This is a genomic window from Streptomyces sp. NBC_01092, assembly GCF_045039535.1.
Taxonomy (GTDB): domain Bacteria; phylum Actinomycetota; class Actinomycetes; order Streptomycetales; family Streptomycetaceae; genus Streptomyces.
In genome coordinates, this window is record NZ_CP108659.1 from 7,284,970 (window position 1) to 7,400,312 (window position 115,343).

Here is a 115,343-nt window from a genome sequence, read left to right on the forward strand (position 1 = left end):
CGAGGGTGCCCAGCAAGAGTTCCTGGACGCGTACGAGCAGATGCGTGACCGAGTCGCCTCGGTGCCCGGTCACCTCGGTGACCAGTTGTGCCAGTCCGTGGAGAACCCCTCCCAGTGGGTCATCACCAGCGAATGGGCGACCGCCCCGCCGTACCTCGCCTGGGTGAACAGCGACCAGCACCTGGAGACGGTCCGGCCGCTGCAGAACTGCGTGCGTGAGCTCCGCTCGATGCGCTACGGCATCGTCCGGGAGACCGGCGGCGACCGCCCCCGGGCCGGCGCGCTCCAGTCGGTGCCGCGCGAGGGCGACGGCGTGATCCGCCATGCCCTGACCTTCACCGTCAAGCCCGGCTCCGAGTCCAAGGTCGCGGAGATCCTGGCCGGCTACGCGCCGCCCGAGGCCCGCGTCGACGCCACCACGCGGCTGCGCCGGACGACCTTGTTCATGCACGGCAACCGGGTCGTGCGCACCGTCGAGGTGGAGGGCGACCTGACCGCGGCCCTGCGCCACGTCTCCCGCCAGCCCGAGGTGCGGGCCGTCGAGGAGGCCATCAACCCGTATCTGGAGCAGGACCGGGACCTCTCGGATCCCGAGTCCGCCCGGACCTTCTTCATCCGTGCCGCCATGCCGCCTGTCCACCACGTGGCGCGCGGCGGCGCGGAACCCGGCGAACTGCGGCGCAAGGCCCTGTACTACCCGGCCAAACAGGGCTGCGGGATGGCGCTGGCCCGGCTGCTCGCCCGGCAGGACGAGACGGCCGCGGCCGACCCCGCGTCCCCCGTGCACCGCAGCACCGTCTTCCAGCGCGAGGACATCGTCGTCCGCCTCATCGACGTACAGGGCGATCCCGAGACCGATCCGGTCATGGCGCTCGGCATCCACGGCCCCAGGAAGGCCGCCGTCCTGGCACGTCTGCTCGACGGCGAGGCACTCGGCGTCACCGGTCCGCTCACCGGCGGACGGGACGCCAACCGCCTCCTGGCGCATGCCGACATGGCGCTGATCACCGACCGCAGGGCCGCGCAGTCCTGACGGCGCGGGGACCGACACCTCATCGAACGACCTGGAGACAGAACCATGGACAAGATGCGCCCGCGCGTCGTGGACGTCAACGAGATCGAGCCCAACCGCAAGCGCGGCGGCGACCTTCGCACCCTGCTCACCCCGGTCACGGTGGGTTCGACGAGCGGCTTCATGGGCCTGGCCATCATGCGGCCCGGCGAACGCATCAGCGAGCACTACCACCCGTACTCCGAGGAGTTCATCTACGTCGTCGAGGGCCGGCTGGAGGTCGACCTGGATGGCGAAACGTTTCCTCTCCGGGCCGACCAAGGCCTCATGATCCCCATCGACATGCGGCACCGCTTCCGCAACGTTGGTGACGAGGAGGCCCGGATGGTCTTCCACCTGGGCCCGCTCGCGCCGAACCCCAAGCTCGGCCACGTCGACACCGAGGCCCCGGAGATCAGCGACGACATCAAGCCGTACCCGCTCGTCCAGGCGGAGGGCGCGCAGCCGGAACGCCCAGGGGTGCTGTCATGACCCGGCGCGTGGCGGTCACCGGCATAGGCGTGGTCGCCCCCGGCGGGATCGGAGTTCCGGCGTTCTGGGACCTCCTGTCCAACGGCCGTACGGCGACCCGCGGCATCACCCTGTTCGACCCCGAGGGGCTGCGCTCCCGCATAGCCGCCGAGTGCGACTTCGACCCGCTCGCGCACGGCCTCGACCCGGACGTCGCCGAACGCGCCGACCGGTACATACAGTTCGCCCTGGCCGCCGCGCAGGAGGCGGTGACCGACAGCGGTGTCGACTTCGGTATCGAGGACCCCTGGCGCGTGGCCGTGTCCCTGGGCAGCGCGGTGGGCGGCACGACCCGGCTCGAACACGACTACGTCCTGGTCAGCGAGCACGGGCAGCGCTGGGACGTCGACCACCGCAGCGCCGAGCCCCAGCTGCACCGGGCGTTCTCACCCAGCACGCTCGCGGCCGACGTCGCCGAACGGTTCGGCGCCCAGGGCCCGGTGCAGACCGTGTCCACCGGCTGCACCTCCGGACTGGACGCCGTGGGCTACGCCTTCCACACCGTCCAGGAGGGCCGCGCCGACGTCTGCATCACCGGGGCGTCGGACTCGCCGATCTCCCCGATCACCATGGCCTGCTTCGACGCCATCAAGGCGACATCGCCCAACAACGACGACCCCGAGCACGCCTCCCGCCCCTTCGACGCCCACCGCGACGGCTTCGTGATGGGAGAGGGCGCCGCCGTCCTCGTCCTGGAGGACCTGGAGCACGCCCGCGCGCGCGGCGCGCACGTCTACTGCGAGATCGGCGGCTACGCCACCTTCGGCAACGCCTACCACATGACCGGTCTGACCAGCGAGGGCCTGGAGATGGCGCGGGCCATCGACGACGCCCTCGACCACGCGCGCGTAGACCCCACCGAGATCGACTACGTCAACGCGCACGGCTCGGGCACCCGCCAGAACGACCGGCACGAGACCGCCGCCGTCAAGAAGTCGCTGGGCTCCCACGCCTACGACACGCCCATGAGCTCGATCAAGTCCATGGTGGGCCACTCGCTCGGCGCGATCGGCGCCATCGAGGTCGTCGCCTGTGTGCTCGCGCTGGCCCGCCAGGTGGTGCCGCCGACGGCGAACTACGAGACCCCGGACCCCGAGTGCGACCTGGACTACGTCCCGCGCACCGCACGCTCCCGCCGGCTCGACAACGTGCTCTCGGTGGGCAGCGGCTTCGGCGGGTTCCAGTCCGCGGTGCTCCTGACGGGGCCGAGTGGGAGGAGACGACGATGAGTGGTCCACACGCCCGGCAGACCGCCGTCACCGGTATCGGCGTGGTCGCGCCCAACGGCCTGCACGCCGACACCTACTGGAAGAACGTCCATGAGGGCGCGAGCGTCCTCGACCGGGTCACCCGGGACGGCTGCGAGCATCTGCCGCTGCGCGTCGCCGGCGAGGTCCGGGGCTTCGACGCGTCGGCGCTGATCGAGGAGACCTTCCTCGTCCAGACCGACAAGTTCACCCACTTCGCGCTGGCCGCCGCCGACGCCGCCCTGAAGGACGCGGGGCTGACCCAGAGCGCCTGGGCCGACGCGCCGTACTCCGTCGGAGTCGTCACCGCGGCCGGGTCCGGCGGCGGCGAGTTCGGCCAGCGGGAACTGCAGAAACTGTGGGGACAGGGCTCCCGGTTCGTCGGGCCCTACCAGTCCATCGCCTGGTTCTACGCCGCCAGCACCGGCCAGATATCCATCCGCAAGGGCTTCAAGGGCCCCTGCGGTGTGGTGGCCAGCGACGAGGCGGGCGGCCTGGACGCCGTCGCGCACGCCGCCCGGACCGTGCGGCGCGGGACGGACGTGGTCGTGGTCGGGGCCGCCGAGGCGCCGCTCGCCCCGTACTCGGGGGTCTGCCAGCTCGGCTACCGCGAGCTCAGCACCGTCGAGGACCCCGCCCGCGCCTACCGCCCCTTCACCTCGGCGGCCTGCGGTTTCGTGCCCGCCGAGGGAGGGGCCGTGCTCGTCGTGGAGGACCTGGACCGCGCCCGGCGCCGGGACGCGGTCGTCCGGGCCACCGTGGCCGGACACGCCGCCACCTTCACCGGCGCCTCGCAGTGGGGCCGGTCGAGGGAGGGGCTCGCGCACGCCATCCGCGGTGCCCTCGACGAGGCCGGCTGCGCGCCGGAGGAGATCGACGTGGTCTTCGCCGACGCGATCGGCGTCCCCGAGGCGGACCGCGCCGAGGCCCTCGCCCTCGCCGACGCCCTCGGCCCGCACGGCACCCGCGTGCCGGTCACCGCCCCCAAGAGCGGCATCGGGCGGTCGTACTGCGGGGCGCCCCTGCTGGACATCGTGGCCGCGGTGCAGGCCATGGAGCACGGGCAGATCCCGCCGACGCCGGGCGTCTTCGACATCTGCCACGACATCGACCTGGTGACCGCCACCGCGCGCCCGGCCGAGCTGCGCACGGCCCTGGTCCTCAGCCGGGGACTCATGGGCTCGAACGCGGCGCTCGTCCTGCGCAAGGGCCCTGCGACCGCCGCTTAGAAAGACAAGGAGAACCTCATGACCACCGAAGTGACCAAAGTGACCTTCGAGGAACTGGCCGCCCTGATGAAGAAGGCCGCGGGCGTGACCGTCGACGCGCACGACCTCGAACGCCGGGCGGACAGCCCCTTCGCCGAGTTCGGACTGGACTCGCTCGGCCTCCTCGGCATCGTGGGCGAGCTGGAGAACCGGCACGGCTGGGCGCTGCCCACCGACGCCGAGCGCTGCAAGAGCCCCCGTGCCTTCCTCACCCTCGTCAACGGCGCCCTCACGACAGGAGCCTGAAGTGGCCGGACACACCGAGAACGAGATCACCATCGCCGCTCCCCTCGACCTCGTCTGGGACATGACGAACGACCTGGAGCGCTGGCCCCAGCTCTTCAGCGAGTACGCCTCCTGCGAGGTGCTGTCCCGCGAGGACGACACGGTGACCTTCCGCCTGACCATGCACCCCGACGAGAACGGCAAGGTGTGGAGCTGGGTCTCGGAACGGGCCGCCGACCGCGACAAGCTCATCGTCCGCGCCCGCCGGGTCGAGACGGGCCCCTTCGCCTACATGAACATCGTGTGGGAGTACGAGGAGACCCCGGCCGGCGTCCGGATGCACTGGACGCAGGACTTCGCCATGAAGCCCGAGGCGCCGGTCGACGACGCCGGCATGACGGACATCATCAACCGCAACTCGCCCATCCAGCTGGCCCTCATCCGTGACCGTGTGGAGGCAGCATGCACCACGCACTGATCGTCGCCAGGATGGCCCCGGAGTCGGCCAAGGACATCGCCGGTGTCTTCGCGGCGTCCGACCGCGGTGAACTGCCGCACCTCGTCGGGGTGACCCAGCGCTCGCTGTTCCAGTTCGGCGATGTGTACATGCACTTCATCGAGGCCGAGCAGGACCCGGGACCGGCCATCGCGAAGGTGACCGGGCACCCCGAGTTCGTCGACATCAGCAGGAAGCTGGAGACGTTCGTCAGCCCGTACGACCCGCAGACCTGGCGGAGTCCGAAGGACGCGATGGCGAGGTGCTTCTACCGCTGGGAGAGGGACTGAGCGAAAAAGGCCGCCGCCCACGCTGACCGAGCGCGGGCGGCGGCCTTCTCATGCGTGCCGTCACGAACGCGCGAGCCCCGGCATCAGCCGCAGCGCGTTCTCCCGGTTGATGCCCTGGCGCTGCTCCTCGGAGAGGAAGGGGTCGCCGTCCAGCGCGGGCGTCACGCTGTCGACGATGACGTGGGCGGGGGTGGGCGGCCAGTCGGTGCCGAAGAGGATGCGGTCCGGGTCGACCGTCGCCAGCAGGGTGGGCGTGGCCGAGGCCGACATGGGCCCGGCCGTGTCGAAGTAGAACCGGTGCAGGTAGTCACGGACCCGGGCGGGCTCGATCGGCGGATCGATACGCCCGCCGAACAGTTCGAGCCGGGTGGCCATGTAGGGCAGGAAGCCCCCTCCGTGCGGCAGGATGAAACTGAGGTTCGGATAGCGGTCCAGGGTGCCGTTGCGGATGAGGTTGATGGCCGCGCGCGTGGTGTCCAGCAGGAAGTCGCAGACGAAGGGCGGCATCCCCGGCAGCCCCGGGGCGCCGTCCTTGCCCGCCGGTACGTCCATGGGGTGCGTGCTGATGACCGCGGACCGCTCGTTCAGCTCCTGGAGCAGTCGGTCGTGCGAGGCGTCGCCGAGGAAGACGCCGTCCATGCTCGTGCGCGTGCTCACCCCGATGGCACCGAGCTCGTCGAGGCCGTACCCGACGCTCCAGGAGGACAGCTCCAGGTCGTCGAGGAAGACGGGCGTGAAGAAGGCGAAGCGCGCGGGGTTGGCCTCCACGACGTCGGCCGCGGCCCGCAGGGCGACCTGCGCGCTCTCCTGACGCTCGGCGCGCTCCCGGAGCCGGCCCAGCATCGCCACGGTCATGACGGAGGTGCCGATCCCCGTCTTGTCCATGACCTCCAGTGCCGTGTTCAGGTCCCAGCGGGTCCACCAGGGCAGCTTCTCGCGGTTGACCACACCTCGTTCCTGCGCCCAGTCCAGCCAGTCCGGGGCGGTGAAGTGGTGGTGGACGTCGATGCGTCCGGCAAGGGTCATGGGGGTGTCCTCGTCGTTCGGTGGGGGACAGCGGGGTTCAGTCGCGGCAGAGCACGCTCTGCAGCACATTCGTCAGGACGCGGTCGGCGTCCGGCATCGCGGCGTCCGCCCGCCAGGCGACGAATCCGTCGGGGCGTACGAGCACGGCGCCGTCCTCGGCCGTGCCGTGCAACTCGGCCCAGTCGGCGTCCCGTTCGGGGGCGAGGTCGTGATCGGGGCCCGTTCCGACGAGATACGCCTCGATGGGGACGCCGAGGTTGAGGGCGGCCTTCTCCACCGCGGCCCGCCACTTCTGTCCCCCGGAGCCGGCGAGCAGCACGAAGGAACGCTCGTACAGGTCGAGCGTGGAGATCCTGGAGTCTCCCCGCATGACCCACATGTGGGGCGCGCGGCTTCCCGGGTCGCCGCCGAGGTGGAAGGCGTCGGGGACGATCGGCCGCTCCGGCGGGGCGCCCACCACGGCGCTCGACGCGTACCGGTAGCACAGGGCGACGGTCATCAGGTCCGCCGGATCGTCGTTGCGGCGGGCGCCGGGGCTGAAGCCCGGGTGCTGTTCGTCGGCCGCCTGCACGCACGCGCGCGTGCCGGTGGCGAGGGCGACGGGCCGGCGTTCGAGCTCGTAGCTGTCGAGCAGTGACGGGCAGGCCCAGCCGCGCAGCACCGCGGCCAGCTTCCAGGCCAGGTTGTGAGCGTCCTGGATACCGGTGTTGGAGCCGAACGCCCCGGTGGGCGGCATCTCGTGGGCCGAGTCGCCGGCCAGGAACACGCGGCCCTCGCCGTAGCTGTCCGCGACCCGCTTCGAGGCGTGCCAGGGCGCCCTGCCGGTGATCTCGACGTCGATGTCCGCCACTCCGACGGCGGCCCGGATGTGTGCCGCGAGCCGCTCGTCGGTGAAGTCCTCCAGCTCCTCCTGCCGGTCGGGGTGCCAGGGAACGTGGATCACCCAGCGCTCCTCGTTGTCCACCGGCAGCAGGGCGCCCTCGCCCTGGGGGTCGGTGACGTAGCAGACGACGAATCGTTTCTTTCCGACGTGGTTCTTCAGGGTCCTGCTGCGGAACGTGACGCTGACGTTGTGGAACAGCTCGCCCGGCCCCGACTGACCGATCCCCAGATGGGTGCGGACGGGGCTGCGGGGGCCGTCGGCGGCCACCAGGTAGTCGGCGTTCACGGTGTGGATCTCACCGGTGTCGCGGTTTCTGACCTCGGCCCGTACGCCGTCCCCGTGCTCGGTGAAGGAGAGCATCTCCGAGTTGAAGCGGATGTCGGCGCCCTGCTCGCGGGCGTAGTCCAGCAGCACCGGTTCGAGATCGTTCTGGCTGCACAGGCACCAGTCGGAGGAACTCACCCGGGAGATGTCCATGCCGCCGGAGATGTCGCCGATGAGCCAGCGGCGCTGCTCCCCGGTGAGGGTGTCCACCTGGAGGATGCCGTCGTTCCCGGCGAGCACGCGGGCCGCGTCCCGGATCCGTGACTCCAGGCCGGCGGTCCGGTAGATCTCCATGGTGCGCACGTTGTTGCCGCGGCCACGCGGGTGCGTCGATGTTGCGGCATGGCGTTCCACGACCATGTGCTCGATACCGAGGCGGCCCAGGAAAACCGAAGTGGAAAGACCCACCAGGGATCCGCCGACGATGAGGACTGGTACAGATTCCGCTTGGTGTCCGCTCACGTCGTCGATGTTTACCAAGCCGGGGTGCGACACACACGTGTTGCGGTGACCCGACCCATATGGCGCAGCGCCGTTTGCGGCGCGGTACGGCCCGGGAAACGGTGGCTCTGACCATCGAAATTCACGCCGACCCGGGGACCAGTCATGACGCAAGCGTTCGCATCCGAGGAATCCGAGGCACTGTCGTCGCAAGAGGCCGCAGCTGCGGCCTCGTCGTGCAGCCGGGAGTTCCGCGCCAACCCGCACCCCGTCTACGCCGCGCTGCGCGAGGCGGCGCCCGTGTGCCCGCTGTCGCCGCCCCACGGGGTGGAGACGTACCTGATCACGCGTTATGACGACGCCCGTGCCGCGCTGGCCGACCCCCGGCTGAGCAAGGACATGTACGGCGCCATCGACGCCTACCACCGCATCTTCGGTGACTCGTCGATCGCGCTGGACGACAACATGCTCTTCTCGGACCCGCCGAAGCACACCAGGCTCCGCCGGATCGTCGGCAACACCTTCACCCCGAAGCGGGTGGAATCGCTGCGGACGCGCGTGCAGCAGATCACCGACGAACTGCTCGACCAGTGCCCGACGACCGGGCCGGTGAATCTGCTCCCGGAATTCTGTTTCCCGCTGCCGCTCCAGGTGATCTGTGAACTCCTGGGCGTTCCGGAGAACGAGCGGAAACAGGCGCAGGAATGGTCAGCCACCGTCGCACAGACCGGATTCGGGCCGGAGGCGCGCGCGAAACTGGAGATCGCCGAGGGAAATCTGCGCGACTATCTGGTGGACCTGTGCGCACGCAAGCGCAGCGAGCCGGACTCGGATCTGCTCAGCGCGCTCGTCACCGCCCAGGACCAGGAGGGCTCGCTCACCGACCACGAACTCGTCTCGACGGCCTGGGTGCTCCTTTTCGCGGGCCACAAGTCGACGGCGTACCAGATCGGGAACGCGGTCTACCACCTGCTCAGCCGGCCGGACCAGAAGGAGCTGGCCCTGCGGGACGCGAGCGCGATGAACGCGGCCATCGAGGAGATCTTCCGCTTCGAGACGTCCGTGGAGAACTCCACGTTCCGTCACGCGAAGGAGGACATCGTGATCCGGGACGTGCTCATCCCCAAGGGCGCGCTCGTCCAGATCTCGATCACCGGGGCCAACCGCGACCCGGAGATGTTCACCGCGCCGAACGAGCTGGACGTCCGGCGCCCGAACGTCCAGGCCACGCATCTCGCCTTCGGCTACGGCCCGCACTACTGCGTCGGCGCGCCCCTGGCCCGCCTGGAGATGCAGATCGCCTTGGGCACGCTCTTCGCCCGCCACCCCCGCATGGCCCTCGCCGTGGCCCCGGAGGAAGCGCGCTGGATGACCGTGCCGTTCCCCGCCTTCCGGGGACTTGCGGAGCTGCCCGTCGTCCTCGACCCGTCATGACCGCCGGCACCTCGGCCCTGGCGCGGGTGCGGGTGATCCGGCTGCTGCGCGTACGGGAGGGGATGGAGGCGGAGTTCGTGCGTTCCTACGAGGGCGTACGAGCGGGGGCCGAGGGGTTCTCAGGGCACCTCGGCGAACAGCTGTGCCGCTCCCTGGACGACCCCGCCCAGTGGCTGCTCACCAGCGAGTGGGCCGACCTCGACGCCATCCGCCGCTGGCGCACCGGCGACGCCCACCGGACCCTGGTCGAGCCGATGAACGCCTGCCTGCACGACGACCGGTGGACGGGGGTGTTCCAGGTCCGGGAGACGGCCCGGCGGTGAGCGACCGAAAGGCGAGACGGGGCTGACCAGCATGTGACCGGCCGGTAAGGTCGGTCGCGTGCCGAAGCCGCTCAGTCTTCCCTTCGATCCCATCGCACGCGCCGACGAACTCTGGAAGCAGCGCTGGGGAAACGTGCCCTCCATGGCCGCCATCACCTCGATCATGCGCGCCCAGCAGATCCTGCTCGCCGAGGTCGACGCGGTGGTCAAGCCGTACGGCCTGACCTTCGCGCGCTACGAGGCGCTCGTGCTGCTGAACTTCTCCAAGGCCGGCGAGCTGCCGATGTCCAAGATCGGCGAGCGACTCATGGTGCACCCCACGTCCGTTACGAACACCGTGGACCGCCTCGTCAGGTCCGGTCTCGTGGACAAGCGGCCCAACCCGAACGACGGGCGCGGCACGCTCGCGTCCATCACCGCCAAGGGCCGCGAGGTGGTCGAGGCGGCCACCAGCGACCTGATGGCCATGGATTTCGGGCTCGGGGTCTACGACGCCGAGGAGTGCGGGGAGATCTTCGCGATGCTGCGCCCGCTCCGGGTCGCGGCGCACGACTTCGACGAGAGCTGACCCGGGGCAAGATCTGCCGGAACGGGTCGTTACGCTCGTACGCATGAAGAAGAGCGTGCTGACGCGCTACCGCGTCATGGCCTACGTGACCGGTGTGCTACTCGTCCTGCTCACGCTGGGCGTCATCGCCAAGTACCTGCTGAAGATGGACGGCGCCGACAGCTTCACCAGCGTCGTCGGCATCGCGCACGGATGGCTCTACGTCCTCTACCTGGTCTTCGCCTTCGACCTGGGCTCCAAGGCGAAGTGGCCGGTCAAGCGACAGCTGTGGGTGCTGCTGGCCGGGACGATCCCGACGGCCGCCTTCTTCGTGGAGCGCAAGATCACGCACGAGCTGGAGGCCAAGGTCGCCGACGAGGCGGCCGCGGTCGCCAAGGCCTGACCGCAGCTGCCGCAGGCCTCGACCGGTACCGCCGCGGAGCTCGCTTCGCGGCGGTTGTCGAGGCTTTTTTTCTGGGAGTTTTACTAGGACGTCCTAGTTAATCTCCGCCAGCCATCGACATTTACTAGGACGTCCAAGTAAATTTGATGGTATGGACGCTGACGCCATCGAGGAGGGCCGCCGCCGCTGGCAGGCCCGGTACGACGCCGCGCGCAAGCGCGACGCTGACTTCACCACGCTCTCCGGGGACTCCGTGGAGCCGGTGTACGGGCCCCGGCCGGGCGACGGCTACGAGGGCTTCGAGCGGATCGGGTGGCCCGGGGAGTACCCCTTCACACGTGGCCTGTACCCGACCGGCTACCGAGGGCGGACGTGGACCATCCGGCAGTTCGCCGGGTTCGGGAACGCCGAGCAGACCAACGAGCGGTACAAGATGATCCTCGGCAACGGCGGAGGCGGTCTCTCGGTCGCCTTCGACATGCCGACGCTCATGGGCCGCGACTCCGACGACCAGCGCTCGCTCGGCGAGGTCGGGCACTGCGGTGTGGCCATCGACTCGGCCGCCGACATGGAGGTCCTGTTCAAGGACATCCCGCTGGGCGACGTGACGACGTCGATGACCATCAGCGGACCGGCCGTGCCGGTCTTCTGTATGTACCTGGTCGCGGCCGAGCGCCAGGGCGTCGATCCCGGCGTCCTCAACGGCACGCTCCAGACCGACATCTTCAAGGAGTACATCGCCCAGAAGGAGTGGCTCTTCCAGCCCGAGCCGCACCTGCGCCTCATCGGCGACCTCATGGAGCACTGCGCGGCCGGCATCCCCGCCTACAAGCCGCTGTCCGTCTCCGGCTACCACATCCGCGAGGCCGGAGCGACGGCCGCGCAGGAGCTGGCGTACACACTGGCCGACGGGTTCGGGTACGTCGAGCTGGGGCTGTCGCGCGGCCTGGACGTCGACGTCTTCGCGCCGGGCCTCTCCTTCTTCTTCGACGCGCACCTCGACTTCTTCGAGGAGATCGCCAAGTTCCGCGCCGCCCGCCGCATCTGGGCGCGCTGGATGCGGGACGTGTACGGCGCGCGGAGCGACAAGGCGCAGTGGCTGCGCTTCCACACCCAGACCGCCGGTGTCTCGCTGACCGCCCAGCAGCCGTACAACAACGTGGTGCGTACGGCCGTGGAGGCGCTCGCGGCCGTGCTCGGCGGGACGAACTCGCTGCACACCAACGCCCTCGACGAGACCCTCGCGCTGCCCTCCGAGCAGGCCGCGGAGATCGCCCTGCGCACCCAGCAGGTCCTCATGGAGGAGACCGGGGTCGCCAATGTGGCCGATCCGCTGGGCGGTGCGTGGTACGTCGAGCAGCTCACCGACCGGATCGAGGCCGACGCCGAGAAGATCTTCGAGCAGATAAAGGAACGCGGGCTGCGCGCGCACCCCGACGGGCAGCACCCCATCGGGCCGATCACCTCCGGCATCCTGCGCGGCATCGAGGACGGCTGGTTCACCGGCGAGATCGCCGAGTCCGCCTTCCAGTACCAGCGGTCCCTGGAGAAGGGCGACAAGCGGGTCGTCGGCGTCAACGTCCACCACGGGTCGGTCACCGGTGACCTGGAGATCCTCCGCGTCAGCCACGAGGTGGAGCGCGAGCAGGTCCGGACGCTGGCCGCACGCAAGGCGGCCCGCGACGACGCCGCGGTGCGCACCGCGCTCGACGCCATGCTGGCCGCGGCCCGCAGCGGCGCCAACATGATCGAGCCGATGCTGGAGGCCGTACGCGCCGAGGCGACCCTCGGCGAGATCTGCGACGTGCTGCGGGACGAGTGGGGGGTGTACACGGAGCCGGCGGGCTTCTGAGACCCTCCGGCGGGAGGGCGGCCCGGCCGCCCTCCCCGTTCAGTCCCCGGCGGCCTCCGCGGCGGCGCCGGTCAGGCCCAGCAGCAGTACCTGGGTGAAGCCGCGTACCCATTCCTCGTCCGCCGGGTGGCTGCTCACGAGCGTGCGGTGGACCACCGCTCCGGCCACCATGTCGAAGATGAGGTCGACGGTGCGCGTGGACTCCGAGGGGTCCGTCTCCGGGGGGAGTTCGCCCCGGCACTGGGCGCGGACCCGGCCCTCCACCACCAGCCGCTTCTGGCGGTCGACGATCGAGGCGCGGATGCGCTCGCGCAGCGCGTCGTCCCGGGTCGACTCCGCGACCACCGCCATCAGGCCACTCTTCGCCTCCGGCCGGGCCAGGATCGCCGCGAACTGGAGCACGACGCCCTCGATGTCCGCGGCGAGGCTGCCCAGGTCGGGCAGCCGGAGCTCGTCGAAGAGCTCGGCCACGGCGTCGACGACCAGCTCGTTCTTTCCGGACCAGCGCCGATAGAGGGTCGTTTTTGCAACCCCCGCGCGCGTGGCCACGTCTCCCAGGGTGAGCTTGGACCACCCCAGTTCGACCAGCGCCTGACGCGTCGCCGCCAGAATCGCGGCGTCAGCGGCGGCGCTGCGCGGGCGTCCGGGACGGGTGGCGGCGGTGCGGCTCTGCATCCCATGACCATAACCGGGGGGTTCCTGTGCGGTCGTGAGGCAGATCACGGGAGGGCGGTGTTCCGCGGGGCTCGGCTGCCATTACGCTACGACTCGTAGCGAAAGCGACGACCACAGGCGTGGGGTGGGGACCCGGCGCCGAACAGCACCGGCCGGCCCCGGCTTTCAGACCGCTTTTCAGACCGCTTTTCACAGTGCGCCCCGAACGGGGGAGGATAGACGCATGCAGCCACGGAACATGTCCATGAGCGGAGTCGTCGACCTCGCCGCGGTGAAGGCGGCCCAGGAGGCCAAGGCGAAGGCGGAGCAGGCGCGTGCCGAAGCCGCCCGGCAGGGCGGACCGGGTGCCGTGTCCCCCGCCGACCTCGTCATCGATGTGGATGAGGCGGGCTTCGAGCGGGACGTCATTCAGCGCTCCGCCGAGGTGCCCGTCGTCATCGACTTCTGGGCCGAGTGGTGCCAGCCCTGCAAGCAGCTGAGCCCCGTGCTGGAGCGCCTCACCGTCGAGTACAACGGCCGCCTCCTCCTCGCCAAGATCGACGTCGACGCCAACCAGATGCTGATGCAGCAGTTCGGCGTGCAGGGGATCCCGGCCGTCTTCGCCGTCGTCGCCGGGCAGGCGCTGCCGCTCTTCCAGGGGGCGGCCGACGAGACGCAGATCCGCCAGACGCTCGACCAACTCGTCACCGTCGCCGAGCAGCGGTTCGGTCTGACCGGCCTGACGGTCGACCCGGACGCCGAGCCGGGCGCCGCGCCCGCCGCTCCCGCGATGCCGGCCGGTCCCTACGACGCCCTGCTGGAGGCCGCCGTACAGGCGCTGGACGCGGGCGACTTGGCCGGTGCCGTCCAGGCGTACAAGACCGTGCTGAGCGAGGACCCGGTGAACTCGGAGGCCAAACTCGGGCTCGCCCAGGCCGAGTTGCTCCAGCGCGTGGAGGGCGCCGACCCGCAGCAGGTGCGCAAGGAAGCCGCCGACCGGCCCACCGACGTGCGGGCGCAGATCGCCGCGGCCGACCTGGATCTGGTGGGCGGTCACGTCGAGGACGCTTTCGGCCGGCTCATCGAGACGGTGCAGCGCACGTTCGGTGACGACCGGGACACCGTACGACTTCGGCTGCTGGAGCTGTTCGAGGTCGTGGGCGGCGACGACCCCCGGGTCGCGGCGGCCCGCAGGGCGTTGGCGCGTGCGTTGTTCTGACGGTGCCGTGAGCGGGGCGACAGCCCCGTTCTGACCAGTCACTAAACGCACCGGCGCGTGTTGCGCGAGTGAAAGATTTGTCGACAGAGCATCAGAGCGGCCGCGCTTTACCAAATCTTGGTAATCGCGGCCGCAGTTACTGCGGGTAAGTCGCAGGCGTCGTTCTGTCGGTTTCTGTCTGGTGATTCCTGGATTTGTCCGGTCGCCTGAAGACACCCTGCGTCGCCGACCGAGACCGGCGGGTCGTTGTTCGGTTATCCGGCCGTTACTACTGAGTAACGAAGCCCCTTGTGCGGGCGGCGAGAATGCACCACGATCGGCCACGCTCGGTCCGTTCCCGTACCCCGACAGCCGGTTGGGTCGCGGGAGTTCCTGGGTCCCCACCGAGCAGAGTCGGCGGCAGTGGCGCCGGCTCTTGGACAGGGGGGTCTTCGCTCATCCGGCGAAGCCTGTCCAGCAAGGTTGTGCGTGATGCGTGTCAGGCGCGACCAGTGGTTGTCGCTCGGGGGTGATCGCCGGTGATTCGGGTGCGATTCGCGCCTCCGGGTACAGGCGCTCTCCTTCCCGAGGACGTAGCACTTCTCCCATCTCTGACCGGCTGAGCCGTCGAGCCGACAGCGGCAGCCAGGGTCAGGAGATGTACGTCCGAGAAGGAGGAAATATGGAGTCCCAGGTGCGTGGCGGGACCAGATGGAAGCGGTTCGCTGTGGTCATGGTGCCCAGCGTCGCCGCCACGGCTGCGATAGGTGTCGCCCTCGCGCAGGGCGCTCTCGCCGCGTCGTTCAGTGTCTCCGGTCAGTCGTTCAAGGTGACCACCGACAAGCTCGTCGGTACGGGTTTCTCGCAGTACGGCGCTCTTGACGAGGGCTACACGCTCTCCGGCAAGAAGACGGTTCACCCCGTCGCCGTCTCGGGATTCAAGTCCGCGACGATCAGCAACATGTGCCAGTCCGTGGTCACCCCCGACATCCCGATCCTCGGGAGCGTCAGCCTGATCCTGCGGGCCGGCCAGGGAGACACGCCGGTCGAGGCCAAGAACCTCTACATCGACGTCGCCGAGCTTGAGGCCGACGCGACGTTCGAGAACATCGACATCGGTGTTGCCGCCAAGGACGCCAACAAGGGTCCGGGCATGAAGGGCGGCGGCGAGCAGGCCAACCCCTTCGGGTTCGCCCAGCAGGCCGACAAGGCCACCCTGAGCAACGTGAAGCAGACGGCGTGGGCGACCACTGCCGGAACCTTCAAGCTCAGCGGTCTGAAGATGTCGCTGTCGACGGGTGTCAAGGAGTGCTACTAAGCACTCTCTGACGGGCGGGGGAGCCGATGGCGCCCCCGCCCGTCCACTCTCCGCCCGCTTTCTTCACATGTGGTCACAGGGCCGCGACACATCACTGCATCACCTTTGCACCACCACCACAGCAAAGCCGTACCAGGGAGCTGTTTTCGATGAGCGCCGAGACTCCTGCCGCGCCCGGTCATGACGAGCACTATCTCCGGGTCTTTCGGCGGAACTTCCGCGCCTGGCGCGGTACGCGGCCCTTCTGGGCCGGTCTGTTCGTCATGCTCGGCGGACTCCCCATCGCCTACTTCCCGTACGCGAACCTCCAGATCGGCCATCTGACGCTCGCGATGCAGACCGCGGGGGGCTCCAGCTCCCTGATCATCGGTGTGCTGCTCGTCGTCCTTGGCTTCACTCTCTGGTTCCAGAAGCACGTGCGCACCTTCGCGGGCGTCGCGGCGATCCTGCTGGCACTCGTGTCCATCCCGCTGTCCAACATCGGTGGCTTCCTCATCGGCTTCCTCTTCGCCCTTCTGGGCGGGGCGATGGCCGTGGCATGGGTGCCCGGCGGAGACGACGACGCGCAGCCGGCGAAGACGGACAACACGGGAGCGGGGAGCGCACCCCAGGGTGCGGGCGCACCCGAAGGTGCCACGGACCCCGACACAACGATCCTGAAGCCTGTGGTGGGCGAGCCGAACGATCTGTCAGGAACGAGCCCGGCGAACGGGGCGAACGGGAGGCACAGTGCCGGCTGACGAGGTGACCCATGGGACTGAGGTGGACAAGTCCCGTGTGAGAACCGGGCCGCGACACGCGGCGCCCAAGAAGCCGCTGTTCACCAGGTTCCACATGCCGGCAGGCAAGGCGATAGCCCTGGCGGCGATGCCGACCGCGGTCCTCATGGGAATGGGGTTCACGCCCACACTCGCCCAGGCCGACAGCGACAACGCCACGAAGCCGACGTCCAACAGCCTGACGGCGGACGAGTACAAGGACTGTGTGGCCGCGCTGACGGACGACGCCTCGGCGTCCCCGTCACCGAGCGCCAGTGAGTCCGCGGACAAGGACGAGACGACGGAGCCCAGCCCGTCGGCCTCCGACGACCAGGACTCCTCGGACTCCTCCGACTCCTCGGATTCCTCCGGCTCTTCGGACTCGTCGGGTTCGGGCTCCGCGGGCGACTCCTCCTCGTCGGATTCAGGTTCCGACGAAGCGGCCGAGCCCACGCCCTCGCCCTCCGCGAGCAAGTCGGGCGAGGCCCAGTCCGGCGACGGCGCCACGGCGTCCCCCTCGCCGTCCGAGAGCGGCGGCAACCTGCTGGAGGACATCGGCGACGCCATCGAGGGCATCTTCACCGGCGGTTCGGGCGGGGAGAGCGCGAGCCCGACGCCGACGCCCTCCGCGAGCGCGAGCGAGGAGGAGGCGTCCGGATCCTCGGACTCGGGCTCCTCCGACACCTCCGGCGAGGACTCCTCCGAGGCGTCCGACCCCGTGAAGGAGACCACCGACAAGGTCACCGACACGCTCGAGGACACCGTCGACGGCGCCACCGACAAGGCGTCCGAGGCGGCGAAGGACGCCACCGAGGCGACCGAGGGCGCGACCGACGAGGCCACCGCCACGCCGAGCCCGTCCGCGAGCGCCACCACGGACCCGGACGACTGCCCGGTCGCCACGGACGAGGAAGGCGGCGTCGACAACACCGTGCCGCTGCCCGACGACCCGTGGTACCTGAACGCCAGCTCGCTGCTGCTGAAGGGCGCCGACTACCAGGGCATCGTCGAGGTGAGGACGGCCAACGGCACCAAGAAGAAGGTGCTGAAGTACGTCATCTCCGACGGCACCGACATCGGCGACCTGCACCAGACGGTCCAGGACAAGCAGTCCGGCAAGACCTACCACGTGCAGGCGGCCGCGGGATCGACGTCCACGATCCGCAACGGCAAGACGGTGATGTACACGGAGAGCATCTCCGGGAACCTGCTCGGTCTGATCCCGATCACGTTCGACCCGGAGCACCCGCCGCCGCTGAACATCCCGCTGATCTACTTCACGAAGGTGAAGGTCACTCAGGCCGGTCAGTTCGGCGGCACCCTGCACGTGCCCGGACTGCACAACTTCACGACCGACTGAGCCGGGCGTCTCGATCAGACGCCCCCACTAGCCCGTTCGGGAGCCGCACAAGCGCTGAGGGCGCCCCCTGTCGCAGGGGGCGCCCTCAGCGTCGTACAAGGCCCTCGCGGGCGCCTCGGGGTCAGTCCCGGGCGCCGCCGCCGAGGTGGTGGACGCGGACCATGTTGGTGGTGCCGGGGACGCCGGGCGGGGAGCCGGCCGTGATGACCACGATGTCGCCCTCGTTGAACAGGCCGAGCTTGACGATCTCCTGGTCCACCAGGTCGACCATCTCGTCGGTGCTGTTGACGAACGGCACCACGTGCGGCTCGACGCCCCAGCTGAGCGTCATCTGGTTGCGGGTCGACTCGTCCGTGGTGAACGCGATGATCTGCTGGGCCGCCCGGTAGCGGCACAGCCGGCGGGCGGTGTCGCCGGACTGGGTGAAGGCGACCAGGCCCTTGCCGCCGAGGAAGTCGGCGATCTCGCAGGCGGCACGGGCCACCGAACCACCCTGCGTACGGGGCTTCTTGCCCGGCACCAGCGGCTGCAGGCCCTTGGAGAGCAGCTCCTGCTCGGCCGCGGTGACGATCTTCGACATCGTCTTGACGGTCTCGATCGGGTACGCGCCCACGCTCGACTCGGCGGACAGCATGACCGCGTCGGCGCCGTCCAGGATCGCGTTGGCCACGTCGGAGGCCTCGGCGCGGGTCGGGCGGGAGTTGGTGATCATCGACTCCATCATCTGGGTCGCCACGATCACCGGCTTGGCGTTGCGGCGGCACAGCTCGATGAGGCGCTTCTGCACCATCGGGACCTTCTCGAGCGGGTACTCGACGGCCAGGTCGCCACGCGCGACCATCACGGCGTCGAACGCCAGCACGACGTCCTCCATGTTCGCCACCGCCTGCGGCTTCTCCACCTTGGCGATGACCGGGACGCGGCGGCCGACCTCGTCCATGACCTTGTGCACGTCCTGCACGTCGTTCGCGTCACGGACGAAGGACAGCGCGACCATGTCGCAGCCCATGGCCAGCGCGAACCGCAGGTCCTCGACGTCCTTCTCCGACAGCGCCGGCACGTTCACGGCCGCGCCGGGCAGGTTGATGCCCTTGTGGTCGGAGACGACGCCGCCCTCGATGACGATCGTCCGTACGCGGGGACCCTCGACCTCGGTGACCTTCAGCTCGACGTTGCCGTCGTTGATGAGGATCTGGTCGCCCTTGGCGACGTCGCCGGGCAGGCCCTTGTAGGTCGTTCCGCAGATGTGCTTGTCACCCGGGACGTCCTCGGTCGTGATGACGAACTCGTCACCGCGCTCCAGCTCCACCGGGCCCTCGGCGAAGGTCTCCAGGCGGATCTTCGGCCCCTGGAGGTCGGCGAGCACACCGATGGCCCGGCCGGTCTCCCGCGCGGCGGCCCGCAGGCGCTCGTACCGGCCCTGGTGGTCTTCGTGGGTGCCGTGGCTGAAGTTGAAGCGGGCCACGTTCATGCCCGCCTCGATCAGCGCGACGAGCTGTTCATGGGAGTCGACCGCGGGGCCGAGAGTACAAACGATTTTCGAACGGCGCATGGGACGATCCTATCGGTTTGTTTCGCCGCGGAATATTCCGTCTGGTGGAAGATACAAATGAGCCGTGCTTTGCTCAGCCGTGTTACTCAGTCGTTGCCCACGCCGCGGTCCCGCATATCGGTGCGGCCGACCAGTGCGTAGGTCTGCGTCGCGATCTCCAGTTCCTCATCCGTCGGCACCACGGCGACCGCCACCCTCGCGCCCGCGGGTGAGATCAGCCGCGGCTCGTCACCGCGTACGGCGTTCAGTTCCGCGTCCACCGCCAGGCCCAGCTGTTCCAGGCCCGCCACGGCGGCTTCCCGCACCGGTGCCGCGTTCTCACCGACGCCGGCCGTGAACGCGATCGCGTCCACCCGGCCGAGCACGGCGTAATAGGCTCCGATGTACTTCTTCAGCCGGTGAATGTAGACGTCGAAGGCCAATTGGGCCCGCTCGTCACCTTCATCGATCCGGCGGCGGATCTCCCGCATGTCGTTGTCGCCGCACAGGCCGATCAATCCGCTCTTCTTGTTGAGAAGAGTGTCGATTTCCGCGATGGACATTTCGCCAACACGCGCCAAATGGAAGATGACAGCGGGATCCAGGTCACCCGATCGCGTACCCATCACGAGCCCCTCCAAGGGCGTCAGCCCCATGGAGGTGTCCACGCACTTGCCACCTTGCACGGCCGAGGCGGACGCGCCGTTGCCGAGGTGCAGCACGATCACGTTCACCTCTTCGGGCGCCTTGCCCAGCAGCTTCGCGGTGGCCCGGGAGACATACGCGTGCGACGTGCCGTGGAAGCCGTACCGGCGTATTCGGTGCCGGTCCGCGGTCTCCACGTCGATCGCGTAGCGGGCGGCCGACTCCGGCATCGTCGTGTGGAACGCGGTGTCGAAGACGGCGACCTGGGGAAGATCCGGACGCAGCGCCTGCGCCGTGCGGATCCCGGTGAGGTTGGCCGGGTTGTGCAGCGGGGCCACCGGTATCAGCCGCTCGATCTCGGCGAGCACCGCGTCGTCGACCACGGTCGGCTCGGTGAAGTGCTTGCCGCCGTGCACCACCCGGTGGCCGATCGCGACCAGCTCGGGCGAGTCGAGCCCGAGGCCGTCCTTGGCCAGCTCCGCCGCCACGGCCTTCAGGGCGGCGTCATGGTCGGCGATAGGGCCGGTCCACTCACGGCTCTCGCCGCCGGCCGCCAGCGGGGTGTGCTTGAGCCGGGAGACCTGCTCGCCGATGCGCTCGACGAGGCCCACGGCCAGCCGGCTGCTGTCACGCATGTCCAGCAGCTGGTACTTCACCGACGAGGAGCCGGAGTTGAGGACGAGGACGCGGGACGAGCTCACTGGGCGACGGCCTTCTCGTGGAGGGACGGGGCGGGGGAGGGGGACGAGGGCTGGGACTGGATCGCCGTAATGGCGACGGTCGTGACGATGTCCTGGACGAGGGCGCCCCGGGACAGATCGTTGACCGGCTTGCGCAGCCCCTGGAGCACCGGGCCGACGGCGATCGCGCCGGCCGAGCGCTGCACGGCCTTGTAGGTGTTGTTACCTGTATTGAGGTCCGGGAAGATCAGAACCGTTGCCTGCCCGGCCACTTCGGATTCCGGCAGCTTGGTCGCCGCGACGGACGGCTCCACGGCGGCGTCGTACTGGATGGGCCCCTCGATGCTCAGATCGGGCCGCCGCCGGCGCACCAGCTCGGTCGCCTCCCGGACCTTGTCCACATCGGCGCCCGAACCCGAGGTACCCGTCGAGTACGACAGCATCGCGATGCGCGGCTCCACGCCGAACCCCTCGGCGGTGGCCGCCGACTGGATGGCGATGTCGGCCAGCTGCTCGGCGTTCGGGTCCGGGTTCACCGCGCAGTCGCCGTAGACGAGGACCTTGTCGGCGAGGCACATGAAGAAGACGGACGAGACGATGCCGGCGTCCGGCCTTGTCTTGATGATCTCGAAGGCGGGCCGGATGGTGGCCGCGGTCGAGTGGACGGACCCCGACACCATGCCGTCGGCCAGCCCCTCCTGCACCATCAGGGTCCCGAAGTAGTTCACGTCCGAGACGACGTCGTACGCCAGCTCGACGGTGACCCCCTTGTGGGCGCGCAGCTCGGCGTACTTCTGGGCGAAGGAGTCGCGCAGCTCGCTGGTGGCCGGGTCGATCAGCTGGGTGTCGCCCAGGTCGATGCCGAGGTCGGCGGCCCGCTTGCGGATCTGGTCGACCGGCCCGAGGAGGGTCAGCTCGCACACCCCGCGCCGCAGCAGCACCTCGGCCGCGTGCAGGACGCGCGGCTCGGTGCCCTCGGGCAGCACGATGCGGCGCAGGTTCGAGCGGGCCTGCTCCAGCAGCTTGTGCTCGAACATCATCGGCGTGACCCGGTCGGAGCTCGGCGCCGAGACCCGCCCCAGCAGCTCGCCGGTGTCGACGTACCGCTCGAAGAGGCCGAGCGCGGTCTCCGCCTTGCGCGGGGTGGCCGCGTTCAGCTTCCCCTCCAGGGAGAAGAGCTGCTCGGCGGTGGGGAAGCTGTAGCCGGGCACCGACAGCACCGGGGTGCCGGGCGCCAGGCGCGCGGCGAGGGTGAGGATCTCGTCGCCGGGACGCTCGTCCAGGGTGAGCAGCAGACCGGCGATCGGCGGGGTGCCGGCGCTGTGCGCGGCCAGCGAGCCGACGACCAGGTCGGCGCGGTCCCCCGGGGTGACGACCAGGCAGCCCGGGGTCAGGGCGGTCAGGAAGTTCGGCAGCATCGCGCCGCCGAACACGAAGTCCAGGGCATCACGCGCGAGCCCCGAGTCGTCGCCGAGCAGGACCTTCGCGTCCAGGGTCTGGGCGATCTGCGCGAGCGTCGGCGCGGACAGGGCGGGCTCGTCCGGGACGACGTAGCAGGGCACGGGCAGCCTTGACTCCAACTGCCGGGCGATCTCGTCCCGGTCGCCGCGGGCGACCCGGTTGGCGACCATCGCCAGCACGTCGCAGCCCAGGTTCTCGTACGCCCGGTAGGCGTTGCGCGTCTCGGCGAGCACCGACTCGGTCGTCTGCTTGCGGCCGCCCACGACGGATATCACGGACGCGCCGAACTCGTTGGCGAGCCGGGCGTTGAGGGACAGCTCGTCCGGGAGCTGGGTGTCGGCGAAGTCGGTGCCGAGGACGAGGACGACGTCGTAGTCGCGGGCGACGGCGTGGAACCGGTCGACGAGGGTGGAGACCAGCTCGTCGGTGCCGCGCTCGGCCTGGAGGGCGGACGCCTCGTGGTAGTCCATGCCGTAGACCGTCGCCGGGTCCTGGGAGAGGCGGTAGCGGGCGCGCAACAGCTCGAACAGCCGGTCCGGGGAGTGGTGCACCAGCGGCCGGAACACCCCCACCCGGTCGACCTGGCGGGTCAGGAGCTCCATGACTCCCAGTTCGACGACCTGCCGGCCGTCGCCGCGGTCGATACCGGTCACGTACACGCTGCGCGTCACGTGTGCTCTCCGTTTCGTCGTGTGGTGGTCCGGACGGGTTCCCGGGGCCGGTTCCAGGGTCGGGTTCCAGGGTCGCAAAATCGCCCAGCGGGCTTGGCGAAACCCTCTTGACAATACCTTTGGCGGTGGATTAGGCGCCCGTCAGGATCGGGGGTCGGACAGGGTCCTCGGGGACGTGAAACAATCGGACTGGCTCACCGGTGTCAACAGCGAGCAGGAGACACAGCACGATGCGTATCGGAGTTCTCACCGCAGGCGGCGACTGCCCCGGCCTGAACGCCGTGATCCGGTCGGTCGTGCACCGTGCCGTCGCCCAGTACGGCGACGAGGTGATCGGCTTCGAGGACGGATTCGCCGGCCTGCTCGACGGCCACTACCGCCACCTCGACCTGGAGGGCGTCAGCGGCATCCTGGCCCGCGGCGGCACGATCCTCGGCTCGTCGCGACTGGAGCGGAACCGGCTGCGCGAGGCCTGTGAGAACGCCCCCGACATCGCCCGTGCCTTCGGCATCGACGCCCTGATCCCGATCGGCGGCGAGGGCACGCTGACCGCGGCGCGCATGCTGTCCGACGCCGGTCTGCCGGTCGTCGGCGTGCCGAAGACGATCGACAACGACATCTCCTCGACGGACCGGACGTTCGGCTTCGACACGGCCGTAGGTGTCGCCACGGAGGCCATGGACCGCCTGAAGACCACGGCGGAGTCCCACCAGCGCGTGATGGTCGTCGAGGTCATGGGCCGCCACGCGGGCTGGATCGCGCTGGAGTCCGGCATGGCCGCCGGCGCGCACGGCATCTGTCTGCCGGAGCGCCCGTTCGACCCCGCCGACCTCGTGAAGATGGTCGAGGAGCGCTTCGCGCGCGGCAAGAAGTTCGCGGTGATCTGCGTCGCCGAGGGCGCCCACCCGGCCGACGGCTCCATGGACTACGGCAAGGGCGACATCGACCAGTACGGCCACGAGCGCTTCCAGGGCATCGGCACGGCACTCGCCTTCGAGCTGGAGCGCCGGCTCGGCAAGGAGGCCAAGCCGGTCATTCTCGGCCACGTCCAGCGCGGCGGCACGCCGACCGCGTACGACCGTGTGCTCGCCACCCGCTTCGGCTGGCACGCGGTGGAGGCCGCGCACCAGGGCGAGTTCGGGAAGATGACCGCGCTGCGCGGCACGGACATCGTGATGGTGCCGCTGGCCGAGGCGGTCACCGAGCTGAAGACGGTGCCGAAGGACCGGATGGACGAGGCGGAGTCGGTCTTCTAGCACCTCCGCCTTCCGGGATACGGCCACTGGGCGATCACGCGCCGTAGTCCTGGACCGTCGCCCAGAAGCGCTCCACGATCCGGTCCAGGAACTCACGGCCGGCCGCGCTGGAGTCGCCGTTGCCGCCGCCCCAGCTGAGGGTGGCGGTCATCTGCCCCTGGTAGTTCTGGTGCAGCTCCTGGAGCGCTGTCTCCAGCAGGCGCCGGTCCAGGGGCACCATCTTGCCGACCGGGCGGACATACGCCTGCCAGCGCGTCGTCACGGCACTGCGCAGCATCTCGGCGAGCCGGGTCTCGCGGCCGGTGACGGTGATGAAGTCGGGGATGGTCAGGCCGAGGACCTCGGCGAGGGCGGCGGACTGGCGGTCGGTGCCACGCCAGTCGTCGTTCTCCTCCATGCGCAGATACGTGAGCACCTCGTGCCCGACGGCACGCGCCACGTCCTCCGGCGCGAGACCGCGGGCGATGCGGTGCTCGCGCAGGGTCCGCGGCTTGCCGAGCAGTTCACCGGGCGAGCACCACAGCACGCCGGCGAGGGCGGTGAGCTCGCTGCTGTTGGGGGAGGCGAGCTCGCGTTCCCAGGCGATGACGAGGTCCTCGGTGACATAGGGGAGGCCGTACGAGACGCGCATGCCGTAGGCGACGTGTCCGGGGCCCATGCTGAGGGCCGCGCGGAGTCTGCGGGCGGCGGGGGCGTTGAACGGGGGAGTGGGCGGATTGCGGTGGCTGGAGCGGTTGGGTGGCTGGTTCGGTTGAGCTGGGGGTCGACGCACGCGCCACAACGTAGAGCCGATGAGGTGGGGTGACTACGGTCTGTTCGGCCAGGATCACGGATTGTAGGAAGCTACGGCTACTGGCCGGTTCACCGCTGGCCGAAGATCGTCTGTCGACTCGGCGGGGTGGCGGTCAGGATGGCGCCGGGGCGTCACCGTGGCGGCCCCGGAAGGTGGTGACCGTCGGTGAACGGCAAGCTCAACGGGCATATTCGCGAGCGTCTCCTCGCGCCGAACTTCTGGCACCTCGCGACGGTGGACCCCGACGGGATGCCGCAGGTTTCGCCCATGTGGGCGGACATCGAAGATGAGTACGTCATGGTCAACACGTCCATGGGGCGCGTGAAGGTGGACAACCTGCGGCTCAATCCAGCCGTCTCGCTGAGCCACCACGACCCGGAGAACCCGTACGACCGCGCCGAGATCCGGGGGCGGGTCGTACGGTTCGTGGAGGGGGAGACGGCGGAACGGGCGATGGACCGGCTCGCGCAGAAGTACATCGGGGAGGAGCGCTATCCGTGGCTGCTGCCCGGAGAGCGGCGCGTGATGCTGCTGATCGAGCCGCTGCGGGTGCGCAGGGTCGTGGGCGTGGAGGCGTTCCGCGCGGGCGTACTGCCGGACGTCACCCCTTGACCGCCCCGCCCAGCGCGAACCCGCTGCCCAGCCGCCGGGCGATCAGCACGTACAGCAGGATCACCGGCGTCGAGTACACGATCGAGAACGCCGCCAACTGCCCGTACGCCACCATCCCCCGGTTCCCGAAGAACTCGTTGATGCTGACGGCGGCCGGCATCTGGTCGGGCGTCAGGAGCAGCATGAAGGGGACGAAGAAGTTCCCCCACATCATCACGAACGAGAACACCGTGACGACGGCGACTCCCGGGCCCATCAGCGGCAGCACGATCCGCACCAGCGACTGGAGCGAGGACGCCCCGTCCGTCCAGGCGGCCTCCTCCAGCTCCTTCGGCACCCCGTCCATGAAGTTCTTCATCAGCCAGATGGCGAACGGCAGTTGGGAGGCGGCGAAGAAGAAGATCGTGCCCTGCATGGTGTCGATCAGGTTCACCCGCACGAACAGGGCGTACACCGGCACCATGATCGCCGTGATGGGCAGGCTCGTCGCGAACAGGATCGTCAGCAGGAACGGGCGGTTGAAGCGGGACCGGAACCGGGACAGCGGATAGGCGGCGAGCGCCGCGCACGCCACCGTCAGAGCTGTCCCGCCGCCGCACAGCAGCAGGCTGTTGAGCAGCGGCGTGAAGGTGATCTCCGGAGTCAGGACCGCGTCGAAGTTGTCCAGGGTGAGGCCGTCCGGGAGCTTCACCTGGAGGCCTGCGTGCGGGTCGAGCGCGGAGAGCACGACCCAGGCGAGCGGGAGCACGAACGCGGCGGCGAGCACGAGCAGGCCGGCGTCGGCGGCCAGGCGGCGGGTGGTGGTGCGGGCGGAGAGAGGGCGGGGCACGGGCGTCAGACCTCCGTTCGCAGCAGACGCAGGTAGACCAGCGAGAACAGCGAGCCCACCACCAACAGCAGCAGGGCGACCGCGGTGCCGTAGCCGATCATGCTCTTCTGGAACGCCTCCTCGTACATGAACAGCGGCAGCGTCTGGCTCTTGCCGCCCGGGCCGCCCCTCGTCATCACCCAGATCAGGCCGAAGACGGACAGCGTCTGGAGGGTGATGAGCATGAGGTTCGTGCCGATGGAGCGGCGGATCATCGGGAGCGTGATGTGCCACAGACGGCGCCAGCCGCCGGCGCCGTCGACCTCTGCCGCCTCGGTGATCTCCTTGGGTATCTCGTTCAGGGCCGCCGAGTAGACGAGCATCGAGAACGCCGTCCCCCGCCACACGTTCGCGAACGACACCGCCAGGATCGGCAGGGTGAACAGCCAGTTCTGGGTGGGGAGTCGAAGCCAGTCCAGGATGGCGTTCAGGGTGCCCTCGCGACGGAAGAAGGCGTAGAGCAGGAAACCGGCGACCACCTCCGGCAGGACCCACGCCGTGATGACGATGCCGCCGGTGAGCGTGCGGACAGGCTTCGAGGCACGCTGCATCAGCATCGCCAGGCCCAGCCCCAGCGTGTTCTGGCCGACCAGCGCCGAGATCACCGTGAAGACGAGCGTGAGCCAGACCGCGTTCAGGAACGCCTCGTCACCGAACGCCGTACGGAAGTTGTCGACGCCGACGAACGACTCCTCGGCCTGGCCGGTGAGTTGGAGGTCGGTGAACGCGATGAAGGCGCAGTAGGCGATGGGGCCGGCGAGGAAGAGGAGCAGGAGGACGACGGCGGGGGAGACGGGGAGGGCTCGGGCGAGGGTGCGGGCTCGGACCGTCGTCATGGACAGGGGCTCACTTCTCGATCACCTGGTCGTCCGTCGCCGACTTCAGCTCCTCGTCGTAGCCCTTGGCCGCGTCGTCCACCGACATGTCGCCCGTCGTCACACCCTCCATCGCCTCCTGGACCGCGGTGGAGACCTTCGGGTACGCCGGGAACGCGGGACGGTAGTGGGTGCTGGCGACCAGGTCCGTGAAGAACTTGATGCCGGGCTGGGCATCGATGTACGCCGGGTCGTCCGCGACGTCCTTGCGTACGGCGATGCCGGAGTTGGCGACGTACCACTTCTTGGCGTTCGCCTTCGTCTGCATCGCCTTGATGAACTCGAAGGCCAGGTCCGGGTTGCCCGCCTTGGCCGGGATGGACCAGGTCCAGCCGCCGGACATGCTCACCTTGCCGGGGGCCTGGCCGTTCTGTGTCGGCATGGCGGCGAGACCGAGCTCGTCGGACCACTCGGGCCACTCGTGACCGCTGCCGGGGAGCCAGTCCTGCGGGAGCCAGGAGCCGTCCAGGGCGATGCCGAGCTTGCCCTGCGGCAGCCACTCGCCGCGCACGCGCGTCCCGACGTTCGGGTCGAGGGCGTCGGAGACGTCCGGGCCGAGCTTCTCCTTGTAGACGGTCTCGACGAACGACAGGGAGTCCTTGAAGCCCTGGCTGCCGGCGACCCACTTCTTGGCGGACTTGTCGTAGAGCGGGTCCGCCGTACCGTCGTTCGTGCCGTACAGCAGCATCTCGAAGGTCTGCATGGTGGCGGCCTCGCCGACGGGCTTGCCCGTGTACACGTTGAGCGGGATGACGCCCGGGACCTTGTCCTTGATGGTGCGGGCGGCGTCCAGGACGTCGTCCCAGGTCTTCGGCTGCCAGTCGGCGGGCAGACCGGCCTTCTCGAAGACGTCCTTGCTGAACCACAGTCCCCGGGTGTCGGTGCCGTCCGGGACGCCGTACGTCTTGCCGTCCTCGCCCTTGGCCGCGGCCTGCGCCGTGTCGATGAACTGGTTCCAGTCCTGCCACTTGGCGAGGTACGGGTCGAGAGGCTTCAAGTACCCGCTGGTGATGTCCGAGTTGATGAGGAAGGTGTCCTCGTAGACCAGGTCGGGGGCGGTCTTGGGGGAGCGGAGCATCTGCTGGAGCTTGGTGTAGTACTCCGAGTCCGGGGCCTTGATGGGGACGAACTCGACCTTCTTGCCGGGGTTCGCCTTCTCGAACTGCTTCTTGATGTCCGCGAGGAAGGTGTCCATCACCTTGATGGAGTTGTCCGTGGACTGTTTGAAGGAGACCTTGATGGTGTCCGGGTCACTGCCGGAGCCGCCGCCGCACGCGGTGAGCGTGCCGGCGGCGAGAGTGAGGGCGAGGAGTCTGGGGAGGGCGGGGCGAGCGAGGCGGACGGCGGTGGGGCGCACGGGCATGACCTCCTGCGGGCGCACTTCGTTGTGGCGCGGGGATGGCTGCCTGGTGAACGTAGGTTGAGTGGTCTAGTCAGGTCAATGCGTGTGCGCGGGATTGCGCGTCTGCGGCTTCTGCGGGGGCATTGGCTCGGGCGAAGGCGTCGGCGGCCTGGAGGTAGTGCGCGTGGGCTTCGCCGGGGCGGCCTTTGACTTCGTGTGTGACCGCCAGATTGTGGAGAACCACGCCCATGCTGAACCCGTCGTCGAACCCGCGGTGGATGGTGAGCGCGTGGCCGTAGGCCTCGATGGCCTCCTCGCTGCGACCCGCCCGGTTCAGAGCGGTGCCCAGATTTGTCCAGGCAGACCCCTCGCGGTGGAGGTCTCCCACTGCCTGGAACAGGTCGCGGGCGCGGATGTGTGCCGCGATCGCTTCGTCGATCCGGCCCAAGGCCTGCAATGTGGAGCCGAAGTGGTTCAACGCCCACCCCTCCCCTTGGCGGTTTCCGATCTTCCGGTAGAGGTCGCGGGCGCGGGTGTGCGCCGGGATCGCTTCGTCCATCCGGCCGGCCTGGCACAGGGAATTGGCGAGCTCGTCCCACGCGCCGGCCTCGCCCCTGAGGTCCTGGGTCTCCTGGTGCAGATCGCGGGCCCGTGCCGCGGCCTCGATGGCCTCCTCCGCTCGTCCGGCCCTCAGGAGGATCATGCCCAGGCGTTCCCAAGCCTGGGCTTCGTTCGTGCGGTCTCCGGTCCGCCGCACGACGTCAAGTGCCGTACGGGCGACGGCGATTCCGTCGTCTACGTACCTCCACGTATCCAGGAATCTCATGAGACGCGCGGCGAGTCGCGCCGCCATGGCCGCGAACCGTTCCTCGCGCGCCCACTGCACGGCCGCGACCAGTGTGGGGCGTTCACTGTTGAGCCACGCCCAGGCCTGCGGTCGATCCGCGAACCGCTCGGGCTCCGGCCGGCCCGGCAGCCAGAGAAGCCGCTCGTCAGCCGCCTCCGCCCAACGGTGACAGAAGGCCAGCACCCGCTCCCGCGCTGCGTCCCCTTCCGCGCGCAGGTCCGGATCCGCAGCGACCATCCGCTGCCCGAAGGCGCGGACCAGGTCATGCACCCGCCATCGCATGACGGCCCATTGGATGTCGGTGCTGAGTACCGACGACACCAGGTGGGTGGCCGCGAGGTCCTCCAGCAGACCGAGCACACCCTGCTCATCGAGGCCGGTCAGAGCGGCCACGGCCGCCGTGCTGGTTTCCGCGCTGGGCGCGATGGTGAGCAGACGCAGCAGCCGGGCCTGCTCGGGCGGCAGCCGACGATACGACGTCTCCAGCACGGGTCGAAGGGCGAGTGAGCGGCCGTACAGGTCCGTGCCGAGGCTGCCGTTGTCCAGGACGGCGCTGGGGTCCTCGGCAGCCTTGATCTCGGTCACGAGCGAGGCGATGTCGCGCTGCCGGCGCCGACGGAGCATCGCGGCCGCGATCTGAAGCGCCAGGGGCAAGTGGCCGCACAGCTGGGTCAGTTCACGCAACACGCCCGGTTCCCGTGCCGGGCGATCGTCACGCTCGTCGGAGCTGTGGAGGGCACGGGTCACCAGGGCGATCGAGTCGTCCGGAGCGAGCGTCCCAAGGTCGATGAGGCGTACGGGCAGTGAATCCGGTCGATCCCGGGATGTGATCAGAACCCGGTGGTGCTCCGTGCCGGGCAGAAGGGGAAGGAACTGGGCCGGGGTCGAGGCGTTGTCCAGGACCAGCAGGGTCCGGTTCTCCCGCTCGGACAGAAGCGTCCGATAGGCGTCGTACTGGCGCGCGACCGCCCGCGGCAGTTCCGAGCCCTGCACACCCATCGCATCGAGCAGCGCCGACACAGCCTGGTCCGCGGTCACCGGATCCTCGTCGTACCCCCGCAGATCCACGAACAGCGTCCCACCGGGAAACCACCCCTCGGCACAAGCCGCATGCGCGGCCTCCAACGCCAGCGCGGTCTTGCCGATGCCGCCCATCCCGGTGACGGCGAAGATGAGGATCGGTCGGCCGTTCGATCCGTTTGCCCCGGGGGTCAAGTGGGCCAGCAGGCGGTCGAGTTCAGCGGCTCGCCCCGTGAATCCGATCGGCCGTGCCGGTAGCGTCGTCGACGCCACCGGGACCGGCCCGTGGACGTGACCGGGCTCGCGGCCGGCGTTCGGCGTCGTGCCGTCGCCCGTCGCTCTTTCCGATGACGGCGCCGTAGAAGGTGCCTCCCCGGAAGTCGATGTAGTCTCCGCCGTACGTCGCCCCGTCGTCCCCGCGCCGATGGGGCCCCTCCTCGGAGTCGGAGGAATCGTAGGCCCCCTTGCGGGGCCGGTGCTTGTGCAGCACGGCCACCGTCACCGAGGCCGCCTGCTTGGCTGCGAGCTCCTGTGAACCCGAGGCGTCGGCCTTGCTCTTGCCCGCGTCGGCCCGGTCGCTGATGCCCCGGATCACCAGGGCGTTCAACTGGCCGTTCAGGTGCGCCGCCTGGAGCGCACCGGAGCCCTCCATCTCGATCGCGCCCGCATCGTTGTAGTTCTGGCGGATGAACCGGGCGATCTCGGACTCGGCGTCCGCCAGGACGACATCACCCGTGGCGATCGGCATGAAGTGCGCCCGTACGCCGGGCATGTCCCGTACGGCGGAACGGGCCGCCTGTTCCAACGCGTGTGAGCCCGGCAGGGCCTTCGGCCTGGCCTGGAAGCCGCCCGGCGTCTGCTTGCCGCCATGGATCTCGTACACCTGCGTGCCTACGACGACGTCGCCGAGGCCGATGTCGTCCTTCAGGCCGCCGGCGACGCCGATGAAGAACACGGCCTCGGGGTGCAGCCAGTTGATGAGCTGGGTGGTGAGAGCGGCGGCCCGTTCGGCGCCCATGCCCAGCTCGGCGATGGCGACATGCCAGGTCGTGCCGGGCAGGCGGCCCCTCTCGACTCGCGTTCCGTCGCGGTGGACCTTCTCCTCCCGCTCCTCGATGTGCGCGCGGATCGCGGCGTATTCGCAGGGGAGTGCGGTCAGGATGAGAGCGATGGGGTCAGTCTCCGGCACACTCATAAGGTACGCCGGGGGAAGGGACGCGAGTGCCGGAACAGGACGTCACCGTCGGGCAGTTGCTGCTCGCCGAGTACCAGAGTGTCAAGGAAGAACAGAAGGCGCGGATCGGGTTCCGGGACAATCTGCTGTACGTGACGCTGGCCGTTGTGGCCGCCGTCATCGCCGCCGCCGCGCAGGCCAAGCAGCCGTCGATGCTGCTGGCGCTGCCGCCGGTGTGCGTCGTACTCGGGTGGACCTACCTCGTCAACGACGAGAAGATCTCGGCCATCGGCCATTACGTGCGAGAGGAGTTGGGGCCCCGGCTCGCCCAACTGGCCTCGTCCGACGGGTCCTTCGCGACCTTCGGCTGGGAGGCCTATCACCGGACCGACACGCGGCGCCGGTCGCGCAAGGCGATACAGGCCGGGATCGACCTGACGGCGTTCTGCGCGGTGCCGATGGCGGCGCTCGTGGTGTTCTGGGCGAGTGGGGACGGGGGCGGGCTCCTCGTCGGGCTGTCGGCTTTGGAGGCGTCGGCCGTGGTGGGGCTTGCGGTGCAGGTGCTGGTGTACGTGAGACCGGCGCCAACTCGGGCCTGACGCCCTACTGTTGACGCAGGCTGGTGTGGGACATCGGGGGATGGAACGAGCGCATGAAGGCGGCGTTATTGGCTGCCCTGGTCGAGGGCGCCTGCGGGGACGACGGGCGTCGGGCGGTGGAGACGCTGGCGCGGGTGGTGGGGCTTGACGCCGGGGCATCGGTCGTCGAAATCGCCGACGCGGTACGGGATCCGGCGCGGCGAGATGTCGTACGGAAATGGGGCGAGGAGCTCACCGGTCTTCTCGCCGCCGATCCACAGGGTGCCGCCCGTGACGTCGCGCTGGCCATGGAGCGGGACGCGCCGGGGAGCGGGACGTCCTGGTACGACGGTGATCACGCCGACTTTCGGGGCGGGGTCTTCCTGCGTGAGGTGGTCGGCGTACAGGTCGTGATCCAGCAGGGTGGGACCGCTGTGCCCGAGGCGCTGGCCGGCCTGCCTCCGAGGCCCGGTGGGTTCGCCGGACGGGCGCAGGAGACGGCGGCCCTGCTGAGCGCGCTGGATCCGGAAACCGGGACGGGGGTGGTGCAGTCACCTGCGGTGCTCGTCGCCGCGGTGTCCGGACTGGGCGGTATCGGCAAGACCGCGCTCGCCGTCGAGACCGCACACCTCGCCCGTGAACGGGGCTGGTTCCCCGGCGGGGTGCTCTTCGTCGACCTGCACGGCTACGACCCTGAGCCCGTCACCTTCGACCGAGCCCTGCAAGCCCTGCTGCGTGCCCTCGGCACCCGCCCGGAACACATCCCCGCCACGGCCGACGAACGGGCCGCGCTCTACCGCTCCACGCTCGCCGCACGGGCCGAGGAACGAGGCGCGGTGCTGGTCCTCGCCGACAACGCCTCCTCACCGGATCAGGTACGACCCCTCCTGCCCGGCGACGGCCGGCACCGCGTTCTGGTCACGTCCCGAGACCGTCTGCCCCAACTGGGCGCCCGGCTCGTCCCGTTGGACCAGCTCACGCCCAAGGAGGCGTACGCGCTCCTCGACCTCGCTGTGCGGATCGCCTCCCCGGACGACAGCCGGATCGCGGACGCCCCGGAGGAGGCCGGGCGGCTTGCGGGACACTGCGGGCATCTGCCGTTGGCGCTGCAGATCGCGGCGGCGCTGTTGGCCGAGGACACCGGTACGTCCGTGGCCGACCTCGTCGGGGAGCTCGCCGCCGCACACGATCCCCTCGACCACCTCGACGACGGGGCGCGGAGCGTCCGTGCCGCCTTCGACCTCTCCTACCGCCGTCTGTCCGACGCCAGGGCCCGCCTGCTGCGGCTGCTCGCCCTCGCACCGGGCCCCGAGGTCAGCGACGAGGTCGCGGCCGTGCTGGTGGGAGCCGACGCTCCGCCGACCCGGGATCTCAAGGCCCTGGCCCGTGCGCATCTGGTGGAGCGGGGGAGCGGTCGGGGGCGGTGGCGGTTGCACGACCTGGTAAGGGCGTTCGGGGCGGCGGTGGTGGCCGGGGACCCGGCCCGGACGGAGGAGGGCGAGACTGCCCGCAGACGCGTGATGATGTTCTGTCTGGTGTGGGCGAGGGCGGCCGACCAGCGTTTACGGTGGCTGCCGGGGAAGCCCGAGCCGGGGCTGTTCGCCAACCGTGCGCAGGCGCTGGCGTGGCTGGACCGGGAGCGGGCGACACTCGTGGCGGCGGTGTCGTGGGTGTCATTGGCGCGGCACGCGCGCACTGCGGGGCTGCTGTCCCAGTACCTGGCGATGTATCTCCACCTGCGACGCCACTTCGACGACTTGATCACCACTCTCTGCGCCGGCCGGGATGCGGCCCGGCGTCTCGGCGACCGCACCGGCGAGGCCGTGGCCTGGTCCTATCTGGCCATCGCCCTACAAGATGCAGGGCGGGGGGAGGAGCCGATCGATGCCGCGACCCGTGCCTGTGACGTGTTCCGGTCCATCGGTGACCGTCGGCGCGAAGCGAACGCGCGGAGCAATCTCGGGGCCTTCCTGGTGACGGCAGGTCGGAGCCAAGAGGCCATCGAGGCCCTCACGCGTGCGCGTGAGCTGTACGAGTCCGCCGGGGACGGCGTCGGGCTGGCAGGAGCCTGGGCCAATCTCGGCCTCCTCCTGGAAGGGCTGGGCCAGTGGGAGGAGGCGATCGAGGCCGTCACGCGTGCCCGCGATTTGTACCAGGCCGCAGGGGGACCGCCACAACGAGGCCAAGATGGCGATCAACCTCGGCAACGTCCTGCGTGGGGCAGGCCGGATGGAGGAGGCCACCCACGCCTCCGTCGGCCATGTGGAGGTCTTCCGCGAGTACGAGGACTGGTACGGGTTGGGCCAGGCCCTGTACAACGTCGGCAACGTCCACAGGGACGCCCAACGTCCGGAGGAAGCCCGGGCGCTGTATCTCCAGGCCGCCGACGCCTTCACCAGGGCAAACGCCCCTGACCTGGCTGCCAGTGCCGCCCTCACGTCCCCTTTCCGCCGGCTCCCCTCACCCACCGATAGACCAGCTCGGGCCTTCCCACCTGCCCGTAGACCGGCGCCCGCTCAGCCCTCCCCGCCTCCACCAGATGCTCCAGATACCGCCGAGCCGTGATCCGGGATATCCCCACGGCCTCGGCGACCCCCGCCGCCGTGAGGCCCTCGCCGGCGTCCCGCACCGCCCCGGTCACCCGCTCCAGCGTCGGCGCGCTCAACCCCTTCGGCAGCGCCGCGGGGCCCGGTGCGCGCAGCGCCCCCAGAGCCCGGTCCACCTCGTCCTGCCCGCTCGCCTCGCCGACCGCGGCATGGAACTCGGCGTACCGCACCAGCCGGTCCCGGAGGGTGGCGAACGTGAACGGCTTCAGTACGTACTGCACGACCCCCAGCGACACGCCCTCGCGGACCACGGCGAGATCCCGTGCCGACGTCACCGCGATCACGTCCGCCTGATGCCCCGCAGCCCTGAGCGAACGCGCCAGCTGCAGCCCGTGCACATCCGGCAGATGCAGGTCGAGCAGCAGCAGGTCCACCGGGGTCCGTTCCAGGGCGCGCCGCGCCTCCGCGCCGGTGTGCGCCTTGCCGACCGCGACGAACCCGGGCACCCGCCCGACGTACATCATGTGCGCGTCCGCCGCCACCGGGTCGTCCTCCACGACCAGAACACGAATCGCCTGCTCGGCCGTCATACGTCACCTCTCGAAACCGCCGCGCCGTGAGCACCGGCACCCTCCACGGAGTCACTTCCTCCGCCGGAACCGGTGCCTTCGCCTGAATCGGCCTGGTCTGCGGGGCCGGGTTCGTGAGCGGGTGCCGTCCCGTCCGCGGAGCCTGCCCGGTCAGCCGAGCCGCTTCCCTCTGCGGCGTCGGACCTGCGAGCGGAACCTACCCCCTGCACGGACCCGGCTCCCTGCGCGGAGCGAGCCCCGTCTGCGGGCCCGGGCCCGTGAGTGGCCCCCGCCCGGTCAGCGGCGCTTGTCTCTTGCGCGGCGCCCGTCCGGTCAGCGGCGCTTGTCTCCTGGGCGGCGCCCGCCCGGTCAGCGGCCCCAGCCCCCTGCGCGGCTCGCGCCCCGTCCGCGGCCCCCGCCCCCACCGCCAGCGGCAGCCGTACCTCGAACACCGCCCCGCCCTCGTCGGCCTCCGCCACCGACAGCACCCCTTGGTGTCGGATTGCCGCCTGTCGTACCAGGGCCAGGCCCAGGCCGCGGCCGCCGGGGCCGGCCGGCTTGGTCGAGAAGCCGCGCTGGAATACCGCCTCGCCGAGTGCGGGGTCGACCCCGGCGCCGGTGTCCGAGACCCGGAGCACCAGCTCGCCGCCCTCGGCGTACGCCGTCACCGTCACCCGCGCCCCCACACTTCCCTGCGCCGCGTCGACCGCGTTGTCGATCAGGTTGCCCAGTATCGTCACGAGATCCCGGGCGGGCAGGTCGTCCGGCAGCAGGCTGTCGTCCAGCCGGCTGTCCTCCGACACCACCAGCTCGACGCCCCGCTCGTTCGCCTGGGCGGTCTTCCCCAGCAGCAGCGCCGCCAGCACCGGCTCGCTCACCGCCGCGACGACCTGGTCGGTGAGCGCCTGGGCCAGTTCCAACTCCGCCGTCGCGAACTCCACCGCTTCCGGCGCCCGCCCCAGCTCGATCAGGGACACGACCGTGTGCAGGCGGTTCGCCGCCTCGTGCGCCTGGGAGCGGAGGGCCTGCGTGAAGCCGCGCTCGGAATCCAACTCGCCCATCAGGGACTGCAGTTCGGTGACGTCCCGCAGCGTCACCACCGTGCCGCGCCGCTCACCGCCCGACACCGGCGAGGTGTTCACCACCAGCACCCGCTCCGACGTCAGATACACCTCGTCCACCCGCGGCTCGGACGCCAGCAGCGCCCCGGTGAGAGGTGCCGGAAGCCCGAGCTCCGCCACCGACCGGCCCACCACATCGCCGGCCACCCCGAGCAGCTCCCGCCCGCCGTCGTTGATCAGCGCCACCCGGAACTGCCCGTCCAGCATCAGCAGCCCCTCGCGCACCGCGTGCAACGCGGCCTGGTGATAGTCGTGCATCCGGCTCAGCTCGGCCGCGTTCATGCCGTGGGTGTGCCGGCGCAGCCGCGCGTTGATGACGTACGTACCGATCGCGCCCAGCGTGAGCGCGCCCGCCGCCACCCCGATCAGCGCCGTCAGCTGGTCCTGCACCCGCTTGCTGATCGCCTCGACCCGGATACCCGCGCTGACCAGCCCCACGATGTGGGCCGGGTCCCGCCCCCCGTCGTAGATCGGCACGACCGCCCGCACGGACGACCCCAGCGTGCCGGTGTACGTCTCGGTGAAGGGCTCCCCGCGCAGGGCGCGCTGGGTGTGGCCGCGGAAGTGCTGGCCGATCTGCTTCTCGTCGGGATGCGTCCAGCGGATCCCCTTGGTGTTCATGATCGTGACGAAGTCGACCTCGGCGTCGCGCTGGACCCGCAGCGCGTACGGCTGGAGCTCGGCCGTCGGGTCGGCGGTGCGGATCGCCTCCCGCACGGACGGGGCGTCGGCGATCGACTGGGCCACCGCCTTCGCCTGGCGCCCCGCGGCGTCCTCGGCCTGGCCGGTGTCGCTGACGTAGGTGAACACCGCGTACCCGGCGACGAGCACCGCTATGAGCACGGCCTGCATCGCGAAGAGCTGGCCGGCCAGGCTGCGGGGTCTCGGGACGGGGATACGCATGTCGTCAGTCTGCCTCCATGGCTGATTGTGAACTAAATGAACGGAAGGGTGACCGCCCTCACATGGCGGGAGATAGTCACCGCATCGCTGAGTACGACCCCCGTCCCCCCGGGGCTCGGCAGCCGATCAGCGACCCCCCACCCCGGACGTGAGCCGCACGCCGGTGACAAAACCGACGAAGACGTCAAGGAGGGCAGCCGTGGCCGCCGCCAGTTCCCCCGATACGGCACCTGCCGCACCCGTCGCCAAACGCGACCGCACGCACTACCTCTACATCGCGGTGATCATCGCGGTCGCCCTCGGCATCACCGTGGGTCTCGCCGCTCCCGACTTCGCTGTCGAGCTGAAGCCCATCGGTACGGGCTTCGTGGCCCTGATCAAGATGATGATCTCGCCGATCATCTTCTGCACGATCGTCCTGGGTATCGGCTCGGTACGGAAGGCCGCCAAGGTCGGCGCCGTCGGCGGTATCGCGCTGGTCTACTTCCTCGCGATGTCGCTGGTCGCCCTCGCCATCGGCCTCGTCGTGGGCAACATCCTGGAGCCGGGCACCGGCCTCGCGGTCACCGACGCCGTCAAGGACGCCGGTCATGCACAGGTCGACGCCGAGGCCAAGGACACCACCGAGTTCCTGCTCGGCATCATCCCGACCACGATCGTCTCCGCCTTCACCTCGGAATCGGTCCTGCAGACCCTGCTCGTCGCCCTGCTCGCCGGTTTCGCGCTCCAGGCCATGGGCTCGTCCGGGGAGCCGATCCTGCGCGGTGTGCAGCACATCCAGCGGCTCGTCTTCCGCATCCTCGGCATGGTGATGTGGGCCGCGCCGATCGGTGCCTTCGGCGCCATCGCCGCCGTCACCGGTTCCGCCGGTCTGGACGCGCTGAAGAGCCTCGCGGTGCTGATGCTCGGCTTCTACGTCACCTGCTTCCTCTTCGTCTTCATCGTGCTCGGCACGCTGCTGCGGATCGTCGCCGGCCTGAACATCCTCACGTTCTTCAAGTACCTGGGCCGTGAGTTCCTGCTGATCCTGTCGACGTCCTCCTCCGAGTCGGCGCTGCCCCGCCTCATCGCGAAGATGGAGCACCTCGGCGTCAGCAAGCCGGTGGTCGGCATCACCGTCCCGACCGGCTACTCCTTCAACCTCGACGGCACCATGATCTACATGACCATGGCGTCCCTGTTCATCGCCGACGCCATGGGTACGCCGATGTCGATCGGCGAGCAGATCCCGCTGCTGCTCTTCCTGCTGGTGGCCTCCAAGGGCGCCGCGGGTGTCACCGGTGCCGGCCTCGCGACCCTGGCCGGTGGCCTCCAGTCGCACAAGCCGGCCCTGGTGGACGGCATCGGCCTCATCGTCGGCATCGACCGCTTCATGAGCGAGGCGCGCGCCCTGACGAACTTCGCGGGCAACGCCGTCGCCACGGTGCTGATCGGTACGTGGACGAAGGAGATCGACCGCAGCCGGGTCGACCAGGTGCTCGCCGGCCAGATCCCGTTCGACGAGGCGACACTCTTGGACGACGCCCACGAGGCGGCTCCGGCGGATGTGCCGGAGCAGGGCGGCGACAAGGAGCTCGCCAAGGCGTAGGCACTCCACCGGGAGGGCCGAATGGAGCTCCGGGGGGTCCTGTTGGTGGCAGGCTGCGGGTTGGTCGTGGCTGGTCGCGCAGTTCCCCGCGCCCCTTGAGGGGGCCTTCGGCCCCTCACAACTCCGGACGTCCGGCCCCGCCTGAACCGGGGCCGGGCGTCCGGCATTTGCGCCGGGCGGCTGAGTTGTTCCCCCGTCACTCAGCCGCCCGGTCGTCAACCGACGGAAACCGTCGCACCGTCGAGCCGTTCCAGCTCCTGAGCGCTCAGCACCAGGTCGGCCGCGGCTGCCGAGTCCCGGATCGTCTCCGGGCGGCTCGCACCCGGAATCGGGATCACGGCGGGGGACCGGGCCAGCAGCCAGGCCAGGCAGACCTGCTGAGGGCTGACACCGCGTGCCCGCGCCACGGCGTGGAACGCACCGAAGCGCGGCTCGCCCGCCGTCCCCGACGGCCCGTCCAGCGAGCTGCGCGAGATGCCGCCGAGCGGGCTCCACGGCAGGAACGCCAGCCCGAGCTCCGCGCACAGGCGGAGCTCGGCCTCGCTGTCCCGTACGGCGGGCGAGTACCGGTTCTGCACCGACACCAGCCGGTCGCCAAGGATCCGGTGGGCGGCGCGGATCTGGTCCACGTCCGTGTTGGAGACGCCGGCCAGGCGGATCTTGCCCTCGTCGAGCAGCTCGCGCAGCGCGCCGACCGACTCCTCGAACGGAACCGCCGGATCGGGCTTGTGGAGCTGGTAGAGCCCGATCGCCTCGACGCCGAGCCGCCGCAACGACGCCTCGGCGGCGGACTTCAGCCGGCGCGGGTCGCCGTTCACCGTCCAGTTGCCGTCGGCCGGTCGGCCCCGGCCGCCCTTGGTGGCCACCAGCACGTCGTCCGTGTCGCCGCCGTACGCGGCCAGCGCGCGGGCCACGAGGAGTTCGTTGTGGCCGGGCTCGGCGCCGGGCAGATGGTAGGAGTCCGCCGTGTCCAGCAGCGTCACCCCCGAGTCGAGGGCGGCGTGCACGGTGGCCAGGGCGCGCCGCTCGTCGGGGCGGCCCTCGATGGACAGCGGCATCGCGCCGAGGCCGATCGCGCTCACGCGCAGGGAGCCGAGCGTGCGGTGGCGCATGTCAGCCGCCGTCCTTTCCGAGGGTCTCGGCGACGGCCTTCGGGAGCCACTGCCGGGCGTGGGTGAAGCGGAAACCGAGCCGTGTGGCGCGGGAGTTGTCCATGGCGTAGGCGCGGGTGAAGGAGAAGGGGGAGACCTCGCCGACCTCGACGGGCCGGAAGACGGTCCGGCCGTCCGGGTAGTGCGCGGCGATCTCGGCGCACAGTTCCTCGGTGGTCAGCAGCCCGTGCGAGGCGGCGTTGACCGGGCCGGTGAAGTCCTGGCCCACCGCCCAGAACAGGAAGTCGGCGATCTCCTCGACGTGGATGTACGTCGCCGGGTGGTTCACCACCGGTACGGCGATCGGCGCCCCGGCGCGGATCCGGCTCGCGTAGTGCGCCATACGGCCCGTGAAGTCGTCGTCCCCGCCGAGCACATGGGCGACCCGCACGGCCGTGTACGGCAGCGCCGGGTCGGCGGCGAACACGGCCTCCGCCTGGCGCTTGCCCTCGCCGTAGTGGGTGTCGAGGAACTCCGGGTCCTCCCAGGGGAGTTCGAGGTCGACGGGTACGTCCGCCGGGTCCACGTCCGTCTCGCGCACGGGGGCGATCGAGTCCTCGTACTCGTACACCTCCACCGTCGACGTCAGCACGTAACGACGGGTGCGGCCGGCGAACACCCGGCGGGCGATCGCCGCCTGGCGCGGGGTGTAGCAGACCTGGTCGACCACGGCGTCGAAGGTCCGCGAACCCAGCGCCGCCGTCAGGGACCTCTCGTCGTCGCGGTCGGCGACGAGGTGGACGACGCCCGGCGGCGGCGCCGACGAACCGCGGTTGATTACCGTCACCCGGTCCCCGGCGGCCAGCAGCCGTGCGATCAGCCGCTTGCCGAAGTAGCGGCTGCCGCCGATGACCAGTACCTCTCGTGCGCTTCCCATGGCCATAATTCTCGCGGCCTCACACCGCGTCCTGAAGGGGAAGACATGGGAGATCCGGTCACCGTGCCGAAAGAACCACGGCAGTTGCGCCCGTCCGCCGTCGAAACATCGGTGGCCTTCGACGCCCTGGACCGGCAGATCCTGGAGCTCCTCCAGACCGACGGCCGGATCAAGCTCAGCGAGCTCGGGCGGCGCGTGCGCCTCAGCCCGGCAGCGGTCACCGAGCGGGTGCGGCGGCTGGAGGCGGCGGGCGCGATCACGGGATACGGCGCGCAGATCGCCCCCGCCCGGCTCGGCTACGGCATCCAGGCCTTCATCCGGGTCAACCCGCACGGCGGCTACACCCTGCGTCATCCCCGCACCCTGGAGCTGATCGAGCGCCCCGAGATCGTCGAGGTCCACCACGTCGTCGGAGAGGACTGCTGGATCCTCAAGGTTGCCGTCGAGGACACCGTCCACCTGGAGGAGATCCTCGAACAGATCTCGGCGCTGGGCAGGACGACGACATCGATCGTGCTGTCCTCCCCGCTGCCGAGGAAGCCGCTCCTGCCGCGGTTGCCCTGACGTCGGCGTCAAGGATTACGTTCGTAGGCATGCGAATCGGCGAGCTGGCCGCGCGGGCCGGGACCACGACGCGCACCTTGCGCTACTACGAGTCGCGGGGGCTGCTGCCCGCGCGGCGCGGCGGCAACGGGTATCGGACCTACGACGAGGGCGACCTGAAGCTGCTGCGGCAGATCAGGACCTTGCAGGACTTCGGGTTCGACCTGGAGGAGACCCGGCCCTTCGTGGAGTGTCTGCGGGCCGGGCATCCGGAGGGCGACTCGTGTCCCGCCTCGCTCGCGGTCTACCGGCGCAAGCTGGACGAGCTCGACGCGCTGATCGGCGAGTTGCAGGCCGTGCGGGTCAAGATCGGCCTGCGGCTGGCGATGGCCGAGGGGGAACCACCACCGTTGTGCGAACTGGGAGGGCAGGAGCTGTGATCAGAGCGGCGGGCGTGGCCGAGGTGACGGACGCGGACTTCGAGACGGAGGTGATCGGGGCGGAGCTGCCGGTGCTGGTGGAGTTCACCGCCGACTGGTGCCCACCGTGCCGTCAGATGGGGCCGGTGCTCAGCGCCCTGGCCGCGGAGGAGGGCGAGCGGCTGAAGGTCGTGCAGCTGGACGTGGACACCAACCCGGACACCACCAACGTGTACAAGGTGCTGTCGATGCCGACCTTCATGGTCTTCCGGGGCGGTGAGCCGGTGAAGGCGATGGTGGGCGCCCGGCCCAAGCGGCGACTGCTGGAGGAGCTCGCCGACGTGCTGTGATTGCGCCCGGGACACGAACCGGAACACAAGAAATCCCCCGAGCAATTGTGCTCGGGGGATTTCTTTGGGTATATTCAATGGTTCGCGACTTCGCGTGAATTCGGTCGCGGTGAAGTTCAGTGAGCACAGTATATCCGGGCGGGAGCAGAATTGTCAAACACCGAATTTCAAGACGGTGAAATGCGGCGCGAGCAGGAATTCATCGACGACCTGTACGCGCGCGTGGACGCGTTGCGCGGTGACACCGAGAACTCCGTCACGGACGCGCTCGCCCAGGGCAACACGCCCATGCAGGCCCGGCTGGAGCGGGACATCCTCGTCGCCGAGCGCTCGGGGCTGCTGGCCGCGCTGAACGGCGTGGACGGATCGCTGTGCTTCGGCCGGATCGACCTCTCCTCGGGCGTGGCCCACCACATCGGCCGGATCGGCCTGCGCACCGACGACGCCGAGCGCACGCCGATCCTCGTCGACTGGCGGGCGGACGTCGCCCGCCCCTTCTACCTGGCCACCGGCCACACCCCGATGGGGCTCAGGCGCCGGCGGCACATCACCACCGGCGGCCGTACGGTCACCGCCCTGCACGACGAGATCCTCGACCTCGGGGACCGCGAGCGCACCGGGCACGAGGACCCGACGGGCGACGCGGTCCTGCTCGCCGCGCTGAACACCGCGCGCACCGGCCGGATGAACGACATCGTGCAGACCATCCAGGCCGAGCAGGACGAGATCATCCGGGCGCCGCACCGCGGGGTGCTGGTGGTGGAGGGCGGTCCGGGCACCGGCAAGACGGCCGTCGCCCTGCACCGCGCCGCCTACCTCCTCTACGAACACCGTGAACTGCTCGCCAAGCGCGCGGTCCTGATCGTCGGCCCCAACCCCGCCTTCCTCGGCTACATCGGCGAGGTCCTGCCCTCACTGGGCGAGACGGGCGTGCTGCTGGCCACCGTCGGCGAGCTGTTCCCCGGCGTGAAGGCGACGGCCACCGACACCCGGGAGGCGGCCGCGGTGAAGGGCCGCGCCGACATGGCGGACGTGCTCGCCGAGGTCGTACGGGACTGGCAGGCGCTGCCCGACCCGGTGATCGCGATCGAGCACGACCGCGAGATCCTGATGCTCGACGACGGCCTGGTGAAGGTGGCGCGCGAGAAGGCCCGTGCCGCGCGGCTGCCGCACAACGCGGCGCGGGAGCACTTCGAGGGCCACATCCTCAACACCCTCACCGAGTTGTACGCCGAGCGGGTCGGCACCGACCCGTACGACGGCAGCAGCCTCCTCGACACCACCGACGTCACCCAGATCCGCGACGAGCTCGCCGAGAACCCCGAGGTGTGGGCGGCCGTCGACCAGCTGTGGCCGCGGCTGACCCCGCAGCGCCTGGTCGCGGACTTCCTCGCCGACCCCGTCGGCCATCTGCCCGACGAGGACGTGGCCGCGATCCGCCGGCCCGTGACACGGGCGTGGACGGTGGCGGACGTACCGCTGCTCGACGAAGCGGCCGAACTGCTCGGCGAGGACGACCGGGTGAAGCGGGCGCTGGCCGAGCGGGAGCGGGAGACGCAGGTCGCGTACGCACAGGGCGTGCTGGACGTCTCGTACGCCTCGCGCACCTACGAGTTCGAGGACAAGGACGAGCAGGACTCCGAGGTCCTGTCCGCGCACGACATCATCGACGCCGAGCGGTTCGCCGAGCGCCAGGAGGAGGACGACCACCGCAGCGCCGCCGAGCGCGCGGCGGCCGACCGCACCTGGGCGTTCGGGCACATCATCGTCGACGAGGCGCAGGAGCTGTCGCCGATGGCCTGGCGGCTGCTGATGCGGCGCACCCCCACCCGCTCGATGACCCTGGTCGGCGACCCGGCCCAGACGGCGGAGGCGGCGGGCGTCGGCTCGTGGCAGAAGATCCTTCAGCCGTACGTCGAGGACCGCTGGGAGCACACCCGCCTCGGCGTCAACTACCGCACGCCGGCCGAAATCATGGACCTCGCGGCGGCGGTCGTACGCGCGGAGAACCCGGACTTCGAACCGCCGAGTTCCGTACGGTCCACCGGTGTACGTCCCTGGGTGCGTGCCACCGACGACCTGCCCGGCGCGGTGGCCAAGGCCGTCGAGGAGCTCACGCCGGCCGAGGGCCGACTGGCGGTCATCGCGCCGCGCCATCTGCACGGCAAGCTGGCGGCGCGGCTTGACGGGGTGACGGCGGGGACGGAGCCCGACCTCACCCAGTCGGTCGTCCTCCTCGACCCCCGCCAGTCGAAGGGCCTGGAGTTCGACTCCGTGCTGGTGGTGGAACCGGGGCTGTACGGCACGAGCGATCTGTACGTGGCGCTGACGCGGGCTACGCAGCGGTTGGGAGTGCTGCATACGGGACGGCTGCCGAAGGCGCTGACCACCGCCTGAAACCTGGATCGCCCCCGCCGCCCCTACCCGTCCCATCCTTCTGGGGCTCCGCCCCAGACCCCGCTCCTCAATCGCCGGAGGGGCTGGTTTTTCAGCCCGTCCGGCGTTTGAGGACGAGGCCCGTTCAGGGCCGAAAGCGGGGGTCCGGGGGCGGCAGCCCCCGGGGACGGGACGAACTAGGCCGGCCGCAGCCAGACCGTCGCCAGCGGAGGCAACGTCAGGCGGATGCTGGCCGCGCGGCCGTGCCACGGCTGTGGCTCCGGCTTGACCGGGTCGGGATTGGTGACATCGCTGCCGCCGTACCGGGCCGCGTCGGTGTTCACCGTCTCGTGCCACGCCGGGACGTCGTCCGGGACGCCGAGGCGGTACTCGTGCCGGACAACCGGTGAGAGGTTCGACACCGCCAGCAGCGGAGCTCCCTCCGCGTCGTAGCGCAGGAACGCGAAGACGTTGTCGTCCGCCGCGTCACCCACCACCCACTGGAAGCCCGACGGGTCGGTGTCCCGCTGCCAGAGGGCCGGCGTGTGGACGTAGACCGTGTTCAGGTCGCGGACCAGGTCCCGCACTCCCCGGTGGTCGGGCTCCGCCCCGTACGCCGGGTCCAGCAGCCACCAGTCCGGCCCGTGCGCCTCCGACCACTCGGCGCCCTGCGCGAACTCCTGCCCCATGAAGAGCAGTTGCTTGCCCGGGTGGGCCCACATGAAGCCCAGGTAGGCACGGTGGTTGGCGCGCTGCTGCCACCAGTCGCCCGGCATCTTCGACACCAGCGACCGCTTGCCGTGCACGACCTCGTCGTGGGAGATGGGCAGGACGTAGTTCTCGCTGTACGCGTACACCATCGAGAACGTCATCTCGTTGTGGTGGTACTTGCGGTGCACCGGCTCCTTGGCGATGTACTCCAGCGAGTCGTGCATCCAGCCCATGTTCCACTTCAGCCCGAAGCCCAGGCCGCCGAAACCGCCGGGACCGGACACGTGCGTCGGGCGGGTCACGCCGTCCCAGGCCGTCGACTCCTCCGCGATCGTCACGACCCCCGGCACCCGCCGGTACACCGTCGCGTTCATCTCCTGCAGGAACGCCACCGCGTCCAGGTTCTCCCGCCCGCCGTGCTCGTTCGGCACCCACTGGCCCGGCTCGCGCGAGTAGTCCAGGTAGAGCATCGACGCCACCGCGTCCACCCGGAGCCCGTCGATGTGGAACTCCTCGCACCAGTAAAGGGCGTTGGCGACCAGGAAGTTGCGCACCTCGCGTCGGCCGAAGTCGAACTCCAGCGTGCCCCAGTCGGGGTGCGCGGAGCGGAGCGGGTCCTCGTGTTCGTAGAGCGGACGGCCGTCGAACTCGGCCAGCGCCCAGTCGTCGCGCGGGAAGTGCGCCGGTACCCAGTCCATCAGTACGCCGATGCCGGCCTGGTGCAGGCGGTCGACGAGGTACTTGAAGTCGTCCGGCGTGCCGAGCCGGGCCGTGGGCGCGTAGAAGCCGGTGACCTGGTAGCCCCACGAGCCGCCGAAGGGGTGCTCGGCGACCGGCATCAGCTCGACGTGGGTGAAGCCCAGGTCCTTGACGTACGCGGGGAGCTGTTCGGCCAGCTGGCGGTAGGTCAGACCGGGTCGCCAGGAGGCCAGATGAACCTCGTACGCCGAGAAGGGTGCCTCATGCGTCGGGACCTGCCCGCGCCTGGCCAGCCACGCCGCGTCGCCCCACTCGTGCCGCGAGGCGAACACGACCGACGACGTGTTGGGCGGGGCCTCCGTGTGGCGGGCCAGCGGATCTGCGCGCAGCGTCTTCGAGCCGTCGGGCCGGGTGATCTCGAACTTGTACAGCTCGCCCTCGCCGATTTCGGGCACGAACAGCTCCCACACACCGGTGCCGCCGAGCGAACGCATCGGATACCCCGTGCCGTCCCAGAAGTTGAAGGTCCCGGCCAGGGACACGCCCCGGGCGTTCGGCGCCCACACCGTGAAGCGGGTGCCGGTCACGCCCATGTGGGTCATCGGCTCGGCGCCCAGGGCCCGCCACAGCTCCTCGTGCCGTCCCTCACCGATCAGATGGAGATCGAGCTCGCCGAGCGCCGGCAGGAAGCGGTACGCGTCCTCGGTCTCCCGCACCGACCCCTCGTACGCGACGAGGAGCCGGTAGTCCGCCGGCACCTCCAGCAGCGGCAGCAACCCCGAGAAGAATCCCTCCCCGTCGTCGTGCAGTTCGGCCCGCAGGCTCCCCGCGACGACGGTCACCGACAGGGCGTACGGTCGGAAGGCCCGGAAAGCGACACCGCCGGGCATCGGATGGGCGCCGAGGACGGAGTGCGGGTCGTGGTGCGTGCCGGTGAGCAGCCGGTCGCGGTCGGCCGCGTCGAGGGCGGGGGAGACGGCGACCTCCACGGGCTCGGCCGGCCTCGTGACCGCCTTCTGCGCGGGGATCTTCTTTTGCGTCGCCTTCTGCGCGGGGATCTTCTTGCCGGCGGGCTTCTTGGCGGCGGTGCTCTTGGCGGCGGTGGTCTTGGCGGCCGTGCTCTTTGAGGCCGTCGTCTTCGAGGCCGTCGTTTTCGCGGTGGCCTTCTTCGCCCCCGCCTTCTTCGCGACGGCCTTCTTGGCGGCCGCCTTCTTCGCCGGGGCCTTCTTCTCGGCCGTCCGTTTCGCGGCAGCCTTCTTCTGCCCGGCGGCCTTCGCCGCCGCCTTCTTCGCCGTCCCCTTCCGCACGGCCTCCGCGGCCTCGGCGGCCTTGGTCGTCGCCCTTTTGGCGACGCTCGTCGTCTCGACCGACTGCTCGGTCGTGTTCTCGGCTTCCGAGCCGCTGGAGGGAGTGGTGCGGGGGGTCACGGGCGGGGCCTCCTAGGCGAGGGTGGGGATGAGGGGAGGGAGGGAGAGGAGGTGGAGCCGGGCGGGGCGCCGGCGTCCGCGGCGAGACGGCCTATGGCCGACAGCGGCACCGGGAGCCAGTCCGGGCGGTGGCGGGCCTCGTAGACGACCTCGTAGATCGCCTTGTCGGTCTCGTACGCCCGCAGCAGCACCGGGTCGGTCCGCGGATCGGTGCCGCTGACCTGCGCGTACCCGGAGCAGTACGCGGCCCGGCAGGCCTCGGCCCAGCCCGGTACCGGCAGGTCGGCCGAGTGGGCGGCGTAGTCGAACGAACGCAGCATCCCGGCGACGTCCCGCACCGGCGGCTGCGGCATCCGCCGTTCGGCCAGCGGCTTCGACGGCTCGCCCTCGAAGTCGATCAGCCACCAACGCCCGCCCGGCGAGCGCAGGCACTGCCCGAGGTGCAGATCGCCGTGGATGCGCTGGGCGGTCCAGGTGCAGCCCTCGGCGGCGAGATCGGCCAGCGCCTCGAACGCGGAGCGCAGCGCGGGCGCGTACGGCCGCAGCGCCGGCACCGCCTGGGCGGCCGCGTCCAGCCGCTCGACCATGCCGTCGACCAACTGCTGCACCTGGGAGTGCCCCAGCGTCACCGTCGGCAGCGTGCGGGCCAGCGCGGTGTGCACCTCGGCGGTCGTGCGCCCCAGCGCCCGCGCCTCGGCGGCGAAGTCCTCGCCCTTGGCCAGCTCGCGCAGCGCCAGCTCCCAGCCGTCCGCCGCGCCCTGCACGAAGGGCTGGAGCACGCCCAGTACGTACGACTCACCCGCCAGCTCCGAGCAGAACCACGCCGTCGGCGCGGGCACCCGGTCGCAGCCCTCGCGGGCCAGCGCGAGCGGCAGCTCCAGGTCCGGATTGACGCCGGGCACGACCCGGCGCAACAGCTTCAGGATGAACGTATCGCCGTAGACGACCGACGAGTTCGACTGTTCGGAGGTGACCAGGCGCGGCACCAGGGCCGACCTGATCTCCTGGTCGCCGTCCCGTTCGAAGCGCAGCGCGCCGATCCGGGCCCCGGTGCGCAGGGCCTCCAGGAGCAGCTCGGCGGGACGGGCGTCGTACAGGGCGTCGTACACCGTGCGTCCGGTGAGCGGGCCCTCGGTCACGTGCCCGATCAGCGCCGGCGCCAGCCGGGGTGGGAGCGCCTCGCGGTCGCCTATCACGAGCTGGTAGCAGTCGGCGGGCTGCTCGGGTGCGCCCGCTACCGGCGCGAGCGGCTGATGGGCGCGCACCAGCAGGTGGTACAGGCCCAGCTTGCCGCCGGGCGGCAGCAGTTCGGTCGCCGCGACCAGCGAGAACCCGGTGACCGGACGCCCCTTGCCCGCGAACCACCGCTGCCGTGGCAGCCATTCCCGTAGCAGTGGATCCAGTGACGCAAGGAGGCCGGGCGGGAGGGTGACGGTACGGGTGACGGCTTCCGACATGGCGTCGCGTCCTTTCCCCGGGTGGTCGGGGTGTTACTTCTGCGTGCCCCGGGCGGGGCGGTGGAAACCGCCCCGCCGGGCTCTCAGGCGGCGTCCTTGCGCAGCCGGAACCAGTAGAAGCCGTGGCCCCCGAGGGTCAGCAAGTACGGGAGCTCACCGATGGCCGGGAATCGCACCCCGCCGAACAGCTCGACGGGATGTCGGCCGTTGAACCTGCGCAGATCGAGTTCCGTCGGCTGCGCGAACCGCGAGAAGTTGTGCACGCACAGGACCAGATCGTCCTCGTATTCACGCAGGAAGGCGAGGACCGCCGGGTTCGACGACGGGAGTTCGGTGTAGGAGCCGAGTCCGAACGCCGGGTTCTGCTTGCGGATCTCGATCATGCGGCGGGTCCAGTGCAGGAGCGAGGACGGCGAGGCCATGGACGCCTCGACGTTCGCCACCTGGTAGCCGTAGACCGGGTCCATGATCGTCGGCAGATACAGCCGTCCCGGATCGCAGGACGAGAAGCCGGCGTTGCGGTCCGGGGTCCACTGCATGGGGGTGCGCACGGCGTCGCGGTCGCCGAGCCAGATGTTGTCGCCCATGCCGATCTCGTCGCCGTAGTAGAGGATCGGCGAGCCGGGCAGGGACAGCAGCAGCGCGGTGAACAGCTCGATCTGGTTGCGGTCGTTGTCCAGCAGGGGTGCCAGCCGGCGCCGGATTCCGATGTTGGCGCGCATGCGGGGGTCCTTGGCGTATTCCGCCCACATGTAGTCGCGTTCCTCGTCGGTGACCATTTCCAGCGTCAGCTCGTCGTGGTTGCGCAGGAAGATGCCCCACTGGCAGCCGGAGGGAATGGCCGGGGTCTTGGCGAGGATTTCCGAGACCGGGTACCGCGACTCCCTGCGCACCGCCATGAAGATGCGCGGCATGACGGGGAAGTGGAACGCCATATGGCACTCGTCGCCACCGCTGGAATAGTCGCCGAAGTAGTCGACGACGTCCTCCGGCCACTGGTTCGCCTCCGCCAGGAGCACCGTGTCCGGGTAGTGGGCGTCGATCTCCTTGCGCACCCGCCTCAGGAGCTCGTGCGTGGCGGGAAGGTTCTCGCAGTTCGTGCCTTCTTCGGCATACAGATACGGCACCGCGTCCAGCCGGAAACCGTCGATTCCGAGGTCCAGCCAGAACCTCAGCGCCGAGAGGATCTCCTCCTGCACGGCCGGGTTCTCGTAGTTCAGGTCCGGCTGGTGGGAGAAGAAGCGGTGGAAGAAGTACTGCTTGCGGACCGGGTCGAAGGTCCAGTTGGAGGCTTCGGTGTCGACGAAGATGATGCGGGCGTCGGCGTACTGCTTGTCGTCGTCGGCCCACATGTAGTAGTCGCCGTAGGGGCCGTCGGGGTCTTTCCTCGATTCCTGGAACCACGGGTGCTGGTCGCTGGTGTGGTTCATGACGAAGTCGATGATGACCCGCATACCGCGCTGGTGGGCCGAGTCCACGAAGTCCACGAAGTCGGCGAGGTCACCGAATTCCGGTAGGACGGCGGTGTAGTCGGAGACGTCGTAGCCGCCGTCGCGGAGCGGTGATTTGAAGAAGGGCGGCAGCCACAGGCAGTCGACGCCGAGCCATTGCAGGTAGTCGAGTTTGGCGGTGAGGCCCTTGAGGTCGCCGACACCGTCGCCGTTGCTGTCCTGGAAAGAGCGCACCAGGACCTCGTAGAAGACGGCGCGCTTGAACCAATCCGGGTCACGATCCTTGGCAGGCGTGTCCTCGAAGGTGTCCTGAACGGGCTCGTTGACGATCATTTTGTGGGTGACCCTCCGATCTGCGGGGTGGACGGTCGCAGAACACGGCTGTGCCTATCCGGCGGATAACCCCCGGACCCCCAGCCGACGACAAGCACATGCGCGCCGCCGGGTTCGAGGCGCACATAGTTGGCCCTGCCCCAGTGATAGGTCTCGCCGGTGAGCTCGTCGCGCACCGGCACCGACTCGTGCCAGTCCAGGCCGAGTTGCGGCATGTCCAACGAGACCGTGGCCTCCTGGGTGTGGTGCGGGTCGAGGTTGGCGACCACCAGAACCGTGTTCGATCCCTGCCGCTTCGAGTAGGCGATCACCTCGTCCTTGTCCGCCTGATGGAAGTGCAGATTGCGCAGCTGCCGCAGCGCGGGATTCGCGCGCCGGACGGTGTTGAGCCTGGTGAGGAGTGGCGTGATCGTACGCCCCTCACGCTCGGCTGTCTCCCAGTCGCGGGGGCGTAGTTGGTACTTCTCCGAGTGGAGGTATTCCTCGCTGCCCTTGCGCAGGGGGGTGTTCTCGCACAGTTCGTAGCCGCTGTAGATGCCCCAGGTGGGGGAGAGGGTGGCGGCGAGGACGGCGCGGACCTCGAAGGCGGGGCGGGCGCCGTTTTGGAGGTAGGCGTGCAGGATGTCGGGGGTGTTGGCGAAGAAGTTGGGCCGCATGTAGGCCGCCGCGTCGCCGGACAGCTCGGTCAGGTAGTCGGTCAGCTCCTGCTTGCCGTTGCGCCAGGTGAAGTAGGTGTAGGACTGCTGGAAGCCGGTCTGGGCCAGGGTGTGCATCATCGCCGGGCGGGTGAACGCCTCGGCCAGGAAGATCACGTCGGGGTCGGTGCGGTTGATGTCCGCGATCACCCGCTGCCAGAACACGACCGGTTTGGTGTGCGGGTTGTCGACCCGGAAGATCCGCACGCCGTGGGCCATCCAGTGCCGCAGTACCCGCAGCGTCTCGACGATCAGGCCGTCCATGTCGGCGTCGAAGGCGATCGGGTAGATGTCCTGGTACTTCTTCGGCGGGTTCTCCGCGTAGGCGATCGTCCCGTCCGCGCGGTGGTGGAACCATTCCGGGTGCTTGTGGACCCAGGGGTGGTCGGGGGAGCACTGCAGGGCGAAGTCGAGGGCGACTTCCAGGCCCAGCTCGGCCGCCTTCGCGACGAAGCGGTCGAAGTCCTCGATCGTGCCGAGGTCGGGGTGGACGGCGTCGTGGCCGCCCTCGGGGGAGCCGATGGCCCAGGGCACGCCGACGTCGTCGGGGCCGGCGGACAGGGTGTTGTCCGGGCCCTTGCGGTAGGTGGTGCCGATGGGGTGGATCGGGGGGAGGTAGACGACGTCGAAGCCCATCGCGGCGATCGCGGGCAGCCGGCGCGCGGCCGTCTCGAAGGTCCCGTGGGGCTGTTCGGGGGTGCCTTCGGAGCGGGGGAAGAACTCGTACCAGGAGCCGTACAGGGCGCGTTCGCGCTCGACCAGGAGCGGTAGCGGGTCCGAGGCGGTCACCAGTTCCCGCAACGGATACCGGCCCAGCACCGCGTCGACCTCGGGAGTCAGCGCGGCCGCCAACCGCCACGCGGCCGGGCGGCCTTCGTCCCGTAGGGCCTCGGCGGCCGTGAGGATCACCGGCCGCCCCTCGCCCTCGGGCACTGCGGTGGCGGCGCGCTCGTACAGCCGCGCGCCCTCCTCCAGCACCAGCTCCGTGTCCATTCCGGCCGGGATCTTGATCTGGGCGTGGTGCCGCCAGGTGCGGATGGGATCGCCCCAGGCCTCCACGTGGTAGGTCCAGTGGCCCGGCTCGCCGGGGGTGACGTCGGCGCCCCAGCGGTCGGTGCCGGGGGCGAGTTCACGCATCGGCGTCCAGGGGCCCGGGCGGCCGTCCGGATCGGTGAGTACGGCATTGGCGGCCACGGCGTCGTGTCCCTCCCGGAACACGGTCGCCGAGATCTCGAAGGTCTCGCCGGTGACCGCCTTCGCGGGCCGGCGCCCGTGCTGGACGACCGGGCGGACGTCGAGAACCGGTATACGCCCGACACCGCCGGCCGTGTCGGTCGCGGAGGTTCGCTCCGGAGCCGGCGGTCCGGGGTCGGCGGCGGTGGCGCGGGGGACTGGGGGTGCTTCGGTGCGGGGCGTCGGGGGTGTGGACGACTGGTGGTGCATGGCGGGCATGACCGCTCCTGTCCGCGTCAACGTGGGTGGGCGGATGGCTATGGGGAGGTGGGTCCTGCGTGTGGCTGAGCCGACGATGCGGCTCCGCCGCGTGGGTGTGCGCCCGGGGGCGCACGGGTGGGGTGTACCGGAGGAGCCTTCCCACCCTATTCGGGTGGGCAATCCGGCACTTTGTTAACTACTCACGCGTATGTCTACGCACAAGACCGGCCCCGTTCCTCAGGAACGGAGCCGGTGTCCTGACTTCGCCGGGAAGTGGCCGCTACGAGCCCGGTACCTGCACGAGTTTGTTCGGTGAGCCCAGCCCGCGGCCGGAGACCTTGCCGGACACCGCCTGTGCCACCAGCGCCTTGGACACCTGCGCCGGCGACGCCTTGCGGTGGTCGGCCAGATAGAGCGCGGCCACGCCCGCCACGTGCGGCGACGCCATCGACGTACCGGAGTAGGTGGCCCGCCCGGTGTTGCTCGCGTACGACGCCGAGGTGATCGACACGCCCGGGGCGAACAGGTCCAGCACCGAGCCGGTGTTGGAGAAGCCCGCCCGTGCGTCGTTCTTGCCGGTGGCGCCGACGGTGATCGCCTCCCGCACCGCCGCGGGGGAGTACAGGCCGGCCGGCAGCCCGTCGTTGCCCGCCGCCACCGTGTAGGTGACGCCTGCGGCGATGGAGTTGCGCACGGCGGCGTCCAGCTGCGCGTTGCGGTAGCCGCCGAGGCTGACGTTGGCGACCGCCGGTTTCCCGGCGTGCTTGGTCACCCAGTCGATACCCGCGATGACCTGGGCCGTCGTGCCCCCGCCGGCGTTGTCCAGGACGCGTACGGCGACGACCTTGGCGTTCTTGGCGACGCCGAACTGCCTGCCCGCGATGGTGCCGGCGACATGGGTGCCGTGGCCGTTGCCGTCGCTCGCCGTCCGGTCGTTGCCGACGAAGTCCCAGCCGTAGCTCGCGCGGCCCCCGAAGTCCTTGTGGGAGATGCGGATGCCGGTGTCGATGACATAGACCGTCACCCCGGTGCCCGCGGACTCGGGCCAGGTGTAGCTCTTGTCCAGCGGAAGGTTGGCCTGATCGATGCGGTCGAGGCCCCAGGACGGCGGGTTCTTCTGGGTGTGTTCCTGAGTCACCCGGGTGTCCTGGACGACCGAGGCGACCCGTGGGTCGGCCGCGAGCAGCTTGGCCTGTCTCTCGCCCGCCCGGATGGAGTAGCCGTTGAGAACCGTGCCGTAGGTGTGGCTGATTTTCGCCCCGTACTTCTCGGCGAGGCTCTTTCCGGCCGCCGACGGAGCCTTCGTTCCCCCCTTGAGTGTCACCACGTAACTGCCGCTGACGGCGCCGGGGTCCCCGGCGCCGAGTATCTGCCCCTCCGGTGCGGCGTGCGCGGGCATGGTGGTGGCCGAAAGCGCGGCGACACAGGTCACCGCGGTCAGCCCACCCGCCCGGCGCAGACGCCGTATTCGCGTCCGAGCCATGGTGTGAGTTCCCCTCCTCGACTCGGCGCACGGCGGCCGTGGATCGCCGGGTGCACCCGGTGTGGCCGGTACGCCATCTGTCACCCTCTCGTGAGGTGAGAAGTCGCCACAAGGACGCCTACGGGGGCGGAATCGGCCATATCGGCTATGGGGGATGTGCAAAGGTTGCGCTCGATTTCGGACGAAGGTGCTCCTTGCGCCCTCCGCTTGACAGGCGCAAAAACGCACTGTGGTGACGAAGCCCCGCATACCGATACCGTCGGGGGCGATGACGGGACCCACACCGCCGTGTGTCCCCTGCCACGCGCTGCCCGAGGTGAACCGTGAAGGCGATCCGTCGATTCACCGTCCGACCTGTCCTCCCCGAACCCCTCCGGCCCCTCAGCGATCTGGCGCGCAATCTGCGCTGGTCCTGGCATGCGGAGACCCGTGACCTCTTCCAGTCCGTGGACCCCGAGCGCTGGGCCGCCTCGGGCAACGACCCCGTACGGCTGCTGGGCAGCGTGTCGCCCGCGCGCCTTGCGGAGCTGGCCGAGGACCGCCGCTTCCTGCGCCGGCTGACCGCGGTCGCCGGCGACCTGGGCGACTACGTCACCGGCGAGCGCTGGTACCAGGAACAGTCCGCCGAACTCCCCGCCGCCGTCGCCTACTTCTCGCCCGAGTTCGGCATCACGGCCGCCCTGCCCCAGTACTCCGGCGGCCTCGGCATCCTCGCCGGGGACCACCTCAAGGCCGCCAGCGACCTCGGCGTCCCGCTCATCGGCGTCGGGCTGCTGTACCGGCACGGCTACTTCCGCCAGACCCTGTCCCGGGACGGCTGGCAGCAGGAGCACTACCCCGTCCTGGACCCCAACGAGCTGCCGCTGGCGCTCCTGAAGGAACCCGACGGCACCCCCACCCAGATCTCCCTGGCCCTGCCCGGCGGCCGGCAGCTGCACGCCCGCGTCTGGCTCGCGCAGGTCGGCCGGGTGCCGCTGCTGATGCTCGACTCCGACGTCGAGGAGAACGACCTCGGCGAACGCGGGGTGACCGACCGGCTCTACGGCGGCGGCAGCGAGCACCGGCTGTTGCAGGAGATGCTGCTGGGCATAGGAGGGGTGCGGGCGGTGCGGACGTACTGCCGTCTGACCGGCCACCCGGCCCCCGAGGTCTTCCACACCAACGAGGGCCACGCGGGCTTCCTCGGCCTGGAGCGCATCGCCGAACTGGCCGACGGGGGGCTGGACTTCGACTCCGCCCTGGAGGCGGTCCGCGCCGGCACGGTCTTCACCACCCACACCCCCGTCCCGGCCGGAATCGACCGCTTCGACCGCGAGCTGGTCGCCCATCACTTCGGGCCCGACGCCGAACTGCCGGGCATCGACGTCGAGCGCATCCTCCAGCTCGGCATGGAGACGTACGCCGGCGGCGAGCCGAACCTCTTCAACATGGCCGTGATGGGCCTGCGCCTGGGCCAGCGGGCGAACGGCGTCTCGCTGCTGCACGGCAACGTCAGCCGCGAGATGTTCTCGGGCCTGTGGCCGGGATTCGACCCCGACGAGGTCCCGATCACCTCGGTCACCAACGGCGTCCACGCCCCGACCTGGGTCGCGCCCGAGGTCTTCCGCCTCGGCGCCCGCCAGATCGGCGCCCAGCGCACCGAGGATGCGCTGACCGTCGGCGGCTCGGACCGCTGGGACGCGGTCGGGGAGATCGCCGACCAGGACATCTGGGAGCTGCGGCGGGTGCTGCGGGAGCAGCTCGTGATGGAGGTGCGGGAGCGGCTGCGCGCGTCCTGGCGCCAACGCGGCGCCGGAACGGCCGAGTTGGGCTGGATCGACGGGGTGCTGGACCCCGACGTCCTGACGATCGGCTTCGCGCGCAGGGTCCCGTCGTACAAACGCCTCACCCTCATGCTCCGCGACCGTGACCGTCTGATGGACCTGCTCCTGCACCCGGAGCGCCCCATCCAGATCGTGGTGGCGGGCAAGGCGCACCCGGCGGACGACGGCGGAAAGCGCCTGGTCCAGGAGCTGGTGAGGTTCGCCGACGACCCGCGCGTGCGCCACCGCCTCGTCTTCCTGCCGGACTACGGCATGGCGATGGCCCAGAAGCTCTACCCCGGCTGCGACATCTGGCTGAACAACCCGCTCAGGCCCCTGGAGGCGTGCGGCACGTCGGGCATGAAGGCGGCCCTGAACGGCTGCCTCAACCTGTCCGTCCTGGACGGCTGGTGGGACGAGTGGTTCCAGCCGGACTTCGGCTGGGCGATCCCCACGGCCGACGGCACCGGCACGGACCCGGACCGCCGGGACGACATAGAGGCCGCGGCGCTGTACGACCTGCTGGAACAACGCGTCACGCCCCGCTTCTACGAGCACGGCCCGTCCGGCCTGCCGGACCGCTGGATCGAGATGGTCCGCCAGACCCTCACCCTGCTCGGCCCGAAGGTCCTGGCGGGCCGGATGGTCCGCGAATACGTGGAGCGCCTCTACACGCCCGCCGCGCACGCCCACCGCGCGATGACGGCGGACGCGGCGCGCGAACTGGCGGGCTGGAAGGCACGGGTCCGCTCGGCGTGGCACGACGTGAGCGTCGACCACGTGGAGACCTCGGTGCCGACCGTGACGGCGACGGCCACGGCCGAACTCGGCACGACCCTCACCCTCCGCGTCCGCGTCGCCCTCGGCGGCCTCGCCCCCGACGACGTGGAGGTCCAGGTCGTCTCGGGCCGGGTCGACGCGGAGGACCGCATCGCGGACGCGTCGACGGCGCCCCTGAAGCCGGTCGGCAGCCCGGACGGCGACGGGCGCTGGGTCTACGAGGGACCACTGTCCCTGGAGCGCACGGGCCCGTACGGCTACACGGTCCGGATCCTTCCGGCGCACCGGTTGCTGGCGTCGAGCGCGGAGCTGGGCTTGGTGGCGGTGCCTTCGGAGGATGTGGGGGAGGGGGCGGGGGTGTTGCTGCGGTAGCCCTCACGCACGGGCAGGCCGGGTGGTCCGGGCGAGTTCCTACTCGCCCAGGCCCTCGCACAACCGCCGCAACACCGCACCGCAGCGCCGCGCATACGCATGCTGCAACCCCCGCGTAGCCGCCCCGCCCGCTCGCGCGTACCACTTCGCCCCCCGGCTGAAGGCGCGCACCGTCAGCCAGACGGTGCCGTCGCCGGTGCGTTCCACCAGGAACGCCTCCTCGCCGCACTCCGGGTGGCCGGACAGGGTGCCGTAGGCCCAGCCGATGCGGCGGTATTCGTTCGCCGTCCAGACGACCCGGCACGGGGCCTTGATAACGCCGGCGAGGGTGACCGTGACGTCGACCTCGGGGGCCGCTCGGTCGGCGGAGGTGTCTATGCCTACGCCCATCGCGCGGTGCATCTCCCAGGTCATCACCGCCTCCGCGGCTCGGCGGAAGACGTCCTCGCCCTCGCCGATGCGGGTGCGCACGTGCAGGGGGTGGAAGCCGGGCGGGCAGAAGCCGTGCTCCCGGGTCGCGCCGACGTGGTCGTACGTGAAGGACATGGGTCCCAAGAGTAGGGCGGCACCCGGGGATGCCTTCGTCCCGGGTGCCGCCCCTGTCAGCTACGTGCGCGTCAGCTCACGTTGATGGCCGACCAGGCGGCCGCCACCGTCTTGTACTCCGTGCTGGTGGAGCCGTACAGGGCGGACGCCGCGCTCAGCGTCGCCGTGCGGGCGGCCTTGTAGTTGGTGGTCGAGGTCATGTACTCGGTCAGCGCCTTGTACCAGATCGCGGCGGCCTTGTCGCGGCCGATCCCGGTGACCGTCGAGCCGTTGGACGTCGGGGAGTCGTAGCTCACCCCGTTGATCGTCTTCGCGCCGCTGCCCTCCGAGAGGAGGTAGAAGAAGTGGTTCGCGGGGCCCGAGGAGTAGTGGACGTCCAGGCCGCCCAGCGACGAGGACCAGCTGTCCTTGGACCCGCCGTCCTTGCTCGGCTTGTCCATGTAGCGCAGCGGGGTGCCGTCGCCGTTGATGTCGATCTTCTCGCCGATGAGGTAGTCACCGACGTCGTTGGAGTTGTTCGCGTAGAACTCCACCGCCGTGCCGAAGATGTCGGAGGTGGCCTCGTTCAGGCCGCCGGACTCGCCGCTGTAGTTCAGGCCCGCGGTGTTGGAGGTGACGCCGTGCGTCATCTCGTGGCCCGCCACGTCCAGCGAGGTCAGCGGGTTGGTGTTGCCCGTGCCGTCGCCGTACGTCATGCAGAAGCAGCTGTCGTCCCAGAACGCGTTGACGTAGGCGTTGCCGTAGTGGACGCGCGAGTACGCGGCCTTGCCGTCGTTCTTGATGCCGCTGCGGCCGAACGTGTTCTTGTAGAAGTCCCAGGTCTCCTGCGCGCCGTAGGCCGCGTCGACGGCGGCGGTCTGGTCGGTGGAGGAGCTGGAGGCGCTGCCGGTGCCCCAGGTGTCGTCCGCGTCCGTGAACAGGGTGCCGGCGGAGGAGCTGGTGCTGCGGGCCTTGTTGTACGTCTTGTGGCCGCCGCGCGTGGTGTCGTAGAGCTGGTACGTCGAGCCCGACTTGGTCGTGCCCAGCGTGACCGTGCCCGAGTACAGGCTCTTGCCGCTGCCGGTCTCGATGCCCTGGTACTCGAACAGCTTCTTGCCGGTGGCGGCGTCGGTGATGACGTGCAGCTCGTTCGGGGTGCCATCGTCCTGGAGGCCGCCGACGACGGTCTCGTAGGCGAGGGTCGGCTTGCCGTTGGCCGCCCAGATCACCTTGCGGGGCGCGCTGTCCGCCGCGGTCTTCTCCGAGCCGGCTGCCTTCGCCGACTTGACGGCCTGGGTCTCGGCCTTGGCGGCCGTGACGGCCGGCTTGAGCGAGGCGACCTTGATGGTGGCCTTGGTCACGCCCTTTCTCGCGCCGGACGCCGACTCGTGGACGACCAGGTCGCCGCCGAGGACCGGCAGGCCCGCGTAGGTGCGCTCGTAGCGGGTGTGGACCGAGCCGTCGGCGTCCTTGACGACGTCCTTGACGACCAGCTTCTCCTGGGTGCCGAGGCCTATCTCGTCGGCGGTGTCGGCCGCCTTGGCCTGCTGGTCCTTGATGAGCGTGGTGCGCGCGGCGGGGGCGAGCGCGACCGGCACGGCCAGCGAGGTGGCCTTGGTGCCGGCGTCCGCGGGGGCCGCGGCGGCCGAACCACCGGTGGTCAGCGCGGTGGTGAGGAGGGCCCCGGCGGCCACAGTGGTGGCGATGGCCAGGGTCGTGCGCTTGCGACGCGCGTAGAGGGGGGTCACACGAGCTCCTTTTGTGGGGGAGGTGCAGTGGTGCTTGTGCGGCGGGTGAGGGAAGCGTGACACCTGGGGCGCGTACATGTCAGGAGGGGGCGGTGATGTTGGCCAAGATTTGACTGTTGGATGAATGTTTCAGAAATGTGAACGGGCGCCGTCCCGGCGGGAGTTGAACCCACCGAGACGGCGCCCTGTCAGAGGCAGAACACGAACGGGCCTACGGGAAACGGGTCTACGGGAAGGTGACCTTCCAGCTGTTGATGTAACCCGTGTCGATGGCCGCGTTGTCCTGGACCCGCAGCGTCCAGACGCCGTTGGCGACCTCGGAGGACGCGTTCACCGTGTACGTGGTGTTGAGGTTGTCCGAACTGCCGCCGGTGCCGTACCCCTTCAGCGTGTACACCGTGCCGTCGGGGGCGAGCAGATCCACCTTGAGGTCACCGACGTAGGTGTGGACGATGTCCACGGCGACCTGGAGGTTGGACGGCGCGTTGCCGGTACGGCCGGAGACCGTGATCGGCGACGTCACGGCCGCGCCGTTGTCCGGGATCGACACGTCGGTGCCGCTCTCGAACGACGTACCGCCGCCGCCCCCGGGGCGGGTGCCCACGGCGACGCCGGCCCAGGCGTCCTGCACGGCCTTGTACTCGGCGCTCGTGGTGCCGTAGAGCTCACCGGCGGCCGCGAGGGTGCCGGTGCGGGCGGCCGCGTAGTTGGTGTTCGAGGTGAACTTGGTGGTCAGCGAGCGGAACCAGATCTTCTCCGCCTTGTCGCGGCCGATGCCGGTGACCGGAAGGCCGTCCGAGGTGGGCGAGTCGTAGGTGACACCGTTGATGGTCTTGGTGCCGCTGCCCTCGCTCAGCAGGTAGAAGAAGTGGTTCGCGGGGCCCGACGAGTAGTGCACGTCGATCGAGCCGATGCCCGAGTACCAGGCGTCCTTGGACGCGCCGTCCTTGCTCGGCTTGTCCATGTAGCGCAGCGGGGTGCCGTCGCCGTTGATGTCGATCTCCTCGCCGATGAGGTAGTCACCGACGTCGGAGGAGTTGTTGGCGAAGAACTCGACGGTCGAGCCGAAGATGTCGGAGGTGGCCTCGTTCAGGCCGCCCGACTCGCCGCTGTAGATGAGGCCGGCCGTGTTCGAGGTGAGCCCGTGGGTCATCTCGTGCGCGGCCACGTCGATCGACGTCAGCGGGTTCGCGTTGCCCGAGCCGTCGCCGTACGTCATGCAGAAGCAGCTGTCGGACCAGAACGCGTTGACGTAGTTGTTGCCGTAGTGGACCCGGGAGTAGGCGCCGACGCCGTCGCCCTTGATACCGCTGCGGCCGTGCACGTTCTTGTAGTAGTCCCACGTCAGCGCGGCACCGTAGTGCGCGTCGGCGCCCGCGGACTCCAGGTTGGACGGGCTGCCGTTGCCCCAGACGTCGTCCGGGCCGGAGAAGAGGGTGCCGGTTCCGGAGGTGCCGCGGTTGAGGTTGTACGTCTTGTGGCCGCCGCGCGCGCCGTCGGTGAGGTTGTACGTCGATCCCGACTGCGTGGTGCCGAGCGTGACCGTGCCGCTGTACACCGTGTTGCCGGTGCCGGTCTCGATGGCCTCCCACTCGTACAGCTTGTCGCCGGTGGTGGCGTCGGTGATGACGTGCAGTTCCTGCGGGGTGCCGTCGTGCTGGAAGCCGCCGACGACCGTCTCGTACGCCACGGTCGGCTTGCCGTCCGCGGCCCAGATCACCTTGCGGGGCGCCCGGTTGACGTCCGGGCTCTTGGCGTCCTCGGCCTTCGCGGCGGCCAGCGCCTGCTTCTGAGCCTTGGCTGCGGGTACGGCGGCGGTCGTGGTCGCCGGCTTGATGGCGGCGCGGGTCGCCTTCACGACGTCCTTGGTCGCGCCGGACTTCGTGGTCTCGACGACCAGGTCGCCGCCGAGGACGGGCAGACCGTCGTAGGTCCGCTCGTAGCGGGTGTGGACCGTGCCGTCGCCGTCCTTGACGACGTCACGCACGACCAGCTTCTCCTTGGCGCCGAGGCCCAGGTCCTTGGCGGTGTCCGCCTTGGTGGAGTTGGCCTCGCGTATCAGCTCGGCGCGCTGGGCGGGGGACAGCTTGACGGACTCGGCGCCCGGAAGGACCTTGCCCGCGGCCGACGGTGCCTTCTCCGGGGCTGCGGTGGCGGCGCCCGTCTGGACGGCTGCGGCGATCAGAGCGGCGACGCCGACGAGGGCGACGGCGGCAATTCGGCGGGGCGCCGTGTGGGGGGCGCGTCTGTGGGAGGAACTGTCTCTCAACACTGACTCCTTCTGCGCGGCCGCGGATCACGCGGCCAGGGGAGACCGGTCGGCGGGTGGGCCGTCCGGGCAGTTCGGGGTAGTACGCAGAACGACGTGCGCGTGCGGGAACTGAACGTGCGCGTGCGGGAGTTCGGCCGCGGGCACCGTCGCGTGACGGCGCTGTGGGGTTGCTGTGGCGCGGCCGTGGGAAGAGTGGCAGGTGGTTGCGGTTTCTGTCAGGACCGCGTCAGAAAGTTGGCCGGAAATCGTTCGTTGTCCGGGAGTTCACGTTCGATAAACGGACCAGACGCGTCAAACGTCGAAGCGCGCGAGATCGCGCAGCCACGCGGCCGCGTTGCCGTCCGACGGGGCCCGCCAGTCGCCGCGCGGCGAGAGCGAACCGCCCGCCGAGACCTTCGGACCGTTCGGCATCGCCGAGCGCTTGAACTGTGCGAACGCGAAGAAGCGACGGCAGAAGACCTCCAGCCAGCGCCGGATCTCGGCCAGGTCGTAGGCCACCCGCTTCGCCTCGGGGAAGCCCGGCGGCCACGCGCCCGCCTCCGCGTCGTGCCAGGCGTGCCAGGCCAGGAACGCGATCTTCGACGGCCGGAAGCCGTACCGCAGCACATGGAAGAGCGTGAAGTCGTGCAGCGCGTACGGCCCGATCTTCGACTCGGTCGACTGCATCTCCTCGCCCGGCACCAGCTCCGGACTGATCTCCGTGTCGAGGATCGCGGCCAGCGTCCCGCCGGTCTCCTCGTCGAACTGCTCGCTGCCGATGACCCAGCGGATCAGATGCTGGATCAGCGTCTTCGGCACACCGGAGTTGACGTTGTAGTGGCTCATCTGGTCGCCCACGCCGTACGTCGACCAGCCGAGCGCCAGCTCCGACAGGTCGCCGGTGCCGAGCACGATGCCGCCGCGCTGGTTGGCCAGCCGGAACAGGTAGTCGGTGCGCAGGCCCGCCTGCACGTTCTCGAAGGTGACGTCGTACACCGGCTCGCCGGCCCCGAAGGGGTGGCCCATCTCCTGAAGCATCAGCCGCGCGGTGGGCGTGATGTCCAGCTCGGCCGCGGTGACGCCGAGCGAGTTCATCAGCTTGTGGGCGTTGCCCTTGGTGTGGTCGCTGGTGGCGAAGCCGGGCAGCGTGAAGGCCAGGATGTCGCTGCGCGGGCGCCCGGCACGGTCCATCGCCCGGGCGGCGACGATCAGCGCATGCGTGGAGTCGAGACCACCCGACACCCCGATCACGACCTTCGGGCCGCCGATCGCCGCGAGCCGCTGCTGAAGGCCCGCCACCTGGATGTTGTACGCCTCGTAGCAGTCGAGGGCGAGGCGTTCGGCGTCGGCGGGCACGAACGGGAAGCGCTCGACGCGGCGCTTCAGCCCGAGGTCGGTCATCGGCGGGTCGAGCCGGAACTCGATGCGCCGGAAGTCGCCGGTGCGCCCGGCGTGCGCGCGCCGGTTGTCGTCGAAGGTGCCCATCCGCTGCCGCTCCTGCCGCAGCAGGTCGAGGTCGACGTCGGCCACCGCGTACTGGTCACCGAGCGGGAAGCGGTCCGACTCGGCGAGCAGGGCGCCGTTCTCGTAGATCATGGTCTGCCCGTCCCAGGACAGGTCGGTCGTCGACTCGCCGAGCCCTGCCGCCGAGTAGACGTACGCCGCCAGACAGCGCGCGGACGCCGCCCGGCACAGCAGCCGGCGGTCCTCGGCCCGGCCGACCGTGATCGGGCTGCCGGAGAGGTTGGCGAGCACGGTCGCGCCGGCCAGCGCCGCCTCCGCGCTCGGCGGCACCGGCACCCACATGTCCTCGCAGATCTCCGCGTGCAGCACCAGGCCCGGGACGTCCCGGGCCTCGAACAGCAGGTCCACGCCGAAGGGGACCTCCTCGCCGCCGACCCGGATCGTGCCGCCGCGCTCGTCCTCGCCGGACGCGATCTGGCGCCGCTCGTAGAACTCGCGGTAGTTCGGCGGGTACGACTTCGGCGCGACGCCGAGGATCCGCCCGCGGTGCACGATCACCGCGCAGTTGTAGATCCGGTGGCGATGCCGCAGCGGCGCGCCGACCACCAGCACCGGCAGCAGGTCCGCCGACCCGGCCACCACGGTCTGGAGCGCCTGCTCGACCTCGTCGAGCACCGGGTCCTGGAGCAGCAGGTCCTCGATCGAGTAGCCGGTCAGGCCCAGCTCGGGGAAGACGGCGACCGCCACGCCCTCCTGCGCGCACGCGCGCGCCTGCCGCAGCGCCGCCTCCGCGTTGGCGTGCGGGTCGGCGATGACGGTGTGGCCCGTACACGCGGCGACCCGCGCGAAGCCGTGCTGGTAGATCGACCAGAAGTTCAATGGACCGCGGCTTTCTACTGTGGCTTTCTCCAGCTGGCTTTCTTCAGCGTGCCAGGGATCTCCTACGGCAACGAGCATAGATCGCCTGTTCAGGCGGGCCGCTCCGGCCGCTCCCCGTGCCAGGACCGCCACAGCGAGGCGTACGCCCCGCCCGCCGCGACCAGCTCGTCATGCGTGCCGAGCTCGGTGAGGAGGCCGTTCTCCATCACGGCCACGCGGTCCGCGTCGTGCGCGGTGTGCAGCCGGTGCGCGATGGCGATGACCGTACGGCCCTGAAGTACGGCCGCCAGGGCGCGCTCGGTGTGGCGGGCGGTCGTCGGGTCGAGCAGGGCCGTCGCCTCGTCGAGGATCAGGGTGTGCGGGTCGGCCAGCACCACGCGGGCGAGCGCGAGCTGCTGCGCCTGCGAGCCGTCCGTGGCGCGGCCTCCGTCGCCGAGCGCCGTGTCGAGGCCTTCGGGCAGCCGCCGTACCCAGGTGTCGGCGCCGACCGCGGTGAGGGCGGCCCACAGCTCCTCGTCCGTGGCCGACGGCTCGGCGATCCGCAGGTTGTCGCGGACCGTGCCGAGGAAGACGTGGTGCTCCTGGGTGACCAGGACGACCTGGCGGCGCAGCTGCTCCGGGCCGAGCGCGACGACCGGCACACCGCCGACCGTGACCGAGCCGGCGCTCGGCGCGTCCACGCCCGCGAGGAGTCTGCTGAGGGTTGTCTTCCCGGCGCCGGACGGGCCGACCACCGCGAGGCGTTCCCCCGGCCGGACGGTCAGGTCGACACCGCCGAGGACCTCGCCGCCGCGGTCGTAGGCATAGCGCACGCCGGTCACGTCGATGCGGTCGTCGGCGGGTGTCGGAGAGTCGCTCGCTGTGGCCTGCGGGGCCCGCGCCAGGCCCTCCACCCGGGCGAAGGAGGCGCCGCTGCTCTGGAGTTGCTCGACCCGCATCAGGATCTCGTCCAGCGGATCGGCCAGCTGTTGCAGATACAGGGCGGCCGCCACGACGGCGCCGAGGCTCAGCTCGCCCCGCTCCAGCAGGACACCGCCGAGCAGCAGGACCGTGGCGATGGGGACGACGTACGACACCTCGACGGCCGGGAAGAAGACGCTGCGCAGGAACAGGGTGTGGAAGCGGGTCCGGCGGGACGTCTCCAGGGCGTCACGGCTCGCGCTCACCCGCCGCTCTTCGAGGCGCAGCGCCTCCACCGTGCGGGCGCCGGTCGCCGTGGCCGCGAGGATCTCCGCGACGTCCGAGGTGGCCGCGCCCTCGGCGAGGTAGCCGTCGCGTGCCCGGCGCAGATACCAGCGCAGCGCCCAGTGGATGCCGCCGAAGCCGAGCACTCCGCAGACGCCGAGCAGCGGGTTCAGCGTGATCACCGCGGCCAGCAGGAACACCACCTGGACGGAGCTGATGAGAAGCACCGGGCCGACGTCGCGCAGCGTGGTGCCGACCAGGGCGACGTCCCCGGTGCCGCGGGCGGTGAGGTCGCCGGCGCCGGCTCGCTCCACGACGTTCGCCGGGAGGGCGAGGGTGCGGTCGACGAACTCCTCGCGGACGCGCGCCAGTGTCCGTTCGCCGAATCTGTGTCCGACGTACCGTGCCCATCGGGCGAGTAGCAGTTGGGCTGCGGCCGCGGTCAGGATGGCCAGGGCCAGTTTGTCCACCGCCGCCACGCCGTGGCCGGCGCGGACCTCGTCGATGATGCGGCCCACCAGGTAGGGGGCGGCCAGGCCGGCGATCGCTGCGAGGGAGTTCAGGGCGAGTACGGCTGTGAAGGCGCCGGCGTCTGCTCGGATCAGGCGGGTGGTCGCTCGGCGTACGTCTTTGGGTTCTGCGATGGGGAGGGTTTTGCGGGGGAGAGCTCGGGGGGTGGGGTTGTTTGCCGGGTGCGGGTGTGTTGTGGCTTGTCGCGCAGTTCCCCGCGCCCCTGAGGGGCGTTGCTCGACCGTCAACTCATGACCTCCTCGGCGTCTTCGTCCCGTGCCACCAATGCCTTGTATCCCGGCTCCCCGTCGAGCAGTTCGCGGTGTGTGCCCGTCGCCGCCACCTTGCCGTCGACCAGGTAATGCACCGTGTCCGCGCGGTCCAGGAGCAGGGGGGACGTCGTCGTCACGACCGTCGTGCGGTTCTGTCTCGCCGCGTGCAGGCGCTGCGCCACCCTTGCCTCCGTGTGGGCGTCCAGGGCCGACGTCGGTTCCACCGCCAGGAGTACCTCGGGGTCGGCCAGCAGGGCGCGGACCAGGCGGATGCGCTGGCGTTGGCCGCCGGAGAGGTTGCGGCCCTGGGCGTCGATCGGGGTGTCGAGGCCGTCGGGGAGGCCGCGGACGATGTCCTCGGCGACCGCCGTGCGCACCGCCTGTGCGATGGCCGGATCGTCCCGGTCCGCGTGGCCGGCGATCAGCTCCCGCAGGGTGTCCGCGAACAGGTCGGACTCGTGGTCGGCGACCAGGATGCGGGCCCGGAGCTGCGGCAACGCGATCTCGGCCAGGGGGATGTCGCCCCAGGTCGCCGTCGACGCGGTGTAGCGGCCCAGGCGGTCGACCACGGCCGCCGTGTCCGCCGGCAGCGCGCCGGCCAGTGCGGTCAGGCGGCCCGGCAGTACCCGGACGCCGGACTCGGGGTCGTGCAGCGCCGCCTGTTCCGCGGGCGCGTCCCGGGTGCCGGTGTCGGTCATCGGCTCCAGCCGCAGGAACCGTACGACTTGCCGGGCCGCCACCACACCCCGGGCACCCTGGTAGACGAACTCGACGAAGAACGCCACCGGGCGGATCAGCACCGCGACGTACCCGTAGACCGAGACCAACTCGCCCACCGTGATGGTCCCTTGGGCGGCCATCCGGGCCGCCAGCCAGGTGACCACGGCCAGGAACAGCGTCGGCAGTCCCAGCCCCAGCGCCTGCACCCAGCTGGTCACCGCCCCGACCCGGTACCCCTGCGCGCGCAGCCGCTGCGAGTCGCGGTGGAAGGCGTCGGCGACGAGGTCCTTGCCGCCGAGGCCGTTGAGGACGCGCAGTCCGCCCGCGAGGTCGGTGATACGGGCGGTCAGGACGCCCTGCCGCTCCCGGTACTCCGTCTCCGTGCCCTGCAGCCGCCCGAGCAGCGGTCCGACGAGCACGGCGATGGCCGGCATCCCGAGCAGCACGACCACCGCGATCGGCACCGACACCGACACCAGCAGCACGGCCACCGCCAGATAGGCGACGATCGCCCCGAACCCGGGCCCGATGACGGTCAGGGAGTTGCTGATGGTCTGCACGTCGCCCACGCCGATCGTGACGACCTCCCCGGCGCCGATCCGGCGCGGCAGCGCGGCGCCCAGCCGCACGGACTGCCCGACCAGGACCTTGATCGTGCGGAACAGGGCGTCCATCCGCACCCGCGTCATCGTGCGGTGCCGCATGATGCTCAGCCAGGCGTTGAACACGTGCACCCCGGCCAGCGCACCCGTCCACGCCACCAGCGCCGCGTAGTCACCGGGCGCGAGCCCCTCGTCCACGGCGCGCGAGAGCAGATACGGCGTCGCCGCCAGCAGCACCATCCACACGGCGGAGATCAGCGCCCCGAGCGCGGACCGCCCCGCCTGCTGGGTCACCAGCCACCACAGATAGCGCGCGCCGCCGCGACAGTCGGGCTCGCCCGGATCCTCGTACGCGTCGATCATCGTTCCCCGTGCCCCGTTCCTCGCTCGTGCCGCCCGGCTACGCCAGGCTGTCGCGCCACGCCCGGTGCAGATCCGCGAACCTGCCCGTGCCGGCGATCAGTTCGTCCGGTGTGCCGTCCTCGACGATCCGCCCGTGCTCCATGACCAGGACCCGGTCGGCGATCCCGACCGTGGACAGGCGGTGGGCGATGACCACGGCCGTGCGCCCGTGCAGGACCGTCGTCATCGCGCGCTGCACGGCCCGTTCGCCGGGGATGTCGAGCGAACTGGTCGCCTCGTCGAGGATCAGCACCGCCGGGTCGGCGAGCAACGCCCGCGCGAACGCGACGAGTTGGCGCTGACCGGCGGAGATACGGCCGCCGCGCTTGCGTACGTCGGTGTCGTAGCCGTCGGGCAGGGAGCTGATGAAGTCGTGCGCGCCGATGGCCTTCGCGGCCTGCTCGATGTCCTCGCGGGTGGCGTCCGGCCGGCCGATGGCGATGTTCTCGGCGACCGTGCCGGAGAACAGGAACGCCTCCTGCGTCACCATCACGACCCCGCGCCGCAGTTCGGGCACGGACAGCTCGCGCAGGTCGACGCCGTCGAGCAGGACCTGGCCCTCGGAGGGGTCGTAGAAGCGGGCGAGCAGCTTGGCCAGCGTGGACTTGCCGGCGCCGGTGGACCCGACGACCGCGACCGTCTGGCCGGCCGGGAACGTGAGGTCGAAGCGGGGCAGCACCTCGCCGCCGGTGCGGTAGCCGAACCGGACGCCGTCGAAGACGACCTCGCGGCCGGGGTGCTCCGAGCGCAGGGCCGGAAGCTGCCGGGGCGCCTGCGGCTCGGGCACGGACGGGGTCTGGGCCAGCAGCCCGGCGATCTTCTCCAGGGAGGCCGCGGCCGACTGGTACGAGTTGAGGAACATGCCGAGCCGGTCGATCGGGTCGTACAGCCGCCGCAGATACAGCACGGCCGCCGCCAGCACACCGAGGGCGAGCGTGCCGCCCGCGACGCGGTAGGCGCCCCACAGCACGATCCCCGCGACGGCCGTGTTGGCGACGAGCCGGGAGCCGACGACGTAACGGGCCATCTCCAGCAGGGCGTCGCCGTTCGTGCGCTCGTGCCGGGTGTTCAGGACGCGGAAGTCGGCGTCGTTGGCGGCCTCGCGACGGAAGGCGCGCACCGGGCGGATGCCGTTCATCGTCTCCACGAACTTGACGATCACGGACGCGATGGCGGTGGAGCGCAGGGTGTACACCCGGGCGGCACGCCGCCGGTAGAGCCGTACGAGGAGGTACAGCGGCACGAAGGACGCCATGGCGACCGCGCCGAGACCGAGGTCCAGCCACAGCAGCATCGCCGAGATGTAGACGAACGACAGGATGACGGTGACGAGCTCCTGAAGGCCCTCGTTCAGGAGCTCGCGCAGGGACTCCACGTCCGTGGTGGAGCGGGAGATGAGCCGCCCCGAGGTGTAGCGCTCGTGGAAGTCGATGCTCAGGGCCTGGGCATGGCGGAAGATACGGCCGCGCAGGTCGAGCAGCACGTCCTGGTTGACGCGGGCGGCGACCAGGATGAACGCGTACTGGAGGGTGCCGGAGACGACCGCGCACAGCAGATAGCCGACCCCGACCGCGATCAGCGGCCCGAGGTCGTCCCGCCGGAACGCGGGCACGGCCGAGTCGATGGCGTACGCCACCAGCAGCGGCCCCGCCTGCACCGCCGCCTGCTGGAGCAGCAGCAGAAGCGTGGTGAGGGCGACGCGGGCCTTCATGGGGGCGAGCAGCGAGCGCAGGAGCGCGGCGGTGGCGCCCTGGGGAGTGGGCAGGACGTCGCGGTCGAAGGGATCGCCGCCCTTGGGGGGTTCCTCGGCCGGCTGTTCCTTGCCCGGTGCGGTGGCGGTGGTCGCCGTCATCGGTCGGCCTCCTCGGTTCCGGCCATCAGATGGGCGTACTCGGCGTTGCTGCGCAGCAGTTCCTGGTGGGTGCCGACGGCTGTGATGCGGCCGCCGGAGAGCAGGGCGACGCGGTCGGCGAGCAGCACGGTCGACGGGCGGTGGGCGACGATCAGGGCGGTCGTCTCCGCGAGGACGTCCCGCAGAGCGGCCTCGACGGCGGCCTCCGTGTGCACGTCGAGTGCGGACAGGGGGTCGTCGAGGACGAGGAACCTGGGCCGGCCGACGACCGCCCGCGCAAGCGCGAGGCGCTGGCGCTGGCCGCCGGAGAGACTGAGGCCCTGCTCGCCGACCTGGGTGCCGGTTCCGTGCGGCAGTTCGTGCGCGAAGGCGGCCTGCGCGACGGCCAGCGCCCGCTCCAACTCGGGTTCTCCCGCGCCGTCCTCGGCACCCATGAGTACGTTCTCGGCGACGCTGGCCGAGAAGAGGGTGGGTTCCTCGAAGGCGACGGCCACGAGTTCGCGCAGCGCTTCTCTGGTCATCGCGGTGATGTCCTGGCCGTCGAGGGTGATGTGGCCGGACGTCACCTCGTGGAGGCGGGGGACGAGGGCGGTGAGGGTGGTTTTGCCGCTTCCGGTTGTGCCTACGAGGGCCATGGATTCGCCGGGGCGGATGTGCAGGTCGATGCGGTCGAGGGTGGGTGGGGAGTCTTCGGGGGCGTCGGGATAGCGGAACCGCACGTCGTGGAACCGCAGTCCGAGGTCGGAACGGTCCTCCTGCACCGTGGAGACCTCATGCCCCTCCGGCTCCTCGTCCATGACCTCGAAATACCGCTCCGTCGCCGTCGCCGCCTCCTGGCTCATCGCCAGCAGGAAGCCGATCGAGTCCACGGGCCAGCGCAGCGCGAGTGCCGTCGACAGGAACGCCACCAGCGTGCCCGCCGACAGTTCCCCGTCCGCCACCTGCACGGCGCCCAGCACCAGCGCCGCCCCGATGGCCAGCTCCGGCAGCGTCACGATGACGCCCCAGATCGCCGCCAGCAGCCGGGCCTTGCGCAGCTCCGTGCCGCGCAGGGTGCCCGACAGGTCCCGGAACGCCCGCGCCTGACTGCGGTGCCGCCCGAAGCCCTTGATGATCCGGATCCCGAGCACGCTCTCCTCGACGACCGTCGTCAGATCGCCGACCTGGTCCTGCGCGCGCCGCGCCACCTCGGCGTACCGCTTCTCGAAGATCACGCAGGTGACCATCACGGGCACGGCCGGGATCAGGATCACCAGCCCCAGCGTCCAGTCCTGAAGCAGCATGATGATCACGCCGACGAGGATCGTCACGCTGTTGACCAGCAGGAACGTCAGCGGAAAGGCGAGGAACATACGGACCAGCATCAGATCCGTCGTGCCCCGCGACAGCAACTGCCCCGAGGCCCACCGGTCGTGGAACGCCACCGGCAGCCGCTGCAGACGCCGGTACAGATCCGCCCGCATCGCCGCCTCGACCCCCGCCAGCGGCCGCGCCACCAGCCACCGCCGCAGCCCGAACAGCAACGCCTCCGCGAACCCGAGCAGCAGCAGACACAGCGCCCCGAGCCACACCCCGGCCGGATCCCGGTCGGTGACGGGTCCGTCCACCATCCACTTCAGGACGAGCGGGATGACCAGCGTCAGACACGAGGCGACGACCGCCACGCCCGCGGCGGTGAACAGCCGCACCCGCACAGGCCGCACATACGGCCACAGACGCAGCAGCGTACGGACGGCGGAACGATCGGACCTGTCCTCGGCGCTTGCACGTGTCGTCACCATCAGCAGCGAGCCTACGGATCGCCACTGACACTGCCCACCGAGTTTTGGCCGGTCCGCACTCGGTCGCTGGTCCTACGACCAGGAACGAGGTGAGGGGTCGTACCCGCCGCATCAACCGATCGGCCGATGCCGCTTCGAGCGTGACGGCCGATGTGGCGGACCCCGCCGCGCCGCGACCCTGATGCCATGTCCGTCATCGAAGTCACCGACCTGCGCAAGTCCTACGGCGGCCGCACCGTCGTCGACGGCGTCTCCTTCACCGTCGAGGAGGGCGAGATCTTCGGCATCCTCGGCCCCAACGGCGCCGGCAAGACCACCACCGTCGAATGCGTCGAGGGCCTGCGCGTGCCCGACGCGGGCCGCGTGCGCGTCACCGGCCTCGATCCCGTCGCCGATCACGAGAAGGTCTCCCACGTCCTCGGCGCCCAGCTCCAGGAGGGCCGCCTCCAGGAGAAACTCACCGTGCGCGAGGCGCTCCAGCTCTACGCCTCCTTCTACACCGGCCCCGCCGACTGGCGCCCGCTCGCCGAACGCCTGGGTCTGACCGACCGGCTCGGCACCCGGTTCGGCAAGCTGTCCGGCGGTCAGAAGCAGCGCCTGTTCATCGCGCTCGCCCTCGTCGGCAACCCCAGGATCGTCGTCCTGGACGAGCTGACGACCGGCCTCGACCCCAGGGCCCGCCGCGACACCTGGCAGCTCATCGAGGACATCCGCGCGAACGGCGTGACCGTCCTGCTCGTCACCCACTTCATGGAGGAGGCACAGCGCCTCTGCGACCGGATCGCCGTGATCGACAAGGGCCGGATCGCCGCCCTGGACACCCCGGCCGGCCTGATCCGCCGCTCCGCCCGCGCCACCGTGATCACCTTCACGCCGTCCGCGCCGCTGGACGACAGCGAGCTCAGCGCCCTGCCCGCGCTCGCCTCCGTCGAGCACAAGGACGGCCGCATCACCCTGGCCGGCAGCGACGAGACGGTCAACGCCGTGATCACGCTGCTCGCCCGCCACCGCATCACCGCCCACCAACTGCGCGTCAGCGACGCCACGCTCGACGACGCGTTCCTGGACCTGACGGAGACCTCGCAGATCACGGAGCCCACGCCATGAACACCGCCGTACTGCGCACCGAGGCCCGCCTGCTCGCCCGCGAGCCCGGCAGCCTCTTCTGGATCCTGGTCTTCCCGCCCGTGCTGCTGGCGATCCTGGGCGCCGTCCCCGCGTTCCGCGAGCACCAGGACGGCCTCGGGGGCCTGCGCATCGTCGACACCTACGTGCCCGTGACCGTCCTCGTCGGCATGATCGTCGCCGGAGTGCAGTCGATGCCGGTCGGCCTGACCGGATACCGCGAGCAGGGCATCCTGCGCCGGATGTCCACCACACCGGTCCGGCCGTCGGCGCTGCTGTCCGCGCAGATGCTGGTGCACGCCGTGGCCGCGCTGCTCTCGGCGCTGCTGGCCCTCGCGGTCGGACGGCTCGTCTACGACGTCCGACTGCCCGGACAGCCGTACGGCTATCTGCTCGCGCTGGTCCTCGCGGTCCTCGTCGCGCTCGCGCTGGGGTCGGTGATCTCGGCGGTGTCGGGGACGGTGAAGATCGCCGGTGCCGTCGGTACGGCGGTGTTCTTCCCGATGCTGTTCTGCGCGGGGGTGTGGCTGCCGGTGCAGGCCATGCCCGACCTGATGGCCGACATCGTCGGGTTCACGCCGTTCGGCGCGGCCGCACAGGCGCTGAATTCGGCCACGGCCGGCGACTGGCCCGGCTGGGCGCACCTCGGCGTCATGGCCGTCTGGACCGTGGCGCTGTCGGCGGCGGCCGCGCGCTGGTTCCGCTGGGAGTAGGCGGCCGGCCGTGCAGACTGGAGGCATGACGGCGGCGGACACCGACATCGAGCGGCGCTGGGAACTCATCCGCAGCAAGGGGCCCTACGGGCTGCTCGCGGTCGGCACCCTGCTGTCGGCCGCCACCGCCGAACTGACGCCCGGCCCGGCGGAGCGGATCACGGTCGCGGTGCTGGTCGCCGCCGGTTTCGTACTCCAGCTGTGGTGGGGCCGGGCGAGCCGCACCCGCCCCGGACCCACCACGGCCGGCGCGGTGTACTACGCGCTGCGCTGGGCGCTCGGCTTCGCGCTCACCTGGCTCAATCCGTTCTTCGCGTTCTACGCGGTCACCGGCTATTTCGACTCCGACGAGCTGATCCCCGGCCGGCGACTGCGGTGGGTCGGCCCGTTCGCCTGCTCGATCGCCGTGTCGGGCTCGCAGGCCGGGGGGATGCCGTTCCACGAGCCGGTGCAGTGGGCGGTGTTCGCCGGGCTCCTGGTGGTCAACAACGTCATCCTGACGGTGGTCGGCCACCTCACCAGCCAGCAGGAGGAACGCTCCCGGGCCCGCGCCGAGACCATCGCCGAACTCGAACGCACCAACAAGGCGCTGCACCAGGCCCTGGAGGAGAACGCCGCCCTGCACGCCCAACTCCTCGTCCAGGCACGCGAGGCAGGCGTCGCCGACGAGCGCCGCCGGCTCGCCGCCGAGATCCACGACACCATCGCCCAGGGCCTGACCGGCATCATCGCCCAGCTCCAGGTCGTCGCGAACGCTGCCGACCTGCCCACCGCCCGCGCCCACCTCGACCGCGCCTCGGCCCTCGCCCGCCACAGCCTCGGCGAGGCCCGCCGCTCGGTGCACAACCTCGCGCCCATGGCCCTGGAGAACGACGGACTGCCGCAGGCCCTGAAGGGCACGGTCGCCGAATGGGCCGAACGAACCGGAATCCGCGCCGACTTCACCGTCACCGGCACCGCCGAACACCTCCACGACGAGCTCTCCGCGACCCTGCTGAGGATCGCCCAGGAAGCCCTCTCCAACGCCTCCCGGCACGCCCGCGCGACCCGCGTCGGCGTCACCCTCTCCTTCCTCGGCGACGAGGTCATCCTCGACATCCGCGACGACGGCAAGGGCTTCGACCCGCTCGCGTTGCCCGAGCGCAGCCATGCCGGCGGCTTCGGCCTGGCCGGCATGCGCGCCCGCGCCGAGCGCATCGCAGGCTGCCTCACCGTCGAGTCCGAACCGGGGCGCGGCACGGCACTGTCGGCTCGCGTACCTTTGGTACGCCATGAGTGACGACTACGCCACGAGTGATCAGTACGCCATGAGTGACCGGGCGGCCATCTCCCTGTTGATCGTCGACGACCATCCCGTCGTACGGGACGGTCTGCGCGGCATGTTCGAGTCCGCACCCGGCTTCGTCGTGCTCGGCGAGGCGGCGAGCGGCGAGGAGGCCCTGGAGCGGGCCGCCGCACTCGACCCCGACGTGGTCCTGATGGACCTGCGTATGCCGGGCGGCGGCGGAGTCGCGGCGATCGCCCACCTCACCCGCACCGGCGCCCGCGCCAAGGTCCTCGTGCTGACCACGTACGACACCGACTCCGACACCCTCCCCGCCATCGAGGCGGGCGCGACGGGCTATCTCCTGAAGGACGCCCCGCGCGACGAGTTGTTCACCGCGGTACGGGCCGCCGCCGAGGGCCGCACGGTCCTCTCCCCGGCCGTCGCCTCCCGCCTGGTCTCCGCGGTCCGCACCCCGAGGGCCCCCGGCAACGAGCCCCTCTCGGCCCGCGAGCGCGAGGTCCTGGCCCTGGTCGCCAAGGGCACCCCCAACCGCGAGATCGCCCGCGAACTCTTCATCAGCGAGGCGACCGTGAAGACGCACCTCACCCACCTGTACGCCAAGCTGGGCGTCAACGACCGGGCGGCCGCGGTCGCGACGGCGTACGAGCGGGGGATCCTCGGCTAGGCGCTCCGCTGGATGTGCCGTGATACGCCCTCGTTCGTCTGCGGCGCCATCGTGGCTGGTCGCGCCCGCGCGGCGGAGCCGCATGTCGAAACTGCCCCGCGCCCCTGGGCGGCGCTGCCGAACCGCCGTCGACTTCACCAGGTCCGCTTAGCTCGGGTAGGGGAGGAGACCGGATGCGATCCTCTCCCAGGACGCCCGGAGCTCCGCCAGCAACTCCGGCTCGTCGGGTGCCAGATTAGCCCGCTCGCGCTGGTCGGCGCCGAGGTCGTAGAGGTGGTCGGTGCCCTTCTCGTCCCGGTAGTACTTCCAGTCCCCGCGCCTGAGGGCCCGGTTGGCGCGCACCCGCCAGAACAGGTCCCGCTCCGGCAGCTCCTTGCCGCGCAGCAGGTAGCCCGCGAGGCTGGTGCCGTCCAGCGGGTACGCCGGGTCGGGCCGCGCTCCGCCCAGCTCCAGCAGGGTCGCCGTCCAGTCGGGGGAGAAGACCGGCTCGTGGCTGACCTGCCGGCCGTCGATCCGGGCCGGCCAGCGCAGGATCGACGGAACCCGGATGCCGCCCTCCAGCAGCACGAACTTCTCGCCGCTGAGCGGCCAGTTGTAGGAGTAGCGCTCGCCGCCGTTGTCACTGGCGAACAGCACGACGGTGTTGTCCTCCTGACCCGAGTGGCGCAGGGCGTCGAGCACCTCGCCGACTGCCGCGTCCAGGCTCTCCACCATCTGCGCGTACTTCTCGACCGAGCCGCCGTCGTAGTGGTTGAGCGCCCTGCTGACCTCCGCCTGGCTCTTCGCCGCCCGGATCTTCGCCTCGATCTCCGCGCCGGTCTCCTCGTCGCCCTCCGCCAGCCAGGGCCAGTGCGGGGTGGTGAAGTTGAGGTTCAGCAGCCAGGGCCTGTCGTGGTCCCGGCCGACGTACTCGACGGCCCGCTCGGTCAGCACCGTCGTGTAGTACCGCAGGTCCTTGTACTCGGCGTCGCCCTCGTACAGGTCGTAGGAGCCGAGCTGGCCGAGCTTGGAGAAGTACTCCAGGACGCCGCCGAAGTTCCCGAAGAACTCGTCCCAGCCGGACTTGGTGGGGCTGTAGTCCGGCAGCCAGCCGCAGTGCCACTTGCCGATGAGCGCGGTGGCGTAGCCCGCCTTCTTCAGCAGGGAGGCGAGGGTGGGGTGGTTCGGGTCGAGCCCCTGCGTCCGGCTGGCGATGGGCTCGGCGAGGCCGCCCGGCGTACGGCCCGGGTACCGCCCGGTGTACAGGCTGAACCGGGTCGGGGAGCAGGTCGCCGAGCCGGAGTACGCGTTCGTGAACCGCACCCCCTGGCGGGCCAGCCGGTCCAGGTTCGGCGTGCGGATGTGCGGGGCGCCGTAGGAGGACAGATCGGCCCAGCCGAGGTCGTCGCCGAGGATCACGAGGAGGTTGGGGCGCCTGCCGGAGGCGGCGGGGCGGGACTTGAAGGGGCGCTCGGCGGGGGCGGCTTCGGCGGCGGTGGTCGCAGCGGCGACGGCGGTCACGGCACCGCCGCCGACGAGACCACCGAAGGCACGGCGGGATATCTCGGGCATGCGCCTCAGTCGATCAGCGGGCCGATCCCAGGACCAGGAAACGGGCGGGGATTTCATGACCTTGAAACGCTGCCTCAATGACTTGCCCCGTTGTGTCAATGACCTGAGACGCTGCCTCAGTCGACCCGCAGCAACAGCACCGCCCGCGCCGGAACCGTGATCGCCGCCCCCGCCCGGTGCTCCACGCCCGGCGCGTCCCCCTGCTCCTCCCGCGAGGTGTCGACGACGACCTCGTACCGCCGCGCCCACGGCGGCCCCGGCAGCACGAAGCTCGCCGGCCGGTCCCCGGCGTGCAGGACGGCCAGGAAGCTGTCGTCGACTATCGGCGCCCCGCGCTCGTCCCGGCCCGGGATGTCCCGCCCGGACAGATACATGCCGAGCGTGGCGGCCGGCGCGTACCAGTCCCGTTCCGTCATCTCCGTGCCCCGCGAGGTGAACCAGGCAAGGTCGCGCAGCCCGTCCGCCGAGTGCGCCCGCCCGGAGAAGAAGGCCCGGCGACGGAGCACCGGGTGCCGGTGGCGCAGCTCGATCAGCCGGGCGGTCAGGTCGAACAGGGCCTTCCAGCCGGGCTCCTCCAGCAGCCCCCAGTCCAGCCAGCTGATCTCGTTGTCCTGGCAGTACGCGTTGTTGTTGCCGCGCTGTGTGCGCCCCAGCTCGTCACCCGCGACCAGCATCGGCACGCCCGTCGATAGCAGCAGCGTCGTCAGCAGGTTCCGCAGCTGCCGGCGCCTGAGCCCCCGTACCCCCTCGTCGTCCGTCTCGCCCTCGGCGCCGCAGTTCCAGGCCCGGTTGTCGTCGGAGCCGTCCCGGTTGCCCTCGCCGTTCGCCTCGTTGTGCTTGCGCTCGTAGGACACCAGGTCCCGCAGCGTGAAGCCGTCGTGCGCGGTCACGAAGTTCACCGAGGCGTACGGCCGCCGCCCGCCCCACGCGTACAGGTCGCTCGACCCCGACAGCCGGTACCCCAGATCCCGTACGTCCGGCAGGGCGCCCCGCCAGAAGTCCCGTACGGCATTGCGGTAGCGGTCGTTCCACTCCGTCCACAGCGGCGGGAAGGCCCCGACCTGGTAGCCGCCCGAGCCGACGTCCCACGGCTCGGCGATCAGCTTCACCCGCCGCAGCACCGGATCCTGCGCGATGACCGCGAGGAACGGCGACAGCATGTCGACGTCGTGCATGGAGCGGGCCAGCGCGGCGGCCAGGTCGAAGCGGAAGCCGTCCACCCCCATCTCCGTCACCCAGTACCGCAGCGAGTCGGTGATCAGCCGGAGCACATGCGGCTGGACGACGTGGAGGGTGTTCCCGCAGCCCGTGTAGTCGGCGTACCGGCGCGCGTCCGACTGCAACCGGTAGTACCCCCGGTTGTCGATGCCCTTCAGCGAGAGTGTCGGGCCCAGCTCGCCCGCCTCCGCCGTGTGGTTGTAGACCACGTCGAGGATGACCTCGATCCCGGCGGCGTGCAGGGCGCGGACCATCCGCTTGAACTCGCCGACCTGCTGACCGGTCGTACCGGAGGCGGCGTAGGCGGCGTGCGGGGCGAAGTACCCGAGGGAGTTGTAGCCCCAGTAGTTGCGCAGGCCCTTGCGCAGCAGATGGTCCTCGTGCGCGAACTGGTGCACCGGCAGCAGCTCCACGGCCGTCACACCCAGCTTCACCAGATGCTCGATCGCCGCCGGGTGCGCGAGACCGGCGTACGTGCCCCGCAGCTCCTCCGGGATCCCCGGGTGCAGCTTCGTGAACCCGCGGACATGCACCTCGTAGATCACCGAGTCGGCCCACGGCGTCTTCGGCCGGCGGTCGTCCGCCCAGTCGTCGTCATCGTGGACGACGACGCCCTTCGGGACGTACGGCGCCGAGTCCCGCTCGTCGCGCACAGTGTCCGCGACATGCTGCTGCGGCCAGTCGCGGACGTGCCCGTACACCTCCGGCGGCAGGCTGAAGTCGCCGTCCACCGCACGGGCGTACGGGTCCAGGAGCAGCTTCGCCGGGTTCCAGCGGCCGCCGGTCCACGGGTCCCAGCGGCCGTGCACCCGGTAGCCGTACCGCTGGCCGGGCATGACCCCCGGCACGAACCCGTGCCAGATCTCGTGCGTCAGCTCGGTGAGCCGGGCGCGGGTCTCCTTCCCCTGCTCATCGAACAGACACAGCTCCACCGACTCCGCCCCGCCCGCCCACAGCGCGAAGTTGGTGCCCGCCACCCCGTCCGGGCCGACGCGGAAGCGGGCGCCGAGCGGCACGGGCGTGCCCGGCCACACGGGCACACCGGGCGCCTTGAGCCGCGCGCCGTTCACGACGGCGGCCGGGCGCCCCTCCTCGGCGGCGACCGCCCCGGCCACCGCCTCCTGTTCGGCTGCGCTCGACACCTGCGGCCTCCCACGGCTCACGGACCACACGATGTGGAAGGAGAGCCCGCGGTCGTCCCTGGCCGCGGCTCCCCGTCGCGTCGTCCTCCCACATGTTCTGCCCACAGCGTGCCTCGCACTCACGTTTCCCCAAGGCCGCCCCGGTCGTTGGGGTCTTCGTGAGGCACCTACAAGGGCGCGCGCGGCGCGCGAGGGCCGCGTTGGCCGCCGTACTGACATGGGCGGGACTGCTGGCCGCAGCGGCCGGCTGCACCACGGGCGGCGGTGGATTCGACCAGATGCTGGGCAAACCGCCGGCGCCCGAGGACGTCATCCGGGTCACGCCCGACGACGGCTCCAAGGGTGTACGCCCCGACCACGCACTGCTCGTCCGCCTGCCCAGCGGACGCCTGGAGTCGGTGAAGGTCGTCAAGTCCCAGGACGCCCAGGAGACCCCGGTGTCCGGGCGCATCTCCAAGGACGGCCTGCGCTGGGAGCCCGCGGACCCCCGGCTCGCGCTGGCCGCCAAGTACACGATCGACGCGGTGGCCCTCGACGGCCACGGGCGCCGCAGCGCACGGCACACGACCTTCACCACGTACGTCCCCGACGAGCGGTTCGTCGGGTACGTCGCCCCGGAGGACCGCTCCACCGTCGGCACCGGAATGATCGTCTCCCTGGAGTTCAACCGGGAGATCGAGAACCGGGCCGCCGTCGAACGCGCCATCGGGATCACCGCCGAGCCGGCCGTGGAGATCCGCCCGCACTGGTTCGGCAAGTCCCGCCTGGACTTCCGCCCCCGGGACTACTGGAAGCCCGGCACCCAGGTCACCGTCGCGCTGCGGCTGCGGGACGTCGAGGGGGCGCGCGGGGTGTACGGGCTGCAGCACAAGACCTTCTCCTTCACCGTCGGCCGCCACCAGGTCTCCCTCGTCGACGCGGTCCGCCACACCATGGAGGTCCGCCGCGACGGCGAACTGCTCGCCTCCGTCCCGGTCACGGCCGGCGCCCCGAAGATGACCACCTACAACGGCAAGATGGTGGTCACCGAGATGCTCGAACTGACCCGCATGAACGGCGCCACGGTCGGCTTCAAGAAGAAGAACGGCAAGGGCGAGTACGACATCCCGGACGTTCCGCACGCGATGCGCCTGACCGACTCCGGCACCTTCCTGCACGGCAACTACTGGGCGGACTCCGCCATCTTCGGACACAGCAACGTCAGCCACGGCTGCGTCGGCCTCAGGGACGTCAAGGGCGGCGGATCCGAGACGCCCGCGGGCTGGTTCTTCGACCGCAGCCTCGTCGGGGACGTCGTCGAGGTGGTCCGCAGCAATGACAAAAAGGTCGCTCCTGACAATGGCCTCGGAGGGTGGAATATGGGCTGGAAGGAGTGGAAGGCGGGTAGTGCGGTGAAGTAATCCGACAGGGGGGTGAGTTGGGCGGGGCCGTTCGACCGACCGGCTCACGGCCGATGTTGGAACGGAACGGTGACAATCGCGCGGCGCCGACGCGCCTGGCCTTGTGGTTAATATGCGCCGATGCGCGCGGCGGGCGCGCGGGGGAGTGGGCCGGACCAGGCCCGGGGAGGGGAGAACGACTTTGAACGTGCGGCCGATATCGGGGGCGTCGGTTGACGGACGCGGACGCAGGCGCAAGGCGCTGGCCGCGGTCGCGGGAGTGCTGCTGCTGACCGTCACCGCGTGCGGTGGGGGCGGCGGCTCGGACTCGGGCGCCGGGGAGGGCAAGGGCGGGGACGCCGGCACGGCGGAGGCCAAGAAGTCGCAGGCCGTCGTGACGATAGCTCCGGGCGACGGCGCCAAGTCCGTCGACACCAGCGGTGCGCTGAAGGTGACCGCGGCCAAGGGCAAGCTGACGGCCGTCGAGGTGAAGGACACCAAGGGCAACGCGATAGACGGGAAGATATCCGGCGACGGCGCCACGTGGACTCCGGCCACGCACCTCGCCGCCGCCACGAAGTACTCGGTGCACGCGGTCGCCAAGGACGCCGACGGCCTGGAGGCCGCCAAGGAGGCCGACTTCACCACCCTGACCCCGAAGAACACCTTCCTCGGCCGCTTCACCCCCGAGGACGGCTCCAAGGTCGGCGTCGGAATGCCGTTCTCCCTGCGCTTCACCCGGGGCATCACCAGCCCCGAGGACGTGGAGAAGGCGATCACCGTCAAGACCGAGCCGGCCGTCGAGGTCGCGGGCCACTGGTTCGGCAACGACCGCCTCGACTTCCGTCCCGAGAAGTACTGGAAGCCCGGTACGAAGGTCACCGTCGAGCTCAACCTCGACGGTGTGGAGGGCCGCGAGGGCGTCTACGGCGAGCAGGACAAGAAGATCTCCTTCACGATCGGCCGCAACCAGGTCTCGGTCGTCGACGTGAAGACCAAGAAGATGAAGGTCACGCAGGACGGCAAGGTCATCAAGACCATCCCCGTCACCACCGGCAAGCCCGGGTACGACACCTGGAACGGCCAGATGGTGATGACCGAGAAGTTCGTCCAGACCCGGATGAACGGCGACACGGTCGGCTACGACGGCGAGTACGACATCGACGACGTCCCGCACGCCACCCGCCTGACCGACTCCGGCACCTTCATCCACGGCAACTACTGGGGCGGCGGCGCCTTCGGCAACTACAACGCCAGCCACGGCTGCATCGGCCTGCGCGACGTCAAGGGCGCCTGGGACAAGGGCACCCCGGCGGCGTGGTTCTTCAACCACTCGATGATCGGCGACGTGGTGGTCGTGAAGAACTCCGCCGACGCGACGGTGGCCCCGGAGAACGGGCTGAACGGCTGGAACATGTCCTGGGAGAAGTGGAAGGCGTAGCGGCTTTCCGGCACGGCGGCCCCGGTGCACGACCTCATGTGAGGTACGGCCCCGGGGCCGTCGGCGTTAGTCCCCGTGCTGTGCCTGCCTGGGGGCAACCCCCAGACTCCCGGCCGTGTGTGACTGACCGCACTCCGGCCCATGCCGTTAGTCCCTGTGCTGTGCCTGCCTGGGGGCAACCCCCAGACTCCCGGCCGTGTGTGACTGACCGCACTCCGGCCCATGCCGTTAGTCCCTGTGCTGTGCCTGCCTGGGGGCAACCCCCAGACCCCCGGCCGTGTGTGACTGACCGCACTCCGGCCCATGCCGTTAGTCCCCGTTAACCTGCTCGCATGACCGTGAATCTCGAAGTCGCCGAAGGTGTCGGTACCCTCCGTCTCGACCGCCCGCCCATGAACGCGCTGGACGTCGCCACCCAGGACCGGCTCAAGGAGCTCGCCGAGGAGGCGACCCGGCGCGACGACGTGCGGGCCGTGGTGATCTACGGCGGGGAGAAGGTGTTCGCGGCGGGCGCGGACATCAAGGAGATGCAGGCCATGGACCATACGGCGATGGTCCTGCGCGCGAGGGGCCTGCAGGAGTCGTTCACCGCGGTGGCCCGGATCCCGAAGCCGGTGGTGGCGGCCGTGACCGGCTACGCGCTCGGCGGCGGCTGCGAGTTGGCGCTGTGCGCGGACTACCGCATCGCCGCGGACAACGCCAAGCTGGGCCAGCCGGAGATCCTGCTCGGCCTGATCCCGGGCGCGGGCGGCACCCAGCGCCTGGCCCGCCTGATCGGCCCGTCCAAGGCGAAGGACCTGATCTTCACGGGCCGCATGGTGAAGGCCGACGAGGCGCGGGAGTTGGGCCTCGTGGACCGCGTCGTCGCGCCGGACCAGGTCTACGCCGAGGCGCACGCCTGGGCGGCGAAGCTGGCGCAGGGGCCGGCGATCGCGCTGCGGGCGGCCAAGGAGTCGATCGACACGGGCCTGGAGACCGACATCGAGACGGGCCTGGCGGTGGAACGCGGCTGGTTCGCGGGGCTGTTCGCGACGGAGGACCGGGAGCGGGGGATGCGGAGCTTCGTGGAGGAGGGGCCGGGCAAGGCCAAGTTCCTCTGACGAGGGCTGCCGAATCACTTGCAATTGACGGGGTGTCTGATCCGGGTCCCTCGATGGGGCGGTTTATGCCAGCCTTAAGGCAACCTTAAGCGTGCCTTGTCGAGGGAGCCCGTCGATTGCCGCCGGCGGCCCCTTCTTCGCAGCTCAGATGGGCCATGGAAGGCTCCGAACTGCCCCCGTCATATGCCAACCGAGCACTGCGGAATGAAGGCTTCCGGGGGGTGTATTCCTCGGGAACGGCCCCGGAGGGCCGTGCGGGCGGCCATGATGGGGGCATGGCGGGGCTGGAGGGTGTCGAACACCCGCGGGGAAACGGCCGTGCGACTGCGCCACGCTGGTCGCCGGCGGTCGAGGACGAAGCTGCCTCAAAGGCGCTGGAGCTGTTCGGTAATCCCACGGAGGCAGAGGTTCCGCTCCCGTCCCGCCCGGAGTCCGCCGCGACGGCTCGCCGGCTGGCGCAAGTGGTGGTCCTGCGTCAGTGGGGCCTCACCCCCAAGATGACCGAGGACGCGGTCTTACTCGTCTCGGAGTTGGTCGGCAACGCCGTCCGCCACACCGGCGCCCGGGTCTTCGGCCTGCGCATGCGCCGACGCCGCGGCTGGATCCGCATCGAGGTCCGCGACCCGTCCCGCGGCCTGCCCTGCCTGATGCCGGTCCAGGAGATGGACATCAGCGGCCGGGGCCTCTTCCTGGTCGACAAACTCTCCGACCGCTGGGGCGTGGACCTGCTGCCACGCGGCAAGACGACGTGGTTCGAAATGAGGGTGGCAGACCGCTGACGCTCACCTCCGGCGGTTGAGCCATCTTTCAGCCTGTCTGGGGGTCCCCCCTGCTCGAAGAGCTTGGGGGAGGGACGGGTAGGGGCGGCGGGGGCGAAAAGAATCCGGGCCCCAGCGACCCGCACCGGCAGCCAATCAGGTCAATAGCGTGATTTTCGACCCAATCCTCATTAAATAGTCCGGTGATCTTTGGTGACTGCCGCGCCCTCACCCCGCCGCACCGGAAGAACTGCCGATGAACCACACGTACCGCACCCTCCTCGCCACCCTGGCCCTCCTCGCACTCGCCGCCTGCGGCACCAACGCCCCCAAGAGCGAGGACCACGCCGAGACCCCCCACGGCACTCAGGCCGCCATCCCCGCCCCGGTGAAGGAGGAGCCCGTAAAGGGTCTCCCCGGCATGCCCCCCGTCCTCGACCCGAAGGACGTCTACGCCGCCGACCGCCCGAACAAGCTCTCCCCGGTCGTCAAGGACTTCCCGTCCCGCGTCTACGTCCCCAACAGCGAGTCCGACACCGTCTCCGTCATCGACCCGAAGACATACGAGGTCATCGAGACCATCCCCGTCGGCCGCCAGCCCCAGCACGTCGTCCCGTCCTGGGACCTGAAGACCCTCTGGGTCAACAACAACCGCGGCCACACCCTCACCCCCATCGACCCGAAGACCGGCAAGGCGGGCAGGGAGGTCGAGGTCCACGACCCCTACAACCTCTACTTCACCCCCAACGGCAAGTACGCCGTCGTCATGGCCTCCCTCGACCGCGAACTCGTCTTCCGCGACCCCCACACCATGAAGCGGATCAAGACCGAACCGGTCACCTGCTACGGCGTCAACCACGCCGACTTCTCCCTCGACGGCCGCTACTTCATCGTCTCCTGCGAGTTCAGCGGCGAGCTCCTCAAGGTCGACACCGAGAAGATGAAGGTCGTCGGCCGGCAGAAGCTCCCCTTCGACGGTGCCATGCCGCAGGACGTCAAGGTCTCCCCGGACGGCAAGCGCTTCTACATCGCCGACATGATGGCCGACGGCATGTGGGTGCTGGACGGCGACAAGTTCGGCACCCCGACCCTCCTGCCCACGGGCAAGGGCTGCCACGGCCTCTACGTCGGCCGCGACTCCCGCGAGATGTACGTCTCCAACCGCGGCGAAGGCACCGTCTCCGTCTTCGACTTCACCAAGAACGCGCTCACCAAGAAGTGGCAGCTCCCCGACGGCGGCAGCCCCGACATGGGAGGCGTCTCCGCCGACGGCAGGGTGCTGTGGCTGTCCGGCCGCTACGACTCCGAGGTGTACGCCCTCGACACCCGAACCGGCGCCGAACTCGCCCGGATCCCGGTGGGCGAGGGCCCCCACGGCCTCGCCGTCTACCCGCAGCCCGGCCGCTACTCCCTCGGCCACACCGGCATCTTCCGCTGACCGGCGCCCGATTGACCCTTCGTCAGCGGACACGCCGCCGAACGGGTGAAGATCCCCGGCATGCCGCCGTAGGCCCGCAATCGTGGCCCCATGATCACAACTCGCCTGCGGCGGCGGGCCGCTGCCGCCGTACTGTCCCTCTCGGCCGTCCTCGCGACCACGGCCGCCACGGCCCCCGAGACCGTCCCCGCCTCGGCCCGCACGACCCTCGCCAAGGCCGCCGCTCCGGCCCCCGCCGCCTGCCCCGTCCAGTACGACGACAAGATCAAGGCCGCCGCCGACCGCGGGGTCGACGTCGAACGCATCACCCCCGCCCCGGCCTGGCGCACCAGCTGCGGCACGCTCTACCGGGCCGACGGCCGCGGCCCGGAGGTCGTCTTCGAGGACGGCTTCAAGCCCAGGGACGTCGAGACGGGCCAGTACGACCTGGAGAAGTACGTCCTGGTCAACCAGCCCTCCCCGTACGTCTCCACGACCTACGACCACGACCTGTACAAGAAGTGGTGGAAGTCGGGCTGGAACTACTACATCGACGCCCCCGGCGGCATCGACATCAACAAGACCATCGGCGACACCCACAAATGGGCCGACCAGGTCGAGGTGGCCTTCCCGGGCGGTGTCGCCCGCAAGTACGTCATCGGCGCCTGCCCGGTGGACAAGACCACCAAGGTCGAGATCATGAGCGGCTGCCGGAGCAACCCGCACTTCGAGGCCTGGCACTGACGCCGGGCGCCGCCCCCTACCGGGCGTGCAGCAGCAGCTCCGCGCCCACCGGTCGATAGCCGGCCGCCTGGAACGTCCGCACACTGCGGGCGTTCCCCGGCGCGACCTGCGCCCACAGCGGTTCCGTGACGAGATGCCGGGCCGCGGTCACCAGCAGCCGCCCGAGCCCCCGGTGCCGTACGTCCTCGTCGACCTCGACCGACACCTCCAGCCGCCCGGCGATCCCGCGCCCCATCACCAGGACCCCGCCCTCCACGGCCCACGCGCGCACCTCGTCGCGTCGCCGTCGGGCGTAGACGATCCGGGAATGCCCGGCGTCCTCGATCTCCTTCAGCGCGAGCGGCGGCGCCCCGGGCAGCGGGGAGCCGACGAACACCGCGTCGACGGTCTCCGCCGCACGCCCCGTCCGCTCCATGAGAGCCGCCAGGAAACGCGGGTTCATCGGCGCGGCCAGCGCGTCGCAGCCCACGCCGCGCAGGGTGTCGTACACCCACGCCGGATCCTCGTCGGTGAAGACGACGGAGTGCGCGGTGAAGGCGAGGACGCCAGCGTCGCGGTGGGAGGGCTGGGGGAGGACGGTCGTACGACCGTCCGCGGGCGGGAAGACCCCCCTCGCCACCGCGTCGACAATGTCCCGCAAGGTCTCCGCCACGGCCACCCCGTCCCGCTCCTTGAGGCTCCACCCACTGGAAGGCCCACACTCGCAGACATGATCGACGACGGCACCGGACTTTTCACCATCGGCGACCGGATGCGGGAGATGGCCGTGGACCTGCCGGACGAGCCGACGTCCGAGCAGGTGGACGCCTGGGTGGAGCTGGCCGAGCTGCTCCAGGACCCGCAGTTCCGGGCGCGGATGCGTCAGGTGGCCGAGTTCAACGCGGCCGGCCGCGGGGCCGAGGCGCCCGCCGGGGCGTCGATGTGGTTCTCCCGGAAGCTCGTGCACCTCGCCGCCGAGGCACGCGTGCAAGGCATCGCCCCCGAGTCGCCCGAGGCCGAGCGGATCCTCGCGGAGCTGCTCGGCGACGCCGACCCGGCCGCCGTGCTCGAACGTCTGAAGTCGAGCGTGAGCGACGAGGTCGCCCGCTATCGCGAGTTGCTGTCCGTCGTGAAGGGCCGCGGGCCCGAGTCGGCGTACCCGCGCGGAGCTCGCCTGGGTGGTCGCCGCACTGGAGGCACGGGTGGGCGGCTAATCTGACCGCGGCTAATGTGACCTGCGGCAGCAGGCCAGCACAAACACGACAGACGCGAGTAGACGCGAGTAAAGGGGCGGACCGGTGGCGCACATCGACATCGAGGAAGCACGCAAGCAGTTCGAGCGCATCGATGCGGACGGTGACGGCTCCATCACCGCCGCCGAGTTCAAGTCCGCGCTGGCGCAGGGCGGCGACTGGAACGTGACCGAGTCCGTCGCCGAGGCGATCATCAAGAGCCGCGACCTCGACGGCGACCAGCAGCTGTCGTTCGAAGAGTTCTGGGCCTTCCTGAGCAAGTAACGCCCCACGAAGGGGCGCCCTCCCTCCGGGGAAGGCGCCCCTTCGTCATGTTCAGGCGTTCTCGGCCCACTCCCGCAGCGCCGCCTTGCTCGAAAAGTTCGCGACGTTCCTGTCCAGCGGGTCGTCCGTGTACTGGTGAAAGCGCCACTTCGCCTGGATGCGGGGCTTGCCGGCCGTGACGTAGTCGGCGATCCAGAGGCCGTCGCCGGCGTAGGAGGTGGTGTCGACGTTCAACCAGTAGTTGCGGTTGCAGTAGAGGACGACCGGGTTGTTCGGTCGCTTCTCCTTCAGTTTGCGGATGAAGAGGTCCTTCTCCGCGTTGCTGGCGTGGGTGCCCTCGCTCGTTGTTTCCCAGTCGACGGCGAGGATGTCGCCCGCCTTCTCGGGGGCCTTGCTGACGAAGTAGTCGGCCTGGGCCGAGAGGTTGCCGGGCCAGAGGAAGTGGTAGAAGCCGACGACCAGGCCGGCGTCGCGGGCGCGTTTTGTCTGGGCGGCGAGTTTGGGGTTGATGTAGGAGCGGCCCTCCGTCGCCTTGACGAAGACGAAGGAGAGGCCGTCGGTGTCGTACGACGAAGACTGGTACGCGCTTACGTCGATGCCGCGGATCATGGGGGACTCCCTGAAGTGCATGTGGGGTGACAGGAGTTGGACTTGGTGTATGCCCCATCAGGGTGCCGGTGATCCGTCTCGCAGGTGGAGATGTCACGTGGAGATGTCAGGCGGAAAGGTCAGGTGATGACCAGGACGTCCCGCATCGTTTCCAGGCCCGCGGGACCGCTGCGCAGAGCACGCATGTGGAAGTCCCTGAGATTGAACCCGCTGCCGTGCCTCGCCTTGATCTCCTCGCGCATGGACAGCCACAGCCGCTCACCGAGCTTGTACGAGGGCGCCTGGCCCGGCCAGCCGAGGTAGCGGTCTATCTCGTCGACCGCGCGCGCCTTGTCGGTGAGTGTTCTCGTCCGCAGGAATTCCTGGGCGAGTTCAGGGGTCCAGCGCTGCCCTTCGTGGAACCTGGAGCCCGCCGGGATCTCCAGCTTCAGATGCAGGCCGATGTCGACGATCACCCGTGCCGCCCGGAAGATGTTCTTGTTGAGCATGCCGAGCAGGTAACCGTCATCGAGGTAGCCGAACTCCCGCATCAGGCGCTCGGCGTAGAGCGCCCAGCCCTCACCGTGGCCGTCGATGAAGCAGAGCAGGCGCTGGAACCGGTTGAGGGTCGGGGTCGCCACCGCCGTGCCGATCTGGAGGTGATGGCCGGGCACGCCCTCGTGGTACACCGTGCTGGCCTCGCGCCAGATCGAGAACTCCTGCTTGTCCGCGGGCAGTGACCACCACATCGTGCCCGGTCGGCTGAAGTCGTCGGCGGGGTTGGTGTAGTAGGCGCCCAACCCGCCGCCCGGTGGGGCGATCCTGCAGTCCAACCGCATCAGCTCGTCCGGGATGTCGAAGTGCTTGCCCCGAAGGTCGGCCAGCGCACGCTCGGACAGTTCCTGCATCCACGCCTGGAACGCGGCCTTGCTGCCGACGCGGTACCGAGGGTCGGCGTCGAGCACCTCGGCCGCCTCGGCCGGACTCGCCCCGGGCCTGATCCGGCCCGCGACCTCGGTCAGCTCCGCCTCGATCCGGCCGAACTCGGCCCAGCCCCACTCGTAGGCGTCGCGCAGATCCATCTTCGCTCCGATGAACTTCCGCGACCACAGCGCGTAGAGGTCCTCGCCGACCGCGTCCTCGTCCCCGGTTTTCGGAGCGAGGTCGTCACGGAGGAAGGCGGCCAGCTCCGCGTACGCCTCCCGGGCCGCGCGCACGCCGGCGTCGAGGTCGGCCCGCAGGGCACCGTCGACGGCCGGTATGCCCTCGGCGGACGCGGCGAGCTTGGTGAAGAAGGATCCTGCGGCGGACCAGGTCTGGCACTGTTCGAGCGTCCGCCGCACCTGACGTGCTGCCGACACGACGCCCTTGTCCGCCGATGCCGACAGTGCTGCCCGGTATCCCGCGAGCGTCTCCGGCACCCGGGCCAGCCGCTTCGCGATCACCGCCCAGTCCTCGGCGGTTTCGGTCGGCATCAGGTCGAAGGCGTACCGGATGTCCTGCGCCGGGCTCGCGATCATGTTCAGCGACGCCGCGGGCAGACCGGCCTCGTGCAGGTCGACATCGACTTCGAGTCGCTCGGAGAAGACCGCCTTGGCGATGCGCTCGCCTTCGTCCACCGGTGCTGTGGCCGCCATGTCGGCCAACGCGGACCTGGCGAGTCCGGCACGTGCCTCATGGCCGTCGGGGGAGAGGTCGGGCAGCCGGTCGTCGTGGCCGAGTATGCCGAACTCGGTGGCCGCGAGCGGGTTCAAGCGGGCGTAATCGTCCACATAGGCGTCGCACACACCGTGCACGCCGGTTGCTTCACGTGGCATCACTGACTCCTCTTTCACGCACGTCCTTCACGCACGACGGACCGGGTCCCCGACCGGCATCGCGGCCAGCGCCTTGCGGTCGACCTTGCCTGCCCGGTTGAGGGGCATCTCGTCCAGCCACACGAAGAAGCGCGGGATCATATGGCTCGGCAACCGGTCGCGCAGCTGGCCGGTCAGCACCTCGGCGGACGACCGTTCGCCGACCAGGAAGGCGACGATGGCGGCGCCTCCGGGCGCGTCCTCGCGGAGCAGCACCGCGGTGTCCACGGCTCCGGCGCACTCGCGCAGGGCGTGCTCGACCTCGCCGATCTCGACGCGGAAGCCCCTGATCTTGACCTGGTCGTCGATCCGGCCGAGGTAGACGTAGTCGCCGTCGGGCTGCAGCCGTACGCGGTCCCCCGTGGCGTACATGCGCGTGCCGGGTGTCCGCGCGAACGGGTCCGGCAGGAACGCCGCCGCCGTGCGGCCCGGCAGCCCGAGATAGCCCCTGGCCAGGCCGACTCCCGCGATGAACAACTGGCCCTCGGCGCCGACCGGGACGGGCCGCAGATCGTCGTCGAGCACATAGGTCAGTACCTCTCGGACCGGACTGCCGATCGGCACCCAGCTCGGCGTCGACGTGGTGCAGCGGTACCAGGTCGCGGCGACCGATGCCTCGGTCGGGCCATAGCCGTTGGCCACGACCAGGGGCGGGGAGTCCGCGAGACCGAGACCGTCGAGCTGGGAGCCGCCGGTGATGACGAGACGGACGCCCGCCTGCGCCAGCCGGGGCAGGAGCGCTCGACCGTAAGGGCCGAGTACGGCGGCAGGGATCTCCAGCGCGGTCACGCCCAGCGCGCGCACGGTCACCAGGATCCGGCTCGCGGGCAGATCGGCGTCGTCGCCGATCGCGACGCAGGCGCCCGCGCACAGCGGCATCAGCACATCGTGCATCGTGCTGTCGACGGTCGGCGCGGTCGTCCACAGCATGACGTCGTCCACCCTGACCAGGTCGAGGTCCTCGATCGAGGCGACGATCAGATTGTGGATCCCCTCGTGCGGCACTCCGACGATCTTGGGGCGTCCGGTGGAGCCGGATGTCGTGATCGCGTATGCCAGGTCGAGCGGCCGTGGTCGGGGGAGCGCGGAGGTGTCCTCGTCCACCGGGCCCGGGTTGTCCATGTCGCCCATCAACAGCGCTTCGGGGCACCATTCGGTGGGTGCGGCGACGAGGACCTGCTTGCATCCGGCGTCGTCCAGCACCTCCCGGTTGCGCCGGGGCGGATCGCCCGGGTCGAGCGGCAGGCACGCCGCACCGCAGCGCAGCACGGCGACGAGGCCGGTCAGTGCCGCCGCGCTGCGGGGCGCCACCAGCCCCACCACCGTTCCCGGGCCCGCCCCCGCGCGTCGCAGGCGGTGGGCCAGCCGGGCCGTCGCGCGGTCGAACTCGGCGTAGGTCCACGACCGTTCCCGCGTCCGGACGGCGGGGGCGTGCGGCCGTACCCGGACCTGCTCCGCGAACAGATCGACCACCGTACGCGGCCTGGATTCCACGATGACGTCTCCTCAGTCGGCTTGCATCTGGCTGCGCAGGCTCAGTGGCCGCAGGTCGGTCCACACGCGATCGACGTGGGCGAGGCATGCCGCCTTGTCGCCGCTGAATCCCTCGGCGCGCCAACCGGACGGAACGTCACGGTCGGCGGGCCAGATCGAATGCTGTCCCTCGTGATTGACCACCACGCTGAACTCACGGTCCTCGTCGTCGAACATGGCCTACGTCGTCCTCCCGGTCGCCGGTTCACTCGTTCCTGGTGCGCCGCCCAGCGCCCAGCCGATCGCCTCCGGGAGCATCGCCTCCCACGCGGCGTAGGTGTGGCCGCCGTCGCCGTACGCGCACCGCACGTGGTGGCCGCGCAGGGCCAGGTCCTCCCCGGTGCGTTCGGCGGCGTCCAGCTGGCTGATGCCGCCGTCGAGCATCGCCTCCGCTTCCTCGCGGCTCGCGGACAGGAAGAACCGGGCGGGGCTCGGCCCGGCGTCGGTCGACGGCAGGAGGCGGTGGTCGGTCAGCGGGCCGGACATGCCGACGGCTCCGTCGAAGCTGTCGGGGCGGCGCAGTGCGGCACGCACCGCGGTGACGGCGCCGAGGCTCGCGCCGACGGCCGTCGTACGTCCGCCGCCCCGCCCTCGCTCGCCCAGCCAGTCCCGCAGGTGCGGGATCAGCTCGTCGGCGAGGACGTCCACGAAGTCCTCGTGGAGCAGTTCCCGGTTGCGGACCGACCACTCGGCCGGGCTCACGAACAAGGCCGCCGTCGCCGGGATCCGGCCCTCAAGGACCAGACGGTCGAGCAGGGCGGGCAGCCGCATGATGTCGACGAACTCGGAGCCGTCGAGCACGATCAGGGTCCGCAGGTCCGGGCCCGGTTCCCCGGCCGAGACGAACAGGTCGAGCCGGCGTGCGCCGGGGAACGTAGGGCTGTGCCACACGTGCTGTTCGAGGCGGTGCTCGCGCGTAGCGGCGCCGAGGTCAGGGGCGCTCTCCTCCAGGATCGCGGCCGCGAACGCGGCGGGCGTCCGGTGCGTCATCATCAGCCGCAGTGGGACCTCGCGGCCGAGTAACCGCCGGATCGCCGCGGTCGCCCTCGGCACGAGCAGGGAGTGACCACCGGAGGCGAAGAAGTCCGCCGTGGCGGGCACCGTCCGGCCCAGCACTGCGGACCACGCCTCGACAACACGCGCCTCCAGGCCGGTAGTTGGCGCCGTGGGCGCCGATTCGACCTCGGCGACGGGCGGCAGCGCCGTGCGGTCCACCTTGTTGTTGGCGGTCAACGGGATGCGGGGTACCTCGACCACATGGTCGGGGATCATGTACGCGGGCAACGTCGCGCCGAGCCGGGCGCGCAGCGTGGGTACGTCCACCGGGTCCGTCGTCACGACGTAGGCGGCCAGGGCCGGTCCGGTGGCCGACTCGACCCGCAGTGCGACGGCCGAGGTGATACCGGGCTCGCGCAGCAGGACTTGCTCGATCTCGCTCAGCTCGATCCGGAAGCCGCGGATCTTCACCTGCTTGTCGGCGCGGCCGAGGAAGTCGATCGCACCGCTCGGCAGGTACCGCCCGACGTCACCGGTGCGGTACATACGGGCGCCGGGCGGGCCGTACGGATCGGGGACGAACGCCGCCGCGGTCGCTCCCGGGCGGCCGTGGTAGCCGCGGGCGAGTCCGTCGCCGGCCAGGTAGATCTCGCCCCGCATGCCGACGGAGACGGGGCGCAGCTCCCGGTCGAGGAGGTACACGCGGGTATGGGGAAGGGCGTACCCGATCGGTACCCGGCCGGCCTTCCACTCCTCGCCTTCGAACAGTGTGGCCAGCACTGTGCACTCGGTCGGTCCGTAGGACGCCGTGACGCGACACCCGGGCAGGCCCTCACGCGCGGCGGCGAAGCTCCTCGGGTTGACCACGTCGCCCCCGACGACCAGCCGGCTCAGGCCCGCGAGCGTCCGGATGTCCCGTTCCACCAGCAGGTCGAGTTGCGGGGAGACCAGCTTGAGCGTGGTCACGCCGTGGGCACGGACGACGTCGTCCAGGCCGTCGAGGAGGGTTCCGGTGTCGGTCACCACGACGCTCCCGCCGTGCGCGAGGGGGGTCCACTCCAGCACCGCGACGTCGAACGTCAGGGGCCCGCACTGGAGGAAGGTCGTACCCGGCCCGACGTCGAGGTGGCGCGGTACCCCCGCCACCAGCCTGCTCAGCGCCCGGTGCGGGACCGCCACCGACTTGGGTGTCCCGGTCGAGCCCGACGTCGAGATGAGATACGCCAGGTTGTCGGGGGACGCGGCCCGCGGCAGATCCCCGGCGTCGTAGCCGCTCAGATCGAGCGTCCCGGCCCCGAAGACCAGCGTCGGCACCCCGCTCGGGGGCAGGCGGTCGTGGAGTCCTGGGCTGACGACGGTGAGGACCGCGCCCGCGTCCGAGACCAGGAAGCGCAACCGGTCGGCCGGATGATCCGGGTCGAGCGGCAGGTACGCCGCACCGGCCTTGGCGATGGCCAGGAGCACGACGAAGCGTTCGACCGTCTTGTCCAGGCAGACGGCGACCACCCGCTCGGGCCCCGCGCCCTGCGTGAGCAGGTGCCGGGCCAGTCGGTTCGCGCGCTCGTTGAGCTGCTGGTACGTCAGCGCGCCGTCCGCGCCGACCACGGCGGGAGCCGACGGTCGGCTCTGCGCCTGAGCCTGCACGAGTTCGACGATCGTCGTCTCCGGAGCGGCCGTCGCGTCGTTGGCCCCGTGCAGCCTTTTGCGTTCGGGCTCCTCGACCAGGTCCACCTGGTGCAACGGCAGTTCGGGGGCGCTCACGCCCTGTTCCAGCAGCCGGATGTAGCTCGTCGCGAGTGCGGAGATCGGCGCCTCGTCGAACAGCGCCGACCGGTACACGAAGGTGGCGCGCAGCCGTCCGTCGACGACCTGTGTGGTGAGCGAAAGGTCGAAGCGGGCCGTCACCGGCAGCTCGGGATACCACCATGCCGGCGCGCCCGGAGCCTCGGCGAGGCTCACCCGGTCACCGGCGTGGTTCACCGCGATGTCGAAGATCGGGTTGCGCCGGGATTCGGACCCGGCGTGCAGCGCGCCCACGATGCTCTCGAAGGGCACGTCCTGGTGCGCGTCCGCCGCCATCCAGGCGTCCCGTGTACGGGTCACGAGCGAGCGGAAGGTCAGCGGCTCGCCCGACAGGTCGACGCGCAGCGCCACGGTGTTGATGAAGAAGCCGATCAGGTCCTGCAGCTCCGGGCGCGGCCGGTCGGAGACGATCGCGCCGATGACGACGTCGGTCTGACCGCTGAACGCGCTCAGCGCCGCGGTCAGTGCCGCCGTCACCACGACGGCCGGGGTCGCCCGGGCGCGCCAGGCCATGGCGGTCATCGCCGCGGTGGCCTCTTCCGACAGCTCGACGACGACGGTGCCGGCCGCAGCGTCGTTCGCCGCGGACCGGGGGCGGTCCAGCGCAAGGTCCAGCCGTTCGCTCCCCTGCAACGCCCGCACCCAGTGGTCCAGTTGCGGCTGGAGCGCGCCGCTCCCGAGGAAACGGCGCTGCCAGTCCGCGTAGTCGCCGTACTGGACGGCGAGTTCCGGAAGTTCCGGCTCGCGGTGCTCCAGTGCGGCGTCGTACCACTCGAAGAGGTCCCTGGCCAGTACGTCCATGGACCAGCGGTCGGTGATGATGTGGTGCAACGACGTCAACACGCCGTATCCGTCGTCCAGTTCCGCGACGACGACCCGGAGCAGGGGCGGCCGGGCGAGATCGAAGGGTTCGCGAACCGCCCGGTCCACCGCGGCCCGCCAGTCGCTCCCCGCCCAGACGACGGGGACGTCGATCTCGTCGGCCACCTCCTGCGCGACCCTGCCGTCCGGGCGCAGGACGAACCTGGTCCGCAGGATCTGGTGCCTGCGGACCAGCCCGGTCAGCGCGGTGGTCAGCGCTGCGCGGTCCACTCCGTCCGGGAAGCGCCATCCGCCGGTGATGTGGTACTCGTACGACGCGTCCCCCTGGTGCAGCCACCACAGGCGTTCCTGTCCCGCCGACAGCGGGAAGTCCGCGGTGGAACCGCGCACCAGCGGAAAGGGGTTCGTCGGACGTGGCTCGAACTTCACCATGTGGACCTGCGCATCCCTTCGGGCGGGGAGGTGGATCGGGACTCGGACCTCAGCTCTGCGCGGAGCTCAGCACCCCGTCGACGGCCGCGGTGATCGTGTCGACGCTGCGGAACGTCGATTCCTTGAGCGCGTCCTCCGGCAGCTCGACATCGAAGGTGTCCTCGATGCTCAGCATGAGCCCCAGGCATGTCAGCGAGGTCATGCCCATGTCCCACAGGTTGTCGTCGTGCTTCAGCTCGAAGCCGTGGCCGGAGAGGTTGAGTTGCTGGTCGATCAGCTTCCTGACGATGTCCACCGTGGTGGTGTGGGAGGTGGTCACTGCGTCTCCCCGCTTCCGGTGCCGACCGACCGGGCCTGTGTCTCGCCGCCGCCCCGATGGCTGCGCAGATAGCGCCTGATCCGGCGGGCGCCGAGCAGGCTGCCCTGCGCGTACCAGAGGATGTCCGGGCCGAGCCCGTAGTCGATGCCGAGTTGGTCGTACGCCTGCACACACCGCGTCCGGTAGTACTCCGCGATCTGCGCCGTCGTCATCTGCGGGGCGGCCTCCGCGCCGGTCTCGAACCAGCCGGCGAGGTTGTGCTCGACGTACTCGTTGATCGACCACTCGATCGTCCGGGTGACGATCGGTTGCCGCGTCGGCGCGAACATCGGGTCGATGGTCCCGGGCTTGCCCTGCAGCTCGTTCGCGACGTGTTCGGCCAGCAGTGGCGCGCAGTGGAACCCGTCGCGGTACGTGCCGGTCATGAGGTAGAGACCGGACGGCGGCAGCCAGCCGATCATCGGGAAGCCGTCCAGGGTCACCGGGCGGTTCCCGGCGAGCCACTGCACGACCTCGTGGCCCGCGGCCCGTTCGTCCAGCTGCTGCATCGAGTACTGGGCGAGGAACCTGACGTCGGCCATCCAGGTGACACCGGTGATGGAGTCCACCAGACGGTTGGTGGCGCCGTAGTACTCCAGCCCGTCGCCCTGGGGCACGACGTGCAGCCCGCACGCGAAGCCGCGGTTCGGGGTGCGCACCACGCTGCGGAACGGGTCCCCACCGGTGCGCCGCGCGATCATCGCGAAGCCGAGACCGGGGAACGTGGGGATCAGATCGATGTCCTCGGACACGGTCCGGACCAGCGACTCGCTGTGGATACCGGCAGCCACGACCACGGTGCCCGCCTCGATGACATGACCGTCGTCGAGCTCGACCCCGGTCACGACGTCGTCGCTGCTCACCAGCCGGCGCACCGACTGGTCCACCTGAACCGCACCCGCGTCACGCAGCCGGGCCTCGAGTGCGAGCAGCACACCGCGTGCGTCCACGGCACCTTCGGTCGGCAGATGCACGGCGCGCAGCGCCCTGGTGTCCAGACGGGGGTTGAATCCGGGTATGTCGTGGGGATCCATCTCCTCCCACGGCTTGCCGTACTGATCGAGCGCGTCCAGCATCGCCTTGAAGTTGTCGGTGTCCAGTTCGGCGCCGATCGAGTTGAGCACGACGTGCGTGTCGGGCGCGCTCAGCAGCGGGCGTCCCGTCCGCGAGAACTTTTCGAGCTTGTCCAGCACGGCAGGCCACCGCTCGTGCGCGTTGACGCCGAGTTCGAACCGGGTACGGGCGGCGTCGGTGCGTAACGACTCCGTGGTGGTCTCGCCGAAGCAGCCCAGCATCGCGCCGGCCGCCTGGCTGGCCCCCGTCTCGCGGTGGCTGGGCCCGACCACGACGACGGAGCCCATTCCGCGCTCCATCAGTTCGTCGGCCAGGAACAGGCCGAGCGCCCCGTTGCCGACGATCACGACATCGGCTTGCGTCGGCTTTTCGGTGATTGCTTGTTCCGTCACTTTCGGAACTCCCCCTTATTGCGGGTGATGGCCCAACAAAGGCACTGAGAGGAGTGGCGCCGGCAATCGTCCGCCGGGCCACAGGGAGATGCGCACAGTATTTGTCGTGCACGGTGAAATAGCGCGGAAGTTGAAACCCAGAAGCGATCACTGGACGCGGTCAGGCGTTGATCTTCGCTGGCACCCCCGTACACGGATCGCGATCCTCGCTCCCGGGTCAGGCCGGACGCGTGGTCGCTCAATGTCCGTACCTGGCGCTGCGCCGACGCTACCTCCTCGCCGTCGCGACACGAAAGTGAAATCTGGCGGTGACAAGTGAATGGCGCGTTCTCATCGCCGGAATAGCACGCTCCCATTTACTCGATTCACCGGTGCTGATGGAGAGATTCCGAGATCATCGCGACTGAGTCCCGCCATGGCCCTTTCCGGCCACCATGTCTGTGGAGTGATGCGCCCGCCGCCCGGCGCGGAGTATCTTCCGGTGTTGTGCACGCAGGGCGTCAGGGGAAATTCACCGGCCGGTAAGAGAGGTTCCACGTTGTTAAGTGATTCCGTCGGCCCTGGACCCAGGCCGGTGATTGCCGTGGTGGGAGGGAAGCCGAAGATCCTCCGGAAGGCCCATGACCTCGGGCTGGGCGTGGTCTACATCCAGTACCAGGACGAGTACGACAGCGCCCACTGGCCGTATGTCGACCAGGCTCTGCTCGTCGACTACGCGGACACCGAGCGGGTGCTGCCCGTGGTGCGGTCGTTGTACGAGACCTTTCCGTTCCAGATGGTCATGTCGCCCTGGGAACTCGGGCTGTTACCGGCGGCGAAGATCGACAACGAGCTCGGGCTCGGCGGCAACTCCCTGGAGACGGTGGAGCTGCTGCTGGACAAGTCGAGGATGCGCCGGCATCTCAATGCGTCGGGAATCAGCCCCGTTGCCGCCGAGGTGGGCCGGACCGAGCAGGATCTGCGGGAGTTCGCGCGGGCCAACGGACTGCCGATCGTGGTGAAACCCATCGACGAGGCCGGCAGCATCGGCATCTTCCTGGTGCGCGACGAGTCGGACCTGGCGTCGGTCGTGGAACGCTTCCACGCGCTCGGCAAGCAGATCGACAAGAAGGACCTGGCGGGAGATCTCGACCGGTTCCTGATGGAGGAGTATCTGGACGGCCCCGAAATCAGCGTGGAGACGCTGAGCTTCGACGGTCGCCATGTGCTCGTGGGGATGACCGACAAGGTCTGCGTCGACTCGGGTTTCGTCGAGACCGGCCACTCCCAGCCGAGCCGTCACCCCGCTGCACTGCTGCGCGATGTCGAGGAGCTGGTGCTGAAGTTCCTGGACGCGATCGGGCTGCGCCACGGCCCGGCGCACACCGAGGTCAAGCTGACCTCTCGCGGGCCGGCGATCATCGAGTCGCACAACCGCGTGGGCGGTGACCGTATCCACGACCTGACCGAGATCGCCTACGGCATCGACATGGACCGGTATGCGCTCGGCTCGCGGTTCGGCCTGGTCGAGCCACTCCAGCAGACTCCCCAGCCGGTCGCGGGCGCGGCGATCCGCTTCTTCACACCTGCGCCGGGGCGGGTGACGGAGGTGACCGGTGCCGAGGCCATCGCCGACGACCCCGCACTGTTCGACCTCGTCATCTCGGTAGAGCCCGGAGACGAGGTACGACCGCTCACCTGGAGCGAGGACCGGGTCGGCCATGTCGTCGCCAGGGGTGCGACCGCCGAGGAGGCGATCGCCAACTGCGAGCGGCTGCTGGCGGCGGTACACATCCACACGGAGCCGATCACGTGAGCACCGAGCAGCCTGGCGTGAGCGATCCGCCGTTCCGCGAGACCGTGCGAGAGCTGCCGGCCCGTGTGTGGATCGTCAGCCTCGGCATCCTCGTCAACCGATGCGGCAACTTCCTGCCGGTGTTCATCGTCCTCTACCTGACCAGCCAGGGCTATTCACCGGGCGCCGCAGGGCTGGTGCTGGGCTCCGCCGGGCTGGGCAACGTGCTCGGCAGCGCGCTCGGCGGATACCTCGCCGACCAGCTCGGCCGGCGCTGGACCATCGCCCTGTCCGGCGGCACCACCGCGGCTCTGACGGCCGTCATCCCGATGCTGGACACCCTGGTCCTGAACATCGTCGTGGTCGGCCTGGTCGGAGCGGCGTCACAGCTCTACCGGCCGGCCGCCGCGGCCCTGCTGACCGACTCCGTGACGACCAACCAGCAGCGGGTGGCGGCCTTCGCGGTCTTCCGGTTCGCCATGAACCTCGGTGCCGCCGCCGGAGGGTTCCTCGGTGGCTGGCTGGCGGCCAACTCGTATACGGAGTTGTTCCTCGGCAACGCCGCCGCCTGTCTGCTCTTCGGCGTGATCGCGGTGCTGCTGTTGCGCGACGTGCCGCGCGGCGGGTCCGGCGAAGGCGCGGCGGACACGTCCGGAGCGACGAAGCAGGAGCAGGGCAGTTACCGGCTGGCGCTCGCCGACCGTCGCCTGCGTCGGTTCCTGCTCATGACGGTGATCGCCGAGCTGGTCTACATCCAGTCGACCGTCGGCCTGCCCCTGCACGTCACCGCCAGCGGACTGTCGGAGGCCGACTTCGGGCTGCTGATCGGCCTCAACGGTCTGCTCGTCCTCGTGTGCGAGCTGCCCATCGCCGGCCTTGTGGTGAAACGCCGGGCCGCGTATGTCCTGGCCTGGGGGAACCTGGCCACCGGGGTCGGCCTCGCGCTGACCGGCTTCGCGACGGACATGATCTGGCTCGCCGCGACCGTCGTCCTGTGGTCACTGGGCGAGATGATGTACTCCTCCGTGGCCAACGCCCACCTGGCGGGACTGTCTCCGTCCGGCATGGTCGGCCGCTACCAGGGCCTGTACGGAGCCGCCTTCACGTTGGGTACCGGCGTCGGCCCTCTCATCGGCGCCGCGATCTACGCGTACAACGAGTGGGCACTGTGGGCGGCGATCGGGGTCGCCGGTGTGATCTCCGCCCAGCTCTGCCTGCCGAGCCGCCGTGCCCCGGCTCCCGTGTCCGCCGAGGGCGACGACGGTGAGCCCTGTCAGCCCGACGGTGACTCCCGACAGCCCGACGGTGAGTCCCGTCAGCCCAGCGGCAAGACCGGGAAACCCGCCTCAGGAGCCGACGAGGCGTCCGCCTGAACATCGGTGACGGCACCGAACTCACCAACAAGGAACTGGCGTCCCTGCTCCTGGAGGCGTGCGGAGCCGGCTGGGAGTCAGTGGAGTACGTCGCCGATCAGCCGGACGTTCCGGTTGACGGCCCCGAGGTGCTGTCGGACCGGGGTATTTCGACGTCGATGCGGCCCATCACCTTCCGGGCCGCTTCGGCGAGTTCGGGCGGACCTTCCACGGTGAAGCGACAACTGAAGGTGATCAGGAAGCCGATGAGCGCCGACCATGACCAGGCCCCCATCCGGATCCGGGTGATCCGGTCATCGATCGCTTCGAAACTCGCGGCCCCTGGAGCCCATTTCGCCACCAGCGTCGCGGGGCACTCCATCAGGACGGTGCCCCAGCAGGGCCAGGCGTCCGGGGTGTCACCGCGATCGGGTTGGTTCTGGACGAAGCGGGTGATGTCCGCCTCGGGACCCTCTCGCTCGCCGAAGCGCCAGGCGGTGGGGGCCAGATGCCTGATGCGGTCGAGCCGGTAGGCATGCCAGGAGCCGCGTTGCTGATCGTAGGCCACCATGTACCAGCGCCCTGACCAGACGACGAGCCGGTGCGGTTCGGCCAGGACTTCGCTGTCCTGCATCGAGTCGAGGTCGATGGAGCGGTAGGAGAACCTCACGAGGTCACGCCGTTGAGCGGCGGTGCTCAGCTGCGCGAGCAGTGCGGGATCGACCTGGGGCGGAGCGAGCTCCCATGCGTTCTCGATCTGTTCGATGGAGAAGGTCGCGAGACGGTGGGCCAGATGAGGCGGCAGCAGCTCCCTGATGGAGTTCAGCGCACGCTTGGTGGCATCCCCCATGCCGGTCACCGAGGCCGGTGCGGTCTGGAGGGACAGCGCGATGGCGAGGGCCTGCTCGTCGTCGACTATCAGCGGCGGAAGACGTGCTCCGCGGGACAACCGGTAGTAGCCGGAGGGGCCTTTCGTCGCCGTGACCGGGTAGCCCAGCTCGCGGAGGCGGTTGATGTCGCGCCGCACGGTCCGCGGGGAGACGCCCAGCCGCTCGGCCAGCCCATCGCCGGTCCACTCCTTCTGGGTCTGCAGCAGGCTGAGGAGTTCCAACGTGCGGTTGGCGATCAAGGATTGCCCTCCGGATTGGTGTGAGTAGAGGTCAGACTGCGTCCTCTACTCCTGCCATCGTGCCACTGCGCCGGGGCGAGAGGCTCCCCGGCCGGCCCAACCATCTCGCCCTCGGCGACCGAACCGGGCGCTCTTTGCCCAACAGGACGGATACACGCAGTGTCTGACAATTCATCTCGGCCCTTACCGGCCAACCGGGACCCTTGGCTGGGCTTGTTCGCCATTTCTCTCGGTGTGTCGCTGGTGGTCGTCGACTTCACCATCGTCAACGTGGTGATGCCGCCGATCATCGACGACCTGGAGATCTCGGCCTTCGACGCCCAGTGGATCCAAGAGTCCTACGCGATCGTTCTGGCCGCTCTGCTGTTGGTGATGGGGCGTCTCTCGGACGTCGTGGGAGCCCGTCGGCTGTTCCTGATCGGGACCGTGGTCTTCGGACTGGCGAGCATCGCCGCCGCCCTGGCGCCCTCCGGGGACCTTCTGATCGCCGGCCGGTTCGCCCAGGGCGTCGGCGGCGCGATCATCATGCCGACCTCGCTCGCTCTGCTCAATATGACCTTCCGGGGGCCGGACCGGGGCAAGGCCTTCGCCATCTGGGGATCCACGATCGGAGCGGCGGCCGCGGTCGGACCGCTGCTGGGCGGCTGGCTCGCCGAGTTCTCCTGGCGGTGGGCCTTCGGCATCAACATCTTCGTCGTGGTGCTGATCCTCTCGGGCGTCATGAAGTTCGTGCCGCGGTCCCCTCGGCAACCGGGCAAGGTCGACGCCGTCGGCGGCGTGCTGTCGGTGCCCGGCCTCGGCCTTCTCGCCTTCGCACTGATCGAGGGACGCAACTACGGGTGGTGGGAGCCGCGCAAGAGCTTCGGCCCCTTCGGGGACGGGCTGGACCTGTCCGTCATCCCGGTCGCTCTGGTCGTCGCTGTGGCGAGCCTGGCGCTGTTCCTCCAGCTCCAGGTCCGGCTGACCCGGGTGGACGGCACGTCGCCGCTGATGGACACCTCGTTGTTCGGCATCAAGTCCTTCAGCACGGGCAACATCGCGACGCTGATCATCGCGTTGGCGGAGTTCGGCATGCTCGCCGTTCTGCCCCTGTGGCTTCAGTACACCCTGGGATACTCGGTGCTCCAGACCGGGCTCATCGTCTTCATCGTCGCGGTCGGCAGCTTCTTCGCCAGCGGTGCGAGTTTCGGCATGGCCGAGAAGGTCGGCCCGATCGGCCTGGTGCGCATCGGCCTGGTTCTCGAGGCCGCCGGTCTGCTGATGTTCGGCCTTCTGGCCGGCAGTGATTCGCAGTGGTGGATCATCGGAATCGCCCTGTTCCTGTACGGCATGGGCGTCGGTTTCGCCACCGCGCAGGTCACCAACGTCGTACTGGCGGACGTGCCGCCACAGCACGCCGGCCAGGGATCCGGAATCCAGAGCGCCGCGCGTCAGCTCGGTTCCGCGCTCGGCATCGCGGTTCTGACGTCGACCTTCTTCACGTCACTGGACTCCGACCTGTCGGATCGGCTTGTCCAGCAGGGCGCGCCCGCACCCGAAGCGGACAAGCTGTCGTCGGCGGTCTCCGACAGCGCGGGCGCGATGATCTCCGGGCTGAGTGAGAACCCGCAGACGGCATCGGTCGCCGACGCTGCCCGTGATGCCATGTCCCACGCGATCCAGATCAACGGCTACACCTGCGCCGCGCTGCTGGCGCTCGGCATGCTCGCGACCCTCCTCATCCCCCGGCCCAAGGCGGATGCCCAGCAGTGGGGAGAGGAACACGCTCGCAGCGCTGCCCCGGACGCCGACGCCAACGTCAACGTCGAGCAGTCCCGCACCTCTTAGGGAGCGCCGCCCGGATGGCCGTCCCAGCGGGGGCGGCCGACGGGTTCGACGATGTCCGGTACCTGGAGCGGTTGATCAGGTCCTGCCCGATGGGACCCCTTGAGCTGGACCGCTGAGGCGCGAAAGCGATGTTCCACCCGGAGATCCGTGCAGAGATCCGCACGGATCCCTGCCCATCCCGTCAGCACTCGATGATGTTGACCGCGAGCCCGCCCCGAGCCGTCTCCTTGTACTTGACGGACATGTCGGCGCCCGTCTCCTTCATGGTCTTGATGACCTTGTCGAGGGACACCTTGTGGGAGCCGTCGCCGCGCATCGCCATGCGGGCGGCCGTGACCGCCTTCACCGCGGCCATGCCGTTGCGCTCGATGCAGGGGATCTGGACGAGGCCGCCGACCGGGTCGCAGGTGAGGCCGAGGTTGTGTTCCATGCCGATCTCCGCGGCGTTCTCGACCTGCTCCGGGGAGCCGCCGAGGACCTCGGCCAGCGCGCCCGCCGCCATCGAGCAGGCCGAGCCGACCTCGCCCTGGCAGCCGACCTCGGCGCCGGAGATGGACGCGTTCTCCTTGAAGAGCATGCCGATCGCGCCCGCGGCGAGCATGAAGCGGACCACGCCCTCGTCGTCGGCGCCCGGCACGAAGTTGATGTAGTAGTGCAGGACCGCCGGGATGATGCCTGCCGCGCCGTTCGTCGGGGCGGTGACGACGCGGCCGCCCGCCGCGTTCTCCTCGTTCACGGCCATCGCGTAGAGCGTGATCCACTCCATGGCGAGCGCCTTCGGGTCGCCCTCGGAGCGCAGCTTGCGGGCCGTGTTCGCCGCCCGGCGGCGGACCTTCAGGCCGCCCGGCAGGATGCCTTCGCGCGCCATTCCCCGCGCCACGCACTCCCGCATCACCCGCCAGATCTCCAGCAGGCCCTCGCGGATCTCCTCCTCGGTGCGCCAGGCCCGCTCGTTCTCCAGCATCAGCGCCGAGATCGACAGGCCCGTCTCCTGCGTCAGGCGCAGCAGCTCGTCGCCCGTGCGGAAGGGGTACTTCAGGACCGTGTCGTCGAGCATGATCCGGTCGGCGCCGACCGCGTCCTCGTCGACGACGAAGCCGCCGCCGACCGAGTAGTACGTCTTGGACATCAGCTCCGCCCCGGACGCGTCGTACGCCCACAGCGTCATGCCGTTCGCGTGGTAGGGCAGTGCCTTACGGCGGTGCAGCACGAGGTCCTTGTCGAAGGCGAAGGCGATCTCGTGTTCGTCGAGGAGCCTGAGGCGGCCCGTCGACTTGATCTTCTCCACCCGCTCGTCGGCCGTCTCCACGTCCACGTCGCGCGGGGAGGCGCCCTCCAGGCCCAACAGCACCGCCTTGGGGGTGCCGTGGCCGTGGCCGGTGGCGCCGAGCGAGCCGTACAGCTCGGAGCGTATGGAAGCCACGGAGGGCAGCACGCCCTCGTTGTGCAGGCGGCGGGCGAACATGCGTGCCGCGCGCATCGGGCCGACCGTGTGGGAGCTGGACGGGCCGATGCCGATCGAGAACAGGTCGAAGACCGAGATGGCCACGGGGACTCCTCAATACGGGGTGGTGCAGAAGGCTTCCGCGGGGTGCCCCGCCCGCTCACTGACCAGTGTGCGGGACACCCCACGGAAAGGAACTACTTGTTCAGAACGGGATAGAGCGGGTGCTTTTCGGCCAGTGCCCTGACCCGGGCCTTGAGCGCGTCGACGTCGGCCCCCCCGAAGGGAGAAGGCGCCTTCAGCGTCTCGGCGATGACATCGGCGACCTCGGCGAAGTCCTCCGCCGCGAAGCCGCGCGTGGCCAGGGCGGGCGTGCCGATGCGCAGGCCGGAGGTGACCATCGGCGGGCGAGGGTCGTTCGGGACGGCGTTGCGGTTGACCGTGATCCCGACCTCGTGGAGACGGTCCTCGGCCTGCTGGCCGTCCAGCTCCGAGTCGCGCAGGTCGACCAGGATCAGGTGCACGTCCGTGCCACCGGAGAGTACGTTCACCCCGGCCGCACGGGCGTCGGCGGCCGTCAGCCGCTCCGCCAGGATGCGGGCGCCCTCGACCGTGCGCTGCTGACGCTCCTTGAACGCCTGCGAAGCGGCCACCTTGAACGAGACCGCCTTGGCCGCGATCACGTGCTCCAGCGGGCCGCCCTGGAAGCCGGGGAAGACGGAGGAGTTCAGCTTCTTCGCGAACTCCTTGCTGCGGGCCAGGATGATGCCGCCGCGCGGGCCGCCCAGCGTCTTGTGGGTGGTGGAGGTCACCACGTCCGCGTGCGGCACCGGGTTGGGGTGCAGGCCGGCCGCGACCAGGCCCGCGAAGTGCGCCATGTCGACCCACAGGTACGCGCCGACCTCGTCGGCGATCCGCCGGAACGCGGCGAAGTCCAGCTGCCGCGGATACGCCGACCAGCCGGCGATGATCACCTTCGGGCGGTGCTCCTTGGCCAGGCGCTCCACCTCGGCCATGTCGACAAGACCGGTCTCGGTCTCCACGTGGTAGGCGACCACGTTGAACTGCTTGCCGGAGAAGTTCAGCCGCATGCCGTGGGTGAGGTGGCCGCCGTGCGCCAGGTCCAGGCCCAGGATCGTGTCGCCGGGCTGGGCCAGCGCGAACAGCGCGGCCTGGTTGGCGGAGGCGCCCGAGTGCGGCTGCACGTTGGCGTACTCGGCGCCGAACAGCTCCTTGACCCGGTCGATGGCGATCTGCTCGGCGACGTCGACGTGCTCGCAGCCGCCGTAGTAGCGCCGGCCCGGATAGCCCTCGGCGTACTTGTTCGTCAGGACCGAACCCTGCGCCTCCATCACCGCGACCGGAGCGAAGTTCTCCGACGCGATCATCTCCAGGGTGGACTGCTGACGCTCCAGCTCGGCGTCCAGCGCGGCCGCGACCGCCGGGTCCAGCTCGTGCAGGGGCGCGTTCAGAAGCGACTTGTCAGACGTGTAAGACGTGTCAGACATAAGGGATACGGCTCCTCAGCCGGCGGTGTGGGCGGCGTACTCGTCGGCGGAGAGCAGGTCGTCCGGCTCCTGGGTGAGGCGGACCTTGAACAGCCAGCCACCCTCGAAGGGGGCGGAGTTCACCAGGGCCGGGTCGTTCACCACGTCCTCGTTGATCTCGGTGACCTCGCCGCTGACCGGGGAGTACAGGTCGGACACCGACTTGGTCGACTCCAGCTCGCCGCAGGTGTCACCCGCGGCCACGGTCGAGCCGACCTCGGGGAGCTGGGCGTAGACGACGTCACCGAGCGCGTTGGCCGCGAACTCCGTGATGCCGACCGTCGCGACGCCGTCCTCGGCGGTCGACAGCCACTCGTGCTCCTTGCTGTAGCGCAGCTGCTGGGGGTTGCTCATGGCCTGAATTCTCCTGTACGCGCGGGAGTGGTGGTGAATGGGGGACTGCTGGATACGTGGGTGATCAGCGGAAATGTGCGCAGGGTCACGCACGTACCGCTGTCAGTCTCTTCGCGTGGCGCTACTTCTGCCGCTTGTAGAACGGCAGCGCCACGACCTCGTACGGCTCGTGGCTGCCGCGGATGTCCACGCCGACGCCGGCCGTGCCCGGCGCCGAGTGCGCGGCGTCGACGTACGCCATGGCGATGGGCTTGCCCAGGGTGGGGGAGGGCGCACCGGAGGTGACCTCGCCGATGACCTCGCCGCCGGCGACGACCGGGTACCCGGCGCGCGGGACCCGACGCCCCTCGGCGACCAGGCCGACCAGGACGCGCGGCGGGTTCTGCGAGGCGCGGGCGGCGGCCTCGGTCAGCGCCTCGCGCCCGACGAAGTCGCCTTCCTTCTCGAACTTCACCACCCGGCCCAGCCCGGCGTCGAAGGGAGTGAGAGAGGTCGTCAGCTCGTTGCCGTACAGCGGCATGCCCGCCTCCAGGCGCAGCGTGTCCCGGCAGGACAGCCCGCAGGGGACCAGGCCGGCGCCCTCGCCGGCCTTGGTCAGCGCCTGCCACAGCTCGACGGCGTGCTCCGGCTTCACGAACAGCTCGAAGCCGTCCTCGCCGGTGTAGCCCGTGCGGGCGATGAGCGCGGGGACGCCGGCGACGGTGCCGGGCAGGCCGGCGTAGTACTTCAGGCCATCGAGGTCGGCGTCCGTGAGTGACTTCAGGATGCCGGGGGACTCGGGTCCCTGGACGGCGAGCAGCGCGTAGGCGTCGCGGTCGTCGCGGACCTCGGCGTCGAAGCCGGCGGATCGTTCCACCAGGGCGTCGAGCACCACCTGGGCGTTGGAGGCGTTGGCGACGACCATGTACTCGGTCTCGGAGAGCCGGTACACGATCAGGTCGTCCAGGATGCCGCCGTCGGCCTGGCAGATCATGGTGTAGCGGGCGCGGCCGACGCCGACGGAGGCGATGTTGCCGACCAGGGCGTGGTTCAGCAGAGCGGCCGCAGCGGGACCGGTCACGGTGATCTCGCCCATGTGCGAGAGGTCGAAGAGGCCGGCCTTGGTGCGTACGGCGTTGTGCTCGTCGCGCTCGGAGGCGTAGCGCAGGGGCATGTCCCAGCCGGCGAAGTCGGTCATCGTCGCGCCGAGCGAGCGATGCAGGGCATCGAGCGCGGTACGGCGCTTCTCGGAGGGGTCAGTGCTGCTCATCGGTCGGTTGTCTCCCAAGGCATGACGGGCGAGGTCGTTCCTCCCCATCTGTCATCGGAACCTGAGAGGTTCGCCGCGACCGCCACGGGGACGATCATGGTTTGCACCTTGGGTGGAGCCACGCCCGTCCGAGGACAAGGAAGCGGCCCGCTTTTCAGATGTGCCTCGCCCGCGCGGTAACGGGGCCTGAGAGATTCAAGGGAGGGACTTGCTCCTTCGGCGCCCCAGCGGTGGACTGCTGGGGACTCTCCCGCGCGGATTCAAGCGGCCGGTATGCAGTTGGCGCGGCCATCATTGCATGCCAGGCTCGTCCGCGGCAGGGCCATGTCTGTAACCGGCTTGTGGCAGGAAGCGAACGAAAATACGAGAGATCCTCTATTACCTTCTCTTTACGCTCAGTGGGGATGGGGACTCCTGACCCCGGAGGAGGACGATGACGGTGAACCGCACCACGGCGTACGCCACGACCTCGGGACTCGCGCTGCCCAAGCAGCCCGCGGCCCCCGCTGTCGAAGGCCACGCCCCGTGCCCCGCGCCCGTGGTCCGCGATCTGCGCGAGCGCTCCGGCCACAGCCCGCATGCGCTGCTCTTCGGCCCCAAGGACCTCGTCGTGATCACCGGCCTGCCCGGCAGCGGCAAGTCCACGCTGATGAAGCGGACCGTGAAGGGCCTGCGCATCGACTCCCAGGACACCCGGGACCGCTGGGACGCCCGCATGCCCGGCGTCCTCCCCTACGCCGTCTACCGCCCCCTGGTCCGCCTCGCCCACTACGCGGGACTGCGCCGCGCGCTGCGCTCCGGCAAGGGCGTCGTCGTGCACGACTGCGGTACGCAGGCCTGGGTGCGCGCCTGGCTGGCCCGCGAGGCCCGGCGCCGCGGCGGCACCCTGCATCTGCTGCTGCTCGACGTGACGCCGACCGCCGCCCTGGAGGGCCAGCGCGAGCGCGGCCGAGGCGTCTCGCGGTACGCCTTCCTGCGCCACCGCACGGCGGCGTCCCGGCTGCTGCGCGCGGCGGCGAAGGGCGATCTGCCCCAGGGCTGCGGCTCGGCGGTGCTGATCGACCGGGACGCGGCGGACGCCCTGCGCCGGATCGGCTTCGCCGGCTGACTGCTGGACAGGGACTTCTCGCCCCGGCCCAGCAGCGTTGGCGGTCGAGCCCGGCGAAGGCGACCTGGAGCAGCCCGGCGAGCTGCCCTTCGGGGCGGCATGCCGGCCGATGAAGATCGAGCCCGGCGGCGTGCCCCCTGACCACCCGGAGCCGGGGCGGGTGCGGGCCGGACCGGCCGTCTGTGGGGCCGACCGCCCGTATACCGGTGCCGGGGGGACACCCGATAGCCTTTTGAGCCACAGACGTGGTTCACAGCAGGCGGTCACACAGATGGACTTCGCAGCGGATCTCCCCGCGGACTTCCCGGCACACCCACACCCCCATCCGCACGGCGGATGGCCCGGCAACGAACTGGAGGAGGTGCTCTCGGCCTCCCTCGGCATCCCCTCGGCCGGCGGCCGGATCATCGAGGTGCTGGGCCGCAGCTTCGTCTGGGTGCCCCTGCCGGGCGGCGGCGGCCCGCACAGCGGCCCGCTGGACCTGCCCACGGTGGAGATCGAGGGCCAGGCCTACGTCCCGGTGTTCAGCTCCGAGGAGCAGTTCCGCCAGGTCGTCGGCGCCCACATGTCGTACACCATCGCCCCCGCCGTGGAGTTCGCCCGCGGTCTGCCCCCGCAGGTGGGCATCGCCGTGAACCCGGGCGGTGTGGTCGGCGTCCCGCTGCCCCCGGCGGCGGTCGCCGACCTGTGCCGAGTGGGCCGCACCCCGCTGGACGGCCTCACCTCCGGCGGCCGCGTCAAGCTCTACGAGCCCGACTGGCAGGACGACCCGGTCGACTTCCTCGCGGCGGCGTCCGCCGAGTTCGCCGGGACCGGCGTGGTCGCGTCGGCCCGCCGCTGCCTGGCGGCGATCGAGACGGCCACCCCGGTGATGTTCATAGGCGTGGAACTCTCCCACTGGGAGGGCGACTTGCGCGCGGCCCCCATGGACGCCCTCGCCCGAGCCCTGGCCCAGGCCCCGCTCCAGTGGCCGGTCAACCTGGTCCTGATGGACGTGGCCCAGGACCCGGTGATCGAGTGGCTGCGCCAAAGGGTCCGCCCCTTCTACACGCGGGACCTCTGAGAACCTAGGGGCGCGGGGCTGTATCGACATGCGGCTCCACCGCGGGGCGCGACCGGCCACACTGAACCCGCACCAGGCAGACCACATTGAGTCCCGAGCTCTCAACGGCTCGACCAGCGGAGCGCCTAAGCTGGGAGCGAAAACCCATGTTTCCCGAAGGGGCGGTAATCGTGAGCGCGAGCGGCACAACCTCGACCGGGCAGGTCGAGCACATGCTGCGCCAGGTGACGCCCGGGCGCTACGACGCCTACGAGGCCCTCCTGCGGGCCCTCGCCACCCCCTCCGCCGGCCAGGTCTGGATGCTGCTGTGGCACGGCCAGGCCGGCTCCCCGGACGCCCAGTACGCCAACATGGAGGTCGACGGCTACGGCTACGCCCCGTGCGTCACCTCCGCCCAGGAGCTGTCGGCCAGCGGCTGGAACCGCAGCTACGAGGTGGTCGACGGAGTCGACGTGGCCCGCACCCTCTACCCGGACCACTACGGCCTCTGGCTCAACCCGCACGCCCCCGGCGGCGGCGTCGGCATCCCCTGGCTCGACCTGCGCCGGATCGCCACCGGCCTGGACCGCCAGCCCGCCGGCCCGCTGCGGCTGTCGGAGCCCGGCATCGAGATCCCGCAGTTCTACGCCCTGCTCGCGCAGAACGCCCACCGCACCCCGGCCGTCCGCTCGCTGCGCCGCGCCTGGGTGCAGCCGGCGCTCGGCGCGCCGTATCTCGCCATCGGGCTCGATGTGTACGACACCAGTCCGCCCGCGGTGGACTCGGTGCGCTCGATGATGCTCCAGTCGATCGGCGCGGTCCCGGACGGGCTGCCGGTGTCGACCGTGGCGATGTCCGACGAGGACGACCCGATCGCGATGTGGATGCGGGCGGGCGCCCGTCCGTTCTACGACCGCGAGGCGCACGCCGCGCCCGCGCAGGCCCCCGCGGGTGGTTACGGTTACCCTCCGGCACAAGGCCGTTACTGATCATCTCCGCGCTAACCTACCGTTCAGTCGGCAGCCCGACTTCGTAGGTGCGGAGGGCCGCTGACTGCGGTTTCATAGGCACATCTCCGCGCGTAGATGCGATCGGAAGGTCCCGGTCCGCCCTCATACGCCCCAAGTGGCTCGCGTCCGACGGTCGTTACCCGCTGTTCGGATAACGGAACCCCCCAGACAGCATCACGGTTGCGCATACTTTCCCGGCCAACTCTGGCAACAGATCGCCATGGCGTTGAAGACTCCCGGCAAGACACGGGCCGGTCGGTCCTGTGTACGAGTTCACTCAACCGCTACAGCGGCAACCAGGGGGGTCGGCAACCGCCGGCCGAGAGGGGTCAATCTCACTGTGACCGCACCGATCGAGACAACGGGCGCGGAGGCCGGAGCGCAGCCCGAGGCCGTGCTCTCCGGCGTCAAGAAGAGCCAGATCGAGGGGCGCTCGCTCACCCAGATCGCCTGGATGCGTTTCAAGCGGGACAAGGTGGCGATGGCCGGAGGCGTGGTCGTCTTCTGTCTCGTACTGATGGCGGTGCTTTCCAAGCCGATCCTCTGGGTATTCGACCTCGACCCCAATGGGTTCAACCAGGACCTGATCGACCCGGCCCTGCTCGCCCCCAAGGGCGGCTGGGGCGGGATGAGTTGGGACCACCCGCTGGGCATCGACCCCCAGTACGGCCGCGACATGCTCGCCCGCATCATCGACGGCTCCTGGGTGTCGCTGCTGGTCGCCGGAGGTGCCACGGTCGTGTCCGTGGCCATCGGCACCGTGCTCGGCGTGATCGCCGGGTACTACGGCGGCTGGATCGACAGCATCATCAGCAGGCTGATGGACACCTTCCTGGCGTTCCCGCTGCTGCTGTTCGCGATCTCCATCTCGGCCTCCGTCCAGGACGGTTTCTTCGGGCTCGAAGGACTTCCGCTGCGCATCTGCGTGCTGATCTTCGTGATCGGCTTCTTCAGCTGGCCGTACATCGGCCGCATCGTGCGCGCGCAGACCATGACCCTGCGCAGGCGGGAGTTCATCGAGGCCTCCACGAGCCTGGGCGCACGCGGGCCGTACATCCTGTTCCGCGAGTTGCTCCCCAATCTCGTCGCGCCGATCCTCGTCTACTCGACGCTGATCATCCCGACGAACATTCTCTTCGAGGCCGCGCTGAGCTTCCTCGGAGTCGGCATCGCCCCGCCGCAGGCCTCATGGGGCGGCATGCTCAGCAACGCTGTCGATCTGTACACAGCAGATCCGCAGTACATGTTCGTGCCCGGATTGGCGATCTTCATCACCGTCCTGGCCTTCAACCTGCTGGGTGACGGGCTGCGTGACGCCCTCGACCCTCGCAGCAAGTGATCCATCGATAGAGGGGGCTTTCCTCAGGTGAAGACGAGAAGGGTGACCGCCGCAATGGCGTCGGTCCTGGCGCTCTCGCTGGGTGCTGCCGCATGTGGTGGCGGAGATGACAACGACGGCAGCGGCGGAGGCAGCGGCAAGAAGGACGCCGCTCTGTCCTCCATCGTCAACGCGTCCACGAAGAAGGGGGGCACGGTCACGTACGAGCACTCGGACGTGCCGGACTCCCTTGACCCGGGCAACACGTACTACGGCTGGGTGCAGAACTTCTCCCGCCTCTACGCGCGTGCGCTCACCAGCTTCAAGCCGGCTGCCGGCAAGGAAGGCCTGGAGGTCGTCCCGGACCTGGCGGAGTCCCTCGGCACCGCCAGCGCCGACGCCAAGACGTGGACGTACAAGCTCCGCAAGGGTCTGAAGTACCAGGACGGTACGCCGATCACGTCCAAGGACGTGAAGTACGCCATCGAGCGCTCCAACTTCGCGCCCGAGGCCCTGTCCAACGGCCCGACGTACTTCAAGGCGTACCTTGAGGGCGGCGACAAGTACAAGGGTCCCTACAAGGACAAGTCCGCGGACGGCATCAAGTCCATCGAGACGCCGGACGACACCACGATCGTCTTCAAGTTGAAGCAGCCGTTCGCCGACTTCGACTACCTGGCGACGTTCTCGCAGACGGCTCCGGTGCCGCAGGCCAAGGACACGGGCGCCAAGTACGTCCAGAACATCGTGTCCTCCGGCCCGTACCAGTTCGAGTCGTACGAGGAAGGCCGTGCCGCCACCCTCGTCCGCAACAAGAACTGGGACGCCAAGACGGACCCGATCCGCAAGGCGCTGCCGGACAAGATCTCGATCAAGTTCAAGGTCAACCCGGTGACGGTCGACAACGACCTGCTCGCCGACAAGATCACGGCCGACGCGGCGGGCACCGGTGTCCAGCCGCAGACGCAGCCGAAGGTCCTGCAGGGCAAGAACGCCGCCATGACCGACAACTCGTACGCCGGTGCGACGCAGTACATCGCGCTGAACGTCAACGTGGCGCCGTTCGACAACATCGACTGCCGCAAGGCGGTCCAGTGGGGCCTCGACAAGCAGTCGGTCCTCGACGCCATGGGCGGCACGCCCAAGGGTGACGTGGCCACCACGCTGCTGCCGCCGTCGGTCAACGGCTACGCCAAGTTCGACACCTACGCGACCGAGGGTCACAAGGGCAACGTGGCCAAGGCCAAGGAAGCGCTGAAGGCGTGTGGCAAGCCCAACGGCTTCGACACGATCCTGACCGCTCGCTCCGACCGCCCCGCCGAGGTGGCGCAGGCCACTGCCGTCCAGGCGTCGCTGAAGAAGATCGGCGTCAACGTCGAGATCAAGCAGTTCCCCTCCGGCAAGTACTTCACCAACTTCGCCGGTGTCCCGACCTACGTCCACGAGCACAAGCTCGGCATGCTCTCCATGGCGTGGGGTGCTGACTGGCCGACCGGGTACGGCTTCCTCGACCAGGTCATCAACGGCTCCGCCATCAAGCCCTCGGGCGGCACCAACCTGATGGAGCTGAACGACCCGAAGATCAACAAGGCCCTGACGGACGCGATCGCCAACACCGACGACGCGGCCCGCACCAAGGCCTGGGGCGACATCGACAAGATGGTTCTCGACAACGCCTCGGTCGTCCCGATCATCTACCGCAAGAACCTGCTGCTCCGGCCGGAGTCCGCGGCCAACGTCACGGTCACGCAGGCCTACCTCGGCATGTACGACTACCTGCTGATGAGCTCCACCAAGTAGTAACCCGCAGGCCGGAACCCTGAAAGGCAGGTGAAGGTACCGGGTGGCCGCGGCGGCCACAAACCGCCGCGGCCACCCGGAGCCGTACAGCTGTGGCTGCGTACATCATCCGACGCGTCTTTGGCGCAGTGCTGTTGCTGCTGGTGGTCAGCGCAGTCACCTTCGCGATCTTCTTCCTGGTGCCACGCCTCGGTGGCCAGACCGCCGATCAGCTGGCCACGCAGTACGTCGGTAAGGACGCCAACCCCGAGTCCATCGCCGCCGTCAAGCAGAACCTCGGGCTGGACCAGCCCATCGCCGTCCAGTACTGGGACTACATCAAGGGTCTCGTGGTGGGCGCCGACTACAAGTTCGGCCCCGAGGCGACCCACTGCGGCGCCCCCTGCTTCGGCTACTCCTTCAAGAGCCATGTCGAGGTGTGGCCCCAGCTGACGGAGCGGATTCCGGTCTCCTTCTCGCTGGCCATCGGCGCGGCCGTGATCTGGGTGATCACCGGTGTCACCATCGGCGTCATCTCCGCGCTGCGCAAGGGCAGCCCGATCGACCGCATCTCGATGTTCATCGCGCTCGCCGGCGTCTCCCTGCCGATCTTCTTCACCGGCCAGCTGCTGAACGCGATCTTCGTCTACGAAGTCCCGGTCTGGGACAGCATCGAGTACGTACCGTTCACCGAGAACCCCGCCGACTGGGCCTGGCATCTGATCCTGCCCTGGGTCAGCCTCGCCTTCCTCTTCTCCGCGCTCTACGCCCGACTCACCCGGGCGGGCATGCTGGAGACGATGGGCGAGGACTACATCCGCACGGCCAGAGCCAAGGGCCTCAAGGAGACGACGGTCGTCACCAAGCACGGCCTGCGCGCCGCGCTGACCCCCATCGTCACCATCTTCGGCATGGACTTCGGCACCCTGGTAGGCACCGCCGTGCTCACCGAGACCGTTTTCTCCCTGCAGGGCATCGGTGCCTACGCGGTCCAGTCCATCAAGGACAACGACCTGCCCATCGTCATGGGCGTGACGCTGGTCGCCGCGTTCTTCATCGTCTTCTGCAATCTCGTCGTCGACCTGGTGTACGCAGCCATCGACCCCCGGGTGAGGTACTCGTGAGCAAGCTCGAGAAAGCGGCGCTCGGCGAACCCGCCGCAGCCGCCCCGTCCGACACGGACGACGCCTTCCTTTCGGTACGTGATCTGCGTATCCACTTCAACACGGACGACGGCCTGGTCAAGTCCGTCGACGGCGT

At 70.1% G+C, this 115,343-nt stretch carries 91 protein-coding genes, 3 pseudogenes and 1 riboswitch (2 of these 95 only partly in view); of the genes and pseudogenes, 50 read left to right on the forward strand and 44 right to left on the reverse strand.

The window, feature by feature from the left end:
- The 7 genes in view from OG254_RS33275 to OG254_RS33305 are tightly spaced (at most 45 nt apart) and all read left to right on the forward strand, a layout consistent with a single transcriptional unit that may run on beyond the window.
- Window positions 1–1,033 carry the 3' portion of a SchA/CurD-like domain-containing protein gene (locus OG254_RS33275; RefSeq protein ID WP_405589136.1) on the forward strand. Its footprint begins 77 nt before the window's first position, so only the last 1,033 of its 1,110 coding nucleotides appear in the window; its start codon lies beyond the left edge, outside the window; it ends in the stop codon at window positions 1,031–1,033.
- A 45-nt stretch (window positions 1,034–1,078) separates the two neighbouring features.
- Entirely contained in the window at window positions 1,079–1,543 is a 465-nt protein-coding gene (locus OG254_RS33280) for a cupin domain-containing protein (RefSeq protein WP_351191893.1), read from the forward strand.
- Entirely contained in the window at window positions 1,540–2,811 is a 1,272-nt protein-coding gene (locus OG254_RS33285; RefSeq protein WP_405589139.1) for a beta-ketoacyl-[acyl-carrier-protein] synthase family protein, read from the forward strand. The genes OG254_RS33280 and OG254_RS33285 overlap by 4 nt, the downstream gene beginning before the upstream one ends.
- Window positions 2,808–4,058 (forward strand): ketosynthase chain-length factor, encoded by a 1,251-nt coding sequence (locus OG254_RS33290; RefSeq protein WP_405589142.1) that lies wholly within the window; start codon window positions 2,808–2,810, stop codon window positions 4,056–4,058. The genes OG254_RS33285 and OG254_RS33290 overlap by 4 nt, the downstream gene beginning before the upstream one ends.
- An 18-nt stretch (window positions 4,059–4,076) precedes the next feature.
- The gene (locus OG254_RS33295; protein ID WP_351191887.1) at window positions 4,077–4,343 is read left to right on the forward strand and encodes an acyl carrier protein; all 267 of its coding nucleotides are present in this window, start codon (window positions 4,077–4,079) and stop codon (window positions 4,341–4,343) included.
- 1 nt (window position 4,344) lies between these two features.
- On the forward strand, window positions 4,345–4,800 hold the full coding sequence (locus tag OG254_RS33300) for an SRPBCC family protein (protein ID WP_351191885.1): 456 nt from the start codon (window positions 4,345–4,347) through the stop codon (window positions 4,798–4,800).
- Window positions 4,785–5,108, forward strand: a complete 324-nt coding sequence (locus OG254_RS33305; RefSeq protein WP_351191883.1) for a TcmI family type II polyketide cyclase — start codon at window positions 4,785–4,787, stop codon at window positions 5,106–5,108. Before OG254_RS33300 ends, OG254_RS33305 begins: the two co-directional genes overlap by 16 nt.
- 60 nt (window positions 5,109–5,168) lie before the next feature.
- Here the strand turns inward: OG254_RS33305 and OG254_RS33310 are convergent, their stop codons facing one another.
- Together OG254_RS33310 and OG254_RS33315 are read right to left on the reverse strand one after the other, a co-directional pair.
- Entirely contained in the window at window positions 5,169–6,134 is a 966-nt protein-coding gene (locus tag OG254_RS33310; RefSeq protein WP_405589147.1) for an amidohydrolase family protein, read from the reverse strand.
- Window positions 6,135–6,171: 37 nt separating this feature from the next.
- Window positions 6,172–7,803 carry an FAD-dependent monooxygenase gene (locus OG254_RS33315; protein ID WP_405589150.1) on the reverse strand — a complete coding sequence of 544 codons (1,632 nt, stop codon included), beginning with the start codon at window positions 7,801–7,803 and terminating at the stop codon, window positions 6,172–6,174.
- Window positions 7,804–7,947: 144 nt separating this feature from the next.
- On the opposite strand from OG254_RS33315, the gene OG254_RS33320 reads away from it, so the two are divergent.
- From OG254_RS33320 to OG254_RS33340, 5 genes are all read left to right on the forward strand, one after another.
- The gene (locus tag OG254_RS33320) at window positions 7,948–9,216 is read left to right on the forward strand and encodes a cytochrome P450 (protein WP_405589152.1); all 1,269 of its coding nucleotides are present in this window, start codon (window positions 7,948–7,950) and stop codon (window positions 9,214–9,216) included.
- Window positions 9,213–9,539 (forward strand): antibiotic biosynthesis monooxygenase family protein, encoded by a 327-nt coding sequence (locus OG254_RS33325; protein ID WP_405589155.1) that lies wholly within the window; start codon window positions 9,213–9,215, stop codon window positions 9,537–9,539. The genes OG254_RS33320 and OG254_RS33325 overlap by 4 nt, the downstream gene beginning before the upstream one ends.
- Before the next feature lie 58 nt (window positions 9,540–9,597).
- Window positions 9,598–10,107: a MarR family transcriptional regulator gene (locus OG254_RS33330; RefSeq protein ID WP_351191873.1), complete on the forward strand. Its 510-nt coding sequence runs from the start codon at window positions 9,598–9,600 to the stop codon at window positions 10,105–10,107.
- A gap of 43 nt (window positions 10,108–10,150) precedes the next feature.
- The gene (locus OG254_RS33335; RefSeq protein WP_351191871.1) at window positions 10,151–10,489 is read left to right on the forward strand and encodes a DUF3817 domain-containing protein; all 339 of its coding nucleotides are present in this window, start codon (window positions 10,151–10,153) and stop codon (window positions 10,487–10,489) included.
- 151 nt (window positions 10,490–10,640) lie between these two features.
- Complete coding sequence (locus tag OG254_RS33340) at window positions 10,641–12,341, forward strand: methylmalonyl-CoA mutase family protein (RefSeq protein WP_351191869.1); 1,701 nt, start codon at window positions 10,641–10,643, stop codon at window positions 12,339–12,341.
- A 39-nt stretch (window positions 12,342–12,380) separates the two neighbouring features.
- Here OG254_RS33340 and OG254_RS33345 read toward each other — a convergent pair whose 3' ends face one another.
- Window positions 12,381–13,016 carry a TetR/AcrR family transcriptional regulator gene (locus tag OG254_RS33345; protein ID WP_405589159.1) on the reverse strand — a complete coding sequence of 212 codons (636 nt, stop codon included), beginning with the start codon at window positions 13,014–13,016 and terminating at the stop codon, window positions 12,381–12,383.
- A 223-nt stretch (window positions 13,017–13,239) separates the two neighbouring features.
- Between OG254_RS33345 and OG254_RS33350 the strand changes: the two genes are divergently transcribed.
- From OG254_RS33350 to OG254_RS33365, 4 genes are all read left to right on the forward strand, one after another.
- On the forward strand, window positions 13,240–14,214 hold the full coding sequence (locus OG254_RS33350) for a tetratricopeptide repeat protein (RefSeq protein WP_405589162.1): 975 nt from the start codon (window positions 13,240–13,242) through the stop codon (window positions 14,212–14,214).
- Between the two features lie 661 nt (window positions 14,215–14,875).
- Window positions 14,876–15,511: a DUF6230 family protein gene (locus tag OG254_RS33355; protein WP_351191864.1), complete on the forward strand. Its 636-nt coding sequence runs from the start codon at window positions 14,876–14,878 to the stop codon at window positions 15,509–15,511.
- A 149-nt stretch (window positions 15,512–15,660) separates the two neighbouring features.
- Window positions 15,661–16,251 carry a DUF6114 domain-containing protein gene (locus tag OG254_RS33360; RefSeq protein ID WP_405589165.1) on the forward strand — a complete coding sequence of 197 codons (591 nt, stop codon included), beginning with the start codon at window positions 15,661–15,663 and terminating at the stop codon, window positions 16,249–16,251.
- Complete coding sequence (locus tag OG254_RS33365; protein ID WP_405589168.1) at window positions 16,241–17,629, forward strand: hypothetical protein; 1,389 nt, start codon at window positions 16,241–16,243, stop codon at window positions 17,627–17,629. The genes OG254_RS33360 and OG254_RS33365 overlap by 11 nt, the downstream gene beginning before the upstream one ends.
- A gap of 121 nt (window positions 17,630–17,750) precedes the next feature.
- On the opposite strand, the gene pyk is transcribed toward OG254_RS33365, so the two are convergent.
- The 3 genes from pyk to pta form a co-directional block, all read right to left on the reverse strand.
- Complete coding sequence (pyk, locus tag OG254_RS33370) at window positions 17,751–19,181, reverse strand: pyruvate kinase (RefSeq protein ID WP_405589171.1); 1,431 nt, start codon at window positions 19,179–19,181, stop codon at window positions 17,751–17,753.
- An 86-nt stretch (window positions 19,182–19,267) separates the two neighbouring features.
- Window positions 19,268–20,506, reverse strand: a complete 1,239-nt coding sequence (locus OG254_RS33375) for an acetate kinase (protein ID WP_405589174.1) — start codon at window positions 20,504–20,506, stop codon at window positions 19,268–19,270.
- Window positions 20,503–22,617, reverse strand: coding sequence for a phosphate acetyltransferase (gene pta, locus OG254_RS33380; RefSeq protein WP_405589177.1), 2,115 nt, complete (start codon window positions 22,615–22,617; stop codon window positions 20,503–20,505). Before pta ends, OG254_RS33375 begins: the two co-directional genes overlap by 4 nt.
- Before the next feature lie 230 nt (window positions 22,618–22,847).
- Here pta and OG254_RS33385 point away from each other — a divergent pair, with 230 nt between their 5' ends.
- Window positions 22,848–23,873 (forward strand): ATP-dependent 6-phosphofructokinase, encoded by a 1,026-nt coding sequence (locus OG254_RS33385; RefSeq protein WP_351191852.1) that lies wholly within the window; start codon window positions 22,848–22,850, stop codon window positions 23,871–23,873.
- A 34-nt stretch (window positions 23,874–23,907) separates the two neighbouring features.
- On the opposite strand, the gene OG254_RS33390 is transcribed toward OG254_RS33385, so the two are convergent.
- Window positions 23,908–24,654: a helix-turn-helix domain-containing protein gene (locus OG254_RS33390; RefSeq protein WP_405589180.1), complete on the reverse strand. Its 747-nt coding sequence runs from the start codon at window positions 24,652–24,654 to the stop codon at window positions 23,908–23,910.
- A 177-nt stretch (window positions 24,655–24,831) separates the two neighbouring features.
- Between OG254_RS33390 and OG254_RS33395 the strand changes: the two genes are divergently transcribed.
- Window positions 24,832–25,278, forward strand: coding sequence for a PPOX class F420-dependent oxidoreductase (locus OG254_RS33395; RefSeq protein WP_405589183.1), 447 nt, complete (start codon window positions 24,832–24,834; stop codon window positions 25,276–25,278).
- On the opposite strand, the gene OG254_RS33400 is transcribed toward OG254_RS33395, so the two are convergent.
- From OG254_RS33400 to OG254_RS33420, 5 genes are all read right to left on the reverse strand, one after another.
- Window positions 25,268–26,116, reverse strand: a complete 849-nt coding sequence (locus tag OG254_RS33400; RefSeq protein WP_405595343.1) for a carbohydrate ABC transporter permease — start codon at window positions 26,114–26,116, stop codon at window positions 25,268–25,270. The genes OG254_RS33395 and OG254_RS33400 overlap by 11 nt on opposite strands.
- Complete coding sequence (locus OG254_RS33405) at window positions 26,113–26,982, reverse strand: carbohydrate ABC transporter permease (protein ID WP_405589186.1); 870 nt, start codon at window positions 26,980–26,982, stop codon at window positions 26,113–26,115. The genes OG254_RS33400 and OG254_RS33405 overlap by 4 nt, the downstream gene beginning before the upstream one ends.
- 10 nt (window positions 26,983–26,992) lie before the next feature.
- Complete coding sequence (locus tag OG254_RS33410) at window positions 26,993–28,384, reverse strand: extracellular solute-binding protein (protein ID WP_405589188.1); 1,392 nt, start codon at window positions 28,382–28,384, stop codon at window positions 26,993–26,995.
- Between the two features lie 70 nt (window positions 28,385–28,454).
- Window positions 28,455–30,365 (reverse strand): tetratricopeptide repeat protein, encoded by a 1,911-nt coding sequence (locus OG254_RS33415; RefSeq protein WP_405595345.1) that lies wholly within the window; start codon window positions 30,363–30,365, stop codon window positions 28,455–28,457.
- An 82-nt stretch (window positions 30,366–30,447) separates the two neighbouring features.
- Complete coding sequence (locus tag OG254_RS33420) at window positions 30,448–31,425, reverse strand: nucleosidase (protein ID WP_405589191.1); 978 nt, start codon at window positions 31,423–31,425, stop codon at window positions 30,448–30,450.
- A gap of 26 nt (window positions 31,426–31,451) precedes the next feature.
- Between OG254_RS33420 and OG254_RS33425 the strand changes: the two genes are divergently transcribed.
- The 3 genes and pseudogenes from OG254_RS33425 to OG254_RS33435 form a co-directional block, all read left to right on the forward strand.
- Window positions 31,452–32,003, forward strand: coding sequence for a hypothetical protein (locus OG254_RS33425; protein ID WP_405589194.1), 552 nt, complete (start codon window positions 31,452–31,454; stop codon window positions 32,001–32,003).
- Between the two features lie 287 nt (window positions 32,004–32,290).
- Window positions 32,291–34,081 (forward strand): annotated as a pseudogene (locus OG254_RS33430) (NB-ARC domain-containing protein); the annotation flags it as partial.
- A gap of 130 nt (window positions 34,082–34,211) precedes the next feature.
- Window positions 34,212–34,316: pseudogene (locus OG254_RS33435) on the forward strand (hypothetical protein); the annotation flags it as partial.
- A 100-nt stretch (window positions 34,317–34,416) separates the two neighbouring features.
- Here the strand turns inward: OG254_RS33435 and OG254_RS33440 are convergent.
- Together OG254_RS33440 and OG254_RS33445 are read right to left on the reverse strand one after the other, a co-directional pair.
- Window positions 34,417–35,118, reverse strand: coding sequence for a response regulator (locus OG254_RS33440; RefSeq protein ID WP_405589197.1), 702 nt, complete (start codon window positions 35,116–35,118; stop codon window positions 34,417–34,419).
- Complete coding sequence (locus tag OG254_RS33445) at window positions 35,115–37,121, reverse strand: ATP-binding protein (RefSeq protein ID WP_405589200.1); 2,007 nt, start codon at window positions 37,119–37,121, stop codon at window positions 35,115–35,117. The genes OG254_RS33440 and OG254_RS33445 overlap by 4 nt, the downstream gene beginning before the upstream one ends.
- A gap of 199 nt (window positions 37,122–37,320) precedes the next feature.
- Between OG254_RS33445 and OG254_RS33450 the strand changes: the two genes are divergently transcribed.
- Window positions 37,321–38,709, forward strand: a complete 1,389-nt coding sequence (locus tag OG254_RS33450) for a cation:dicarboxylate symporter family transporter (protein ID WP_405589203.1) — start codon at window positions 37,321–37,323, stop codon at window positions 38,707–38,709.
- A gap of 215 nt (window positions 38,710–38,924) precedes the next feature.
- Here the strand turns inward: OG254_RS33450 and OG254_RS33455 are convergent, their stop codons facing one another.
- Window positions 38,925–39,821, reverse strand: coding sequence for an aldo/keto reductase (locus tag OG254_RS33455; RefSeq protein WP_405589205.1), 897 nt, complete (start codon window positions 39,819–39,821; stop codon window positions 38,925–38,927).
- 1 nt (window position 39,822) lies between these two features.
- A complete protein-coding gene (locus OG254_RS33460) occupies window positions 39,823–40,737 on the reverse strand; it encodes an NAD-dependent epimerase/dehydratase family protein (protein WP_405589208.1) in 915 nt (304 codons plus the stop codon).
- Window positions 40,738–40,782: 45 nt separating this feature from the next.
- Between OG254_RS33460 and OG254_RS33465 the strand changes: the two genes are divergently transcribed.
- From OG254_RS33465 to OG254_RS33480, 4 genes are all read left to right on the forward strand, one after another.
- Window positions 40,783–41,301, forward strand: coding sequence for an Lrp/AsnC family transcriptional regulator (locus tag OG254_RS33465; protein WP_405589211.1), 519 nt, complete (start codon window positions 40,783–40,785; stop codon window positions 41,299–41,301).
- Window positions 41,302–41,330: 29 nt separating this feature from the next.
- Window positions 41,331–41,720: a MerR family transcriptional regulator gene (locus OG254_RS33470; RefSeq protein ID WP_405589213.1), complete on the forward strand. Its 390-nt coding sequence runs from the start codon at window positions 41,331–41,333 to the stop codon at window positions 41,718–41,720.
- 14 nt (window positions 41,721–41,734) lie between these two features.
- Window positions 41,735–42,049 (forward strand): thioredoxin family protein, encoded by a 315-nt coding sequence (locus OG254_RS33475; RefSeq protein WP_405595347.1) that lies wholly within the window; start codon window positions 41,735–41,737, stop codon window positions 42,047–42,049.
- Between the two features lie 180 nt (window positions 42,050–42,229).
- Window positions 42,230–44,446 (forward strand): HelD family protein, encoded by a 2,217-nt coding sequence (locus tag OG254_RS33480; protein WP_405589216.1) that lies wholly within the window; start codon window positions 42,230–42,232, stop codon window positions 44,444–44,446.
- 176 nt (window positions 44,447–44,622) lie between these two features.
- On the opposite strand, the gene glgB is transcribed toward OG254_RS33480, so the two are convergent.
- The 5 genes from glgB to OG254_RS33505 form a co-directional block, all read right to left on the reverse strand.
- Window positions 44,623–47,262: a 1,4-alpha-glucan branching enzyme gene (gene glgB, locus OG254_RS33485; RefSeq protein ID WP_405589219.1), complete on the reverse strand. Its 2,640-nt coding sequence runs from the start codon at window positions 47,260–47,262 to the stop codon at window positions 44,623–44,625.
- Complete coding sequence (locus tag OG254_RS33490) at window positions 47,259–48,719, reverse strand: maltokinase N-terminal cap-like domain-containing protein (RefSeq protein WP_405589222.1); 1,461 nt, start codon at window positions 48,717–48,719, stop codon at window positions 47,259–47,261. Before OG254_RS33490 ends, glgB begins: the two co-directional genes overlap by 4 nt.
- A gap of 83 nt (window positions 48,720–48,802) precedes the next feature.
- Window positions 48,803–50,503, reverse strand: a complete 1,701-nt coding sequence (gene treS, locus OG254_RS33495) for a maltose alpha-D-glucosyltransferase (protein WP_405589225.1) — start codon at window positions 50,501–50,503, stop codon at window positions 48,803–48,805.
- Complete coding sequence (locus OG254_RS33500; RefSeq protein ID WP_405589227.1) at window positions 50,500–52,650, reverse strand: alpha-1,4-glucan--maltose-1-phosphate maltosyltransferase; 2,151 nt, start codon at window positions 52,648–52,650, stop codon at window positions 50,500–50,502. The genes treS and OG254_RS33500 overlap by 4 nt, the downstream gene beginning before the upstream one ends.
- Before the next feature lie 262 nt (window positions 52,651–52,912).
- A complete protein-coding gene (locus OG254_RS33505; RefSeq protein WP_405589229.1) occupies window positions 52,913–54,115 on the reverse strand; it encodes a S8 family peptidase in 1,203 nt (400 codons plus the stop codon).
- A gap of 323 nt (window positions 54,116–54,438) precedes the next feature.
- Here OG254_RS33505 and OG254_RS33510 point away from each other — a divergent pair, with 323 nt between their 5' ends.
- On the forward strand, window positions 54,439–57,069 hold the full coding sequence (locus OG254_RS33510) for a glycosyltransferase family 1 protein (protein WP_405589232.1): 2,631 nt from the start codon (window positions 54,439–54,441) through the stop codon (window positions 57,067–57,069).
- A 39-nt stretch (window positions 57,070–57,108) separates the two neighbouring features.
- Here OG254_RS33510 and OG254_RS33515 read toward each other — a convergent pair whose 3' ends face one another.
- The 8 genes from OG254_RS33515 to OG254_RS33550 form a co-directional block, all read right to left on the reverse strand.
- Window positions 57,109–57,615 carry a DUF1990 family protein gene (locus OG254_RS33515; RefSeq protein ID WP_405589235.1) on the reverse strand — a complete coding sequence of 169 codons (507 nt, stop codon included), beginning with the start codon at window positions 57,613–57,615 and terminating at the stop codon, window positions 57,109–57,111.
- Window positions 57,616–57,686: 71 nt separating this feature from the next.
- Window positions 57,687–59,342 (reverse strand): M4 family metallopeptidase, encoded by a 1,656-nt coding sequence (locus OG254_RS33520; RefSeq protein ID WP_405589237.1) that lies wholly within the window; start codon window positions 59,340–59,342, stop codon window positions 57,687–57,689.
- Between the two features lie 226 nt (window positions 59,343–59,568).
- On the reverse strand, window positions 59,569–61,611 hold the full coding sequence (locus tag OG254_RS33525) for a M4 family metallopeptidase (protein ID WP_405589240.1): 2,043 nt from the start codon (window positions 61,609–61,611) through the stop codon (window positions 59,569–59,571).
- Window positions 61,612–61,905: 294 nt separating this feature from the next.
- Entirely contained in the window at window positions 61,906–63,936 is a 2,031-nt protein-coding gene (locus OG254_RS33530; protein ID WP_405589243.1) for an NAD(+) synthase, read from the reverse strand.
- 89 nt (window positions 63,937–64,025) lie between these two features.
- Window positions 64,026–65,765, reverse strand: coding sequence for an ABC transporter ATP-binding protein (locus OG254_RS33535; RefSeq protein WP_405595349.1), 1,740 nt, complete (start codon window positions 65,763–65,765; stop codon window positions 64,026–64,028).
- A 110-nt stretch (window positions 65,766–65,875) separates the two neighbouring features.
- Window positions 65,876–67,588, reverse strand: coding sequence for an ABC transporter ATP-binding protein (locus OG254_RS33540; RefSeq protein WP_405589246.1), 1,713 nt, complete (start codon window positions 67,586–67,588; stop codon window positions 65,876–65,878).
- Window positions 67,589–67,625: 37 nt separating this feature from the next.
- Window positions 67,626–69,479 (reverse strand): ABC transporter ATP-binding protein, encoded by a 1,854-nt coding sequence (locus OG254_RS33545; protein ID WP_405589249.1) that lies wholly within the window; start codon window positions 69,477–69,479, stop codon window positions 67,626–67,628.
- Window positions 69,476–71,260: an ABC transporter ATP-binding protein gene (locus tag OG254_RS33550; protein WP_405589252.1), complete on the reverse strand. Its 1,785-nt coding sequence runs from the start codon at window positions 71,258–71,260 to the stop codon at window positions 69,476–69,478. Before OG254_RS33550 ends, OG254_RS33545 begins: the two co-directional genes overlap by 4 nt.
- A 186-nt stretch (window positions 71,261–71,446) precedes the next feature.
- Here OG254_RS33550 and OG254_RS33555 point away from each other — a divergent pair, with 186 nt between their 5' ends.
- The 4 genes from OG254_RS33555 to OG254_RS33570 are packed head-to-tail and all read left to right on the forward strand — an operon-like array spanning window position 71,447 to window position 75,050.
- Window positions 71,447–72,367, forward strand: coding sequence for an ATP-binding cassette domain-containing protein (locus OG254_RS33555; RefSeq protein WP_405589255.1), 921 nt, complete (start codon window positions 71,447–71,449; stop codon window positions 72,365–72,367).
- Window positions 72,364–73,098 carry an ABC transporter permease gene (locus OG254_RS33560; RefSeq protein ID WP_351188078.1) on the forward strand — a complete coding sequence of 245 codons (735 nt, stop codon included), beginning with the start codon at window positions 72,364–72,366 and terminating at the stop codon, window positions 73,096–73,098. The genes OG254_RS33555 and OG254_RS33560 overlap by 4 nt, the downstream gene beginning before the upstream one ends.
- Before the next feature lie 25 nt (window positions 73,099–73,123).
- Window positions 73,124–74,377, forward strand: coding sequence for a sensor histidine kinase (locus OG254_RS33565; RefSeq protein ID WP_405589260.1), 1,254 nt, complete (start codon window positions 73,124–73,126; stop codon window positions 74,375–74,377).
- A 28-nt stretch (window positions 74,378–74,405) separates the two neighbouring features.
- Window positions 74,406–75,050 carry a response regulator gene (locus OG254_RS33570; RefSeq protein ID WP_405595352.1) on the forward strand — a complete coding sequence of 215 codons (645 nt, stop codon included), beginning with the start codon at window positions 74,406–74,408 and terminating at the stop codon, window positions 75,048–75,050.
- 147 nt (window positions 75,051–75,197) lie between these two features.
- Here the strand turns inward: OG254_RS33570 and OG254_RS33575 are convergent, their stop codons facing one another.
- Both OG254_RS33575 and glgX read right to left on the reverse strand, forming a co-directional pair.
- Complete coding sequence (locus OG254_RS33575) at window positions 75,198–76,601, reverse strand: sulfatase (RefSeq protein WP_405589261.1); 1,404 nt, start codon at window positions 76,599–76,601, stop codon at window positions 75,198–75,200.
- Between the two features lie 116 nt (window positions 76,602–76,717).
- Window positions 76,718–78,961 (reverse strand): glycogen debranching protein GlgX, encoded by a 2,244-nt coding sequence (gene glgX, locus OG254_RS33580; RefSeq protein ID WP_405589264.1) that lies wholly within the window; start codon window positions 78,959–78,961, stop codon window positions 76,718–76,720.
- Between the two features lie 158 nt (window positions 78,962–79,119).
- Between glgX and OG254_RS33585 the strand changes: the two genes are divergently transcribed.
- The 6 genes from OG254_RS33585 (at window position 79,120) to OG254_RS33610 (ending at window position 85,800) form a co-directional block, all read left to right on the forward strand.
- Complete coding sequence (locus OG254_RS33585) at window positions 79,120–80,361, forward strand: Ig-like domain-containing protein (protein ID WP_405589265.1); 1,242 nt, start codon at window positions 79,120–79,122, stop codon at window positions 80,359–80,361.
- 181 nt (window positions 80,362–80,542) lie between these two features.
- Window positions 80,543–81,781, forward strand: a complete 1,239-nt coding sequence (locus tag OG254_RS33590; protein ID WP_405589266.1) for an Ig-like domain-containing protein — start codon at window positions 80,543–80,545, stop codon at window positions 81,779–81,781.
- Window positions 81,782–82,113: 332 nt separating this feature from the next.
- A complete protein-coding gene (locus OG254_RS33595) occupies window positions 82,114–82,881 on the forward strand; it encodes an enoyl-CoA hydratase-related protein (protein ID WP_351188092.1) in 768 nt (255 codons plus the stop codon).
- Window positions 82,882–83,156: 275 nt separating this feature from the next.
- Window positions 83,157–83,660: an ATP-binding protein gene (locus OG254_RS33600; protein WP_351188094.1), complete on the forward strand. Its 504-nt coding sequence runs from the start codon at window positions 83,157–83,159 to the stop codon at window positions 83,658–83,660.
- 235 nt (window positions 83,661–83,895) lie between these two features.
- Entirely contained in the window at window positions 83,896–85,077 is a 1,182-nt protein-coding gene (locus OG254_RS33605; RefSeq protein ID WP_405589268.1) for a YncE family protein, read from the forward strand.
- A 90-nt stretch (window positions 85,078–85,167) separates the two neighbouring features.
- Window positions 85,168–85,800, forward strand: a complete 633-nt coding sequence (locus OG254_RS33610) for an ADP-ribosyltransferase (protein WP_405589270.1) — start codon at window positions 85,168–85,170, stop codon at window positions 85,798–85,800.
- 16 nt (window positions 85,801–85,816) lie between these two features.
- Here the strand turns inward: OG254_RS33610 and OG254_RS33615 are convergent, their stop codons facing one another.
- Complete coding sequence (locus OG254_RS33615) at window positions 85,817–86,452, reverse strand: GNAT family N-acetyltransferase (RefSeq protein ID WP_405595354.1); 636 nt, start codon at window positions 86,450–86,452, stop codon at window positions 85,817–85,819.
- A 57-nt stretch (window positions 86,453–86,509) separates the two neighbouring features.
- Between OG254_RS33615 and OG254_RS33620 the strand changes: the two genes are divergently transcribed.
- On the forward strand, window positions 86,510–86,998 hold the full coding sequence (locus OG254_RS33620; RefSeq protein ID WP_405589272.1) for a hypothetical protein: 489 nt from the start codon (window positions 86,510–86,512) through the stop codon (window positions 86,996–86,998).
- Between the two features lie 79 nt (window positions 86,999–87,077).
- Window positions 87,078–87,296, forward strand: coding sequence for an EF-hand domain-containing protein (locus OG254_RS33625; protein WP_405589274.1), 219 nt, complete (start codon window positions 87,078–87,080; stop codon window positions 87,294–87,296).
- A gap of 51 nt (window positions 87,297–87,347) precedes the next feature.
- On the opposite strand, the gene OG254_RS33630 is transcribed toward OG254_RS33625, so the two are convergent.
- From OG254_RS33630 to OG254_RS33660, 7 genes are all read right to left on the reverse strand, one after another.
- A complete protein-coding gene (locus OG254_RS33630; protein WP_351188106.1) occupies window positions 87,348–87,905 on the reverse strand; it encodes a glycoside hydrolase family 25 protein in 558 nt (185 codons plus the stop codon).
- Window positions 87,906–88,024: 119 nt separating this feature from the next.
- Window positions 88,025–89,701, reverse strand: coding sequence for a DUF885 domain-containing protein (locus OG254_RS33635; protein WP_405589276.1), 1,677 nt, complete (start codon window positions 89,699–89,701; stop codon window positions 88,025–88,027).
- 27 nt (window positions 89,702–89,728) lie between these two features.
- Window positions 89,729–91,234, reverse strand: a complete 1,506-nt coding sequence (locus OG254_RS33640) for an amino acid adenylation domain-containing protein (RefSeq protein WP_405589278.1) — start codon at window positions 91,232–91,234, stop codon at window positions 89,729–89,731.
- A gap of 12 nt (window positions 91,235–91,246) precedes the next feature.
- Window positions 91,247–91,450 carry an MbtH family protein gene (locus tag OG254_RS33645; protein WP_147993859.1) on the reverse strand — a complete coding sequence of 68 codons (204 nt, stop codon included), beginning with the start codon at window positions 91,448–91,450 and terminating at the stop codon, window positions 91,247–91,249.
- 3 nt (window positions 91,451–91,453) lie between these two features.
- Entirely contained in the window at window positions 91,454–95,326 is a 3,873-nt protein-coding gene (locus OG254_RS33650; RefSeq protein WP_405589281.1) for a non-ribosomal peptide synthetase, read from the reverse strand.
- A 49-nt stretch (window positions 95,327–95,375) separates the two neighbouring features.
- Entirely contained in the window at window positions 95,376–95,645 is a 270-nt protein-coding gene (locus OG254_RS33655; RefSeq protein WP_351188116.1) for a phosphopantetheine-binding protein, read from the reverse strand.
- The gene (locus tag OG254_RS33660; RefSeq protein ID WP_351188118.1) at window positions 95,642–97,150 is read right to left on the reverse strand and encodes an FAD-binding oxidoreductase; all 1,509 of its coding nucleotides are present in this window, start codon (window positions 97,148–97,150) and stop codon (window positions 95,642–95,644) included. Before OG254_RS33660 ends, OG254_RS33655 begins: the two co-directional genes overlap by 4 nt.
- Window positions 97,151–97,724: 574 nt before the next feature.
- Between OG254_RS33660 and OG254_RS33665 the strand changes: the two genes are divergently transcribed.
- From OG254_RS33665 to OG254_RS33675, 3 genes and pseudogenes are all read left to right on the forward strand, one after another.
- Window positions 97,725–98,945, forward strand: a complete 1,221-nt coding sequence (locus tag OG254_RS33665) for an ATP-grasp domain-containing protein (RefSeq protein ID WP_405589285.1) — start codon at window positions 97,725–97,727, stop codon at window positions 98,943–98,945.
- The gene (locus OG254_RS33670; protein ID WP_405589288.1) at window positions 98,942–100,297 is read left to right on the forward strand and encodes an MFS transporter; all 1,356 of its coding nucleotides are present in this window, start codon (window positions 98,942–98,944) and stop codon (window positions 100,295–100,297) included. The genes OG254_RS33665 and OG254_RS33670 overlap by 4 nt, the downstream gene beginning before the upstream one ends.
- Window positions 100,267–100,398 (forward strand): annotated as a pseudogene (locus OG254_RS33675) (dTDP-glucose 4,6-dehydratase); the annotation flags it as partial. The gene OG254_RS33670 and the pseudogene OG254_RS33675, both read left to right, overlap by 31 nt.
- Here OG254_RS33675 and OG254_RS33680 read toward each other — a convergent pair.
- Entirely contained in the window at window positions 100,395–101,405 is a 1,011-nt protein-coding gene (locus OG254_RS33680; protein ID WP_405589291.1) for a helix-turn-helix transcriptional regulator, read from the reverse strand. The pseudogene OG254_RS33675 and the gene OG254_RS33680 sit on opposite strands and share 4 nt — an antisense overlap.
- 213 nt (window positions 101,406–101,618) lie before the next feature.
- Here OG254_RS33680 and OG254_RS33685 point away from each other — a divergent pair, with 213 nt between their 5' ends.
- On the forward strand, window positions 101,619–103,232 hold the full coding sequence (locus OG254_RS33685) for an MFS transporter (protein ID WP_405589294.1): 1,614 nt from the start codon (window positions 101,619–101,621) through the stop codon (window positions 103,230–103,232).
- A 181-nt stretch (window positions 103,233–103,413) separates the two neighbouring features.
- On the opposite strand, the gene OG254_RS33690 is transcribed toward OG254_RS33685, so the two are convergent.
- The 4 genes from OG254_RS33690 to gcvT all read right to left on the reverse strand — a co-directional run bounded on the left by OG254_RS33690 (window position 103,414) and on the right by gcvT (window position 107,826).
- The gene (locus OG254_RS33690; protein WP_405589296.1) at window positions 103,414–104,781 is read right to left on the reverse strand and encodes an L-serine ammonia-lyase; all 1,368 of its coding nucleotides are present in this window, start codon (window positions 104,779–104,781) and stop codon (window positions 103,414–103,416) included.
- 92 nt (window positions 104,782–104,873) lie between these two features.
- Window positions 104,874–106,184, reverse strand: a complete 1,311-nt coding sequence (glyA, locus tag OG254_RS33695; protein WP_405589299.1) for a serine hydroxymethyltransferase — start codon at window positions 106,182–106,184, stop codon at window positions 104,874–104,876.
- A gap of 15 nt (window positions 106,185–106,199) precedes the next feature.
- Window positions 106,200–106,577, reverse strand: a complete 378-nt coding sequence (gcvH, locus tag OG254_RS33700) for a glycine cleavage system protein GcvH (protein ID WP_147993866.1) — start codon at window positions 106,575–106,577, stop codon at window positions 106,200–106,202.
- A 121-nt stretch (window positions 106,578–106,698) separates the two neighbouring features.
- Window positions 106,699–107,826 carry a glycine cleavage system aminomethyltransferase GcvT gene (gcvT, locus tag OG254_RS33705; protein WP_405589302.1) on the reverse strand — a complete coding sequence of 376 codons (1,128 nt, stop codon included), beginning with the start codon at window positions 107,824–107,826 and terminating at the stop codon, window positions 106,699–106,701.
- A gap of 164 nt (window positions 107,827–107,990) precedes the next feature.
- A riboswitch (glycine riboswitch) is annotated at window positions 107,991–108,089 on the reverse strand.
- 170 nt (window positions 108,090–108,259) lie between these two features.
- Here gcvT and OG254_RS33710 point away from each other — a divergent pair.
- The 7 genes from OG254_RS33710 to OG254_RS33740 form a co-directional block, all read left to right on the forward strand.
- Window positions 108,260–108,934, forward strand: coding sequence for an AAA family ATPase (locus tag OG254_RS33710; RefSeq protein WP_405589304.1), 675 nt, complete (start codon window positions 108,260–108,262; stop codon window positions 108,932–108,934).
- A 271-nt stretch (window positions 108,935–109,205) separates the two neighbouring features.
- Window positions 109,206–109,997, forward strand: coding sequence for an enhanced serine sensitivity protein SseB (locus OG254_RS33715; RefSeq protein ID WP_405589307.1), 792 nt, complete (start codon window positions 109,206–109,208; stop codon window positions 109,995–109,997).
- A 170-nt stretch (window positions 109,998–110,167) separates the two neighbouring features.
- Complete coding sequence (locus tag OG254_RS33720; protein ID WP_405589310.1) at window positions 110,168–110,965, forward strand: enhanced serine sensitivity protein SseB C-terminal domain-containing protein; 798 nt, start codon at window positions 110,168–110,170, stop codon at window positions 110,963–110,965.
- Between the two features lie 361 nt (window positions 110,966–111,326).
- Complete coding sequence (locus OG254_RS33725; protein ID WP_405589313.1) at window positions 111,327–112,325, forward strand: ABC transporter permease; 999 nt, start codon at window positions 111,327–111,329, stop codon at window positions 112,323–112,325.
- Window positions 112,326–112,379: 54 nt separating this feature from the next.
- Window positions 112,380–114,104: an ABC transporter substrate-binding protein gene (locus OG254_RS33730; protein ID WP_405589316.1), complete on the forward strand. Its 1,725-nt coding sequence runs from the start codon at window positions 112,380–112,382 to the stop codon at window positions 114,102–114,104.
- A gap of 92 nt (window positions 114,105–114,196) precedes the next feature.
- The gene (locus tag OG254_RS33735; RefSeq protein WP_351188144.1) at window positions 114,197–115,207 is read left to right on the forward strand and encodes an ABC transporter permease; all 1,011 of its coding nucleotides are present in this window, start codon (window positions 114,197–114,199) and stop codon (window positions 115,205–115,207) included.
- Window positions 115,204–115,343: the start of an ABC transporter ATP-binding protein gene (locus OG254_RS33740; RefSeq protein ID WP_405589319.1), read on the forward strand. The gene runs 943 nt beyond the window's last position; 140 of the gene's 1,083 nt are visible here — the first part of the coding sequence; its start codon is at window positions 115,204–115,206; its stop codon lies off the right edge, out of view. Before OG254_RS33735 ends, OG254_RS33740 begins: the two co-directional genes overlap by 4 nt.

What these genes read in the sequence shown, in the direction of transcription:
- OG254_RS33280 (WP_351191893.1), top strand. Translation starts at nt 1,079, where the DNA reads ATGGACAAGATGCGCCCGCGCGTCGTGGACGTCAACGAGATCGAGCCC.
- OG254_RS33285 (WP_405589139.1), top strand. Translation starts at nt 1,540, where the DNA reads ATGACCCGGCGCGTGGCGGTCACCGGCATAGGCGTGGTCGCCCCCGGC.
- OG254_RS33290 (WP_405589142.1), top strand. Translation starts at nt 2,808, where the DNA reads ATGAGTGGTCCACACGCCCGGCAGACCGCCGTCACCGGTATCGGCGTG.
- OG254_RS33295 (WP_351191887.1), top strand. Translation starts at nt 4,077, where the DNA reads ATGACCACCGAAGTGACCAAAGTGACCTTCGAGGAACTGGCCGCCCTG.
- OG254_RS33305 (WP_351191883.1), top strand. Translation starts at nt 4,785, where the DNA reads ATGCACCACGCACTGATCGTCGCCAGGATGGCCCCGGAGTCGGCCAAG.
- OG254_RS33310 (WP_405589147.1), bottom strand. Translation starts at nt 6,134, where the DNA reads ATGACCCTTGCCGGACGCATCGACGTCCACCACCACTTCACCGCCCCG.
- OG254_RS33320 (WP_405589152.1), top strand. Translation starts at nt 7,948, where the DNA reads ATGACGCAAGCGTTCGCATCCGAGGAATCCGAGGCACTGTCGTCGCAA.
- OG254_RS33325 (WP_405589155.1), top strand. Translation starts at nt 9,213, where the DNA reads ATGACCGCCGGCACCTCGGCCCTGGCGCGGGTGCGGGTGATCCGGCTG.
- OG254_RS33335 (WP_351191871.1), top strand. Translation starts at nt 10,151, where the DNA reads ATGAAGAAGAGCGTGCTGACGCGCTACCGCGTCATGGCCTACGTGACC.
- OG254_RS33340 (WP_351191869.1), top strand. Translation starts at nt 10,641, where the DNA reads ATGGACGCTGACGCCATCGAGGAGGGCCGCCGCCGCTGGCAGGCCCGG.
- OG254_RS33345 (WP_405589159.1), bottom strand. Translation starts at nt 13,016, where the DNA reads ATGCAGAGCCGCACCGCCGCCACCCGTCCCGGACGCCCGCGCAGCGCC.
- OG254_RS33350 (WP_405589162.1), top strand. Translation starts at nt 13,240, where the DNA reads ATGCAGCCACGGAACATGTCCATGAGCGGAGTCGTCGACCTCGCCGCG.
- OG254_RS33355 (WP_351191864.1), top strand. Translation starts at nt 14,876, where the DNA reads ATGGAGTCCCAGGTGCGTGGCGGGACCAGATGGAAGCGGTTCGCTGTG.
- OG254_RS33360 (WP_405589165.1), top strand. Translation starts at nt 15,661, where the DNA reads ATGAGCGCCGAGACTCCTGCCGCGCCCGGTCATGACGAGCACTATCTC.
- pyk (WP_405589171.1), bottom strand. Translation starts at nt 19,181, where the DNA reads ATGCGCCGTTCGAAAATCGTTTGTACTCTCGGCCCCGCGGTCGACTCC.
- OG254_RS33385 (WP_351191852.1), top strand. Translation starts at nt 22,848, where the DNA reads ATGCGTATCGGAGTTCTCACCGCAGGCGGCGACTGCCCCGGCCTGAAC.
- OG254_RS33405 (WP_405589186.1), bottom strand. Translation starts at nt 26,982, where the DNA reads ATGACGACGGTCCGAGCCCGCACCCTCGCCCGAGCCCTCCCCGTCTCC.
- OG254_RS33410 (WP_405589188.1), bottom strand. Translation starts at nt 28,384, where the DNA reads ATGCCCGTGCGCCCCACCGCCGTCCGCCTCGCTCGCCCCGCCCTCCCC.
- OG254_RS33415 (WP_405595345.1), bottom strand. Translation starts at nt 30,365, where the DNA reads ATGGGCGGCATCGGCAAGACCGCGCTGGCGTTGGAGGCCGCGCATGCG.
- OG254_RS33420 (WP_405589191.1), bottom strand. Translation starts at nt 31,425, where the DNA reads ATGAGTGTGCCGGAGACTGACCCCATCGCTCTCATCCTGACCGCACTC.
- OG254_RS33440 (WP_405589197.1), bottom strand. Translation starts at nt 35,118, where the DNA reads ATGACGGCCGAGCAGGCGATTCGTGTTCTGGTCGTGGAGGACGACCCG.
- OG254_RS33445 (WP_405589200.1), bottom strand. Translation starts at nt 37,121, where the DNA reads ATGCGTATCCCCGTCCCGAGACCCCGCAGCCTGGCCGGCCAGCTCTTC.
- OG254_RS33455 (WP_405589205.1), bottom strand. Translation starts at nt 39,821, where the DNA reads ATGCGCCACCGCACGCTCGGCTCCCTGCGCGTGAGCGCGATCGGCCTC.
- OG254_RS33460 (WP_405589208.1), bottom strand. Translation starts at nt 40,737, where the DNA reads ATGGGAAGCGCACGAGAGGTACTGGTCATCGGCGGCAGCCGCTACTTC.
- OG254_RS33465 (WP_405589211.1), top strand. Translation starts at nt 40,783, where the DNA reads ATGGGAGATCCGGTCACCGTGCCGAAAGAACCACGGCAGTTGCGCCCG.
- OG254_RS33470 (WP_405589213.1), top strand. Translation starts at nt 41,331, where the DNA reads ATGCGAATCGGCGAGCTGGCCGCGCGGGCCGGGACCACGACGCGCACC.
- OG254_RS33480 (WP_405589216.1), top strand. Translation starts at nt 42,230, where the DNA reads ATGCGGCGCGAGCAGGAATTCATCGACGACCTGTACGCGCGCGTGGAC.
- OG254_RS33490 (WP_405589222.1), bottom strand. Translation starts at nt 48,719, where the DNA reads ATGTCGGAAGCCGTCACCCGTACCGTCACCCTCCCGCCCGGCCTCCTT.
- treS (WP_405589225.1), bottom strand. Translation starts at nt 50,503, where the DNA reads ATGATCGTCAACGAGCCCGTTCAGGACACCTTCGAGGACACGCCTGCC.
- OG254_RS33500 (WP_405589227.1), bottom strand. Translation starts at nt 52,650, where the DNA reads ATGCCCGCCATGCACCACCAGTCGTCCACACCCCCGACGCCCCGCACC.
- OG254_RS33505 (WP_405589229.1), bottom strand. Translation starts at nt 54,115, where the DNA reads ATGGCTCGGACGCGAATACGGCGTCTGCGCCGGGCGGGTGGGCTGACC.
- OG254_RS33515 (WP_405589235.1), bottom strand. Translation starts at nt 57,615, where the DNA reads ATGTCCTTCACGTACGACCACGTCGGCGCGACCCGGGAGCACGGCTTC.
- OG254_RS33540 (WP_405589246.1), bottom strand. Translation starts at nt 67,588, where the DNA reads ATGATCGACGCGTACGAGGATCCGGGCGAGCCCGACTGTCGCGGCGGC.
- OG254_RS33545 (WP_405589249.1), bottom strand. Translation starts at nt 69,479, where the DNA reads ATGACGGCGACCACCGCCACCGCACCGGGCAAGGAACAGCCGGCCGAG.
- OG254_RS33550 (WP_405589252.1), bottom strand. Translation starts at nt 71,260, where the DNA reads ATGGTGACGACACGTGCAAGCGCCGAGGACAGGTCCGATCGTTCCGCC.
- OG254_RS33555 (WP_405589255.1), top strand. Translation starts at nt 71,447, where the DNA reads ATGTCCGTCATCGAAGTCACCGACCTGCGCAAGTCCTACGGCGGCCGC.
- OG254_RS33560 (WP_351188078.1), top strand. Translation starts at nt 72,364, where the DNA reads ATGAACACCGCCGTACTGCGCACCGAGGCCCGCCTGCTCGCCCGCGAG.
- OG254_RS33565 (WP_405589260.1), top strand. Translation starts at nt 73,124, where the DNA reads ATGACGGCGGCGGACACCGACATCGAGCGGCGCTGGGAACTCATCCGC.
- OG254_RS33570 (WP_405595352.1), top strand. Translation starts at nt 74,406, where the DNA reads ATGAGTGACCGGGCGGCCATCTCCCTGTTGATCGTCGACGACCATCCC.
- OG254_RS33575 (WP_405589261.1), bottom strand. Translation starts at nt 76,601, where the DNA reads ATGCCCGAGATATCCCGCCGTGCCTTCGGTGGTCTCGTCGGCGGCGGT.
- OG254_RS33595 (WP_351188092.1), top strand. Translation starts at nt 82,114, where the DNA reads ATGACCGTGAATCTCGAAGTCGCCGAAGGTGTCGGTACCCTCCGTCTC.
- OG254_RS33600 (WP_351188094.1), top strand. Translation starts at nt 83,157, where the DNA reads ATGGCGGGGCTGGAGGGTGTCGAACACCCGCGGGGAAACGGCCGTGCG.
- OG254_RS33605 (WP_405589268.1), top strand. Translation starts at nt 83,896, where the DNA reads ATGAACCACACGTACCGCACCCTCCTCGCCACCCTGGCCCTCCTCGCA.
- OG254_RS33610 (WP_405589270.1), top strand. Translation starts at nt 85,168, where the DNA reads ATGATCACAACTCGCCTGCGGCGGCGGGCCGCTGCCGCCGTACTGTCC.
- OG254_RS33620 (WP_405589272.1), top strand. Translation starts at nt 86,510, where the DNA reads ATGATCGACGACGGCACCGGACTTTTCACCATCGGCGACCGGATGCGG.
- OG254_RS33630 (WP_351188106.1), bottom strand. Translation starts at nt 87,905, where the DNA reads ATGATCCGCGGCATCGACGTAAGCGCGTACCAGTCTTCGTCGTACGAC.
- OG254_RS33635 (WP_405589276.1), bottom strand. Translation starts at nt 89,701, where the DNA reads ATGCCACGTGAAGCAACCGGCGTGCACGGTGTGTGCGACGCCTATGTG.
- OG254_RS33645 (WP_147993859.1), bottom strand. Translation starts at nt 91,450, where the DNA reads ATGTTCGACGACGAGGACCGTGAGTTCAGCGTGGTGGTCAATCACGAG.
- OG254_RS33650 (WP_405589281.1), bottom strand. Translation starts at nt 95,326, where the DNA reads ATGGTGAAGTTCGAGCCACGTCCGACGAACCCCTTTCCGCTGGTGCGC.
- glyA (WP_405589299.1), bottom strand. Translation starts at nt 106,184, where the DNA reads ATGTCTGACACGTCTTACACGTCTGACAAGTCGCTTCTGAACGCGCCC.
- gcvH (WP_147993866.1), bottom strand. Translation starts at nt 106,577, where the DNA reads ATGAGCAACCCCCAGCAGCTGCGCTACAGCAAGGAGCACGAGTGGCTG.
- gcvT (WP_405589302.1), bottom strand. Translation starts at nt 107,826, where the DNA reads ATGAGCAGCACTGACCCCTCCGAGAAGCGCCGTACCGCGCTCGATGCC.
- OG254_RS33710 (WP_405589304.1), top strand. Translation starts at nt 108,260, where the DNA reads ATGACGGTGAACCGCACCACGGCGTACGCCACGACCTCGGGACTCGCG.
- OG254_RS33715 (WP_405589307.1), top strand. Translation starts at nt 109,206, where the DNA reads ATGGACTTCGCAGCGGATCTCCCCGCGGACTTCCCGGCACACCCACAC.
- OG254_RS33730 (WP_405589316.1), top strand. Translation starts at nt 112,380, where the DNA reads ATGGCGTCGGTCCTGGCGCTCTCGCTGGGTGCTGCCGCATGTGGTGGC.